Raw genomic sequence first — 111470 nt, forward strand, 5'->3', positions numbered from 1 at the left:
AGAGTTGCGGCGGGTCTGCACGCGATACGATAAGTTGGCCAGCAGTTTCAGGGCCATGGTATGCCTGGCGTGCATAGGTCGTTGCCTACGTGCAGACTTTTCAGACAAAGCCTAAGGACTACCTCCTATGGGGGGTAGAGAATACCAAAGAAAAAGTTGCAGTCGTCATTCCTGATAAAATTCATGCTGTTAATTATGAGGTAAGGGAGAAATGTTCCTCATCAAGGGCCATAAGGCTAGCTAAACGCAATGGGGATGCACTGGAGTCTATGGTGAATCAGGTGATTGACGAGCTTCCAGTGCATTACAGGAATAATATTAATGTCCTTAGATGGGAGGATATTGAAAAGGAGAATCACTACACCAGAAAAACCGAAATACTCTTTGATGAGTTTGAAAGGAATCAAGGATTTAGGGGCGCTATTCTAGATATCATAAAGAGTATTTTTTCCGACAAAAATAGACCTTCTATATTGAATCATGCTGAAAGGCTCTCAGAATATCTTCTCAATGAGTTGCCGATGATTATTGAGGGTGTGAAACACCAAGATACCGTCTATGAGTTATACCCTTACCCATCCGATAATCTTGTTTTTCGCTTGGTGGTCGCCATGCAGCAGGGAGAAGTGTTCCCAGAGGTCATGGAGAGAATGAAGATCTCCTCGCAAGCTCGATTAATTGAGGGATATGCGGAAGAGGTGGCGTAATCCCGCCTAGTTCATGAGACCGGCCTGAGAACGAAGATAGTGGATGGTATTCTCTTGAAAAATCAGTGTGTTACGTCAACAACCTGATCCAAGAGAACCATCCGCTATGGGGGAAATCCTCACTGCTCAAGATCATCCTGTTCGCCAACTCCAAGGGCATCACCTCCAGTCGGGAAATGCAGTGGTGCTGCGAGACCAACATCCTGTTCAAGGCGTTATCCTGCGATACCGTGCCGCACTTCACCACACTCGCCCGACTCGTCAGCGGTCATGTGGAAGAGATCGAAGCCCTGTTCGATCAGGTTCTGCTGGGCAATGAACTCTTCGCCATCGACGGGTGCAAGATGTCGTCCAATAATGCCCTGGTTCAAGCCCCGAGCCCTCGTCCGCGAGCTAGGGTTCCCGGTAGCGGATCCCGGTGATCAGATAGGTGGTCTCGCCGCCGGGGGCGGCCACCGTCACCTCGTCATCTTCTTCCTTGCCCAGCAGCGCCTTGGCCAGGGGCGCGTCGATGCTGATCCAGCGCTTGGCGGTATCGGTCTCGTCGTGGCCGACGATACGCAGGGTCATCGCCTCGCCGTCGTCATCCTCCAGGGTGACGAAGGCACCGAAGTAGACCCGGGAGGTATCCGCCGGCAGGCGGTCCACCACCTGCAGCTCATCGAGGCGCTTGGTCAGGTAGCGGATCCGGGCGATCACCCGGTTGAGCTCCTTCTTGTTGTAGGTGTAGTCGGCGTTCTCGCTGTGATCGCCCAGCGCCGCCGCTTCGCCCACCTTGGCCGACAGGGCCGGGCGCTTGATCCGGGAGAGGTGGTCGAGGATGCCGCGCAGCCGCTCGGCGCCCTCGGCGGTGATCAGGTGGCTCTTGGGCTCCTGGCGTGGATCCTTGGCCGGGTCGCGCCAGCGGGTCATGTTGCGGCCTTTCATGGGCTCTCTCCGTGAATCTGTTCTGCGACCATACTGCGCCTCTTGGCCAGCGCCAAGTGATGCCTACGACTTTGGTGGGGTAGGGTATGATTCAAACGTTCGTTAGAGTGTTGGTGGGTTACCGTCACAACAACAAGCCTGGAGTCCGACCATGCGCAAGCGTCACGCCCTCTCCGCCCTGACCCTGGGGCTAAGCCTCGCCCTCTCGCCGCTGGCCGTCGCCCAGCAGCAGGAGGCCGCCGAGCTGCGACAGCAGTGGGAGCAGATCACCACCCAGCCCGGCGAGCGGCGCGATGCCCTGGCGGCCCTGGCCGAGCGGGCCGAGGCCCTGGTGGGGCAGTATCCCGAGGCCGCGGAACTGCTGACCTGGCAGGGCATTATCCTCGCCTCCGAGGCCCGGGAGCGCAGCGGCCTGGGGGCCCTGAACCGGGCCCGCGGCGCCCGGGATGCCCTGGAGCGGGCCATCGAGCTCGACCCCCAGGGCCTCAACGGTTCCGCCTACGTGACCCTGGGCGCCCTCTATGACCGGGTGCCGGGCGGGCTGATCGGCTTCGGCGATGACGAGACCGCCGAGGCGATGTTCCAGCGGGCCCTGACGATTCGCCCCCAGGGTATCGACGTCAACTTCTACTATGCCGAGTTCCTCGCCGAGGCGGGACGCCAGGACGAGGCCCGGGAGCATGCCCGCCGTGCCAGCGACGGCGAGGCGCGCGCCGAGCGCCAGGCCTCCGACGAGGCCCTGCGTACCCAGGCCCGGGCCCTGCTGCGCCGCCTCGAGTAATCCGCTGTATGAAGCCATGACATGGCCAATCTCCAGAAAGCTATTGTGGGAGTATCTCATCGCCTGCTGAAGCAGGCTCCTACCAGCCCAGCGGCAATCCCCGCCCCGTGGGAGCGGCTTCTCTACCCAGTAGGAGCTGGCTTTAGCCGGCGATTCAACACAAGATCAGCCTGCTGAAGCAGGCCTGCCAGGGCGAGCCTCGCGGCCCCGGCGGTTGGCATTCCCGCCCCATGACCGGATAATGACCCCTTCGCTGACCCCGGAGGTGCCATGGCCGATTCCGGCGACCGACCCCTTTCCCTGCTCAGGCCCCGCTTCGGCAATACGGATGTGGAGCGCCTGGAGACCCTCCGCCTGCATCAGGGGTTCTTCCGCCTGGAAGAGCGTACCCTGCGTCACCGCCTCTTCCAGGGCGGCTGGAGCCCCGCCATCACCCGCGAGGTGCATGTGCGTCGGGACGCCGTGGGGGTATTGCCCTACGATGTGGAGCGCGATCGCGTGGTGCTGGTGGAGCAGTTGCGTGCCGGCGCCCTGGACGACCCCCAGGGCCCCTGGAAGCTGGAGCCGGTGGCCGGCCTGGTGGAGGCGGGGGAGGTCCCCGCCGAGGTGGCCCGCCGCGAGGCCCTCGAGGAGGCGGGCTGTACCCTCGACGAGCTGATCGAGCTGCACCGCTACTACCCCAGTCCCGGCGCCTGCAACGAGCGGGTCACCCTCTATGTGGGGCTGACCGACAGCGACGGCCTGGGGGGCGTGCACGGCCTGGATAGCGAGCACGAGGATATCCAGGTACATGTGCTACCCTTCGGCGAGGCCTGGGAACTCCTCGAGGCTGGACGACTCGACAACGCCATGTGCCTGATCGCCTTCCACTGGTTGGCGCGGGAGCGGGCCGCATTGCGAGCAAGGAGGTAACGCCATGGCAAGAGCCGCCTATGTATCCGACCTCAAGGGGCTGCAGGCCGAGTGCAGCATCAACTACCTGCGCCTGTCGCGCCTGGTGGGAGAGCTCAGCCCCGGCGAGACCCGCGAGATCGCCCTGCGCGGCCGCGAGCAGCGCTTCGGCTCCCTGTGGCTGGAGCTGGTCGAGGAAGCCCCCTACACCAGCCGCCTGCGGGTCTCCCAGAGCGGCGTCATGGACGCCTTCATCGAGGCACCGCGCATGCTGGTACACCTCTACCATGACGTGCGCATGGCCGAGGTCACCGACTTCCAGCGCCAGCGCCACTTTCATGGGCGTTACCGCTACCCCAATGCCCGCATGCACCAGCCCGACGAGAAGCTGCAGGTCAACCGCTTCCTCGGCGAATGGCTGGAGCATGCCCTGGCCCATGGCCACTCCCTGGATCTGCCGGAGCTGAATTGATGCGCCTGGTGCAAGTCACCGATTGTCACCTGCATGCCGACCCCGAGGCCCGCTCCCGGGCCGGCGTGCCCCTACGCCAGCTGCACCGGGTGCTGGAACACGCCCGACGGTTGCGCCCCGACCTGCTGCTGGTCACCGGCGATGTCAGCCAGGACGAGACCCCCGCCTCCTACCGTCATGCTGCCGAGGCCTTCGCCACCATGGAGTGTCCCTGGTTCTGGCTGCCCGGCAACCACGACCACGGCGATTTCATGGCCGAGGCCCGCGACTTCCACGACGAGCTCGACCTGGGAAGCTGGCGGCTGCTGCTGCTCGATACCCGGGTGATCGGCCAGCCCCATGGCGAGCTGGGGGGCGAGCGCCTCGGTGACCTGGCCAGCGCCCTGGCCATGGACGAGCGACCCACCCTGGTGGCCATGCACCATCCGCCCCTGGCCATCGGCTCCGCCTGGATGGATGCCATCGGCCTGACCGATGGCGAGGCCTTCTGGGAGACCCTGGCCCCTCACCCCCAGGTCAAGGCGGTGCTCTGCGGACATATCCACCAGGCCTTCGCCGGACGCCGTGCCCAGCCCGAGGGGGAGGTGGCGGTCTATGGCACGCCCGCCACCACCGACCAGTTCCTCGGCGGCTCCCCCGAGTTCGCCATCGACCAGGCCTCCCGCCCCGGCTACCGGGTCGTCGACCTGGATGGCGAGCGGCTGACCACCTGGGTGGAGCGGGTCGACCTCTAGGCGGCCGGATGGCCCTTCTTATGCCTTAATCGGCTAAAAAGATAGTTCTTAATTCTTTGACGTTATTGTTGCGCCCTCAGTACCCTAGCCGGCATGACGCTGCCATGGCGCGTCCGCGGGTGCTTTGCCGGTCGATCGACCCCTAGCGCTCGGCGTCCGACCGGCGCCACTGGCAGCCCACCCACGGCGATGCGCCGTCCCAGGTTACAAGAGGTTGCCAAGCCGCGATGCTTTCTCCCGAGCGACAGACCCATCTCAAGCAACTCGAAGCCGAGTCGATCCATATCATCCGTGAAGTGGCCGCCGAGTTCTCCAACCCGGTGATGCTCTACTCCATCGGTAAGGACTCCTCGGTGATGCTGCATCTGGCGCGCAAGGCCTTCTACCCCGGCACGCCTCCGTTTCCCCTGATGCACATCAATACCACCTGGAAGTTCAAGGAGATGATCGAGTTCCGCGACCGCATGGCCGCGGAGGCCGACATGGAGCTGATCGAATACATCAACGAGGAGGGGCGGGCGGCCAATATCAACCCCTTCGATCACGGCAGTGCCAAGTACACCGATACCATGAAGACCCAGGCCCTCAAGCAGGCCCTGGACAAGTACGGCTTCGATGCCGCCTTCGGCGGGGCTCGCCGCGATGAAGAGGCCAGCCGCGCCAAGGAGCGGGTCTACTCCTTCCGCGACAAGTTCCACCGCTGGGACCCCAAGAACCAGCGCCCGGAGCTGTGGAGCCTCTTCAACGGCAAGATCAACAAGGGTGAGTCGATCCGCGTCTTCCCGCTCTCCAACTGGACCGAGCTGGATATCTGGCAGTACATCTACCTGGAGCAGATTCCCATCGTGCCCCTCTACTACGCCGCGCCGCGTCCGGTGGTGGAGCGCGACGGCATGCAGATCATGGTGGATGACGAGCGCCTGCCCCTGGAGCCGGGCGAGGTGCCCGAGGATAAGTGGGTACGCTTCCGCACCCTGGGCTGCTACCCCCTCACCGGGGCGGTGGAGTCCCAGGCCGCGACCCTGCCGGAGATCATCCAGGAGATGCTGCTGACCCGCACCTCCGAGCGCAGCGGCCGCGCCATCGACCACGACCAGGCCGGCTCCATGGAGAAGAAGAAGCGCGAAGGCTACTTCTAACGCGCCTGAGGCGCGTTAGAAAGCCGGAAGCTTGAAGCCCGAAGCTGGAAGAAACCCCGCCCGCGCCTTCGCCTAATCTAGGGAAGTGACCATCAGGGTGGGGGCAAGAAATGGACTTCGAAAAGCTTCAGGTATGGAGGCGCTCGGCCAGGTTGTCGGCCGAGCTCTACAAGGGGATGCGGGATCTGCGGGATTTCGGTTTCAGAGACCAGATCACCCGCGCCGGGCTTTCGGTGCCCAGCAACATTGCCGAGGGCATGACCCGGGGCACGGCCAGGGACAAGCAACACTTCCTGCTGATCGCCAAGGGCTCCTGCGCTGAGTTAAGAACACAGATCTACATCGGTATCGACATCGGCTATATCGACAAGGCGTGCGGTGGCCGATGGATACAGGAAACACGAGAGATTGCCGCCATGCTCTCCGGCCTTATCGGCAGGCTCTCCCACGAATGAATCCGTTGCTGGCTGTGGGGCTCTTCCAGCTTCCAGCTTCCAGCTTCCAGCTATAGGTGTGTTATGGCACATGCGTCTGAATTGATCGCCGAAGATATCGAGGCCTACCTCCACGAGCACGAGAACAAGGATCTGCTGCGCTTTATCACCTGCGGCAGCGTGGATGACGGCAAGTCGACGCTGATCGGCCGGCTGCTCCACGACTCCAAGATGATCTACGAGGATCAGCTGGCGGCCATCACCCAGGCCTCCAAGACCAGCGGCACCACCGGCGAGGAGGTGGACCTGGCGCTGCTGGTGGACGGCCTGCAGTCGGAGCGCGAGCAGGGCATCACCATCGACGTGGCCTATCGCTTCTTCTCCACCGACAAGCGCAAGTTCATTATCGCCGACACCCCGGGGCACGAGCAGTACACCCGCAACATGGCCACGGGGGCATCGACCGCCAGTCTCGCCATCATCCTGATCGATGCCCGTTACGGGGTGCAGACCCAGACCCGGCGCCACAGCTTTATCGCCGACCTGCTGGGCATCCAGCACCTGGTGGTGGCGATCAACAAGATGGACCTGGTGGACTTCGCCGAGGAGCGCTTCCAGGAGATCGTCGCCGAGTACCAGCAGGTGGCCGAGAAGCTCAATGCCCGGGATATCCGCTTCGTGCCGATCTCGGCGCTCAAGGGCGACAACGTGGTCAATCCCAGCGAGGCGATGCCCTGGTACGACGGCCCGGCGCTGCTCGAGCTGCTCGAGGGGGTGGAGATCTCCCGGGACCAGAACCTCACCGACCTGCGCCTGCCGGTGCAGTACGTCAATCGTCCCAACCTGGATTTCCGCGGCTACTGCGGCACCCTGGCCGCCGGCATCCTGCGCCCCGGCCAGGCCATCCAGGTGCTGCCCTCCGGCAAGCGCTCCACGGTGGCACGCATCGTCACCCAGGATGGCGACCTGGAGGTGGCCTACCCGGGACAGGCGATCACCGTGACCCTGGAGGACGAGATCGATATCTCCCGGGGCGACTGGCTCGTCGCCGCCGATGCCGAGGTGCCCAGCTCCAATGTCTTCGAGGCGGATATCGTCTGGATGCACGAGGACGCCCTGACCCCAGGCCGCCTCTATGACTTCAAGCTGGCCACCCGGGATCTCTCCGGGCAGGTCAGCGCCATCGACTACCAGGTGGACGTCAATACCCTGGAGCATCATCCGGCGGAGCGCCTGGAGCTCAACACCATCGCCCGCTGCCAGGTGGAACTCACCGCCGCGGTGCCGGTGGACGACTATCGTCGCAGCCCGGGCACCGGCAGCTTCGTGGTGATCGACCGCCTGAGCAACGTCACCGTGGGTGCCGGCATGGTGCGCGGCCTGGGGCAGGCCCGCGAGAGCCAGCCCGGCCAGGTGGACTGGGCCGCCTTCGAGCGGGACCTCAATGCCCTGGTGCGCAAGCACTTCCCGCACTGGGAAGCCAAGGACATTCGCGACCTGCTGGGCTAAGCGGCGCGACACTATCGCGAACCCGGCGTGAAGCGACGCCCCCGACGGTGAGAACCGTCGGGGGCGTCTTTGTTGCTTCCCTAGGGGGGGCTTAGCGGGCCAGTACCAGGGTCGGGGGGCCGCCTGCTAGGCTCGGGGCCTCGTCGAGCTCCGCCTCGAAGATGCTGGCCAGGCGGGCGGCACTGAGCACCTCCTCGGGTGTGCCGGCGGCGATCCGTCGGCCCTTGTCCAGCAGCCAGACCCGGTGGGCGAAGCGTCCCGCCAGGTTGAGATCGTGGAGCACGCAGGCGATGGCCAGGCCGCGTTCGCTGGCCAGGCGACGCAGCAGCCGCATCAGGCGTTGCTGCTGGCCGATATCCAGGGCGCTGGTGGGCTCGTCCAGCAGCAAGAGCCCCGGCGGGGCCTGATCGGCACCGGTGTCCGTCTCCCCCACTAACTGGTCCGCCGCCAATTGGCAGAGCGCCCGGGCCACCAGGCAGCGTTGCGCCTCGCCGCCGGAGAGGCCGGTGAGGCGCCGCTCGGCCAGGAGGGTCAGGTCCAGGGCCGCCAGGCAGGCGTCGACCCGCTCGGCGCCGGCGTCGCTGCCCAGGGCCACCAGCTCGCGCACTTCCCAGTCGAAACTGGGGCGCACCTGCTGGGCCACTAAAGCGCGGCGCCGGGCCAGGGCCTGGGGCTCCCAGGCGGTCAGCGGCATGCCGTCCAGGCAGACGCTGCCCTGCTCCGGGACGCGGAAGCCGGAGAGCAGGGTCAGCAGGGTGCTCTTGCCGGCGCCGTTGGGGCCGACGATGGCCAGCAGCTCACCGGGCATCAGGCGGTCGCTGATGGGGGCCAGGGCTGGAGTCGTGGTAAAGCCGGCGGAAAACAGGGTCAGCATAGGCGTCTCTCAGGCATAGGCGTCTCTCAAGCGCGGCGGCGCATCAGTAACCATAGGAAGTAGGGACCTCCGAGCAGGCTGGTCAGCAAGCCCACCGGAATCTCCGCGGGGCTGGCCAGGGTGCGCGCCAGGGTATCGGCCACCAGCAGCAAGAGGGCGCCGCCCAGCATGGCGGCGGGCAGCAGCAGGCGATGCCCCGGCCCCAGCCAGAGGCGCAGGCAGTGGGGCACCAGCAGGCCCAGGAAGCCGATGATGCCGGCCAGGGCCACGCAGACCCCCACCCCCAGGGCGGTGGCCAGGATCACCCGGCGCTTGAGGGCGCGGGCATCGAGGCCGGCGCCGTGGGCGGTGAGCTCGCCGAGCTGCAGCAGGTCCAGGCCGCGGGCCGTGCGCAGCAGCCATAGCAGCGCCGGGGGAATGCAGACCAGGGCGCCGATGGCCGCCGGCCAGAGGGCGTGGGACAGGCTGCCCATGCCCCACAGGCTGAGCTGGCGCAACTGCTCGTCGCTGGCCACGAAGGCCAGCAGGCCGCCGAAGGCGCCGGCCAGGGTGTTGATGGCCAGCCCCGCCAGCAGCAGGGTAAAAAGTGCCTCCTGGCCGGGGCGTTGGGCGCCCAGGCGAAAGACCAGCAGGCAGACCGCCAGGGCCCCCAGGAAGCCGGCCAGGAACTGCCCGTAGAGGCCGGTACCGCCCAGCAGCACGATCCACAGCGCCACGGCCAGGCCCGCGCCGCTGGCCAGCCCCAGCAGGCTGGGGTCGGCCAGGGGGTTGCGAAACAGCCCCTGCATGGCGGCGCCGCTGCCGGCCAGCATGGCGCCCACCAGGCTGGCCAGCAGCAGGCGAGGCAGGCGCAGTTGCCACCATACCTGCCAGTCCAATGGGCTGGGCCACTCGCCCAGCAGCAGCCGCGGCGAGAGCCCCAGGCTGCCGCTGAAGGCGCCCAGCAGCCAGGCCCCCAGCAGGGCCAGGAGCAGGCCGGCCAGGGTGCCGGAGCGGGTCGGCCAGGCGGGGGAGGGCCAGGGCAGGGAAGGGCGTCGCAGGATCATGGTCCACCTCTTGCCGCTGCCGGTTGCTCCCTGGCTAGGGATTCCAGGCGTTCGTAGAGGGCCAGCAGGGTCGCCGGATGGAGAGGGCAGGCGCTCATGGGGCCGCCTCCGTGCTGGGCAGTTGCCCCATGGCCAAGCGCTCCAGGCGTTCGTAGAGGGCCAAGAGGGTGGCGGGTGTGCGCGGGCCGAAGCCCAGCAGCGCCTGGTCATCGAAGACCACCAGGCGCCGGGCCTGGCCGGCGGGCGTCAGGGCCAGGCCCGGTAGTTGCCAGAGGCGTGCCTCGCCGCCCATCGCCTCGAGGCCCCCGCGGGTGACGATCACCACCTCCGGGGCCTGGCGGATCAGCGCCTCGCCGCCCACCGGCCGGTAGCCCGGCATCTCGGCGAAGGCGTTGGTCACCCCCACGGCATCCATCATCGCCTGGGCGGCGGTCTCGTGGCCGGCGACCCGGGGCGTGGCGCCGCCATGGCCGAGCAGGAACATCGCCCGCAGCGGCGGAAGCGCGGGCAGGGCGGCGAGCTCACGGATCTCCGCCTCCAGGCGGCTGGCCAGGGCCTCGCCCCGCTCGGCCCGGTCGAGGGCCTCGGCCACCGCCCGCACCTTGGCGGGAATCGCCTCGAGCCGCGGCGGGGTGGCGATGCGGATCACCGTGACGCCGCTCGCCTCGAGCTGGGCCAGCACCTCCGCCGGGCCGGCCTGGTCCGCCACCAGCAGCCGCTCCGGGCGCAGCGACAGCACCCCCTCGGCGGCCAGCCGACGCAGGTAGCCCACCGAGGGCAGGGCCGCGATGGCAGCGGGGTGAGTGCTGGTGTCGTCGCGGCCGATCAGCCGCTCCGCTTCACCCAGGGCGGCGACGATCTCGGCCAGGTCGCCGCCGATGACCAGGTCCCGGGGCGGGGCCTGTGGCGCCGCCATGGCCGAGAGCGGCATCAGCCAGGCCAGGGCCAGGCGCACCAGCCAGCGGTTCATGCCACCGCCTCCTCGTCGCGCAACTCGGCCAGCAGGTCGCGCCAGTCGCCGCGCTCGGCGCTGCCCTCGCGGCGTTCGGCGTAGAGCTGCAGGATCAGTTCGCCCTGGGCGTCGAAGGCCTCCAGGCTAGTGACGCCGCCGTCCCGATTGGGCTTGTGCACCGACCAGACGCTGGCGATGGCGGCGTCGTCCAGGTGCAGGGTGAAGTCCTCGCCGAAGAGGTTCAGCCAGCCGCGCATCCGCTTGGGCGCCGGCAGGCGCCCGGTGCGGATCTGCACGCAGCCGGGACTGGCCACGAAGAGCATCAACGGCAGTTCCCGTTCGGCGGCCCGCGCCAGGGCCGTGGCCAGCGTGCTCGGCTCCAGTCGGCGGGTAAAGCGCCCCTCCATCAGGGCATTGGCCTCGTGGCGGGCCAGGCCGTGGCGGCGCAGCAGGGTAAAGAACTGGTGGACGTCGCGCATCCGCGCCCAGTCGTCGGCCAGGCCCGGGGCCTCCGGCAGGGGCCGCGGCGCGGGATCTGCCGCGCCGGTGAAGACCGGTGGGTGGGCGTTGCCGATGCTCTCCAGGGCCTGCCAGCCCTTGCCGGGCCAGGTCTCCAGGCAGAACAGCTTGAGCAGGGCGCGACCGTGGCGGTCGAAGACCTGCAGGCTCAGGCGCTCCTGGGCCTTGCCCTGTGCATCGGGCAGGGTGTCGCGGATCAGGCCGGCCCAGTGCCAGTGGGCAAACAGCAGGCGCATGTCCAGGCCGCCGGGGGCCAGCAGCAGGCCGGCCTGGGGGGCGCCGCCGAGCGCCGGGCACTCCCCCTGCTGCTCCAGTACCGCGTGGCGGGAGCGGGTCAGCGCCTTGACCCGCCCCAGGGTATGGAAGCGGCCGGCGAGCTCCGCCGGGGCCAGGGGCAGGCCGATGACGTCGCGGCCCAGGCGGGCGGCCTGGAGGGCGCCCTCGCTGATCGACAGGCGCTGGGCGATATCGATGGCCGGCAGGCGCGGGGTGGCGCGGCGGGCGGCATCGAAGGCGGCCAGGATGGCACTCTGATCGTGGGAGGGGGCGCGTTCGAGTTCAGGCATAAGGGTCACCATTGCAGGCTGAGGTTGACGAGCAGGCTGCGGCCATCGCCGAGGCTGCCGTCGGGGCGATACCAGGTCTTGTCGGCAAGGTTGCGCAGCTTGAGGCTGGTCTCGACGCTGGCGCGGGGGGCCCAGGCGAGTTGCAGGTCGTGCAGGCCATAGCCGGGGGCCTGGGTGTCGCCGGCGTCGTGGGACTCGGCGAAGCGGCCCCGCCAGCCCAGGGTCAGGTCGGGGCCGGTGAAGCGGTAATCGAGGCCGGCCAGGGCCTCGAGTGGGGTGAGCCGACCCAGGGGGGCTCCGCTGTCACGGTCGCGCCCGCTCACCTCGGCGAGGCCGAGCTGGGCATGGAGGCCGCTGAGGGCTTGGGGTGACCAGCTCAGGCGGGCATCGAAGCCCCAGAGGTGGGCCCGGGAGACATTGGCGGCCCGGGTGGTGCCGGCGAGGATATCCACCTCGGTATCGATGAAGTCGTCGGCGCGGGTGTCGAAATAGCTGGCGCGCAGGCCCCAGTCACCGGCCTGCCAGGCCAGGCCGCTCTCCCAGGTGCGGCTGGTCTCCGGCCTGAGGTCCGGGTTGGGTACCCAGAAGTTGTCCGGGAAACAGAAGAAGGGCGAGGGGCAGAAGCCGGCGAAGTGGCGCTCGTCGGCGTAGAGCTCGGAGAGCGTCGGCGCGCGGAAGGCCTCGGCATAGCCACTGTAGAGCATGACGCCATCGAGGGGGCGCCAGGCCAGGCGCAGCCGCGGCGATACCTGGTTCTCGCGGCTCTCCCGACCGGCGCTGTCCTCGGCCCGGTAGTGGTCGAGGCGGGCGCCCAGGCCCAGGTCGAACTCCCCGGCACCGCCGCTATCCAGGTAGCGGCCTACCGTCAGGGTGTCGTCCAGGTAGAGGGCGGCGGTGTCGATATCCGCCTCGGGAAAGCCGCTGGCGTTGCCGCCGGGGCGCTGGCGGGCGCGGTCCAGCTCGGCGCCGAAGGCCAGGGTCTGGGTCAGCCAGCCGTGCGCCAGGCGGTGGTAGCCGTCGCCCTGCAGGCCCAGGCGATCCTGGGTCCGTTCGGCGGCGGGCTCGTCGATGGCCTGGCGGCCGAAGGTCAATCGGGTCTCCCACCGGGTGGCGACGCCGGGCTGCCAGCGGTGGCCGAGCTGGACGTTATCGCTGGTGACCCGGCGATCGCGCAGCGGGTTGCTGGCGTTAGCGGCGAAGCTCTGAGGGTTGGCGGGCTGGGTGCTGTCTTCCCGGTAGTGCTGCCAGCTGGCGAAGAGGCGCTGATCCGGGGCGATCTCGAGGCCCCCCTTGGCCAGCAGGCTGTTGAGGCGGGCGTCATCCGGGGCGGTGTCGCCGCCGGCGCGACGGATATCCCCGGACTCGCTGCGCCCCAGGGCCAACAGGCCATCCGCTTCGCCGTGGGCGGTAGCGGTGCGGCCGAAGAGGGTGACGGTGGCGCCCAGCTCGTCCCGGTCGCTGGCGCCGCGAAGGCTCAGGCGTCCCCCCGAGGTCTCGCCGGGGCGCAGCAGGTCCGCCGCCTCTACGGTCTCGAAGCTGATCACCCCGCCCATGGCGTTGCCGCCGTAGAGGCTCGACAGGGCGCCGCGGGCCACCTGCACCTCGCGCAGCAGGGCCGGGTCGAGGAAGAAGTTGCCGAGATGGCCGGTGGTGATGTCCTGGCGCACCCCATCGAGACGCACCAGCACCCCGCCACGACCGAAGCCACGCAGGCTCAGGGTCTGGCCATTGCGGCGCCCCTGGCCCGCCACCTGCAGGCCGGGCAGGTCGCCGAGCAGCTCCTCGATGCGTCCGGCGGTGCTCAGCGTCGGATCATGGCGGTCGATCACATCGAGGATCAGCGGGGCCCGGGTGGGGTCGGTGGGGGCCCGGGTGCCGGTGATCACCAGGGGCGCCGAGGCTTCGATTCGCTCGGTTGGCGGGGAGTCGGCCAGCAGGCCGGGGGCGGGACTCAGCAGCGCCAGGGTGGCGCCACAGCACAGTGCTCGCTTCATGGGATGACGTTGTCCTTGAGGCATCACGTCATCGAGCGGCTGGCTGGGCCTGGGCCTGGCTGGCGGGTCTCGATGGTCAATGGGTGGGTGTGGAGGGTCGCCCTGGGGTCAGCAGGTCAGGATCAGCTTGCCGTTGCGGGTCTCGCGCAGTTGATAGCGACGCCCCTGGTGCTCGATTTCCAGTTGGCCCCGGGCGTTCAGGAGCTGCGCACCGGGGACACGGTTATCGCGGATCACCAGGGTTCTGGCATCATGCGGTGTCGCAGGGGGAGACGGCCGATCCATGGGACCTCCTGAAGGACTTTTTGAACGATAATTATTGTTATTTGTATGGGCGTCTCAGTCAAGTCTGAACGCTCGAGAGACCGGTGAGTCGAAGCGAACAGGGCGGTGAGCGCCGCAGAGGAGGAGACGAGGCGTGGTCTGGCTATTGTTGGTGGGTGGGCTCCTGGCCCTGTTCCTGCTGCCCAATGTCTGGGCGCGCTGGGTCCTGGCGCGCCATGCCGCCCCGCGGGACGACTATCCCGGCAGCGGCGGCGAGCTGGCCGAGCACTTGGTCAAGCGCCTGGGACTCGAGGGGGTGGAAGTGGAGGTCACCGAGGCCGGGGACCACTATGACCCCGAGGCCAGGCGGGTGCGCCTGAGCCCGGAGCATTTCGAGGGGCGCTCCCTGACCGCGGTGACGGTGGCGGCCCATGAGGTGGGGCATGCCATCCAGCATCACCAGGGCTATCAACCGCTGCTGGCGCGTACCCGCCTGGTACGCCTGGCCCAGGGGGCCGAGAAGCTCGGGGCGGCGCTGATGATGGCCTCGCCGCTGCTGTTCCTCTTGACTCGCACCCCCACGGGCCTGGCTCTGGTGATCCTGGCCGCGGTGCTGAGCTTCGGCACCGCCGCCCTGGTGCACCTGATCACCCTGCCGGTGGAGCTGGACGCCAGCTACCGTCGCGCCCTGCCGCTGCTCAAGGAGTACGTGCCCCCCTACGACATGCCGGCGGCCCGCCACCTGCTGACCGCCTGCGCCTTCACCTATGTGGCGGCGTCGCTGGCCAGCCTGCTCAACCTGGGGCGCTGGCTGGTGATCCTGCGGCGCTAAGGGCTTCAGGCCGGGCGATTGGCGATAATGACCGCCCGCCGCGGGGCCGGGTAGCCTTCGCGGGTCTGCGTCGGGTCGTCCGGGTCGAGGAAGTCGGCCAGGGACTGGAAGGTCATCCAGTCGGTGGAACGCTGCTCCTCGGGGGTGGTGACCGCCTCGTCCACCACCCGCACGTTATGGAAGCCACAGCGCTCGAGCCACTGGCACAGGGCCTGTGAGGAGGGCAGGAAATAGACATTGGGCATGGCGGCGTAGCGCTCGCCGGGCAGCAGCACCGTGGTCTCGTCGCCCTCCACCACCAGGGTCTCCAGGACCAGTTCGCCCCCCGGGCGCAGGCACGCCTTGAGCTTGAGCAGGTGCTCCAGGGGCGAGGGGCGGTGGTAGAGCACCCCCATGGAGAAGACCGTATCGAACCACTGCAGGTCATCGGGGACCGCCTCGATGCCCACCGGCAGGAAGTGGGTGCGGTGGGTGTCCCGGTCGCCGACGAAGTGGCGAACCGCCTGGAACTGGTAGTAGAAGCGCGGCGAGGGGTCGATCACCAGCACGAAGGAGGCGCCGGCCCCGGCCATGCGCCAGCCGTGGTAACCGCTGCCGCCGCCGACATCGAGCACCCGGCGCCCGGCCAGGTCGGCCAGGTGAGGGGCCAGGCGCTGCCACTTCCAGTCGGAGCGCCACTCGGTGTCGATGGTGATGCCGCCGAGCCGATAGGGCCCCTTGCGCCAGGGGGCGAGCTTTCTCAGCAGGTTCTCGCACTGGCGGCGCTGGCTGTCACCGAGTTCCACCTCGACGCTGACGGTATCGGCGTCGAGGTGCGCCTCGCGCTCCTCGGGGAGCGGTGGCAGCTTGGCCACGGCCTTCTCCCAGGCCGGCAGGTCGCCGTAACGCTTGCGGTCGAGGCCCTGGGCCAGCTGTTCCGGCAGGCGGGCCAGCCAGGTCTCCAGGCCCTGGTCGAGGAAGGCGCGGTAGAGATCGCGATGGGGGCTGCTCATAAGATCCTTAAAAAGTGCACCAGCCGCTGGCCTCCATCAGCCGGTAGCGCCAGTAGCGCCAGGGCGTGGCGTCGTCCCGGGCCGGGAAGGGGCGGCTATGAAATTCTCCATGGCGATTATGCCAGTAGCGCAGGAAGCTTGCCCGGGCCCGGCGGATCACCGGGTGATCCGCCGCGGCCTCCAGTTGGATATTGGCCTCGAAGTTATTGTCGTCGAGGCTGCGCCGGCTGAGGTTGGCGGAGCCCAGCAGCAGGGTGGCGGGAGCCCCGGGGCGCTGGTGGAGCAGCCACTTGCCGTGCCCCTGGGCCTCGGCGTCGCCGTACCAGCGGATGGCCAGGCCCCGGCGGGCCAGTTCCCGGCCCACCGGGCGGTTGGGCAGGCCGGGGCTGGCGCGACCGAAGTGGCGGTCGTTGGGATCCAGCAGCAGGCGTATCGCCACACCGCGCCGGTGGGCGGCCAGCAGGGCGTGGATCACCCGACGATGGGCCAGGTAGTAGGCGCAGAGCCAGAGGCGATCGCCGGGCCGGGCCTCGGCGAGCAGCGTCAGCAGGGTGTCGCGGACGGCGCCCTCGGTCAGCAGACGCAGTCGCGGCAGGGTCGCAGGAGCGTCGGAGGGCGGGGCCGGGCAGGGCGGTAGCCAGCCGAGGCCGGAGCGCCGCGCCAGGGCCAGCTCGCTATGCAGCAGGTCCAGCGCCGCGGGGCCGCCCAGGCTCAGGGCGGCATTGCGGTAGGCGCGGCTCGCCTCGTCGGCATTGGCCGAGCCCACCACCGCCCGCCAGCCGTCGCCCTCGTCCACCACCAGGGTCTTGCGATGGTCGGCGTTGAGGTTGAGCAGCGCCAGGTAGCTGCGCAGGGAGACCCGGCCGGACCCCAGGGGGTCGGGCAGCCAGCCGCCCCGGGGCGAGTTGCCCAGGGGCCGGAACAGCCCGCGCCAGAGCGCCGACCAGCTCGGGTTGGGGTCGCGCCCCGGGGTCAGGTCGCAGATGACGACCCGGATGCCGGCCCGGCGCAGGCGCGCCAGCTGGGGGGCCTCGCGGCCGCCATAGCAGTGGTTGATGGGATCCACCAGCACCACCGCTTCCAGGGCCGGTACCCGGGCCTTGCGCTGGATCAGCGCCTGGCAGAGGCGATGCCCCAGGGGGCCATCGTCGAGCAGGAAGAGGTCGATCACCACCAGGCGGCGGGCCTGGGCGATCAGCCGGTGCCATTCGGTGAAGATGGCCTGGCGTTGGTGACACTGCCCCGAGCCGTCCGCATAGGTCTCGTCGAGCAGCAGGCGCAGACCGTTGGCGCGGCGCCAGGGGCCCACCACATGTAGGCCCGGCGGCAGGGGCTTGTGGCTGTGCCACCAGGCGGTAGCCAGCCAGGCGCCGCCGAGGGGCAGCAGCAGGGCGAGCAGGCTAGGCGACATGGCTTGCCTCCCGGCCTCGCCGGCGCCGCTACTCCTTGAAGGCGATCAGCGAGGCGAAGTTGAGGAACTGGAACCAGGTCAGGCTACGCGAGAAGCCGGCCTGGGCCAGGCGCGCATGGTGTGCCTCCAGGCTGTCGGGGATCAGCACGTTCTCGAGCGCCGTGCGCTTCTGGCTGATCTCCAGGTCACTGTAGCCGTTGGCGCGCTTGAAGTCGTGGTAGCGCTCCACCAGCCAGGCGTTCTCCTGCTCGTCGGCGGCCTTGATCTTCTCGGAGAGGATCAGTACCCCACCGGGCTCCAGGGCCTCATGCAGGCGCCGCATCAGGGCGTCGCGATCCTCGGGTGGCAGGAACTGCAGGGTGAAGTTGAGCAGGATCAGGCCCGCAGGCCGGTAGTCGAGGGTGCGAATGTCCCCCTCCACCACCGTCATGGCGTGCTCGGGGCACTCGCTGTCCAGGGTCTCCCTGGCCCGGGCCACCATGGCCGGGGAGAGGTCCACCCCGGTGTAGTCGAAGGCCGCCGGCGGCAGCCGCCCGGCCAGGGCCAGCCCCGCCGCCCCCAGGGAGCAACCCAGGTCATAGACCCGGGCGCCGTGGCGCAGGTGGCGCTCGGCGATCACTCCGAGCATGCCGAGGATCTGGCCGTAGCCCGGTACCGAGCGGCGTATCATGTCGGGAAAACAGGCGACGACCTGCTCGTCGAAGGAGAAGCGCGCGACCCGGTCCAGGGGTGTGGAAAAGATCGCGTCACGGTAAGATGCGTCACTCATGGCATGGTGGGCCCGGGGGAAATACGGCCATTCTACTGCGTGTCGCGGGATGACACGACCCCGGCGCAGGGGGGTTACCGGGTGATCGAAGCTGGAGTGGCTGAGGATAGCCCCGGGCCGCCGTGCCGAGAGGGTGCCAACCGCGATAGCCCCGAGGCCGGCGTTTGGCCACTGTTCAAGGAGAGAGTTATGCCGTCAGCGTCACCCCTGTCCCGGCGACCGGCCTGGCGGGCCCTGGTGGCCCACCGCGAGGCCCTGGGGGAAACGCATCTCAAGACGCTGTTCGCCGAGCAGCCCGACCGCCACCGGGCCTTTACCCGCAGCGCCGCGGGGCTGACCCTGGACCTGGCCAAGCAGCGCTGGACCCCCGAGACCCGGGAGCGGCTGCTGGCCCTGGCCCGGGAGGCCGATGTCCCCGGGGCGATCGGCCGGTTACTCGATGGCGAGCGGGTCAATATCAGCGAGGATCGCCCGGCGCTGCATACCGCCTTGCGCCTGCCCGAGTCTGCCTCCCTGGTGGTGGAGGGCGAGGACCTGGTACCGGCGGTGCATCGCACCCTGGCGCGCATGGAGGCCATGGTGGCCAGGCTGCATACGGGCCAGTGGCGGGGCGCTACCGGCAAGCCGATCCGTGATGTGGTCAACCTGGGGGTGGGCGGCTCCGACCTGGGTCCGCTGATGGTGACTCACGCCCTGTCCGACTTTCGTCCCGAGGGCGTCCACGGCCTCGAGGTGCATTTCGCCTCCACCATGGACGGCTCCCAACTGGCCGACTACCTGGGGCGCCTCAACCCCGAGACCACCCTGTTCGTGCTCTCGTCGAAGTCCTTTACCACCATCGACACCCTCTCCAATGCCCGCACCGCCCGGGACTGGCTGCTGGCGCGGCTGACCGGCGAGCGTTTCGGCATGCCGGCGGCGCTGGTCATGCGCCAGCACTTTGTCGGCGTCTCGGCCAGCCCCGAGAAGATGGGCGACTGGGGCATCGCCGAGGCGCACCAGCTGGAGTTCTGGGAGTGGGTCGGCGGGCGCTACTCGCTGTGGGGGGCCATCGGCCTGCCCATCGCCCTGGTGGTGGGCATGGACCACTTCCGGGAGCTGTTGGCCGGGGCCCACGCCATGGACCGCCACTTCCGCGAGGCGGAGCTCGCCGACAACCTGCCGGTGCTACTGGCCCTGGCGGGGATCTGGAACGTCAACTTCCTGGATATCCGCGCCCACTCCATTCTCCCCTATGACGGCCGCCTTGAGTACTTCGCCGCCTACCTCGAGCAGCTGGAGATGGAGTCCAACGGCAAGTCGGTGACCCACGACGGCCGCCAGGTGGACTACGCCACCTGCCCGGTGCTCTGGGGCCAGCTGGGGCCCAATGCCCAGCACGCCTTCTATCAGTTGCTGCACCAGGGCACCCAGGCGGTGGTCTGCGATTTTATCGCCCCGCTGCGCCGCTACGACGAGGTGGCGGACGACGCCACCCGGGCCCACCTCAAGGAGCAGCACCGCCTGACGCTGGCCAACTGCTTCGCCCAGTCCCGGGTGCTGATGCTCGGCGACGAGGCCCTGGCGGATGGCGATGCCCAGCCCAGCCACAAGCGTTACCGGGGCAACCAGCCCTCCACCACCCTGCTGCTGGAGCGCCTGACCCCGGCCACCCTGGGGGCGCTGATCGCCCTCTACGAGCACAAGGTCTATGTCCAGGCGGTGATCTGGGATATCAACCCCTTCGACCAGTGGGGGGTGGAGCTGGGCAAGCGCATCGCCGGCGAGACCGAGCGGATCCTCGCCCGCCGCCGCGGCCAGGAGGCCATGGACGACTCCAGCCGCGGGCTGATCGAGGCCTTCTGGGCCGCCGAGGCGGAAGCGTTATGAGCCGAGATTATCTGTGGCGGCGAATTCAGGGGCGCTGGGGGCAAGCCGGCGCGAAGCGTCTTTTTCAGGGACGAAAAAGTCGAGCGCCCAGGGATGGGTTCACAGCGTCTTCGCGAAGGTTTGCCCCCAGGTTAGCCCCGACTCATGTCGCAACAAGCTGGGTTGGGCAAGGCATCTCGAGTCGGGCATGGTCAGTGCTGGTTATCCATCCAGGGGTTGCGGTATGCTAGGCGCACCGCGACACGGGGAGCCGGCCTCGGGCCTGCTCTATCTGCATGGCTTCAATAGCGGCCTGGGCTCCCCCAAGCTGCGCCTGATGGTACGGGCCAGCGAGGCGCTGGGACTGGCCTGCGTGGCCCCCCAGTTGCCCCACCGCCCCGAGGCGGCCCTGGCCCTGGCCGAAGACGCGCTCCCGACGCTGGGGCCTAGGCCGCTCTTGGTGGGCAGTTCCCTGGGGGGCTTCCTGGCCAGTTGCCTGGCCGAGCGACACGGCCTCGCGGCGGTGGTGATCAATCCGGCGGTGCGGCCGGCGGCGCTGATGGCCGACTGGATCGGCGAGGACTTCGTCAACGACCACACCGGCGAGGCCTTTCGCCTGACGGCGGGCCACCGGGAGGCACTCTCGGCCATGACGGCCGAGCGGCTGACGCCGGAGCGCTACCTGCTGCTGCTGGGCACCGCCGACGAGACCCTGGACTGCCGCGAGGCCTTCGCCGCCTACCGCGGCGCCGCCACCCTGCTGCATCCCGGCGGCGATCACGCCTTCACGGCGCTGGCCGACCATCTGCCGGCGGTCCTCGCCTGGGGCGGCCATCGCCTGACCCCGGAGGCGGCAAGGCGTATCGCCGAGCAGGACAGACGCCACTGAAATAAGTGAGGGGCGCCGAGGGCAGGGCGCGGCTACCATGGGCATCGATAACGACTAGCGACCGGAACATTTATGACGCAATACAGTGCCAGCTCCATCGAGGTACTCTCCGGACTCGAGCCGGTGCGCAAGCGCCCCGGCATGTACACCGACACCAGTCGCCCCAACCACCTGGCCCAGGAGGTCATCGACAACAGCGTCGACGAGGCCCTGGCCGGTCACGCCCGGGAGATCAGCGTACGCCTCGGCGAGGATGGGCGCATCGAGGTGGCCGACGACGGTCGCGGCATGCCCATCGATATCCACCCGGAGCATGGCGTCTCCGGGGTCGAGCTGATCCTCACCAAGCTGCACTCCGGTGGCAAGTTCTCCGACTCCAGCTACCGCTTCTCCGGCGGCCTTCACGGGGTCGGGGTCTCGGTGGTCAATGCGCTCTCCACGCGCCTGGAAGTGGAGGTGTGTCGCGACGGCAGTCGTCACGCCATCGCCTTCGAGCGGGGCGAAAAGGTCGCCGACCTGGCCGTGATCGGCAGCTGTGCCAAGCGCACCACCGGCACCCTGGTGCGCTTCTGGCCCGAGGCGAGCTACTTCGATAGCCCCAAGCTGGCGCTGGGGCGGCTGAAGCACCTGCTGCGCGCCAAGGCGGTGCTCTGTCCGGGACTCCGGATCACCCTGGTGGAGCCCGACGGCACCGAGAGCACCTGGCAGTACGAGGATGGCCTGCGCGACTACCTGGCCCAGTCCACCGACGGTTACGAGGTGCTGCCCCAGGCCCCCTTCGTGGGCCACTTCGCCGATGACGACCAGGCGGTGGACTGGGCGGTGCAGTGGCTGCCGGAGGGCGGGGAATCGCTCCAGGAGAGCTACGTCAACCTGATTCCCACTCCGCTCGGCGGCACCCACGTCAATGGCCTGCGCTCGGGGCTGCTCGAGGCGTTGCGCGAGTTCTGCGATTACCGCAGCCTCTTGCCCCGGGGCGTCAAGCTGACCGCCGACGACCTCTGGGAGCGAGTCGCCTTCGTGCTCTCGGTGAAGATGCTCGATCCCCAGTTCGCCGGTCAGACCAAGGAGCGCCTCTCCTCGCGCACCGTGGCGGGCTTCGTCTCCGGGGTGGTCAAGGACGCCTTCTCGCTGTGGCTCAACCACCATGTCGACCAGGCCGAGGCCCTGGCCGAGCTGGTGATCAGCGCCGCCCAGCGGCGCCAGAAGAGCGCCAAGAAGGTGGCGCGCAAGAAGGTCACCTCGGGCCCGGCACTGCCCGGCAAGCTGGCGGACTGCTCCGGCCAGGACCCCGCCACCAGCGAGCTCTTCCTGGTGGAGGGCGACTCCGCCGGCGGTAGCGCCAAGCAGGCCCGGGATCGCGAGACCCAGGCGATCCTGCCCCTGCGCGGCAAGATCCTCAATACCTGGGAGGTGGATAGCCACGATATCTACGGCTCCCAGGAGGTGCATGACATCGCCGTGGCCATCGGCCTTGACCCGGGCAGCGACGACCTCTCCAAGCTGCGCTACCACAAGGTGTGCATCCTCGCCGACGCCGACTCCGACGGCCTGCATATCGCCACCCTGCTGTGTGCGCTCTTCGTGCGTCACTTCCCGGCCCTGGTGGACGCCGGCCATGTCTATGTGGCCATGCCGCCCCTCTACCGTATCGACCTGGGCAAGGAGGTCCACTACGCCCTGGACGAGAGCGAGAAGGCGGCCACCCTGCGCAAGCTGGAGGGCAAGCGCGGCACCGTGAACGTGCAGCGCTTCAAGGGCCTGGGCGAGATGAGTCCCCTGCAGCTGCGCGAGACCACCATGGCCCGGGACACCCGGCGACTGGTGCAGCTGACCCGGGACGACGGCGACGGCACCCTGGAGATGATGGACATGCTGCTGGCCAAGAAGCGCGCCGCCGACCGCAAGAGCTGGCTCGAGGACTACGGCAACCTCGCCGATATCGAGGTTTAAGCTTGAAGCTGGAAGCCGGAAGCTTGAAGAAACCCCGGCTGCTTTGGGGTGACTTCCTGCTTCTAGCTTCCAGCTTTCAGCTCACCGCCGAGGTTGAAGGGGGCGCAGCCCTCGATGATTCCACAAGTGTGAACAAGGCCACCGTGCTATGACCATGGATATCCAGGTGGCGGAGGGCGACGTCGAACGCCTTTCGCTGCGCGAATATACCGAGAAGGCGTACCTCGACTACTCGATGTACGTCATCCTCGACCGGGCGCTGCCGCATATCGGCGACGGCATGAAGCCGGTGCAGCGGCGCATCATCTACGCCATGCGCGAGCTTTCGCTCTCCGCCAACGCCAAGTACAAGAAGTCGGCGCGTACCGTCGGCGACGTGCTGGGCAAGTTCCATCCCCACGGCGACAGCGCCTGCTACGAGGCGATGGTGCTGATGGCCCAGTCCTTCAGCTACCGCTACCCGCTGGTGGATGGCCAGGGCAACTGGGGCAGCCCCGACGATCCCAAGTCCTTCGCCGCCATGCGCTACACCGAGGCGCGGCTCTCCAAGTTCAGCGAGGTGCTGCTCTCGGAGCTGGGCCAGGGCACCGTCGACTGGACCCCCAACTTCGACGGCACCATGAACGAGCCGGTGGTGCTGCCCTCGAGGCTGCCCCATGTGCTGCTCAACGGCGGCACCGGCATCGCCGTCGGCATGGCCACCGATATTCCGCCGCATAACGTGAATGAGGTGGTCGAGGCCACCTGCCATCTGCTGCGCCGGCCCGAGGCGACGACGGCGGATCTGCTGGCGTACCTGCCGGCGCCGGACTTTCCCACCGCCGCCGAGATCATCACCCCCCGGGCCGACCTCAGGAAGCTTTATGAGAGCGGCCGCGGCTCGGTGAAGCTGCGGGGCCGCTACGTCCTGGAAGAGGGGCGGGTGGTGATCACCGCGCTGCCCTACCAGGTGAGCGGCGCCAAGGTGCTGGAACAGATCGCCGCCCAGATGCAGGCCAAGAAGCTGCCCATGGTCGCCGACCTGCGCGACGAGTCGACCCATGAGGAGCCGACCCGGCTGGTGATCGAGCCGCGCTCCAACCGGGTCGATATCGAGGCGCTGATGGCGCACCTGTTCGCCACCACCGACCTGGAGAAGAACATCCGGGTCAACCTCAATGTCATCGGCCTCGACGGCCGGCCCCGGGTGATGCCGCTGCCGGAGCTGCTCGGCGAGTGGCTGCGCTTCCGCCGCACCACGGTGCGCCGGCGCCTGGAGCATCGCCTGGGCAAGGTGGAGGAGCGCCTGCACCTGCTCGAGGGCTTGCTGATCGCCTACCTCAATATCGACGAGGTGATCCGCATCATCCGCGAGGAGGACGAGCCCAAGCCGGCGCTGATCGCCGCCTTCGGGCTCTCGGAGCGCCAGGCCGAGGCGATCCTCGAGCTGCGCTTGCGCCACCTGGCCAAGCTCGAGGAGATGAAGATTCGCGGCGAGCAGGACGAGCTGAGCAAGGAGCGCAAGCGCCTCCAGGCCCTGCTCGGCAGCGAGGCCAAGCTCACCGACCTGATCGAGCGGGAGTTGCGCGAGGCGGCCAAGGAGCACGGCGATGCGCGGCGGTCGCCGCTGGTCGAGCGGGAGGAGGCCCGCGCCCTCTCCGAGGTGGAGCTGATGGGCGCCGACCCGATTACCGTGGTGCTCTCCGAGAAGGGCTGGATCCGCGCCGCCAAGGGCCACGACATCGACCCCGAGGGTCTGGCCTTCAAGGCCGGCGACCGCTTCCTGCTGGCGGCCCGGGGCAAGACCAACCAGCCCCTGGTGCTGCTCGACGACACCGGCCGGGCCTACACCCTGGCCGCCCATAACCTGCCCAGCGCCCGCAGCCAGGGCGAGCCGGTCACCGGCCGGGTCAACGTGGCCGCCGGTGCCCATATGGCGGGGCTGATGCTTGCCCCGCCGGAGGCGCGCTTCCTGCTCGCCTCCGATGGCGGCTATGGCTTCGTGGCGCGGCTCCTTGATCTGACCGGCAAGAACAAGGCCGGCAAGGCGGCCCTGAACCTGCCCAAGGGCTGTGCCGTGCTGCCGCCCCGGCGCATCCCCGAGGGTGACAACGTCCGGGTGGCGGTGGTCTCCAACGAGGGACGCCTGCTGGTCTTCGCCCTGGAGCAGCTGCCGGAGATGGCCAAGGGCAAGGGCAACAAGATGCTCGATATCCCCGGGGCCCGGGCGGCGCGTCGCGAGGAGCTGGTGCGGGATATCGCCCTGTTGGCCGAGGGCGATGCCCTGGTGATCCGCTCCGGCAAGCGTCACCTGACCCTCAAGGCGACGGATCTCGATTACTATGCGGGTGAACGCGGCCGGCGTGGCAGCAAGCTGCCCCGCGGTTTCCAGAAAGTCGATAAACTAGAAAGCTTGAAGCCGGAAGCTTGAAGCTCGAAGAACCAGGAGCTCTGGGTGGGCGGCGGGGGAAACTTCCGGCTTCCAGCTTCGAGCTTCCAGCTATCGAGGTTGCAATGACACGACGAGTATTGATTCGCGCCACTGGGGCGGCACGTCCCGGCCAACTGGCCGGGCTGGGCAAGGCGCTGGCCCGAAGCGGGGCGCGGCTGCTGGACATCAACCAGAGCGTGACCTTCGGCATGCTCTCCCTGGAGGCCCTGGTGGGCCTCGACCACGAGAGCGACCTGGAGGCCCTGCTGGGGGAGGCCGGGGACGAACTGGGCCTGGATGTCCAGGCGATCCAGGTCAGCGCCGAGGACTACCAGCGTTGGAGCAGCCATGCCAGCCAGCCGCGGCTGATCCTGACCCTGCTGGCACCGCACCTGCCGGCGGGCATCCTCGCCGAGGTGGGGGCGCTGACCGCCGAGCACGGCCTCACCGTGGAGCTGATCCACCGCCTCTCCGGCCGCGAGCCCCTGGACGGCGGCGTCGCCGTCGAGCATGACGTCATCCAGGGGGCCTGCGTGGAGTGCTGGCTGCGTGGTGAAGAGGTCGACCTCGAGGCCCTGCGCGAGAAGGCCCTGGCGCTGGGTGCCATGCATGGCGTGGATATCGCCATCCAGGAGGACTCCATCTGGCGCCGCCACCGCCGTCTGGTCTGCTTCGATATGGACTCTACCCTGATCCAGGCCGAGGTGATCGACGAGCTGGCCCGCCGCCATGGGGTCTACGACGAGGTCGCCGAGGTCACCGAGCGGGCCATGCGCGGCGAGCTGGATTTCCAGGCGAGCTTTCGCGAGCGGATGAGCAAGCTCAAGGGCCTCGACGAGTCGGTGCTCGCCGAGATCGCCGAGGAACTGCCGCTGATGGACGGTGTCGAGCGGCTGATGACCCAGCTCAAGCGCCTGGGCTACCGCACCGCGATCCTCTCCGGCGGCTTCACCTACTTCGCCCGCCACCTGCAAGAGAAACTTGGCTTCGACGAGATCCATGCCAACGAGTTGGTGATCGAGAACGGCAAGGTGACCGGCGAGGTCAAGGAGCCGATCCTTGACGCCGATCGCAAGGCGCTGCTGCTGCGCGAGATCGCCGAGCGGGAGGGGCTGACCCTGGAGCAGACCATCGCCGTGGGCGACGGTGCCAACGACCTCAAGATGCTGGCCACCGCGGGGCTGGGTATCGCCTTCCGCGCCAAGCCGCTGGTCCGCGCCCAGGCCAACCACTCCATCTCCACCCTGGGGCTGGATGCGGTGCTCTATCTAATCGGCTACCGCCAGGGGGATCTGGAGAAGTAAAGGAAGCGATCGGGGGCTGGCGGCATACGACATCTAATCGGCTACCGTCAGGGAGATCTGGAGAAGTAAAGGAAGCGATCGGGGGCTGGCGGCATACGACATCTAATCGGCTACCGCCAGGGAGATCTGGAGCAGTAAAGGAATCGGCCTTGCGTGGAACGCTGGGGGGCTGGCGGCATACGACATCTAATCGGCTACCGCCAGGGAGATCTGGAGAAGCCGTAAGCCATTATCTCCTGCCGAGAGGGAGAGGTCGGTGTTGCGTGGAAAGCCGGGGCTGGCGAGGCGCGCGCCGCTGGCGTAGGGTCGAGGGACTTCCCCAGGTCGCCGGAGGCCGCCATGACCGCATCACGTTTCACCCCGGAACTCCTCGATGAGCTGCACCTGCTCTGCCTCTACAACCTGAACACCACCCAGGAAGGGCTCAAGGTGCATGCCTCCAGCGCCGCCCCGGGCCTGGTGGCCGCCGCCGATCGCTTGCATGCCAAGGGCCTGCTGACCCAGGCCGATGGCGGCTACCTCACCTCGCTGGGCCGCGACGCCGCCGCCCATGCCCAGGACCTGCTGGGCATCCTGGAAAGCGATAGCGTCACCACCTGACTGCCGGACCCTGGCCAGCGTATACGCTGGCCAGGCTGGCCCTGCTTGATCGCGAGCTTGCCCTAGCGCTTCACGATTCCTGCCTTTGCCATCCCCGGGGGATAGGGGATAATCCGCGGCATCCCGTGATTACACTCTCCGTCTGCCGTGACCGATTCGCCCATGACCTCCCTAAGCACCTGGCGCGACCGCTTCGAGCGGCTGCGTTCCAACAAGGTCTTCGAGACCTTCGTGATCGCCATCATCATCCTCTCGGCGCTGTTGATCGGCGCCAAGACCTATGAGGAGACCTCGCGCTTCGAGCAGGCGCTGCGCGTCTTCGACGTGGGGGTGACGATCTTCTTCCTGGTAGAGATCCTGATCCGCATGGGGGCGGAGAAGCGCCTGCGGGACTTCTTCAAGAAGGGCTGGAACATCTTCGATTTCCTGATCGTCACCGCCAGCCTGATCCCCCTGGACGACTCGGAGATGGTGCTGCTGGCGCGGCTGCTGCGCATCTTCCGGGTGCTGCGCCTGGTGTCGATGATCCCGGAGCTGCGCATCCTGATGGTGGCGCTGGTCAAGTCGATTCCCCGCATGGGTTACGTGGCCCTGCTGATGTTCATCATCTTCTACATCTACGCCGCCATCGGCAGCTTTATCTTCGCCAGCGTCGACGAAAAGCTCTGGGGCAATATCTCCCTCGCCATGCTGACCCTCTTCCAGGTGGCCACCTTCGAGAGCTGGGCCACGGCGGTGCTCTATCCGACCATGGAGCACTACCCCTATGCGTGGATCTACTTCCTCACCTTTATCTTCCTCAACGCCTTTATCTTCCTCAACATGATGATCGGCATCGTACTGGACGTGATGCAGAAGGAGAGTCTGGCCATCGAGCTGGAGAACGGCGAGGGGGAGGCCGCGGAACTGCACGGCCTGCGCGACGATGTGCGCGATCTCAAGGCGCAGCTGTCGCGCATGGAAGAGGCGCTGAATCGCCGCGGTGGTTGACAGCGTCGAGCGTTCCTGATTTTCTAGGGGCATGAAGATCACATTTTGCGACCTCAGCCTAGACCTACGACTACTAGCCGACCGCTAAGCGTGTCGGGCGATGCCGTGCATCGCGAAGTCGTTTTCTAGTCTCGAGGTTGCAAGATGTTCACCACTCCCGTTTCTTACTCCGTATGCCGTGCCCAGGCCACGATCACTCGAATGATCGCGGCCCGTGTGCTTTCTGACGCCCCGGTTGGCCCCTGTGCCGCCGGGGCGTCGTCGTTGTTGCCCCGTCGCCAGGAGATGCCCGCATGATGCTCAAGGATCCGTCCATCAAGTACCGCCCCTTCGTCGCCGTGGACTTGCCCGATCGCCAGTGGCCGAGCCGGCGCATCGAGACGCCGCCGCTGTGGTGTGCCGTCGACCTGCGCGACGGTAACCAGTCGCTGATCGACCCCATGGACGCCGAGCGCAAGCAGCGCTTCTTCGACATGCTGGTCAAGATCGGCTTCAAGGAGATCGAGGTGGGCTTCCCCTCCGCCTCTCAGACCGACTTCGACTTCGTGCGCTCGCTGATCGAGGGTGGCAAGGTGCCCGACGACGTCACCATCCAGGTGCTGACCCAGGCGCGCCCGCATCTGATCGAGCGCACCTTCGAGGCCCTGAAGGGCGCCAAGAACGCCATCGTCCACGTCTACAACGCCACCGACCCGGTCTTCCGCCGGGTGGTCTTCAACGTCGACAAGGCCCAGTGCACCCAGATCGCCGTGGATGCCACCACCCAGATCCGTGCGCTGATGGACGCCGCCCCGGAGACGAACTGGACCTTCCAGTACTCGCCGGAGCTCTTTACCACCACCGAGATGGACTTCGCCAAGGAGGTGGTGGAAGCGGTGATGGCCGCCTATGGCGCCAGCGCCGAGAAGAAGATGATCGTCAACCTGCCGGCCACCGTGGAGGCGGCGACCCCCAACAACTACGCCGATCAGGTGGAATGGTTCTGCCGAAACGTCAAGGATCGCGAGGCGCTGATCGTCAGCGTCCACCCGCACAACGACCGTGGCACCGGGGTGGCCGCCGCCGAGCTCACCGTGATGGCCGGCGCCGACCGGGTCGAGGGTTGCCTGTTCGGCAACGGCGAGCGCACCGGCAACGTCGATCTCGTCACCCTGGCCATGAACCTCTATACCCAGGGCGTACACCCGGGCCTCGACTTCTCCAACATCACCCCGATCATGCGCGAGGTGGAGTACTGCAACCAGCTGCCGGTGCATCCTCGTCACCCCTATGTGGGCGACCTGGTCTTCACCGCCTTCTCCGGCTCCCACCAGGACGCCATCAAGAAGGGCATGGCCGAGCGGCGTGCCAACCCGGAGGCCGTCTGGGAGGTGCCCTACCTGCCCATCGACCCGCTCGACGTGGGGCGCAGCTACGAGGCGGTGATTCGCGTCAACAGCCAGTCCGGCAAGGGCGGGGTCTCCTACCTGCTGGAGCAGGAGCACGGCATCGAGCTGCCGCGGCGTCTGGCCATGGAGTTCAGCCAGGTGGTGCAGGAAGTGGCCGACCGCACGGGCAAGGAGATCACCTCCCAGATGATCTACCAGGCCTTCGCCGACGAGTACCTGGCCCAGACGGCGCCCCTGGCCCTGGTCAACCACCGTCTCTCCTCCGAGCCGGACAGTCCCCGGGTGATGCTGGAGGCGGCCGTCACCCAGGAGGGCAAGCCCCAGACCGTGCGTGGTGAGGCCAATGGGCCCCTGGCGGCCTTTATCAAGGGCCTGGCGGCCGCCGGCCATGACGTGGAGATCATCGACTACCACGAGCACGCCCGCGGCCAGGGCGCCGACGCCGAGGCGATCGCCTACGTGGAAGTGCGCATCGGCGGCGAGGCGGTGTTCGGCGTGGCCACCGACGAGAGCATCACCAGCGCCTCGATGAAGGCGGTGGTCAGCGCCATCAACCGCCATGCCTCCAGCGCCGCGCCCGCGGCCAATGTGACCGCCGCCACCCTCGCTTGACCGGCTACGCTGGCTCAGGAGCGGTAAGCTGGTAAGCCGTAAGTGAAAACCCCCAAGGCGGTGTGCTTTGGGGGTTTTCTTATGGCTTACGGCTTATGGCTTTCAGCTCAAAGCGGTGTCTTGCTGCCCTCGCCGGGCACTTCCCGGGCCAGGGTCGGCACCAGGAACCCCGGCAGCTCGCCCCTCAGGCTCGCGACCAGCTTACGGGCCTCGGTGTCGGGCACATCGAAGTGGGCGGCGCCGGCCACCGGGTCGAGCACGTGCAGGTAGTAGGGCAGCACGCCGGCCTCGAAGAGTCGCTCGGAGAGGGTGGCCAGGGCCGCCACCGAGTCGTTGACGCCACGCAGCAGCACGCTCTGGTTGAGCAGGGTCACCCCGGCCCGCTTCAGCCGTTCGCAGGCGGCGACCACGGCCTCGTCGATCTCGTTGGCATGGTTGATATGCAGTACCAGCACCTTCTGCAGGCGGCTGCGGGAGAGCCAGTCGAGCAGGGTATCATCGACCCGGTCGGGGATCACCGCCGGTAGGCGGCTATGGATCCGCAGCCGCCTGAGGTGGGGGATGGCGTCGAGGCGTGCCACCAGCCAGGCCAGCTGGCGATCGCTGGCGGCCAGGGGGTCGCCGCCGGAGAGGATCGCCTCGCGGATGGTGGTGTCGCCGCGCAGGTGGTCGAGGCTCGCCTCCCACTGGGCCCGGGAGGGAGCGTTGTCGCCATAGGGGAAGTGGCGGCGGAAGCAGTAGCGGCAGTTGATGGCGCAGCTGGGGCTGGCGATCAAGAGCACCCGGCCGGCGTACTTGTGGATCAGCCCCTTGGCCGGGGTGTGCTCGGCTTCCTGCAGGGGATCGGCCAGGTAGCCCGGGATCTCGAGGGCTTCCTCGCCCAGCGGCAGCACCTGGCGCAGCAGGGGATCGCTGGGATCGCCGGGGCGGATGCGTGCGAGATAGGCCTCGGGCACCCGCACCTCGAACAGGCCATGGCCGGTCTCGGCGCCGGGCAGCCAGGCCGGGTCCAGGTCGAGGCGCCGGCAGAGCTCCACCGGGTCGCGGATCACGCCGGCCAGCTGGCGCTGCCAGGGGGCACGTTCCTGGGGGAGGTCGAGGGGGACGCTCTGCACATCGGCCGGGCTTCGGGTTATCATGCGGCACACCAATTGCGGGCGGGCGCCATGGCGCCCGTCGATACATTTCCTGCGCCGCCGCCATGGCGGGGCGCCGATCAGTCAGCGAGGAATCATGGCGAACTATTCTACCAACGAATTCAAGGGCGGTCTGAAGGTAATGCTGGACGGCGACCCCTGCGCGATCCTCGAGAACGAGTACGTCAAGCCGGGCAAGGGCCAGGCCTTCAACCGGGTCAAGCTGCGCAACCTGATCAGCGGCCGGGTCTGGGAGCGCACCTTCAAGTCCGGCGAGTCCCTGGAGGGCGCCGACGTCCTCGAGCTGGAGATGGAGTATCTCTACAACGATGGCGAAATGTGGCACTTCATGAAGACCGACGGCTCCTTCGAGCAGTACGCGGTGGAGAAGAAGGCCCTGGGCGACACCGAGAAGTGGCTCAAGGAGCAGGTCGCCTACACCGTGACCCTGTGGAACGACAACGCCATCAACGTCAACCCGCCCAACTTTATCGAGCTGGAAGTGGTCGAGACCGACCCGGGCCTCAAGGGCGACACCGCCCAGGGCGGCTCCAAGCCGGCGACCCTCTCCTCCGGCGCCGTGGTACGCGTGCCGCTCTTTATCAACCAGGGCGAGGTGCTGAAGATCGATACGCGCAACGGTGAGTACGTCTCCCGCGCCTGAGCCGGACTCAAGCTGGAAGCTTGAAGAGCGGCGCTTCGCGCCTGGAAGCTGGAAGAAAACCCGCCCCGGCTTCGCTGGGAGCTTGAAGCGGGAGGAAAAACCCTTGCCTCCAGGATTGGGCGGCAAGCTGTTTTCCAGCTTCCAGCTTCCAGCTTCCAGCTTATGAAAAGGCCATGCCTGCCTGGCATGGCCTGCGTCTTTCAGGAGGGTAGGGCATGGCAACTGACTGGCGCCCCACGGCGTCCCTCGAGACCCTGCGCCAGCGAGCCCGGCTGCTGGCCGAGGTGCGTGCCTTCTTCGCCGCGCGCGGCGTGCTGGAGGTGGAGACCCCGGTGCTGGGCCACGGCGGCAGCACCGATGTGGGGCTGGCGTCGCTCAGTTGCGAGGCGACGACTCCCGAGGGGCGTGAACGACTCTGGCTGCAGACCTCGCCGGAGTTCGCCATGAAGCGTCTGCTGGCCGCCGGTGTCGGGCCCATCTATCAGATCGCCCGCAGCTTCCGGGATGGCGAGGTGGGGCGCCGCCATAACCTCGAGTTCACCATGCTGGAGTGGTACCGCCCGGGCCTGGCCCTGGACGCCTTGATCGAGGAGACGGCGGCGCTGATCCAGGCCGTGCTGGGGCGGGAGACCGGCCCGGTGCGGCGCCGCCGCTATCGGACGCTATTCCGTGAGCAGCTGGGGGTCGACCCCTTTACCACGCCGCTCGGCGAGCTTCGACGGCTGGCCGCGGAGCGGGGGGGCCTCTCCATGGGGGACGCCCCCCGGGATGACTGCCTGGATCTGCTGCTGAGCCTCGAGATAGAGCCGACCCTGGGCCGGGAGGGCCTGGACGTAGTGGTGGACTACCCGGCCAGCCAGGCGGCCCTGGCTCGGCGTCACCGGGATCCGGAGGATGGTGAATGGGTGGCGGGGCGCTTCGAGGTCTATCTCCAGGGACTGGAGCTGGCCAATGGCTATGACGAGCTCACCGATGCGGCGGAACAGGCGGCACGCTTCGCCGAGGACAATGCCGCCCGGCGTGCCCGGGGCTTGCCCGAAGTCACCGTGGACCGGCGCCTGCTGGCGGCCCTGGCGGCGGGGATGCCGGCGGGCAGCGGCGTGGCCCTGGGCCTCGACCGGCTGATTCAGCTGGCCCTCGGCAAGGCCAGCGTGGCGGAGGTGATGGCCTTCGCCACGCCGCGCTGTTGACCCGACTGCTCTTTAGCCGTTATCCGCCAGATGGGGGAGTTGGCTTGACCGTTCGCCCATCTTGACCGAGCCGACTATCGAGAGCGGGAACAGCCCCTTGGCTAGTGATTAGCCGTTATCCGCCAGATGGGGGAGTTGGTTTAACCGCTCGCCCATCTTGACAGAGCCGGCTATCGAGAGCGGGAACAGCCCCTTGGCTAGTGATTAGCCGTTATCCGCCAGATGGGGGAGTTGGCTTGACCGCTCGCCCATCTTGACGGAGCCGACTATCGAGAGCGGGACCCGCCCCTTGGCTAGTGATTAGCCGTTATCCGCTAGATGGGGGAGTTGGCTTAACCGTTCGCCCATCTTGACCGAGATATCGGGCACCAATTCCTCGAAGTCGATCTCCTTGCTGAAGCACATCACCACCGTGGAGCCGAGCTTGAAGCGGCCCATCTCGGCGCCCTTCTCCAGGGTGATGGGCTCGTCGAAGCGAATCGTCTGGACCCGGCCGGAGAGGGGGGTGACCTGCCCGGCCCAGACGGTCTCGATGGCGGCGACGATCATGGCTCCCACCAGCACCATGGCCATGGGGCCCTCCTCGGTATCGAAGAAGCACACCAGGCGCTCATTGCGGGCGAAGAGATTCGGCACATGATCGGCGGTGGCCTGGTTGACCGAGAAGAGCCGGCCCGGCACGTAGACCATCTCGCGGAGGGTCCCGGTCAGCGGCATATGCACCCGATGGTAGTCCCGGGGCGAGAGGTAGATGGTGGCGAAGCTGCCCTGGCGGAAGGGCGCGGCGCGCTTCATGTCGCCGCCCAGCAGGCTGGTCACCGAGAAGGCCTGTCCCTTGGCCTGGATCAGGGTGCCATGGCGGGTCTCGCCGAACTGGGAGAGGGTGCCATCGGCGGGGGAGACCAGTCCCGACTCGATGGGGCGAGCGCCCTCCCTGAGGGGGCGGGTAAAGAAGTCGTTGAAGCAGGCGTAGGCCTTGGGGTCGGGATCCCGGGCCTCGCTCATGTCCACCTGGAAACGGCGGATAAAGGCCTTGATCAGCAGTTGCTTGAGCCAGCCGATACGGGTCTCGGCCAGCCGCCCCACCAGGCGCGAGAGCAGGTGGTGGGGCAGGGGGTATTGGATCAGGGCGAATAGCTTGGATGGCGACACGAAAGGACGATCTCACGTAAAGGGTAGGGGGACGATCGGGGCATTGTCAGGAGAGTGAAGCGGGAAGAGCGGTGCTTTGCACCGGAAGAAGGAAGAAGCATCTACCCTGTCTTCACTCTTCACTCTTCACTCTTCACTCTTCTATCGGCGTATCATCGCGATTGCCCCACTCCTTCCAGGAGCCGGGGTAGGCGCGCATCTTCTCGAAACCCAGGGCCTTGCCCACCAGCCAGGTGAAACCGCTGCGGTGGTGGCTCTGGCAGTGGGTGACCACTTCCATGTCCGGGGTCAGGCCCAGGGCCTCCAGCTCGGTGATCAGCTCCGCATAGTCGCGGATACGCCACTGACGGGCCGGATCCATGGCATCGGTCCACTCCAGATTGACGGCACCGGGGATATGGCCGAGACGCCGGTTCTGGCCCTTCTCGCCGCGGTACTCCGCCGGCGAGCGGGCGTCCCAGACGGCGAAGCCCTTGTCGCCCAGGCGCTCCTGGAGGGTCTCCCGGTCGATGGCGACATCGGGGTTGAGGATCTCCGCTTCGTAGTCGCTGGGCACGGGGGCCACCGGGGTGGCTTCGGTGGGCAGGCCCTCGCCGCGCCAGGCGTGGATGCCGCCGTTGAGGTAGGAGTAGCGCCGGTGGCCGATCAGTTCCAGGGTCCAGAGCAGGCGTCCGGCCCAGCCACCGCCCTCGTCGTCGTAAGCCACCACATGGCTGTCCCGGGTCAGGCCCAGCTCGGAGAAGAGCGCCGAGAGTGCCGCCTCGTCGGGCACCTCGTTGGGCACGTCGCCGCTGCCCTTGAGCAGGCGGCGATAGTCGAGGAAGCGGGCGCCGGGCACATGGCCCTCGGCGTAGCTCTCGGGCTTGAGGGGCACATCGATGATCAGCAGCTGGGGGTCGTCAAGCACCTCGGCGAGCTGCTCCGGCTCGACGATCAGCGGCAGAAGATTGGCTTCGGAGCTCATGGCGCCCTCCTTGTCTCGGTGATGCGCAGGATGATGGCATATTGTCGCCGTCTCGGGCGACAGGGCCTCTCAACGCCCTTCGTCCTCGAGGCTGTCGAGGATGCGACGGTAGCTACTGAAGCGCTCGGCGCGTACTTCGCCCCGCTCCACGGCCTCGAGCAGGGCGCAGCCCGGCTCCTGCTGATGACGGCAGTCGCGGAAGCGGCAGCGCCCCAGCAGTTCGCGGAACTCCACGAAGCCCTCGGTGACCTGCTGGGCATCCAGGTGGGTCAGGCCGAATTCGCGGATCCCCGGCGAGTCGATCAGTTCGCCGGCCTCGCTGTCGTCGTTGTCGAAGGCATAGAGGCGGGCGGTGGTGGTGGTGTGGGTGCCCTTGCGGGAGTCCTCGGAGAGGGCGCCGATGCGCAGGGTCTCGTCGGGCAGCAGGCGATCGATCAGCGACGACTTGCCGACCCCGCTCTGCCCGACGAAGACCGAGGTGCGCCCGGCCAGCCGCGCCCGCAGGGCGTCCAGGCCGTGGGTCTCGGCGGTGGTGGTGGTGACCACCGGGTAGCCCAGCGCCTGGTAGTGGCCCAGCAGGGTCATCAGCTCGCCGCCGTCCTCGGGCAGCAGGTCGGTCTTGTTGAGCACCAGCACCGGGGCGATGCCGGTGGCCTCGGCGGCCACCAGGTAGCGGTCGATCAGGTTGGCGTGGGGCGCGGGCTCCACGGCGAAGACGATCAGGATCTGGTCGATATTGGCCGCCACCGGCTTGAGCTGGCCACGAGCGTCGGGGCGCTCCAGCACGCTGTCCCGCTCGCCCCGGGCCACCACCACGCCGCTGCCGTCATTGGCGGCGCGCCAGATCACCCGGTCGCCGGTGACCAGGGGCTCCAGGTTGGCGCGCAGGTGGCAGCGGTGCAGGGGGCCGCCTTCGGCGGGGCGCACGTCCAGGCTGCGCCCGAAGTGGGCGATCACTCGTCCGTTACGTTCGGGGCCATACTCGCCGGCCTCCAGCTTGTCGGCATCCTGGGCATCGCGCTTGGCGGCGCGCTGGGCGCGTTCGGCCTGAATCTTCTCGATGCGCCAGCGCTGCTGGCGAGTTAGCTTGCGTTTGCTCATGGGCCGCCCGAGGTCTGTACAATGGGGACATTGTACGCATAGACCGCCCTCTTAGACACCGGGCCGCCCCGTGCCGGCGGCCTCGAGAAGGAAATGACGCACCATGGCTACGACCCCCGACGCCACTCCCCGCAAGGACCTGCTGGTCTGGATCGACCTGGAGATGACCGGCCTCGACCCCGAGAAGGAACGCATCATCGAGGTGGCGACCCTGATCACCGACAATGACCTCAACCTGATCGCCGAGGGGCCGGTGATCGCCGTGCATCAGCCCGAGCACCTGCTGGCCGGGATGGATGCCTGGAACCAGAAGACCCATGGCGAGTCGGGCCTGGTGGCCCGGGTGCGCCAGAGCACCATCGAGACCCGGGAGGCGGAGCGTCGCACCCTGGCGTTCCTGGAGGCGCATGTGGCACCCGGCAGCTCCCCCATGTGCGGCAACAGCGTGCACCAGGATCGCCGCTTCCTGGAGCGGGAGATGCCCGAACTGCTGGCCTTCTTCCACTACCGCAACCTGGACGTCTCGACCCTCAAGGAGCTGGCCAAACGCTGGAATCCGGCGGCCCTCAAGGGCTTCGAGAAGCGCAATACCCACCAGGCCCTGGACGATATCCGCGAGTCCCTGGCGGAGCTGGCCCACTACCGCAACACCTTCCTGCAGCTGGCACCGCCGGAGGCCGACGAGGAGGAGCAATAAGCGCTTAGCCAGCGGTAGCGATACGCCGCGCTCGCTTGTCCCGCTGGCGGGCCAGGGCCCAGCGCACATGCTCGCGGACCAGGTCGGAGGGGTAGGCCAGGCGCGCCTCTAGCGCTCCCTCCACCGCCTCGCTCCAGGGCGCATTGCCCAGCCCCACCGCCAGGTTGCGCAGCCAGCGCTCGTAGCCGATCCGCCGGATGGGGCTGCCCTCGGTCTTGCTCAGGAACTCCTCTTCGCTCCAGGCGAACAGGCGCAGCAGGTCGGTACGGTCCAGATCATGGCGGGGGGCGAAGTCCGCCTCGTCGCTGAGACGGGTAAAGCGGGTAAAGGGGCAGACCAGCTGGCAGTCGTCGCAGCCATAGACCCGATTGCCCATGGCCTCGCGGAATGCCTCGGGTATCGCTCCGTGCAGCTCGATGGTGAGGTAGGAGATGCAGCGCCGCGAGTCCACCACCTTGTCGTCGACGATGGCGCCGGTGGGGCAGGCGCTGCGGCAGGCGCTGCACTTGCCGCAGTGTTCGCTCTCGAAGGGCGGGTCCACCGGCAGCGGCAGGTCGGTATAGAGCTCGCCGAGGAAGAACAGCGAGCCGGCCCTGGGGTTGAGCAGCATGGCATTCTTGCCGAACCAGCCGAGGCCGGCCTTCTGGGCCAGGGCGCGCTCCATCACCGGCGCCGAGTCGACGAAGGCGCGGTAGCCGAAGGCCCCCACCTCGCCCTCGATGCGCTTGGCCAGCTGGGCCAGGCGCTTGCGAATCAGCTTGTGGTAGTCCCGGCCCAGGGCATAGCGAGAGACATAGGCCTTCTCCGGCCGGCCGAGCAGCTTGGTGGTCTCCACCTCCGGCGGCAGGTAATCCATGCGCACGCTGATCACCCGGAGGGTGCCCGGTACCAGTTCCTCGGGGCGGGTGCGCTTGGTGCCGTGCTTGGCCATGAAGCCCATCTCGCCATGGTGGCCCGCCGCCAGCCAACGCGCCAGGTAGCGTTCGTGGGTGGTCAGGTCGGTGTCGGTGATCCCCACCTGCTGAAAGCCCAGCTCACGGCCCCACGCCTTGATGGCGGTGGCGAGGGCAGCCGGGTCGAGGGCGTCCGGGGCGTGGTCATCGTGGGCTGGCATGATCGTGAAACTACCGAGAAAGCGGGGAGGGCTGGGCGTGGCGCAGGCACACCCTACACTAGACTCAAATCCTCGTCATGGAGAGTCATGATGCCGTACAGTCCCTCTCTCTGGCGTGAGGCCCGGGGCTACCCTGGGGCAGGCCTTCGCGAAGACGCTGTAGACCCATCCCTGGGCGCTCGACTTTTTCGTCCCTGAAAAAGACGCTTCGCTCCGACCTGTCCCCAGCGCCCCTCAGCAAGATTTACTGCGATGGCGAAGGGAGGCAACAATGAATCCAGGCAGGTCGCTCTATCTGGCCGAACAGGTTCGCGAGCTGGATCGGCGTACCATCGCCGCCGGCACCGAGGGCTTCGCCCTGATGCAGAAGGCGGCCCAGGCCGCCTTTCGCGTGCTGCGGGCCCGCTGGCCCGAGGCGCGGTCGCTGAGCGTGCTGTGCGGCGCCGGCAACAACGCCGGCGATGGCTATGTGATGGCGGCCCTGGCCGCCGAGGAGGGGCTGGCGGTGCAGCTGCTGGCGCTGCGTCCGGTCGAGCGGCTCGACGGCGATGCCGCCCGGGCCGCGCAACTCGCCGCCTCGGCCGGCGTCGCGATAACGCCCTGGACGGCCCAGGCAGTGCTGGAGGGCGAGGTGATCGTCGATGCCCTGCTCGGCACGGGGCTCAGCGGCGAGGTGCGCGAGCCCTTCCTGGGCGCCATCCGGCGGATCAACGCCGCCGAACGTCCGGTGCTGGCGGTGGATATTCCCTCCGGGCTTTGCGCCGATAGTGGCGCCGTGCTGGGTGCGGCGGTCTCGGCCAGTGTCACCGTCACCTTTATCGGCGACAAGCTGGGGCTGCATACCGGCGCCGGCCCGGCGCGGGTCGGTGAGCTGCGCTTCAAGCGCCTCGGCGTCGATGCCGAGGCCCATGGCGACCTGGTGCCGGTGGCGCGACTCGGCGACGAGGCGCTGATCGCCGGGGCCCTGCCGGCGCGCCCCCGGGATGCCCACAAGGGCGATTGCGGTCACCTGCTGGTGATCGGGGGGGCACCGGGGTTCGGCGGCGCGGCCCTGCTGGCCGCCGAGGCGGCGGCGCGGCTCGGGGCCGGTAAGGTGAGCCTGGCCACGGCGCCGGAGCATGTGACCGCCAGCCTGGTGCGCTGTCCCGAGGTGATGGTCCACGGCGTGCGCGGCGCGCCGGAGGCCGTGTCCCTGCTGGAAGCCGCCGATGCCATCGTGGTGGGGCCTGGCCTGGGGCAGGGGCCCTGGGGGCAGGGGCTGCTGCAGGCGGCCCTGGCGGCGGGCAAGCCGCTGGTGGCGGATGCCGATGCCCTCAACCTGCTGGCCCGGGGGCGGATCGAGGCCCGCCCGCCGGCCTGGATCCTCACACCCCACCCGGGGGAGGCGGCACGGCTACTGGGTCGCGACACCGCCAGCGTGCAGGGCGATCGCGCCGGCAGCCTGCGTGCCATCGCCGCGGATTTCGCCGCCGTGGTGCTGCTCAAGGGGGCGGGGAGCCTGGTCGGCGAGGCCGGCGGTGCGCCCCTGACGCTCTGCCCCTTCGGCAACCCCGGCATGGCCAGTGGCGGCATGGGCGATGTGCTCTCCGGCATCCTGGGGGCCCTGCTGGCCCAGGGGGTGGCGCCGCGTCTCGCCGCCGAGGCGGGCATGCTGCTGCATGCCCGGGCCGCGGACCTCGCCGCCCAGGCCGAGGGCGAGCGTGGTCTGCTGGCCGGCGATCTGGCATCCTATGCGCGACGCTTGGCCAATGGGGTGGGATAGAGCGAGATGATGCGGGTCAGACTGCGGGATGAAGAGGCCCAGGTGGCCTTCGGTGAGGCCCTGGGCCAGGCCCTGGCAGGGCAGGGACGGGTTTACCTCAGTGGTGACCTGGGGGCCGGCAAGACCACCCTGACCCGGGGGATCCTGCGTGCCCATGGCCACCGGGGCGCGGTGAAGAGTCCCACCTATACCCTGGTGGAACCCTATGAACTGGGCGAGTGGCGCCTCTACCATTTCGATCTCTATCGCCTCGGCGACCCGGAGGAGCTGGAATTCATCGGTGCCCGGGATCTCTTCGAGGAGGATTGCCTGTGCCTGGTGGAGTGGCCCAGCCGCGGCGAGGGCTGGCTGCCGTCGCCGACCCTGGAGATTCACCTGCGCCTGGTCGAGCCGGGGCGCGAGGCGGAGTTGATCGCCGGCGATGCCCGGGGCGAGGCACTGCTGGCGCGTCTCGCCGAACGCTGGCCCGCCGCCGACTGAGACCTGGCCCTTTCCAACACATGGATGATCGGATACCCGCATGACTCGAGGAGTGTTGCCAAGCCGCCGATTCGCTCGCCTCGCCGGCGTGTTGCTGCCGTTGCTCGCCCTGGCGCTATTGATTGGCCAGCCGGCGCGGGCCGCCGTGGTGGATAACCTGCGCCTCTGGGCGGCCCCGGATCATGCGCGCCTGGTCTTCGACCTGTCGTCACCGGCCGAGGCCAATGTGTTCACCCTGGAGAATCCCCGGCGCCTGGTGATCGACCTGCCCAGCAGTCGACTGGCGGCGGATCCGGCGCGCCTCGACCTGACGGGAAGCGCCATCAGCGCGGTGCGCAGCGGGGTGCGCGACGGCGATGGCTTGCGCATCGTCCTCGACCTGGAACGTGAGGTGGCGCCACGCCATTTCAGCCTGGCGCCCAATGACCAGTACGGCCACCGCCTGGTGGTGGACCTGGAGTACCCTGGCGAGAGTGCCGTGGAGGACCCCATCGACCCCATCGAGGCGATGATTCGCGAGCAGGAGATGGCCGCCCGGGCGGGGGAGGCGCCGGCGGTCGACGAGTCGGCGGTGGCGCTCCAGCAGGCCCAGCCCCACCCCCGGCGCGATATCATCATCGCCATCGACCCGGGCCATGGCGGTGAGGACCCCGGTGCCATCGGCCCTGCCGGCACCCGCGAGAAGGACGTGGTGTTGCAGATCGGCCGGCGCCTGCAGCGCCTGGTGGACGAGACCCCGGGCTTCCGGGCGGTGATGATCCGTGACGGCGACTACTATGTGGGCCTGCGTCAGCGCATCCGTATTGCCCGGGAGCAGCGCGCCGACTTCTTCGTCTCGGTGCACGCCGATGCCTTCAACAGCCCGCGTCCCCAGGGTAGCTCCGTCTATGCGCTCTCCCAGAGCGGTGCCACCTCCGAGGCGGCCCAGTGGCTGGCCGATAGCGAGAACCGCGCCGACCTGATCGGCGGCGTCGATGGCGGGCTGTCGCTGAACGATCACGATGAGGTGCTGCGGGGGGTGCTGATGGACCTGACCCTGACCGCTACCCTCAACGACTCCCTGTCCATCGGCGGCCAGGTGCTGGAGCGCCTGGGGCGCGTCAATCGCCTGCACAAGTCGCGGGTGGAGCAGGCCGGCTTCGTGGTGCTCAAGTCGCCGGATATCCCCTCCCTGCTGGTGGAGACCGGCTTTATCTCCAACCCGGACGAGGAGCGCCGCCTGCGTGATTCGAGCCACCAGCAGGGGCTCGCCGAGGCGATCTTCGCCGGGGTGCGCGAGCACTTCCAGCGCAACCCTCCCCCGACCAGCCTGCTGGCCTGGCAGCGTGACCAGAACCGTGGTGGCGGCAGCAACGAATACCGTATCCAGCCCGGCGATACCCTTTCGGAGATCGCCGCCCGCCACCGGGTCCCCCTGGGGACCCTGAAGCAGGTCAACGAGATCAACGGCGACGTGATCCGGGTCGGCCAGGTGCTGCGGATACCGCAATCCTGACCCCTTCGGGGGAGCTGTAAGCCATAAGCTGTAAGCTATAAGAAAAACCGTTGCCACTGATGAGGTTGGTGGCAGTATCTCGGCTTCCGGCTTCCGGCTTCCGGCTTCCGGCTTCCGGCTTCCGGCTTCCGGCTTCCGGCTTCCGGCTTCCGGCTTCCGGCTTTTAGTTTGTGTGGAGTGTTATGACCCAACAGCGACCCATACGCATCCTCGACCCCCGGCTGGCCAACCAGATTGCCGCCGGCGAGGTGGTGGAACGCCCCGCCTCGGTACTCAAGGAGCTGGTGGAGAACGCCGTGGATGCCGGCAGCCGGCGTATCGAGCTGGAGCTGGAGGCCGGTGGCGCGCGGCTGATCCGGGTGCGCGACGATGGCGGCGGCATCGCCGAGGCGGACCTCCCGCTGGCGCTGTCTCGCCACGCCACCAGCAAGATCGCCTCCCTGGAGGAGCTGGAAGGGGTGGCCAGCCTCGGTTTCCGGGGCGAGGCGCTGGCCTCCATCGCCTCGGTGTCGCGGCTGGAGCTGATCTCCAATACCGCCGAGGATCCCCAGGCAGGTTGGCGGGTGGTGGCCGAGGGGCGCGAGATGGAACCCCGGGTGACCCCGGCGCCTCACCCCCGGGGCACCACGGTGACGGTGCGCGACCTCTTCTTCAATACCCCGGCGCGGCGCAAGTTCCTGCGTACCGAGAAGACCGAATTCGGCCACGCCGAGGAGGCCTTCCGCCGCCTGGCGCTGTCCCGCTATGACATCGGCTGGAGCCTGCGCCATAACCAGAAGACCCTGCACCAGCTACGCCCCGCCGCGGACGTCGCCGGCCGCGAGCGGCGTATCGCCGCCCTGCTCGGCAAGGGGTTCCTGGAGAACGCCCTGGCCCTGGACCTGGAGGCCAACGGCCTGCGCCTGTGGGGCTGGGTGGGCCTGCCCACCTTCTCCCGGGCCCAGGCCGACCAGCAGTATTTCTTCGTCAACGGCCGGGTGGTCCGCGACCGCCTGGTGGCCCACGCCATTCGCCAGGCCTACCGGGACGTGCTCTTCCATGGGCGTCACCCGGTCTTCGTGCTCTACCTGGAGCTCGACCCCAGCGTGGTGGACGTCAATGTGCACCCCACCAAGCACGAGGTGCGCTTCCGGGATGGCCGCCTGGTCCACGATTTCCTCTTCTCCAGCCTGCATCGGGCCCTGGGCGAGGCGCGCCCCGGCCAGCAGGATGCCGAGGAAGCGCCGGAGGAGGGCGGTGAGGCGAGCGCCGAGGCGCCCGGCGTGGCCGAGGCGGCGCCGCGCTGGCAGCAGCAGCCCATGGCCCTGGGCAGTGGCGACGAGGGGCGCGAGCGCCACCCGGGCGCCGACAAGGTGCGCCAGTTCATGGCGGGCTATCGGGCGTTGCATCCCGATCACGAGGAGAGCCTGCTGACGCCCCAGCCGGCGCCCCCCGGCGGCGCGGCGGCGACCCTGGCCCGGGGGGAGTCGGGGCAGGTGAGCGTCGCCTCGGCCCCCCGCCCCATGGCGACGCCTGCCGAGCGGCCGAGCCTGCCGGAGGAAGACCCCACCCAGGCGCCGCCCCTGGGTTATGCCATCGCCCAGCTGCAGGGCGTCTATATTCTCGCCCAGGGGCGCCGCGGCCTGGTGGTGGTGGATATGCACGCCGCCCATGAACGCATCACCTACGAGCGCCTCAAGAGCCAGGTGCATGGCGGGGCCCTGGAGGCCCAGGCGCTGCTGGTGCCGGTGTCGCTGGCGGCCAGCGCCGCCGAGGTGGCCACCGCCGAGGCGGAGCGGGAGGCCTTCGCCCGCCTGGGGGTGGAGCTGGACGTGGCCGGCCCCGAGACCCTGCTGGTGCGCCAGGTGCCGACCCTGCTGGCGGAGGCCGACGTGGAACCGCTGATTCGCGACATGCTCGGCGACCTGGAACGCTACGGGCGTTCGGACCGCCTCGAGGCGCATATCAACGAGCTGCTGGCCACCATGGCCTGCCACGGCAGCGTGCGCGCCAACCGCAAGCTGTCGATCGCCGAGATGAATGCCCTGCTGCGGGACATGGAGCGCACCGAGCGCAGCGGCCAGTGCAATCACGGTCGCCCCACCTGGTTCGAGATGTCGATGCATGAGCTCGACAAGCGCTTTTTGAGGGGGCAGTGATGAACGACGACCGTCGGCCGCCGGCGATCCTGCTGATGGGCCCCACCGCCGCCGGCAAGACCGACCTGGCCATCGCCCTCCACGAGCGGCTGGACTGCGAGCTGATCAGCGTCGACTCGGCGCTGATCTATCGCGGCATGGATATCGGCACCGCCAAGCCTTCGGCGGCGGAGCTGGCCCGGGCCCCCCACCGCCTGGTGGATATCCGCGACCCCGCCGAGGCTTACAGCGCCGCCGAGTTCCGCGAGGATGCCCTGGCGGCGATGCATGAGATCACCGCCGCCGGCCGGGTGCCGCTGCTGGTGGGGGGCACCATGATGTACTACAAGCGCCTGCTGGAGGGCGTGGCGGAGATGCCGGCCGCCGACCCGGCGCTGCGTGCCGAGCTGGAGGCGGAGGCCGAGCGTCGCGGGCTCGTCGCCCTGCACGAGGAGCTGGCGCGGGTCGACCCCGTGCTCGCCGCCGAGCTGCACCCGCATAATCGCCAGCGCCTGCTTCGGGCCCTGGAGGTCTATCGGCTCAGCGGCCGGCCGCTCAGCGCCCTCTGGGCGGAGCAGCGCCGGGAAACCTTGCCCTGGCGCACGCTGTCGATAGGGGTGGCACCCGCCGAGCGGGCCGTCCTGCACGAGCGCATCGGGCGGCGCTTCGAAGCGATGCTGGCCGAGGGCTTCCTCGACGAGGTGGCGGCGCTCCAGGCGCGGGGGGACCTGCACCTGGATCTGCCCTCCATGCGCTGCGTGGGGTATCGCCAGGCGTGGGAGTACCTCGAGGGGCGCTATGACCGGGATACCCTGATCGCCAGAGGGACGGCGGCCACCCGCCAGCTCGCCAAGCGCCAGTTGACCTGGCTGCGGGGCTGGCCGGAGTTGCACTGGGTGGATAGCCAGCAAGCGGATGCCCTGGCGCGGGTCCTGAAACTCGTGCGCCGCTTTAGTAGTTAGCGTAAGATACGGTGTTCGGTTGGCCGCTTGCCGCGCCGTATGCTCGGGCCGCCCCTGGTCGGCGGTCCATATAACATGACATCAATGCCAAAAGAGACAGTTAGGGAGAGCAAAATGTCCAAAGGACAGTCCCTTCAAGACCCGTATCTGAACATCCTGCGCAAGGAGCGTATTCCGGTGTCCATCTTCCTGGTCAACGGTATCAAGCTGCAGGGTCAGATCGAGTCCTTCGACCAGTTCGTTATTCTGCTGCGTAACACCGTGAGCCAGATGGTTTACAAGCACGCCATCTCCACCGTGGTGCCGTCCCGCAATGTGCGCCTGCCGGCGCAGGATCCCGCGGCGGCGCAGGAATCTTGATCGCGAGGTAGTGATTGTTTTTTGAACGCCCCGACGCCGGTGAAACGGCGATCCTCGTCCATGTCGACTTCCAGGACGAACGCGAGCGCGAAGATCCGGGTGAATTCCTGGAGCTGGTGCGTTCCGCCGGCGCCGAGCCGGCTACCCTGCTCAGTGGTAGCCGGCATCGGCCCGATTCCCGCACCTTTATCGGCAGCGGCAAGCTCGAGGAGCTGCGCGAGCTGCTGGCGGTGCACCATGCCGAACTGGTGATCTTCAACCACGGCCTGAGCCCCTCCCAGGAGCGCAACCTGGAGCGGAGCCTCAAGTGCCGGGTGCTCGATCGTACCGGCCTGATTCTCGATATCTTCGCCCAGCGGGCGAGGACCCACGAAGGCAAGCTGCAGGTCGAGCTGGCCCAGCTGGAATACATGTCCACCCGCCTGGTGCGTGGCTGGACCCACCTGGAGCGCCAGAAGGGCGGTATCGGCCTGCGCGGCCCCGGTGAGACCCAGCTGGAGACCGACCGTCGCCTGCTGCGGGCCCGCATCAAGGCGATCCACAAGCGCCTCGACAAGGTGCGCAGTCAGCGCGACCAGAACCGCCGCGCCCGGGCTCGGGCCGAGATTCCCAGCGTCTCCCTGGTGGGCTACACCAACGCCGGCAAATCAACGCTCTTCAACGCGCTCACCGAGTCCGGCGTCTATGCCGCCGACCAGCTCTTCGCTACCCTCGACCCCACCCTGCGCCGTCTCGAGATCGACGACGTGGGCCCGGTGGTGCTGGCGGACACGGTGGGCTTTATCCGCCACCTGCCCCACAAGTTGGTGGAGGCCTTCCGGGCCACCCTCCAGGAGGCCGCCGAGGCGACCCTGCTGGTGCATGTGATCGATGCCGCCGACCCCGACCGGGAGCTCAACGTGGAGCAGGTCGAGGCGGTGCTCAAGGAGATCGGTGCCGACCAGATTCCTTGCCTGCGGGTGATGAACAAGATCGACCTGCTCGATAGCGCGCCACGCATCGAACGCGATGGCGAAGGGCGTCCCGAGGTGGTGTGGCTCTCGGCCCAGAGCGGCCAGGGGCTGGAGCTGCTGGGCGAGGCCCTCTCCGGCTGCCTGGCCGGTGACGTGGTGGACACCGAGCTCTCCCTGGCGCCGAGCCAGGGGCGCCTGCGGGCCGCCCTGCACGAGCTGGGTGCGGTGCGTCAGGAACACTTCGACGAGCAGGGCCGGACCCGGCTCGAGGTGCGCCTGCCACGGCGTGACTTTTTGCAGTTGATGGCGCGCCTCGGCGAGAATGCCGACGACTACTTGCCGCCGGCGCAGCGCGAGGCGCGGGCGGAGTGGGAGCTCTAGCATGACGGAGTTCCTCGGAATGATGGCGTTGCGCTACGCCGGGTGATCGTCGAGGCGAGGCCCGGTAGACGGATTCAAGGCGATTCAATGCATAGTGTGGAGACGACGTATGGCTTGGAATGAGCCTGGTGGTGGCAAACAGCATGACCCCTGGAGCGGGGGCGGCCGTCGCGGTGGCGGCGGTGGTGGAGGTAACGGGGGCAATCAGGGCCCGCCCGACCTCGACGAGGCGCTGAAGAAGTTCCAGGACAAGCTCAATGGCATGCTCGGTGGCCGCGGTGGCAAGGGCGGTGGCGGCAAAGGCGGCAAGGGGGGCGGCGGTCGCCGCAACACCTTCGCCCTGCCGGGTCTATTGATCATCGTCGCCCTGGCGATCTGGGCCGCCTCGGGCTTCTATCTGGTCGATCAGTCCGAACGGGGCGTGGTGCTGCGTTTCGGCAAGTTCCAGGAAGTGGTCAGCCCGGGCCTGCACTGGAACCCGCCGTTGATCGATGACGTGCGCATGGTCAACGTCACCCGGGTGCGCTCGCTGACCCAGACCCAGTCGATGCTGACCCGCGACGAGAACATCGTCGAGGTCGAGATCTCGGCCCAGTACCAGGTCGCCAACCCCCGCGACTTCGTGCTCAACGTGCGTAATCCGCAGCTCTCCATCGAGAATGCCCTCGACTCCGCGCTGCGCCACGTGGTCGGTGGCACCGAGATGATCGATATCCTCACCTCCGGTCGTGAGATCCTGGGTAGCTCCGTGGCCAGCCGCCTGCAGTCCTACCTGGACAGCTACGGCACCGGTATCCGTCTGCAGACCATCAACATCGAGTCGACCTCGGCACCGGGGCCGGTGATCGATGCCTTCGACGACGTGATTCGCGCCCGCGAGGATCGTCAGCGCACCATCAACGAGGGCATGGCCTACGCCAACGCGGTGATTCCCGCCGCCCAGGGTCAGGCCCAGCGCATCATCGAGCAGGGCCAGGGTTATCGCGAGTCGGTGGTGGCCGAGGCTCAGGGTCAGGCCAACCGCTTCCTGTCGATGCTGACCGAGTACCAGAACGCGCCGGAGATCATGCGTGAGCGTCTCTACCTGGATGCCATCAGCGAGGTGCTGAGCGGCACCGACAAGGTACTGATGGACGTCAGTGACAATGCGCCTCTGATGTACCTGCCGCTGGATCAGCTGCGTTCCGGCCAGAGCGGCCGTTCCCAGGACGGCAGCCAGTACGATGACGACCAGCGCCTCGATCCCCAGGTGCTGGACCGGTTGCGCAGCAGCCAGACCCAGACGGGTAACCAGAGCAGCAGCATTCGCAGGGAGGGCCGCTAAGTGATCAATAACCGTTCCTTGCTGATCGTCGGCGGCCTGGCCGCCGTCGCCTGGCTGGCCAGCAACAGCCTCTATATCGTCGATGAGACCGAGCGCGCCGTGAAGCTGCGCTTCGGTGAGGTGATCGAGGAAAACATCCAGCCGGGGCTGCACTTCAAGGTGCCCATCACCCAGACGGTGCGCAAGTTCGACACCCGGGTGCTGACCCTGGACACCGACACCAGCCGTTACCTGACCCTGGAGCAGAAGGCGGTGATCGTCGACTCCTTCGTCAAGTGGCAGGTGGTCAACCCGACCCGCTACTACGAGGCCACCGCCGGTGACGAGATGATGGCCGTGCGCCTGATTCAGCCGCGGGTCGACGAGAGCCTGCGTAACGAGTTCGGTCGCCTCGACCTGCAGCAGATCATCGCCGAGCGACGCGATGACCTGATGACTGGTCCGACCCGCGACCTGGACAGCCTGCTGCGGGAAGAGCTGGGCGTGGCGATCCGTGACGTGCGGGTCAAGCGGATCGACCTGCCGGAGGACGTCTCCGCGGCGGTCTTCGACCGCATGCGCTCCGAGCGTGAGCGGGAGGCCCGCGAGTGGCGCGCCCAGGGTCAGGAAGAGGCCGAGCGGATTCGCGCCAACGCCGACCGCCGTCGCCAGGTGCTGCTGGCCCAGGCCAACGAGCGGGCCGAGACCCTGCGCGGTGAAGGCGACGCCGAGGCCGCGGCCATCTTCTCTCAGGCTTACCAGCAGGATTCGGAGTTCTTCTCCTTCTACCGCAGCCTGAATGCCTACCGGGAGACCTTCAGCGGTGGCGGCAACATGATGGTGCTGGAACCCTCCAGCGACTTCTTCCGCTACCTCAACAGCCCCCGGCCGACCGGCAACTGAGGTCGGTCCCCGGCGATGCCAGGCGCGTCGCCGGGGTTTATCCCGGGGCCAAACGTGGTAGACTCCCGAAACCGGGCGTGGCCCGGTTTTTTTGTGGCCCAAGCACAGGTTTTCGGGCCCCGAATTCCTTACGAGGCCCGGCGTGGGGCCATGCCGGGCGGCTTTCCGGCCCTTCCATGGGACGGCGCGCGGTCGCGCCATGCCCGGGCCAACGAATACTGGCAGGACAGAACACATGACCATCGCTGACCGCTGGCTGCTTCCCGACGGCATGGACGAAGTGCTGCCGCCTCAGGCGGCACGGATGGAGGAGCTGCGCCGTGGGCTGCTCGACCTCTATCACCGCTGGGGCTATGACCAGGTGATGCCGCCGCCCGTGGAGTTTCTCGACTCCCTGCTCACTGGGACCGGCACCGACCTGGAACTCCAGACCTTCAAGCTCACCGACCAGTTGACCGGCCGCATGATGGGCGTCAGCGCCGACGTCACCCCCCAGGTGGCGCGCATGGATGCCCACTCCCTGCATCGTCAGGGGCCGGTGCGGCTCTGCTACTGCACCAATGTACTGCGCGCCACCGCCGACCAGCACCAGGGCGGCCGCAGTCCGGTGCAGGTCGGCCTGGAGCTGTTCGGTCATGCCGGCCTCGAAGCCGACCTGGAGGTCCTGCGCCTGGCGCTGGAGTCCCTCTCCGCCGCCGGCGCCGGCGAGATGCACCTGGCCCTGGGCCATATCGGCATCTACCGCAGCCTGGTGCAGGCCGCCGAGCTGGAGCCGGCCCAGGAGCGCGCCCTGTTCGAGGCCCTGGAGCTGAAGTCTCCCGGCGAGGTGGCGGCCCGGGTCGCCGAGAGCGTCGAGGATCCGGTCCTGGCCGAGATGTTCCTGGCGCTGGTCCACCTGCATGGGGGGCCCGAGGTGCTGGAGCAGGCCCGTGCCGCCTTCGCCGAGGCGCCGGCTCCGGTGGGAGCGGCCCTGGACCAGCTGCGTGAGCTGTGTGCCGGGGTGGCCGCCGACTACCCCCGGGTGACCCTCTATTTCGACCTGGCGGAGCTGCGCGGCTATCAGTACCACACCGGCATGATGTTCGCCGCCTATGTGCCCGGCTACGGCCAGGCGCTCGCCAAGGGCGGGCGCTATGATGATACCGGTCGGGTCTTCGGCCGGGCGCGCCCGGCCACCGGCTTCTCCATGGACCTCAAGCTGCTGGCGTCGCTGGCGGTGGAGGAGCCCCCCTGCGACGGGATCTGGGCGCCCGCCGAGGAGGAGGCGGCCCTGGCCGAGGTGGTGGCTCGGCTGCGTCAGGACGGCGAGCGGGTGATCCAGGCATTGCCCGGTCAGCGCACCGGCCCGGCCGAGCACCGCTGCAATCGCCGGCTGGTGCGCCTGGGCGAGGATTGGCAGGTCTCCCCCCTGGCCTGAAAGGGGAGCGGGGCGCCCCCGGGCGCCATTGGCGGATTCTTCGATCAAGAGACGAGAGCAATGGGCAAGAACGTAGTCGTACTGGGCACCCAATGGGGTGATGAAGGCAAGGGCAAGGTCGTCGACCTGCTGACCGAGTCGGCCAGCGCCGTGGTGCGCTTCCAGGGGGGCCATAATGCCGGCCATACCCTGGTCATCGACGGCGAGAAGACCGTCCTGCACCTGATTCCCTCCGGGATCCTGCGTGACGACAAGACCTGCGTCATCGGCAACGGCGTGGTGCTGTCGCCGGAGGCGCTGATCAAGGAGATCCGCGAGCTGGAGGCCAAGGGTGTGCCGGTGCGCGAGCGCCTGCGTCTGTCGCCCTCCTGCCCGCTGATCCTGCCCTACCATGTGCGCCTGGATCAGGCCCGCGAGAAGGCTCGCGGCGTGGCCAAGATCGGCACCACCGGCCGTGGTATCGGTCCGGCCTACGAGGACAAGGTGGCGCGCCGCGGCCTGCGCCTGGGCGACATGCTGCACCGCGAGCGCTTCGCCTCCAAGCTGGGCGAGGTGCTCGACTACCATAACTTCGTGCTGACCCAGTATCACGGCGAGGCACCGGTGGACTTCCAGCAGGTGCTGGACGAGGCCCTGGAGATGGCCGAGGAGCTGCGCCCCATGGTCTGCGATGCCGTGGGCCTGGTCCACGACTTCCGCAAGAAGGGCGAGAACATCCTCTTCGAGGGCGCCCAGGGCTCGCTGCTGGATATCGACCACGGCACCTACCCCTTCGTGACCAGCTCCAACACCACCGCGGGTGGTACCGCCACCGGCTCCGGCGTGGGTCCCCTCTACCTGGACTACGTGCTGGGCATCACCAAGGCCTACACCACTCGGGTCGGCTCCGGTCCCTTCCCCACCGAGCTGTTCGACGAGTTCGGTCGCCACCTGGCGGAAAAGGGCCACGAGTTCGGCGCCACCACCGGCCGCGCCCGTCGCTGCGGCTGGTTCGACGCGGTGGCCCTGCGTCACGCGGTGCAGATCAACTCCGTCTCCGGCCTCTGCCTGACCAAGCTCGACGTCCTCGATGGGCTGGAGAATATCCGCGTCTGCGTGGGCTATCGCAGCAAGGATGGCGACGTCCTGGATACCCCGGTGGATTCCGAGGGCTACGAGGCCATCGAGCCGCTCTACGAGGACCTGCCCGGCTGGAGCGAGTCGACCCTGGGCGCCAAGCGCCTGGAAGAGCTGCCCGAGAACGCCCGCGCCTATATCCGCTACCTGGAGAAGCAGGTGGGCACGCCCATCGATATCATCTCCACCGGCCCGGATCGCAACGAGACCATCGTGCTGCGTAACCCGTTCGAAGGGTAAGTGGGTCGAGGTATAAGAGGGCGCCCCCGGGCGCCCTTTTTCGTGGGCAGTTGATAGGCGTTGCCAATGAGAATAATTGGCGTTAATGATCCGAACGCCGTCGAACCGGCGTCGATCATGGCGTTTTGCGTCGCCCCTCTTCACAAGTCGATCCATACAGGACTAAAATGGTACCCAATTCGAGCGGGGCGCCTGTGAGGCGCCCGTCACGGGGGTAGGGACAACGGCATGATGAAGCTCTCCAGGCTGACCGATTACGCCGCGGTGGTGATGGCCCAGATCGCCCGTCAGCCGCAGCAGCCCCATGCGGCGGCGGAGCTGGCCGAGGCGGTGAAGCTGCCGCACCCCACCGTCAGCAAGACCCTGAAGATGCTGGTCAAGGCCGGGCTCCTGGAGTCCCAGCGCGGTGCCCAGGGCGGCTATCGTCTGGCGCGACCGGCCCACGAGATCACCGCCATCGACATCATCACCGCCATCGAGGGCCCCGTGGCCATGACCGAGTGCAGTCAGAGCGATGGCGACTGCGACCTGCTCGATACCTGCGGGGTCGCCGACAACTGGCAGCGGGTCTCGCTGGCGGTGCGCACCCTGCTCGACAGCGTGACCCTGGCCCACCTGGCCCAGACCGCGCCCATCAAATTACCGGTCCGGCTGCCCATCCAGAGCATCGATCTGGGCGCCACCGCCGACACCTGAATTGCCCAAAGGGCTCGAACGCAACCGCCCGGGAGGGGGAAAGACCATGGCTAGTGAGGAAATGGAACAGCTGGTCCGTCGCGACTACAAGCAGGGCTTCGTGACCGATATCGAGAGCGATACGGTGCCGCCCGGTCTCGACGAGGGCACCATCGCCTTTATCTCCCAGAAGAAGGGCGAGCCGCAGTGGATGCTCGAGTGGCGCCTCAAGGCCTACCACCAATGGCTGAAGATGACGCCGCCCTCCTGGGCGCACCTCGATTATCCGCCCATCGACTACCAGGCGATCTCCTACTATAGCGCCCCCAAGAAGCCCGAGGATCGCCCCCAGAGCCTCGACGAGGTCGACCCCAAGCTGCTCGAGACCTACGAGAAGCTGGGCATCCCCCTGCATGAGCGGGCGGCGCTGGCCGGGGTGGCGGTGGACGCGGTCTTCGACTCGGTGTCGGTGACCACCACCTTCAAGGAGAAGCTCGCCGAGGCCGGGGTGATCTTCTGCTCCATCTCCGAGGCGATCCGCGAGCATCCGGAACTGGTCAAGCAGTACCTGGGTACCGTGGTGCCCACCTCGGACAACTACTTCGCCGCGCTCAACTCCGCGGTCTTCACCGACGGCTCCTTCGTCTTCGTGCCGGAAGGCGTGACCTGCCCCATGGAGCTCTCCACCTACTTCCGTATCAACGCCGCCAACACCGGCCAGTTCGAGCGCACCCTGATCATCTGCGAGAGCCGCGCCCAGGTCTCCTACCTGGAGGGCTGCACCGCGCCCCAGCGCGACGAGAACCAGCTCCACGCCGCGGTGGTCGAGCTGGTGGCCCTGGAAGACGCCTATATCAAGTACTCCACGGTGCAGAACTGGTACCCCGGCGACGAAGATGGCAAGGGCGGCATCTACAACTTCGTCACCAAGCGCGGTGACTGCCGCGGCGACCGCTCGCGGATCAGCTGGACCCAGGTCGAGACCGGCTCCGCCATCACCTGGAAGTACCCCTCCTGCGTGCTGCGCGGCAAGGACAGCATCGGCGAGTTCTACTCCGTGGCGGTGACCAACGGCCGCCAGCAGGCCGACACCGGCACCAAGATGATCCACCTGGGCGAGGGCAGCCGCTCCAGCATCATCTCCAAGGGGATCTCCGCCGGCCACAGCAACCAGGCCTACCGGGGCCTGGTGAAGATCGGCCCGCGGGCCAAGGGGGCGCGCAACTTCACCCAGTGCGACTCCCTGCTGATCGGCGACCAGTGCGGTGCTCACACCTTCCCCTACCAGGAGATCGGCAACGCCACCGCCACCGTGGAGCACGAGGCCACCACCTCGAAGATCGGCGAGGACCAGCTCTTCTACTGCCAGAGCCGGGGCATCTCCGAGGAGGACGCGGTGAGCATGATCGTCAACGGCTTCTGCAAGGATGTCTTCCAGGAGCTGCCGATGGAGTTCGCGGTGGAGGCCGAGGCCCTGCTCAACGTCACCCTGGAAGGCGCTGTCGGTTAAGGCAACGGCTGCACGACGCCGGCCTCCTGTAGGAGCCCGCTTCAGCGGGCGAAAGGTTTCCTCCGCGAGGCCGGCCTGTGCCCCGAAACCATCGCTGATAACGCGCCTAGTCCGCCGTCAAGCCATATAACGTTTCCCCAGTCGCCGCGGCGGCTGGCCAGATCAAAAGGTAGTCACGATGCTCGAAGTCAAGGATCTCCACGTCACGGTCGAGGGCAAGCATATCCTCAAGGGCCTCAACCTCACCGTCGCGGCGGGCCAGGTGCACGCCATCATGGGCCCCAACGGCGCCGGCAAGTCGACCCTCTCGGCGGTGATCGCCGGCAAGGAGGGCTATGAGGTGACCCAGGGCAGCATCACCTTCGACGGCCAGGACGTGCTGGAGATGGAGATCGAGGAGCGCGCCAGGGCCGGCCTGCTGCTGGGCTTCCAGTACCCGGTGGAGATTCCCGGGGTGAAGAACATCTACCTGCTCAAGGCGGCCCTCAACGCCAAGCGCGAGGCCGAGGGACTGGGCGAGATCCCGGCGCCGGAATTCATGAAGCTGATCAAGGAGAAGATCGCCTTCATGAAGATGGACGCCAGCTTCCTGCAGCGCGCCGTCAACGAGGGCTTCTCCGGCGGCGAGAAGAAGCGCAACGAGATTTTGCAGATGCTGGTGCTGCAGCCCAAGCTGGCACTGCTCGACGAGATCGATTCCGGCCTCGACATCGATGCCATGAAGGTGGTGGCCGATGGCGTCAACTCCCTGCGCGCCGCGGATCGCGCCATCCTCATGGTCACCCACTACCAGCGCCTGCTCGACCATATCACCCCCGACGTGGTGCATGTGCTGGTGGATGGCCGCATCGTCAAGTCCGGCGATGCGGAGCTCGCCAAGGAGCTCGAGGCGCGGGGTTATGACTGGGTGCTGGAGGAGTCTGCGGCATGAGTGAGGTACAAGGCTTTCTCGACCGCCTGAGCGAGCGCGCCGCGACCCGCGGCGCCGAGCCCACCTGGATCGCCGCCCGGCGCCAGGCGGGGGCGGCACGCTTCGAGGCGCTGGGCTTCCCGGACCGCAAGGTGGAGGCCTGGAAATACACCGACGTGCGTGGCATCGCCCGGGGCGATTTCGCTCTGGCCGAGTCGGCGGAGTTCTCGCCGGCCAGCGCCGCGGCCCTGACCCTGCCTATCGCGGCCCACCGCCTGACCTTCGTCGACGGCCTCTTCGCCCCGGCCCTCTCCGACCTGGGCGAGCTGCCCGCCGGCGTCAGCGTCGAGCCCCTCTCGCAGGCCCTGGCGGCCAATCACGAAGCGGTGGGCGGTGCCCTGGGGCGCCTGGCCGGGGTCGACTTCTCGCCCTTCACGGCCCTCAATACCGCCTTCGCCGAGGAGGGGGCGGTGATTCGCCTGGCCCCCGGCGCGGTGGTGGAACGCCCCATCGTCCTGCAGTTTCTCTCCTCGGCCCGGTCGGCGCCGGTGATGAGCCATCCGCGGGTGCTGGTGGAGGCCGGGGCGCGCAGCCAGGCGACCCTGATCGAGCATCAGGTGGGGGAGGAGGGCGCCGCCAACTTCTCCAACCTGGTCAGCGAGCTGCTGCTGGAACGGGGCGCCATCCTCACCCATTACAAGCTCCAGGAGCTGCCCCAGGGCGATCACCACATCGCCAGCCTGCATGTGGATCAGGCCCGGGACAGCCGCTTCACCTCCTTCAACCTCAACCTGGGCGGGGCCCTGGCGCGCAACGATATCGTCACCGACCTCAATGGCCAGGGTGCCGAGGCCAACTTCTTCGGCCTCTTCTTCGGTCAGGGCCGCCAGGTGCTGGACACCCATACCCTGGCCAACCACAACGCCCCCCTGACCTTCTCCAATGAGAACTACAAGGGCATCCTCGACGACCGCGCCCGGGGCATCTTCAACGGCAAGGTCATCGTCAAGCGCGACAGCCAGAAGATCGAGGCCCACCAGAACAACGCCAACCTGCTGCTCTCCGACCGGGCCGAGATCGATACCAAGCCGGAGCTGGAGATCTACGCCGACGACGTCAAGTGCTCCCACGGCGCCACCACCGGTCAGCTCGATCAGGAGGCGATCTTCGCCCTGCGTGCGCGGGGCATCGACGAGGCCACCGCCCGGGGCCTGCTGACCCTGGCCTTCGCCGGCGAGGTGATGGAGCGGGTGGCCATCGACGCCGTGGCCGAGCGGGTCGAGCTGGCGGTGGCCGGCAAGCTGCCGGAGCGTTTCAACCTGGCCGGGCTGGTGGAAGCCGCCGTGGCCCTGCACGAGGAGTAAGCCATGAGCGATCTCGCCGTCTCCGCCGAGGCGACCGTGCTGGATGTGGCCCGGGTGCGCCGCGACTTCCCGATCCTCGACCGGGAAGTGCATGGCAAGCCGCTGATCTACCTGGATAACGCTGCTACCAGCCAGACGCCCATCCAGGTCATCGACTGCCTGGACGACTACTACCGTCGGCTCAATGCCAATATCCATCGCGGCCTGCATACCCTGGCCGACGAGGCCACCGCCGCCTTCGAGGGCAGCCGCGACAAGGTGCGCGACTTCCTGGGCGCCGCCGACCGCCGCGAGATCGTCTTTACCCGGGGCACCACCGAGGCCATCAATCTGGTGGCCAACGGCTGGGGCCGGGCGCACCTGAGCGCCGGCGACGAGGTGCTGGTGTCGCGCATGGAGCACCACTCCAATATCGTGCCCTGGCAGCTGCTGGCCGAGGAGCTCGGCATCGTTATCAAGGTGATTCCGGTGGACGAGCGTGGCGTGCTGGACCTCGCCGCCTATCGCGCCCTGTTCACCGAGCGCACCAAGCTGGTGGCGGTAAACCATGTCTCCAACGCCTTCGGCACCATCAATCCGGTGCGCGAGCTGGCCGAGGAGGCCCATCGCCATGGGGCCCTGATCCTGGTGGACGGGGCCCAGGCGACGCCGCACCAGGTGGTGGATGTCCAGGCCATCGGCGCCGATTTCTACGCCTTCTCCGGCCACAAGGTGTATGGCCCCACCGGCATCGGTGCCCTCTACGGGCGCCTCGAGCTGCTCGAGGCGATGCGCCCCTGGCAGGGGGGCGGCGAGATGATCGCCACCGTCTCCTTCGAGGCCGGTACCACCTATGCGCCGGTGCCCCACAAGTTCGAGGCCGGGACCCCGGCCATCGCCGAGGGCGTGGCCCTGGGCGCCGCCCTCGACTGGGTGACCGCCACCGGCCTCGAGGCCATCGGCGCCTGGGAAGACCAACTGCTGAGGCGTGCCACCGAAGGGGTGTCGCGGATCGATGGCCTGCGCCTGCTCGGCACCGCCCCGAACAAGGCCGGGGTGCTCTCCTTCGTGGTGGAGGGCGCCCACGCCCAGGATATCGGCCTGCTGATCGATCAGCTGGGGGTGGCGATTCGTACCGGACACCACTGTGCCCAGCCGCTGCTGGCCCAGTTCGGCGTCGATGCCACCTGTCGCGCCTCCTTCGCTGCCTACAACACCCTCGACGAGGTGGACGCCTTCGTGGCCGCCCTGGAGCGGGTGATCGGCATGGTGCGCTAAGCGAACGTCAAAGGAGCGGGAGATGTCGGCGATGGAACAACTGGAGGGCTTGCACAAGGGGCAGGAATTGCCGCTGCAGCGGGACGTGGCGGTGATCTCCATCCCCTTCGGCAAGACCATTACCCTGCCCGAGGACAGTGTCGTCTCGGTGATGCAGGCCAAGGGCAGTTCGGTAAGCGTGGCCCATGAGGGGCGCCTCTACCTGGTGGAGGGTGCCAACCTGGACGCCCTGGGCCTCGAGGCCCTGCCGCGGCCGACCCTGCCCGAGGACGCCACGGACGAGGAGATCGAGGCCTTCGTCTGGGAGCAGTTGCGCACCTGCTTCGACCCGGAGATCCCGGTCGATATCGTCGAACTGGGGCTGGTCTACGGCTGCCGTATCGAGCGCCTGATCAGCGGCGAGCGCATCGTCACCATTCGCATGACCCTGACCGCCCCGGGCTGCGGCATGGGCGACGTGATCGCCGCCGATGCCCGCAACAAGATCCTCGGTGCGCCGCAGATCAGCCAGGTGCATGTGGATATCGTCTTCGATCCGCCCTGGAGCCGTGAGATGATGAGCGACGAGGCCAAGCTGGAGCTTGGCATGTTCTAGGCTTTGCGCAGGGGCGGCCATGCGGCGCTGGATGATCACCATCCTCAGGAGAAGTCTGATAACGCTGGCGGGCGCAGGCCTGCTGGCGTTTTTGCTGCTCCTGGGGGCCAATGCCTGGGTGCTGGGCAAGACCCAGGCGCGTATCGAGCACGAGCTGCCGCTCTGTGCGGCGGCCCCGGTGGGCATCGTCTTCGGTACCTCCCACTGGACCCGCAGCGGTCGCCCCAATCCCCACTTCGAGGCGCGCATGAGCGCCGCCGCCCGCCTGGTGCGCCTGCAGCGGGTGGAACATCTGCTGCTCTCCGGCGATAACCGCACCCGCTTCTATAACGAGCCCCAGGCCATGTGGCAGAACCTCAACGCCCGTCATGTGCCCAGCGAGGCGATGACCCTGGACTTCGCCGGCTTCAGCACCTACGACACCCTGGCCCGGGCCCGGGACGTCTTCGGCGTCGAGCGGGCGCTGCTGGTCACCCAGGGCTGGCACCTGCCCCGGGCGCTGTTTATCGCCGATGCCCTGGGGCTCGAGGTGCAGGGCTGTGCCACCCCGGCGGAGCCGGTGGCGGGGCTCTGGCGCTTGCAGCTACGGGAGTGGCTGGCCCGGGCGCGGACCCTGGGGGATCTCTATGTGTGGGGACGCGAGCCGTATTTCCTGGGTCCCCTCGAGCCGCTGCCGGTCACGCCCCTGGGGCGGGAGACGGGCGAAGCGGCGGATGAAGAGGAGGGAGCCGCCCGCTAGTTTGCCTGGGTCCCCTGCCGGTCACGCCCCTGGGGCGGGAGGAGTCAGTCAGAATGAAGAAGGAAGAGCGAAGAAGAGGCGTTCAAACAGCAGGCCCGCCATGATCGGCGTGCCTGCGGCGTATGGGGCTGAGGTAGGCGTCGCCTAGCGGCGCTGCTTCTGCAGCCGGTAGAGCTCGCGGATCAGCGCACGGCAGCCCTTGAGGCAGCGCTCGATCACCGGCTCGATGGCATCCGGCAGGGGGTGGGTATAGAGGGTCGCCAGGGACTGCATCAGGCCCCGCTCCTGTTCCAGCAGCTCGTTGATCAGCACCTGACTGTCGTTGCCCACGAAGCTCTTCAGGCGACTCCAGAGCCACAGGTAGTCGTCCCGCTCCACGTCGGCGTCCCGGGGCAGGATGCGCAGGTACTTGCGAGCCATCTCGCGCAGCTCGTCCAGGTCCGTGCGGCGCTGCTCATAGTGGGGCTTGAGGGTATCGCGCAGGGTCGGGCGCAGGCGCTCGAGGTTGTCCTGGAAGTAGTCGAGACTATCGGCCAGCGCTTCCAGCACGCTGTCCATCGCCACCTGGCGATTATCGAGAAACATGAGCAGTCACCTCCTCCGGTGACGCAGATTGTGCGGGGGGAAACACTGTTTTTCTACCCCCCGAGGATAATATTTTACGCTTTATGCACCTTTGGTATCGGCCAGCCCGCTGCGGCCTTGAGGCGAGCTGACAAATTGCTACGTTTCGGCTCGCCTGTCGATCATCCCTTGGGCTTGGGCGGTGCCTTGCGGGCCGGTGCGGCATGCTTCTCGATATGTTCGATGATCAGGCCGGCGATGTCCTTGCCGGTGGCCGACTCGATGCCCTGCAGGCCGGGCGAGGAGTTGACCTCCATGATCACCGGCCCATGGTTGGAGCGTAGCAGGTCGACGCCGGCCACCCGCAGGCCCATGGCCTTGGCGGCGCGAATCGCCGTGGAGCGCTCCTCCGGGGTGATGCGAATCACGCTGGCGGTACCGCCCCGATGCAGGTTGGAGCGGAACTCGCCTTCGGCGGCCTGGCGCTTCATGGAGGCCACCACCTTGTCGCCGATGACCAGGCAACGGATATCGGCGCCCTTGGCCTCCTTGATGTACTCCTGAACCATGATATTGGTCTTCATGCCCATAAAGGCCTGGATCACCGACTCGGCGGCCTGGTTGGTCTCCGCCAGGACCACGCCGATGCCCTGGGTGCCTTCCAGCAGCTTGATCACCAGGGGGGCGCCCTTGACCATGGTGATCAGGTCGGGGATATCGTCCGGCGAGTGGGCGAAGCCGGTGATCGGCAGGCCCAGCCCCTTGCGGGAGAGCAGCTGCAGGGAGCGCAGCTTGTCCCGGGAGCGGGTGATGGCCACCGAATCATTGAGCACATAGGTGCCCATCATCTCGAACTGTCGCAGCACCGCACAGCCATAGAAGGTCACCGAGGCGCCGATGCGGGGGATCACCGCATCGAAGGGCTCGATCTCCTCCCCCTTGTAGTGAATCGAGGGGCGGTGCGAGGCGATGTTCATGTAGCAGCGCAGGGTGTCCACCACCCGGGCCGTGTGGCCGCGTTGTTCGGCCGCTTCCACCAGGCGGCGCGTGGAGTAGAGATTGCGGTTACGCGACAGCAGGGCGATATGCATCGAGGTTCTCCGTGCCCCTCAGGGCTCACCGTGGAGGAAAGTGGCATCCGGGGCGACCAGCAGGCCACGCATGGCGCGGCGTCCCAGCAGCATGGGGTGGCGCATATTGGCGCGATTGCTCAGGGTGAGCTGGACCGGATACTCCAGCTCACCGAGGCGCATGGGGGTGCGAATCACATAGCGCCACTCGGCCTGGCCATTGGAGCTGGTCACCTGGCGGCGGTCGTGGAGGTGCAGCTTGAACGGGTGCGCCGGGCTCGAGGGGCCGCCGGCCCGGGTGGTGAAGCTGACCCAGACATGGCCGTCCTCCTCGAAGGACTCGATGTCCTCGGCATGCAGCGAGGAGGTACGGGCCCCGGTGTCGATCTTGCAGCAGAAACTGAGCCCCAGCTCGGGCAGGGTGACGACTTCGCGGCGGCCGATCACCGCCTTGACCGCATAGGGTGGCGCTTTCATGCTCCTCTCCTCCAGGCCTTAATGGGGGGCGCGTCTGAGGCCGCCCAGGCGGGCGGCGATCGCCGATTCCGGTGGCGCCTGGCGCAGGGTCATCAGTACCGGCAGGCGCAGCCGGGGGATCAATGCCAGGTCCCGGGCCAGGGCGGTGAAATCGGCCTGGGGCGCCTCCGCCAGCCGGGTCAGGAAGCGTGGCAGGCGCTGGCCATCCTCCAGGGCTTCCCAGCCCCGGGCCGCCATGGCCGCCAGCAGGTCGGGGCCGCAGGCATTCGGATCCGCCAGCAGGGCGTCGTACCAGGCCGCCACCCGCGCCGCCGGCCCACGACTCTGGGCGCGGACGCAGGCACACAGGGTCTCCAGGTCGCCTTCGTCGGCCGCCCGCTCGCCGCGTCGGCGCAGGGCGTCGGCCAGGCGCTCGGCCATCGCCACATGCTCTAGACATTGGCACAGGGGGCGCAAGACCTCCACCGGCAGGCTATCCAGGCGGGCCGCCAGGCGCTCGGCCTGGTCGGCGTCATGGCGCACCGCGAAGTCCGCCAGGCCCTGCAGGCCCAGGGACTGCCAGTGCTCGGCCTGGTCGCCGCCCAGGTAGGCCTCGGCCAGCTCCAGGTGCTGGCTGGCGGGACGCTCCAGGTCATGGCTGGCCCGGGCATGCAGCAGCGCCTGGAAGGGCAGCGAGGGGGTGAAGGCCAGGGGGTTGTCGCGCATCAGGTGGTCGGCCTCGTCGCGGGCCTCGCCGAGGCGCCGCACGTTGCGTCCCAGGGTCTCCAGCAGGCGCTGGATAAAGGCGTCCCGGGGGGCCGGCGAGAGCAGGCCTTGCTCGTCCAGGGGCAGGGCCAGGAACCAGATCAGCGGCTCCGGGGCATCACCCAGGGTGAAGACGCAGGCCAGTCGCGCCTGGCCCTGCCAGGGTTCGGCCCAGGGCGCCTCCAGGGCCTCGAAGCGGGCCAGCTCCTCCATCGTCAGGGGAGTCACCCGGCGCCCCAGGTGGTAGAGGCGCACCTCGGCGCCGCTGCGCGCGAAGAAATCATGCAGGCTGTGAATCGGCGTCATCTCGGCTCCTCCCCCGTCTCGAGTCGCGCACTGTACCGCGGGCAGGGCGCCTTGTCAGCCGTGGTGTTGGAGGAAATGCCGGCCTCGCTTCCCGGTGGGGGTGATCAAGAAATAGTCACTTCTCCCCAGGCACCATGACGGCTCGGGATCGGCTCCTTGTCCAGGGGTTATCCACAGCCTGATTCAGGGCTTCTGTGGGTTTCTTGCGATGAAGAGGGCGGCATCCGGGGGCACCAGATATTTTTCTGCAGGTAATAACCTATTATAATTTTTATTCCTTAAAGTTATTTTATTCCCAGGAGAAACCCATGCTTCGCTCGCTCTCCCTCGCTACCCTGCTCGCCGCCGGCCTGGCCGTGACGGGCACGGCCGGCGCCGATACTCATGATGAGACACTCCGGGTCGGCATGTCCGGGGGCTATTTCCCCTTTACCTTCGTGCGCCAGGATGTCCTGCAGGGCTTCGAGGTGGACGTCATGGAGGCCGTGGGCGAGGTGCTCGAGGTGGAGGTGGATTTCGTCACCGCCAACTTCTCCGGCCTGTTCGGCATGCTGGAGTCCGGGCGCATCGATACCATTGCCAATCAGATCACCATCACCGCGGAACGCGAGGCCAAGTACCTGTTCACCGCCCCCTATGTCTACGACGGGGCCCAGGTGGTGACCCGTCGTGGCAACGACGAGGTCGACGGGGTCGAGGCCCTGCGCGGCAAGCGGGTGGCGGTCAACCTGGGCTCCAACTACGAACAGCTGTTGCGCGAGCTGCCCTATGCCGACGAGATCGATATCCGCACCTACGAGAGCAATATCGAGCAGGATACCGCCCTGGGCCGGGTCGATGCCTTCGTCATGGACCGGGTCAGTGCCAGCCAGGTGATCCAGGAGACGCCGCTGCCGCTGCAACTGGCCGGCCACCCCTTCTCCGAGATTCGCAACGCCCTGCCGTTCCGCGATGACGAGGCGGGGCGCGAGTGGCACGAGCGGGTCGACGCCGCCCTGGAGGCGCTGCGCGAGCAGGGGCGCCTGGCCGAGATCTCCGAGCGCTGGTTCGGCACCGACATCACCCGTCCCTGAGTGGAGGGCCCCATGGGCATTCTCGACGTCGGCTACATGGCCGATCTGCTGCCGATCCTGCTGCGCTACCTGCCCCTGACCCTGCAGATGGCGGCCCTCGGCATGGTATTGGCGCTGGTCCTGGCCTGTGCCCTGGCGGTGGTTCGGGTGCTGAGGATTCCGGGGCTGAACGGCGCGACCCTGCTGTTCATCTCCTTCTTTCGCGGCACGCCACTGCTGGTGCAGCTGTTCCTCTTCTACTATGGCCTGCCGCAGATCTTCGGCGCCCTGACCCAGATCAATGGCGTCACCGCGGCCATCATGGGCCTGACCCTGCACTTCGCCGCCTATATGGCGGAGTCGATCCGCGCCGCCATCGTCGGCGTCGATCGCAGCCAGACCGAGGCGGCCCTGGCCATCGGCATGACCCGCGGGCAGTTGATGCGGCGCATCGTGCTGCCCCAGGCGACCCGGGTGGCGGTGCCGACCCTGATGAACTACTTCATCGACATGATCAAGGCCACCTCCCTGGCCTTCACCCTGGGGGTGACCGAGCTGATGGGGGCGACCCAGAAGGAGGCGGCGGGCAGCTTCCTCTATTTCGAGGCCTTTATCACCGTGGCGCTGCTCTACTGGGGCATCGTCGAACTCCTGGCCTGGCTGCAGCGGCGGCTCGAGGCACGACTCAACGAGGCCTACCGGCGATGATTCGAGTACAGGGACTCACCAAGCGTTTCGGCGACAGCCTGGTGCTGGACGCCATCGACCTGGAGATCCAGCAGGGCGAGATCATCGTGGTGATCGGGCCCTCGGGCACCGGCAAGTCGACCCTGCTGCGCTGCCTCAACTTCCTGGAGCGCCCCGATGCGGGCTACCTGGAGGTGGGCCAGCTGCGCCTCGATACCCAGCGGGCCAGCCGCCGCGAGATCCTCGCCCTGCGCCGCTGCACCGCCTTCGTGTTCCAGAACTATGCACTGTTCGCCAACAAGACCGCCCTGGAGAACATCGCCGAGGGGCTGATCGTGGTCAACCGCTGGCCCAGGGCCAAGGCCCATGCCCGGGCCCGGGAGATCCTCGAGCGCATCGGCCTGGCGGACAAGGCCGATGCCTACCCCGCTTCCCTGTCCGGGGGGCAGCAGCAGCGGGTGGGGATCGGTCGCGCCATGGCCGCCCAGGCCGAGGTGATCCTCTTCGACGAGCCCACCTCGGCGCTGGACCCGGAGTGGGTGGAGGAGGTGCTGGGGCTGATGAAGCAGCTGGCCGCCGAACGCCAGACCATGCTGGTGGTCAGCCACGAGATGGGCTTCGCCCGCGAGGTGGCGGACCGGGTGATCTTCATGGAGGGCGGGCGAATCGTCGAGCAGGGACCCCCGGCGCAGCTGTTCAGCGAGCCCCGGGACCCGCGCACCCGGGAGTTTCTGCGCAAGGTGCTGGCCGCCCAGCAGGCCGCCGTGCCCTGACGCTTCCCTCGGCCATTCCCGCCGCCATCGCCAGGCACGGCGGGTCGCGGGATGGTCAGGGGGCGCCATGGCTGGGATAATAAGCGGATAGTCCAAGCGCGGAGTCATCATGACGGTTCATCAGGAGCTCGATCACGCCCTGGAACGCCTCGAGGCGACCCTCAAGGCCGCCGACCTGTGGGCGGCGAGACGCCCGCCCGCGGCGGCCTTCGACAGCCAGCAGCCCTTCTGCGTCGATACCATGGAGCTACCCCAGTGGCTGCGCTATGTGTTCATCGCCCGGCTCTCCGCGGTGGTCGAGGCCGAGGGGCGGCTGCCGGCCAATTGCGAGGTGGCGCCCGCCGCCGAGATCTACCTCAAGCAGACCGGCGTCAGGGCCAGCACGCTGCTGCTGGTGGTCAAGGCCATCGAGGAGGTCGACCGGGTGATCAACGAGGCCGACTGAATGCCTTACTATTTCGCCTACGGCAGCAACATGAATGCGGCTCGGGTAGCGGCGCGAATCGGGGAAACCCGGCGCGCCCTGGCCGGGGTGTTGCGGGATTACCGCCTGGCCTTCGACAAGGCCTCCCGGGTGCCGGGTATCGCCCACGCCAACGTGGTGGCGGCCCCCGGGGCCCGGGTGGAGGGGGCGCTGTTCGAGCTGATGGCGCCTGACCAGATCGAGGCCATGGATCCCTTCGAGGGCTATCCCCACGACTATGAGCGCCGGCGCCTCTCCATTCATACCCTGGAAGGTCCCCGCGACGCCTGGGTCTATCTGGCCGCCCCCGGCACCACCGCCGAGCGGCTGCGCCCGGCCCGCGAGTACCTCGATCATCTGCTGGCCGGCGAGGCCTTCCTCAGCCGTGACTACCATGCCGAGCTGGCGCGGGTGGAGGCGGTGGCCGACCTGGACGAGATGACCCTGGCGCAGTTGGGGTTATCGCGGCATAGCCCCCGGTAACCCCCATTGTTCCCCAACGACTCGGGCCCGCCAACATGGCGGGCCCGATGCGTTGGGGGCTGACTAGTAGCGGAAGCTGATGCCACCCATCACCACCCAGGGGTCGATGCTGACGGTGCCGATGGGGGTGCCATCGAGGCTCGCATCGGTGTCGATATCGATATACCAGGCCGCGGCGTTGAGCGCCCAGTGCTCGTCGATCAGCAGGTCCACCCCCAGCTGGCCGGCGGCGCCCCAGGAGCTCTCCAGGTTCAGGTCGCCCAGGGCGCTGGACTCGCTGGAGAAGCGGGTGTAGTTGATGCCGGCCCCCACATAGGGCTGGACGCGCCAGTCGGTACCGCCCAGCGGATAGTACTGCAGGGTCAGGGTCGGCGGCAGGTGCTTGGTGGAGGCCAGGTTCTGCCCATTGAGGTTGATGTCGTGCTCGAAGGGCAGGGCCGCGAGCAGCTCCACGCCCAGGTTGTCATGGAAGCGGTAACCCAGGGTGAAGGCGAAGCCGTTCTCGTCCTGCACATCGGCGGCGAAGGCGCCGCCTGCCAGGCTACCGTTATCGCTCTTGGGGGCCACCTTGGCGATCCCCAGTCGGGTAAAGAAGTCGCCGGCGCCATAGGCCAGGGCCTGGGTGCTGGTCATCAGGGTGGCGGCGGCCAGGCCGCCGGCGAGCAGGGAAACCAAAGGGGACTTGCGCATGCTGAGCTCCGTTATCGGTGAAAGCCTATGACGACAAGGCTACCCGGCCGGGCGACGGCGAATCTTGATCCAGAACAAGGCCGCCACCCGACGCAGTTGATCCAGCGCAAGTTTCCGAGCGATCAGGCCTCCTGGGGGCGTTGGCGGCGGCCCCGGGCGAGGCCCAGCAGGGTGCCGAGCAGTGCCGGTAGCAGCCAGCCGAAGCTGGTCGCGCCGAAGGGCAGGTGGCCCTGTAGCGTCTGGGCACCGTCTGCCAGGCCGGGCAGGTCGCTGATCACCAGGCCGTCCAGCAGGCTGGCGGCCAGAGTCAGGCTCAGGGCCCAGCCGAAGACCCGCGGGGCATCGGCGAGCCAGGGGCGAATCAGCGACAGCAGAATCAGCACGATGGCCGGCGGATAGAGGGCCACCAGCACCGGGATCGAGACCTGGATCAGGGTGTCCAGGCCCTGGTTGGCCACCAGGATGGCGAAGGCGCCCATGCCGACCACCAGCCAGCGATAGGAGAGCCGCGGCCAGAGGCGATGGAAGTACTCGCCACAGGCGGTCAGCAGGCCCACGGCGGTGGTCAGGCAGGCCAGGGTGATCACCGCCGCCAGCAGCACCGGGCCCCAGGGGCCGAAGAGCGCCGCCACATAGGTGGGGATCAGCTCGCCGCTGCCGGCCGCGGCGGCCACGTCGTGGCTGGTGGCCCCCATATAGGTCAGCGGCAAGTAGACGGCGGCCAGGCAGGCGGCGGCGATCAGGCCGGCACCCAGGGTGTAGCGGGCGACCAGGCGGGGATCCTCGACGCCACGGTCGCGAATGGCGGTGACGATCAGGATGCCGAAGACCAGGGAGGCCAGGGTGTCCATGGTCAGGTAGCCATTGCGGAAGCCCTCGGCGAAGGGAGTCGCCTGCCAGGCTCCCTGAGGCTCGCCAAGCGGTCCCTGGGGGGCGATCAGGGTGCCGAGGGCGATGACGCCCAGCAGCAGGATCAGCAGTGGCGTGATCCACTTGCCGATGATATCCATCAGGCGTCCCGGCATCAGTGCCAACAGGGTGGCCAGGCCGAAGAAGAGTAGCGAGTGCAGTGCCAGGCCGGTGTCCCCGGCGAGCGGAACGAAGGGGCGCATGCCCATCTCGAAGGCCACGGTCCCGGTGCGCGGCAGGGCGAAGAGGGGGCCGATGGCCAGGTAGATGCCCAGGCCGAAGAGCAGGGCGGCCAGGCGAGGCAGGGGCGCGGTCAGGGTCTCGAGACCGCCGCCGACCCGGGCCACGGCGAGGATGCCCAGCAGCGGCAGCCCCACGGCGGTGGCCAGGAAGCCCATAGCGGCGGGCCAGAAGGCGGTACCGGCACCGACGCCCACCTGGGGCGGGAAGATGATATTGCCGGCCCCGAGGAAGAGCGCGAAGGTCATGAACCCCAGCGCCAGCAGTTCGAGGCCGGAGAGGCGTGTTTTCACGGGAAGGGTACCTACTACGTGGAGAACGATCGACGTTCGGGTGACTTGGCGGTCGATATTATCCCGCAATAGGGAATGGCTAGCAAAAATTGCGACGGCCAGGGGGAAACGACAACGCCGGGCCCGAGGGCCCGGCGTGGGGATGCGCAGGGAGTGAGGTCTAGAAGCGCAGGGTAAAGCCCCCACCGATGGTCAGCGGGTCCAGGCGCGCCTTGCCGAGGTTCTCGCCCTCGTAGGAGACCCGGGTGCGCACGTCGGCGTAGTTGACCGACCCGTTGAGCAACAGGTTGTCGGTGATGGCCAGGTCGATGCCGGCCTGGCCCACGGCGCTGTAGGAGCGACGCATATCGACGCCTTCCGGCTCGCCGGAGAAGGTCGTGTAGTTGAGGCCGCCGCCGACATAGGGCTGAACCCGGGAGTCGAGGCCGCCCAGGGGGTAGTAGTTGGCCATCAGGTTGACGGGCAGGCGGCGGAAGCTGCCCTCGAAGCCTACCGGGCCACCGATCGCCACGTCATGCTTGACCCGTTGGCTGCCGGCGAGCTCGATGCCGAAGTTATCGTGGAAGAGGTAGCCCAGGCCGTAGGTGAAACCGCGGCCATCGCGGATATCCAGCCCGGTCTGGAAGTTGCCCGGATCGACCAGGTCGATGCTGGAGCGGGAGTCGGTCTTGGCGAAGCCGCCGCGCACGAAGACGTCGCCGGCGCTGTAGGCCAGGGCGGACTGGGCGGCGAGGGTCAGGGTAGCGGCGGTGACCGCGCTGGCGAGCCACTTGGCATTGCTCATCGGGGGTTCCTCCTTGAAGTTCGGCCGAGGTGGCCACGAGCATTGGGATGGCCCAAGGGTAAAGGGGAATCTCCGACGCCTCGAGACGTCGATGCCGACGTCACGGGTAAGAAAAAGCCGACGCCGCCCCGAGGGCGGCGTCGGCGAGCAAGGGCTCAGGCCAGGCTTAGAAGCGCAGGGTGATACCGCCGCCGATGGTCACCGGGTCGACCTTGGCGGTGCCCAGGCGTTCGCCGTCGGTGGTGCTGAGGCGAGTCTCCACGTCGGCGTAGTTGACGGAGCCATTGAGCAGCAGGTTGTCGGTGATGGCCAGGTCGACGCCGACTTGCCCCACGGCGCCATAGGAGCGACGGGCATCGAGGCCTTCGGGCTCGCCGGAGAAGCGCGTGTAGTTGAGGCCGGCCCCCACATAGGGCTGGACGCGGGAGTCCAGGCTACCCATGGGGTAGTAGTTGACCATCAGGTTGATGGGCATGCGATCGATGCTGCCGATGGCGTCACCACCCAGGGTCAGGTCATGCTCGAACTTCTCGCTGCCGCTCAGCTCCACCCCCAGGTTGCCATAGAACATATAGCCCAGGCCGTAGGTGAAGCCGCGCTCGTTGGCGATATCCAGGCGCTCTCCGGCCACGTCACCATTGTTGGAACGGGGCTCGCTCTGGGCGATGCCGCCGCGGACGTAGAAGTCGCCGGCTTCGAAGGCAAGGGCCGTCTGGCTGGCCAGCAGGCTGGCGCCGAGGAGGGTAGCGGTGACGAGGCGGGGCATCAGGGTCATGGGAGTCTCCTTACGTTTCGATCTCGAGCCATCAGGGGCTCATTCATTCTACAAGAGCAGTATAGAAAACACTGTTCTTTTCTGCAGCTAGAAAATCCCTATCGATGTCATAGAGTGTATTGCCGCGGTTTATCGAGGCCAATTTTCTAATTTGGCTTCATTCTGGTGAGTCGGCGTTGCTTTTGTGTATAAGTGTTGTATCGCAATATCGCTCGCCCTCCGGGCGGGATTCTTCTTTACTGGGGAAGAGCCCGGTCGAGGGCAAGGAGGTGAACATGAGGCATTCCATGGCGGCGCTGGGCGTCTCCGCTCTCTTGGCCATGGGGCTGCTCTGGCAGCCTCAGGTGATCGGCGCCCTGCCTTGGCCGTGGCGGCTGGCGATGGTAGCACTGGGGGCCTGGGCCCTTGGGATAGGCTTTATGGTCGGGGTCGGCCTGCGTCCGATCGGGGGCTGGGGACGGCGCCTGTTGGGAGAGCCGCTGTGCTGGCCCTTGCTCGGGAGCTTCACGGCGCTGTGGTTGCTGTTGGCGCTCTTCGCTTGAGGCAGGAACGGCATCGGGCCGCCCTGGGGCGGCCCGATGCCGTGGAGGCTTCGAGACGGTCGATCAGCCCTGCTTGATGGCGTCGAACTCGTCGGTGATCTCCTTGGAGGGCTCGGCAGTCGCCAGGCTCGCCACCACGATGGCGATATAGGCGAAGATGACGCCCGGGACGATCTCGTAGAGGTCGAAGAGGCCGCCGGAGAGCTCGGCCCAGACCACCACGGTCACGCCGCCGACGATGATGCCGGCCAGGGCGCCCCACTGGTTCATGCGCCGCCAGAACAGCGACATGATCAGGGCCGGGCCGAAGGCGGCACCGAAGCCAGCCCAGGCATAGGCGACCAGGTCGAGGACGGTGGCCTCCGGGTTCAGCGCCAGCAGATAGGCGAGGACGGCGATACCCACCACGGCGAAACGACCCACCCACACCAGTTCGTTCTGGGAGGCGTCCTTGCGGAACAGCGCCTTGTAGAAGTCATCGGTCAGCGCCGAGGAGGAGACCAGCAACTGGGAGTCGGCGGTGGACATGATGGCCGCCAGGATGGCCGCCAGCAGGATGCCGGCGATCACCGGATGGAAGATCAGGTTGACCATCACCATGAAGACGGTCTCGCCGTCGCCCAGTTCGCGGGAGACGAAGCCCACGCCCAGCAGGCCCACGGCGATCGAGCTGATCAGGGCGATCGCGGTCCAGCTCACGGCGATGGTACGGGCGGTGGGGATATCGTCTTCGCTGCGAATGGCGGCGAAGCGAGCCAGGATGTGCGGCTGGCCGAAATAGCCCAGGCCCCAGGCCAGGGAGCTGACGATGCCGATCACCGACAGGGTTTCGCCGGTGGAGGCGTCGCGGAACCAGGCCAGCATGTACTCGCTCTGCTCGGCCAGGGCGGCGCCGGCACCGCTGGTGCCTCCCAGGTCGGCGAAGGCGATGATCGGCACGATGGCCAGCGCCGCCGCCATCATCAGGCCCTGGATCAGGTCGGTCCAGGAGACCGCCAGGAAGCCGCCGATAAAGGTGTAGACGATGATGGTCAGGGTGCCCACGGTGACGGCGATGCGGTAGTCGAAACCGAACACGGTCTCGAACAGGCGCCCGCCGGCGACCAGGCCGGAGCTGGTGTAGAAGAGGAAGAACACCAGGATAAAGATCGCCGAGATCACCCGCAGCAGCTGACTCTTGTCGCGGAAGCGGTTGGCGAAGAAGTCCGGCAGGGTCAGAGAGTCGCTGGCCCGGAAGGAGTAGATGCGCAGCGGCTTGGCGACGATCAGCCAGTTGAGCCAGGTGCCGATCAGCAGGCCGATGGCGATCCAGCTGGCCGAGATGCCGCTGACATAGGCCGCCCCCGGCAGGCCCAGCAGCAACCAGCCCGACATGTCCGAGGCCCCGGCGGAGATCGCCGAGGTCCAGGGGCCCAGCGAGCGGCCCCCGAGGATATAGTCGGAGAGGTTGCTGGTGCGCTGGTAGGCGACGATGCCTATCCCCAGCATCGCCAGCAGGTAGACGGCGAAGGTAAAGCCGATGGTGAGATTGCTCTGAACCATGTCGAGATCCTTCTATGGGTTATTGTTGGTCGTGGTCACTCGTCCCCCAGGGCCAGCAGGGAGGCATTGCCGCCGAGGGCGGCGGTATTGATGGTCACCGTCTTCTCGGTGGCGAAGCGCAGCAGGTAGTGCGGGCCGCCGGCCTTGGGGCCGGTGCCGGAGAGTCCCTGGCCGCCAAAGGGCTGGACCCCGACCACGGCGCCGATGATATTACGGTTCACGTAGACGTTGCCTACACGGATTTTCTGCGCAATCGCCTCGGCGAAAGATTCGTTACGGCTGTGCACGCCGAAGGTCAGGCCATAGCCGCGGCCGTTGATCGATTCGATCACCCGGTCCAGCTCGCTGGCCTTGTAGCGCACGATATGCAGGATGGGGCCGAACTGCTCGCGCTCCAGGGCCTCGATGCCGTCGATCTGGAAGGCCGCCGGGGCGACGAAGGTGCCGTGGGCGGTATGCGCCGCCTCCAGCTGGGTCTCGGCCAACAGCCGGCCCTCGCCCTTGAGCTTGTCGATATGCGCCATCAGCCCCCGGCGGGCCTCCTCGTCGATCACCGGGCCCACGTCGGTGCCCAGGTCGCGGGGGTCGCCCACATGCAGCTCGGCCATGGCGCCCTCGAGGATCTCGATCACCCGATCGGCCACGTCGTCCTGCAGGTAGAGCACCCGTAGCGCCGAGCAGCGTTGCCCCGCGCTCTGGAAGGCGGACTGGATGACGTCGGCCACGACCTGCTCGGGCAGGGCGGTGGAGTCGACGATCATGGCGTTCATGCCGCCGGTCTCGGCGATCAGGGTCGGCAGGGGCGCGCCTTCCCGGGCCGCCAGGGCACGGTTGATGATCTGGGCGGTGTCGGTGCCGCCGGTGAAGACCACCCCGGTGATGCGCGGGTCGCCGCTGAGCACGCTGCCCACGGTGGGGCCGTCGCCGGGCAGCAGCTGGACCACGTCGCGGGGCATGCCGGCCTCGTGCAGCAGCTCGATGACCCGGTGGGCGACGATGGAGGTCTGCTCGGCGGGCTTGGCCAGTACGGTGTTGCCGGCCACGGCGGCGGCCACCACCTGGCCGCAGAAGATCGCCACCGGGAAGTTCCAGGGACTGATGGCGGCGAACACGCCCTTGCCGCCCAGCATCAGCTCGTTGGACTCGCCGGTGGGCCCGGGCAGGGCGGTGGGTGCGGCGAACAGCTCCTCGGCGCGCATGGCGTAGTAGCGGCAGAAGTCCACCGCCTCCTTGATCTCGTCGACGCCGTCGGTGAGCAGCTTGCCGCCCTCCCGGGAACAGAGCGTCATCAGCTCCGCCATATGCGCTTCCATCAGGTCACCCAGGCGGCGAATGATGGCGGCGCGCTCGGCCACCGGGGTGGCCTCCCAACGGGGGAAGGCGGCCCAGGCGGCATCCACGGCCTGAGCGGCCTGCTCCCGGGTGGTCCACTGCACGCTACCGACCCGCTGGTTGCGGTCATAGGGGCTGGTCACCTCATGGGTCTGGGCGGCATCGTCGGCCACCGTCACGGCCAGCAGCGGCTTGGCGCGATAGGTCTTGTCCATGAAGCCCGCCATCTTGTCCATGAGCGGCTGGTAGTGGCTGCGAATATTCAAGTTGACTCCCCGCGAGTTCTTGCGTTTCGGTCCATAGATGTCCCGCGGCAGCGGGATGCGATGATTGGCGTAGCGCTCGTGCTGGCTCAGGCTCTCCACCGGGTGCACGCAGAGCGACTCCACCGGCACCTTGGGGTCCACCAGCTGGTGGACGAAGGAGGAGTTGGCGCCGTTCTCCAGCAGGCGGCGCACCAGGTAGGGCAGCAGGTCCTTGTGGGCGCCCACCGGGGCATAGATCCGGCAGTAGGTGCCCTGGGGCGCGCGCTTCAGGGCGGCGTCATAGAGCGCCTCGCCCATGCCGTGCAGGCGCTGGAACTCCAGCTGGCGATCGGCGGCATTGGCCAGCTCGAGGATGGCGCTGATGGTGTGGGCGTTATGGGTGGCGAATTGCGGGAAGATGCGCCCCCGGGTGTTGTCCGACAGCAGATAGTTGGCGCATACCAGGTAGGCCACGTCGGTGCTGGCCTTGCGGGTGAAGACCGGGTAGCCATCCACGCCGAGCTGCTGGGACTCCTTGATCTCGCTGTCCCAGTAGGCGCCCTTGACCAGGCGTACCGGGATCTCGTCGCCCTGCCGGTCGGCCAGCCGGGTCAGGTATTGCAGGGTCGGCAGGGCGCGCTTGGAGTAGGCCTGCACCACCAGGCCGAAGTGGCCCCAGCCCTTGGCGGCATCGCTCTCGTAGACGGCGCGGAATACCTCCAGGGAGAGCTCCAGGCGATCCACCTCCTCGGCGTCGATGGTGATGGCCACATCGCGTGCCCGGGCCAGGGTCACCAGCTCGCGGACCGTGGCGGTCAATTCCTCGAGGATCTGGCTGCGGCGGCCGAACTCGTAGCGGGGATGCAGTGCCGAGAGCTTGATGGAGACCGAGGGGGCCGGGGTCTTGTCGCTGAGTGTCTGGCTGGTCTTGCCGACGCGCTCGATGGCGTGGGCGTAGTCATCGAAGTAGCGCTTGGCGTCCTTGCGGGTGCGGGCGGCCTCGCCGAGCATGTCGTAGGAGTAGGTGTAGCCCTTGTCGAACAGCGGCTTGGAGCGCTTCAGCGCCTCGTCGATATCGCGACCGAGGACGAACTGCTTGCCCATCACCTTCATCGCCTCGCGCATGGCGCGGCGGATCACCGGCTCGCCCATGCGGTTGACCAGCTTGTTGATGAAACCGCTGGGCTTGCCGTCCTTGGGCTTGTCCATGGTCACGACCCGACCGGTCATCAGCAGGCCCCAGGTGGAGGCATTGACCAGCCAGGAGTCGCTCTGACCCACGTAGGACTGCCAGTCCGCCGGGCCCAGCTTGTCCTCGATCAGGGCGTCGGCGGTCTCCTTGTCGGGAATGCGCAGCATGGCCTCGGCCAGGCACATCAGCATCAGTCCCTCATGGGTGTCCAGGCTGTACTGCTGCAGCAGCTCGTCGATGGTGTCGACGGCGGTGTCCATCTCGCGGACTTCCCGCACCAGTTCGGCGGTCTTGGCGGCGATGCGTTGGAAATCGGCCTCGTCGGCGGAGAGGAAGCTCACCAGTTCGCCGACGAAGCTGTCTTCGTCGACGATGTAGTGTTCGCTGATGCGCTGGAAGAGGGTGTCGAGGTCCTGTTGCCAGGTGGATGCGTCGAGCAGGGTCTTGGCTGTGAGCATGTCACTCTCCCGGAAGCCTTTTTTGGATGACCTGAATGTAGGGTGGGAGAGTGGTGAGCGTCTTGCCAATTTCTCGGACGGATTTGTCAAAAAGCCGGGGTCTGTGACGAAACGTCGCGAAATTTACGACTTTAGTCGAGTGGTGTCGAGGCGTTGTGGGGCGATTCGCCGCAACTGGCTCGGCGGATGCCCATAGCGGCGTCGGAAGGCGTGGGAGAGGGCGCTCTGGTTGGCGAAACCGGTCAGGGCGGCGACCTCGGAGAGCGGCAGGCGGCTCGAGACCAGCAGCCGGTGGGCCGCTTCCAGGCGCTTGCGCAGCAGATATTGATAGGGAGGCAGACCGGTCTGGTGGCGGAAGCGTTCGCTGAAATGCGCCTCGCTGAGGCAGGCCTCCTGGGCGAGGTCCGCCACCGTCAGGTGACTGGCCAGGTGGCGATCGATAAAGCGATCCAGGGTGGCCAGGTCCAGGGGGCGGCCGGGGTGGGGCCGTTCCTCGGGCAGCAGTCGAGAGTGCAGGCAGCCCAGCAGGGTGGCGGTGAGCAGGTCATCCTGAAGGCGGGGTACCGGGGCGCGGGCCTGCTCCAGCTCCAGGGTCACGAAGGCCAGGTAGCGGCGCAGGGGTTCGTCCAGGGCGAAGAAGCGCGGTGCATCGAAGAGCCGGGCCAGCTCATGGTAGTGGCCGGTGAGGGGCGCGGCATCTCCGGGCAGGTCGAGGATCAGCTGGCGGTTGTCGCCAATGCCCTCGTAGTAGTGCACATGGCTCGCCGGGACGATGCAGCCGGAAAGGGGCGCGATGGAGCCGCCCAGCCCCTCGATCTCGAATTCCGCGTGCCCGGTCAGCCCGATCACGATCTGGTGGTAATCGTGGTCATGGTGGCGGGTAGTATTGTCGAGGGGAATCAAGCGGATGGCACTGGACATGGCGCGACCTCGAGCCTCGGCGAACGGCGCATGCGGCCCATTGTATCAGTCTTTGGACGCTCGGGGTCTTACCGGGACTGCCGCCGCGCCAGATGGCGGGCCAGTTGCTCGCGGATTTCCGCGAGCTCCGCGCAGCCCGCCCGGTTGAACAGCTTGCCGCCCTGGGCGGCCTGCCAGGGACGGCCATGCTCGTCCATCAGGCGCTGGGCGCGACGGCGGATGCCCTCGAGAATCTCATCATGGCGGATCGGGTAATTGACGATGGTCTGCCACTCGGTCTCCTGCACCGTGCCCTCCAGGGCGCGATCGAAGAGCGCCAACAGGTCCTCGGCCTCGGTACGATAGCGTGGGGTGCGCGACAACAGCAGGATGGCCACCATGCCGCCGATAATCAGCAGGCAGACGGCGAAGACCAGCAGAAATAGTGCCATGGAGCCGCTCCTGGAGCTCGTGTCGCTGGGAGCGCAGGGGCCGGAAGCAGGTAAGGAAAACTGACACGAGGAGAGATTGGAGCGGGTGAAGGGAATCGAACCCTCGTCTTAAGCTTGGGAAGCTTCTGCTCTACCATTGAGCTACACCCGCAAGGCGGAATCGATAGTAAAAGCAAATGCTTAGGCTTGCAAGTCGCGAGGGGGCTTTCCGCGGCCTTTCCCGCTAAGTGATTGATCTATCATGCCTCCTCGTGGCGAGAACGACGAACGCCGCCGAGGGCGGCGGCGTTGGGCCGGAGGGGGATCCGGCTCAGGCGGTAAAGTGGGCCACGGGCCCCTCCTGGGGCGTCAGCAGGGGAAAACGCTGCGAAAGGCTGATCTGACCCTGGCGGGCCACGGCGACCTGCACGCCGCGTCCGCAGCAGCGGCACTGCACATAGGTATCGAGGCGCAGGCGCCGGGCGCTGAAGTCGCCGCCGATGCGTGACAGGCTGGGCGCCGTTTCCCGGGCCCCGCAGGCGCAGTCGATGACCCAGTGTTGCGTGTCGGTCCGATAGACATGAATCGCTGGCATGCTGAGCCTCCTGCAATGCGTGGTTCACTCTCCCTAGTACCCAGGATGGCAGGTGAGGCTCGGTATGGCTGTCAGCGTTTACCGACAGCGGGTGTCATATTTGGAAGAAAGGGCCCGCCGGAACAAGGTGTTACCTCGCATTAGGCGAGAGTGTTGAAAGCGCGGACAGAAAGTTTGCTTGGGGATGGAGAATTTTCGCCGGTCCGTGGTCACACTGAACGTGAGCACGATGAATTCAGTCGATGGCAGTCGCACTGAGTTTCCATTGGAGCTTGCGTTTCGATCCCTTTTGCCGCCCGTGCCTACGCCCGGGCGGCTTTTCTTTGCCTGAGACGCGGCGGGAACAGACGGCAAACGCCCCGGACGATGCCGGGGCGGGGAGAGGGGAACCGCAAGCGTCAGCGTTTGCGCATGCGCAGGATGGCGTTGAGGATATCGCGGCGGGTGACGATGCCCACCAGGCGTTCCTGTTCCACTACCGGGTAGACCTTGGGCTTGGTGCCCAGCATCTCCTGGGCCAGGTCGGTGATGCTCTTGTTGGGCGACACCGATAGCACCTCGTGGCGCATCAGCTCCTTGACCAGCGGTGGCTCGTCATTGAGGTAGGTGCTCTCCAGCAGTTTGCCCAGCACGTCCTGCTCGGAAATGAAGCCGATCAGGTGGTCGCGGTCGTCGACGACCGGCGCCCCGGGCAGGCGGTGGAGTGCCAGCCCCTCGACAAGGTTGGACACCGAGGCGTTACCGCGGACTCGGTAGCAGTCGCGGGACATGATCTCACGGACGGTGGTAGGCGCCTTGTTGGGCATGGCGGTTCTCCTTTGCTGCGGTCGCACCGGCCCGCTGGGCGGGCCGGCAGGTCGAGCGATGCCGTGGTCAGTCGCCGGGGCCACACTCCATGCAGCGTTCGACGATGCGTTCGCCGAGTTGGAGGTTGGCGTTGAGGTCGCGCAGTGCGGTGCGGACGCCCTCCTCGATCACCGGGTGATAGAAGGGCATGGCCAGCATCTGCGCCACCGTCAGCCGCTGCTGCAGGGCCCAGGCCAGCAGGTGGGCCAGGTGCTCGGCGCGAGGCCCGAAGATCTCGGCGCCGAGGAAGAGGCCGCTACCCTGCTCGGCATAGACCCGCAGCAGGCCGCGATTGACTCCCATGACCCGGGAACGGCCCTGATCCTCGAAGGAGACCTCTCCCGTGGCCAGGCAGTCGCAGCCGCCGTGGCGTCGCTCGAGTTCAGCATAGCCGAGGCCGACGGTGGCCATCTGTGGATCGCTAAACACTACGGCCAACGGTGCGCGGCGCTGGGCGGCGCGCAGCTCCGGGTAGCGGCCGGCGTTGTCGCCGGCGATGCGTCCCTCGTCGCTGGCTTCGTGCAGCAGCGGCAACTGCTGGTTGGCGTCCCCGGCGATAAAGACATGGCTGGGGCCGCCGTCGGCGTTGCGGCACTGCAGGGTGTGGGGGCTGAAGTCGGGGATGCCACGCTCGTCCAGGGCGAGACCGGCCGCCTCGAGGTCCAACTGGTCCACGTTGGGACGCCGTCCGGTAGCCGCCAGCAGGTAGTCGAAGCGCTCGGTCAATCGCTCGCCGCTGTGACGCTCGATAAAGGTGATCACCACCGCCTCGCCATCCCGCTCGATGGACTCCACCCTGGCGTCCGGGTCGACGTAGAACTCCCGGTTGAAGGTGCGGTCGGCGTAGTCGCGCAGCCGCTCGTCCTGCAGCGGGCCCAGGGCGCCGCCGACGCCGAACAGGCGGATGCGCACCCCCAGCCGATGCAGGGCCTGGCCCAGTTCCAGGCCGATCACCCCTGGGCCGAAGATGGCCACCGACTCGGGCAGGTCGTCCCACGCGAAGAGGTCATCGTTGACCACCAGGCGGTCGCCGGCGGCGTGGAAGAAGTCCGGGTAGCTGGGTCGCGAGCCGGTGGCGATCACGATGCGCCGGGCATGCACGCGGGTATGGTCATCCACGACCAGGGTGTGGGGGGCGACGAAGCGCGCATGGCCGCGCAGGCGATCGGTCTCGGGGATTCGCTCCACCGAGTCGACCACGAAGCCGACGAAGCGATCCCGCTCACGCTTGACCCGGTCCATGACGGCCTGGCCATCGATGCGCACTCGGCCCACCACCCGCACCCCGAAGAGATCGGTGTGCCGGGCCTGGTGGGCCGCCTCGGCGGCGGCGATAAGCAACTTGGAGGGCATGCAGCCGACCCGGGCACAGGTGGTGCCATAAGGACCGGACTCGATCATCACCACCTCGCCGCCATGTTGCTTGGCGGCCCGATAGGCCCCGAGGCCGGCGGTGCCGGCGCCGATAATGGCGACATCGACCTGGCGTTCTTGCATCATGCGTTCCTTCTTTCATTGAGAGGGGTGGCCCTGGAACCTCGGCGCGCGAGACCCTTCCAATCTAGTGAGTCGTCGGCGGGGGTGCCATGGCGCTGGTCGCAAGGAGTATCTCGGGCGAGTGGTGCTAGATAAAGTTGATTGGGTTGAATGATTTGATAGACGCTGACAATTGAGTGGCGCTATCCACTGCGAGGGGGAGGCGAGCCATCATGGATGCACGCGAATACCTGGCCAGGAAGGGGCTGGCGATCGGCAAGGACGAGGACAAGCCCAATACCCTGGAGGAGCTGGCCTGGTCCCGGGCGCGCCAGTCCGGGCAGCGCCCGCCACGGGCGGGCACGCCCCACGACTGGGAGGACTGGGCGCGCTATCACGACGAGCTGGCCGGCGAGGCCGAGCGGCTCGGCCAGAAGATCGACCCCGAGGCGCACCTGCACTACGAGGCCGAGGGCCATGCCGAGGCGCCGCTGATACGGCCCCGTGGCCGAGGCAAGACGGGGGCGAGCTAGGTTATGGTGTCAGAAAGCGTCACAGATGGCATGGAAGGCGTCGGCATCCAGAGAGGCGCCCCCCACCAGGGCGCCATCGATGGACTCCCGGGCGAAGAGGTCGCCGGCGTTTTCCGGGGTCACACTGCCACCATAGAGGAGGGTGACCCGCGCGGCGGTCTCGCCGGCGTGGTCGTGAAGTCGTTGCCGTAGCGTTCGGTGAACGGCCTCGGCCTGGTCGGGGCTCGCGGTCAGGCCGCTGCCGATGGCCCAGATCGGCTCGTAGGCGATCATCACTCTTGGCAGGTCCGCTGGAGCGATCGTCTCGAGCGTCGGCTTCACCTGTTCCAGAATGACCCGCTCGGCGTGGCCGGCGCGTCGCTGCTCCAGCGTCTCGCCGAGACACAGCACCGGCGTCAGGTCCTCCGCTAGGGCGCGAGCGACCTTGGCGGCGATCCGGGTATCATCATCGCCGGCACGTTGGCGACGCTCCGAGTGGCCTACCAGCACCAGTTGGCATCCACACTCGCGTAGCATGGCGGCACTGACCTCGCCGGTATAGGCCCCGGCATCCGCCTCGCTGAGATCCTGGGCCCCCAGGTTCAGGCCGCCTTCCGCCAAGGGCTGGTGGGCCATGGCGAGATAAGGGAAGGGCAGGCAGAGGGCGGCCGAGTGGCGGGGCGTGCCGTGGGCTTGCCAGCGTTCCAGCCAGCGCTCGAGCCGGGCCCTGCTGCCATTCAATTTCCAGTTCCCGATGACCCTGGGGCGACTCATGAAGTGGCCTCCCCGAGAGAGGTGGCTTGACCCTGGGACGCGGCCAGGTAGGCCTCGAGACGCTGACGCTCCGCCTCGCTGAGCCGCAGGCCCAGCTTGGTGCGGCGCCACAGGATGTCCTCGGCGCTGCGCGCCCACTCCTGCTCCACCAGGTAATCTACCTCGCGGCGGCTAAGCCCCGCCCCGAACTCCTCCCCCAGATCGGCCTCCTCCCGGCAGTCACGCAGGAACTCCAGACACAGGCTGCCGTAGCTGGTGGCGAAGCGTCGCGCCCGGGCTTCGCCCAGGAAGGGGTAATCCGCCAGCAGCCGTGTCACGAAGGCGGTTTGGCTGCCGATATCGCCGCCGGGCAGGGGGGCCTCGGCGGTCCAGGCCGGGCCCATGCCGGGCAGGTGCGGGGCCAGTTGGGTCAGGGCGGCCTCCGCCAGCTTGCGGTAGGTGGTGATCTTGCCGCCGAACACCGACAGCAGGGGCGCTCCCTCGGTGTCCAGGTCGAGGGTGTAGTCACGGGTCATGGCGGAGGGGTCGGTGGACTCGTCGTCGCACAGCGGGCGGACCCCCGAGTACGAGGAGACCACGTCGTCGCGGCTCAGCTGGGTGCGGAAGTGCTCGTTGACCACGGCGAGGATATAGCCGGTCTCCTCGTCGCTGATATGCACCTGGGCCGGGTCGCCCCGGTAGCGGCGGTCGGTGGTGCCGATCAGGCTGAAGTCCTGCTGGTAGGGCAGCACGAAGACGATGCGACCGTCCTGGTTCTGCAGGATATAAGCGCGCTCGTCGGCGTGGATCCGCGGCACGATCAGGTGGCTGCCCTGGATCATGCGAATGCCGTAGCGGGAACGTCGCGGCGTCCGCTCGCGAATGAACTCCTCCACCCAGGGGCCCGCCGCATTGACCAGTGCCTTGGCACGGCGAGTCAGGCGCTCGCCGCTCGCCATCTTCTCCAGGTCGAGTTCCCAGACGCCATCCACCTGACGGGCCGCAACGCAGCGGGTGCCGACCAGGACCTCGGCCCCCTGTTGCATGGCCTGGAGGGCATTGAGTACCACCAGGCGGGCATCGTCCACCCAGCAGTCGGAGTACTCGAAGCCCTGGGTGATCTCGGGTTTGAGAGGGCCCTGGCCCGCGAAGCGCAGGCGCCGGGAGCCGGGCAGGCTGTCGCGCTTGCCCAGGTGGTCATAGAGGAAGAGGCCGGTGCGGATCATCCAGGCCGGGCGCAGGTGGGGGCGGTGGGGCAGGATAAAGCGCAGCGGCCAGATGATATGGGGCGCCTTCTTGAGCAGCACCTCCCGCTCCTTGAGGGCCTCACGTACCAGGCGAAACTCGCGATGTTCCAGATAGCGCAGGCCGCCGTGAATCAGCTTGCTGCTGGCCGAGGAGGTGGCGCTGGCCAGGTCGTGTTGTTCGCACAGGGCGACCTTGAGGCCGCGGCCGGCGGCGTCGTTGGCGATGCCGGTGCCGTTGATGCCGCCGCCGATAACGAAGAGATCGAGAAGAGGAGGAGTCTGCGAGGCCATGGTGTGCTTCCGTTGTCGTTATGAATCCGAGAAAACGTCGGTGATTGAAAACGAAAATAGAAGAAGGGCGGTTGAACATCAAGCGTTCGCGGCGAGCCATTTCCCCGTCGGCGGCGGGCAGGGGCGATGGGAGATATTTAATCAATTGATTTTTAATGATTTTATCAAGGGGTCTTCGAGGTGAAGCGGGGCGGCGCTCGGCGAGGTTAGACGAATGTCGTATCCGCTGGGAGTGCGTTTTTGTTGTGTGTCGGCGCCTGGATGGCTAGATTCGTGATCGTAATCAAACATTGATGGTGGTTTGGGGTTCGGTTTCATTCGCCGTCGATGGTTGAGTGTCCTCTGTTGGAGTGCCGACCTCGCGGAATGCCTTGCGGCGGCTGGGGAGCGGTCGCGACATGACATGACATGACATGACAACGAAAACGATAACGGAGAGCGTGATGACTCCTTTTCTGGGTGAGCTAATCGGAACGATGATCCTGATCATCTTCGGCGGCGGGGTGGTTGCCGGGGTGGTTCTCAAGGGCTCCAAGGCGGAGGCCAGCGGCTGGATGGTGATTACCTTAGGCTGGGGGCTGGGGGTCGCCATGGCCATCTATGCGGTAGGCCAGTTCAGCGGCGCCCATATCAATCCGGTGGTCACGGTCAGTCTGGCCGCCATTGGGGAATTTCCCTGGCGCCTGGTGCCCGTCTATGTCATCGCTCAGTTGATCGGCGCCTTCGTGGGCGCCGTGGTGGTCTGGCTGCATTACTTTCCTCACTGGGAGGCCACCGAGGATGCCGATGCCAAGCTGGCGGTGTTCTGTACCGCGCCGGCCATTGCTCATACGCCGGCCAACCTGATCAGCGAAATCGTCGGTAGTTTCGTGCTGGTGCTGGGGGTGCTGGCCATCGGAGCCAACACCTTCAGCGAGGGCCTCAATCCGCTGATCATCGGCCTGCTGATCGTGGCCATCGGCCTTTCCCTGGGCGGGACCACCGGCTACGCCATCAATCCGGCCCGCGACCTGGGGCCGCGACTGGCCCATTGCCTGTTGCCGATTCCCGGCAAGGGCGGCAGCAACTGGAAATATGCCTGGGTCCCCGTGGTGGGGCCGCTACTGGGCGGCATCGCCGGCGCCCTCTTCTATCGGCATGTGTTTATCGAGAACAGCGGGCTGGCGGTGGGGGTGGCGCTGGGTGTCGTCGCCATCAGCCTGGTCACCGGGGTCCTGGGGGCCCTGAAACGCCCTTCCGCGGCGGATGCCTGAACCTTCCCGGACAGGTCCGCCCGTATGCCTCACAATGACAACAACCGTTGAGTCAGGAGTCTGAACGTCATGCACAAGCCCTATATTCTCGCCTTCGATCAAGGCACCACCAGCTGTCGTGCGATTCTCTTCGATCGCGATGCTCGCATCGTCGGGATCGCCCAGAAAGAGTTCACTCAGCACTACCCCACGCCGGGTTGGGTCGAGCACGATGCCATGGAGATCTGGGGCAGCCAGATGGGGGTCGCCCGGGAGGTGCTCGAGACCAACGGCATCAAGCCCTCCGAGGTGGCCGCCATCGGCATCACCAACCAGCGCGAGACCACCGTGGTCTGGGATCGTCACACCGGCCGGCCGATCTACAACGCCATCGTCTGGCAGGATCGCCGCACCGCGGAATTCTGCGATGAGCTCAAGGCCCAGGGGCTGGAGGCCTATATCCGTGACACCACCGGCCTGGTGGTCGATGCCTATTTCTCCGGCACCAAGGTGCGCTGGATCCTCGATAACGTGGAGGGGGCCAGGGAGCGGGCGGAGCGGGGCGACCTGCTGTTCGGCACCATGGACAGCTGGCTGGTGTGGAACCTGACCCGCGGCGAGCGCCACATCACCGACGTCAGCAACGCCTCCCGCACCCTGCTCTACAACATCCGTGGCCTGGAGTGGGATGGGCGCATGCTGGATGTGCTGGGCATTCCCTCCAGCATGCTGCCCGAGGTGCGCTCCTCCAGCGAGGTCTATGGCACCACCGGGGCCGAGATGTTCGGCGGCGCGCGGATTCCCATCGCCGGCATCGCCGGTGACCAGCAGGCGGCCCTGTTCGGTCAGGCCTGCTTCGAGCAGGGCATGGTCAAGAATACCTACGGTACCGGCTGTTTCCTGCTGATGAATACCGGCGAGACCCCGGTGCCGTCGAAGTCCGGGCTGCTGACCACCATCGCCTGGGGGATCGACGGTCGGGTTCAGTATGCCCTGGAGGGTTCCATCTTTATCGCCGGGGCCGCGGTGCAGTGGCTGCGAGACGAACTCAAGCTGATCGACTCCGCCGAGGACTCCGAATACTACGCCGGCAAGGTGGACGATGCCGGAGGCGTCTATGTGGTGCCGGCCTTCGCCGGCCTGGGGGCTCCCTACTGGGACATGTACGCTCGTGGCGCCATGTTCGGCCTGACCCGGGGCACCCGCAAGGAGCACATTACTCGGGCCACCCTCGATGCCCTGGCCTACCAGACCAAGGACGTGATCGATGCCATGCAGGCCGACTCGGGGATTACCCTCAAGTCGCTGCGGGTGGATGGGGGCGCGGTGGCCAACAATATCCTCATGCAGTTCCAGGCCGACATGCTGGAGGTGGACGTGGAGCGCCCGCGCCTCACCGAGACCACGGCGCTGGGTGCCGCCTACCTGGCGGGCATCGCCGTGGGTATCTGGACCCAGCAGGAGGTGGCCGCCAAGGGAGAGCTGGACCAGAGTTTCTCTCCGCAGATGGCGCCTGAGCTGCGTGACCGCAAGTACCGGGGCTGGAAGAAGGCGGTGAAGCGCACCATGGATTGGGCCCGTGAGGATGCCGAAGAGGCGGCCGCCGACTGAGCGGCCCCGACAGTCTCTCTCGTAGACCCTTGCCCCGACCCGTTCGGGGCTTTTTTGTCCGGTGACCCCGGCGCGAGTCGCGAGGCGATGGCACGCGTAGGAGGGTCGTGCCTGACTCATTCTTTCCGAAAATTAGTGTTGTAAATAGAACATCGTGCCTCTCACCCCAGCCACTGGCCTGGGGCGCCCGCGCTGGTGCCTCGCCTTATGCCCTGTCTGATATTTAAATGATTGAAAATCATTGGTTTTTCAATCTCCTATTCTTTCCTTCCGAGGACTTTCGGGAAGGGGGAGGTGATCGAAAAATCGTTGAGACTAAGGTCTAGTGTATTTAATCGCGCCTTCTATTGCCGTTCACCCAGAGCTGAACTAGTCTGGTTGTCGTAAACGAACATTTTGTTTTCGTTTGTGGGTCCTGAGGGCGCGCCTTGGCGGCACGTCTTCTCTCACTGAACACGAGTCGGTCACGGCCAACTGCCCGGCCGCCACCCAGCAAGAGGGCTTCGATCCCACCCTGAATTTCGCGACGAAGATCGACGACAACGACAACAACTCTCGAGCGAGCACACCATGTCACTGAAACTCGAATCCATTGACCATGTGGTCAATGGCAACACCCATATCGAGGGGGTTGATCTGGAGCTGGCCCCCGGCTCCTTCAATGTCCTGCTGGGGCGAACCCTGGCCGGCAAGACCACCCTGATGCGCCTGATGGCGGGTCTCGACCGCCCCACCCGTGGACGCATCCTGATGAACGGCGAGGACGTCACCGGCGTGTCGGTACGCCGCCGCAACGTCTCCATGGTCTATCAGCAGTTCATCAATTACCCCACCCTGACGGTGTTCGACAATATCGCCTCGCCGCTGCGCCTGGCCCGGGTGCCCAAGGCCGAGATCACCCGCCGTGTCCACGAGGTGGCGGAAATGCTGCACATCGCCCACCTGCTGACCCGCTACCCCCAGGAGCTCTCCGGGGGCCAGCAGCAGCGCACCGCCATGGGGCGGGCCCTGGTCAAGGATGCCGATCTGATCCTCTTCGACGAGCCCCTGGTCAACCTGGATTACAAGCTCCGCGAGGAGTTTCGCCAGGAGCTTCGGGAGCTGTTCAAGGCGCGCAACTGCATCGCCGTCTACGCCACCACCGAACCCAACGAGGCCCTGGCCCTGGGGGGCAAGACGGCGGTACTCCACGAGGGGCGCCTGCTGCAGTACGGGCGTACCGAAGACGTCTACCACCGACCGCGGGATCTGCTCACCGCCGAGATGTTCTCCGAGCCCCCCATCAATGTGGTGCCGGCGCTGGTCTCCGGCCGTGAGGTCACCTTCGATCGCAGCATGCACTTTGCCCTCAACGAGGACCTGGGATCCCTCGCTCCCGGGCAGTATCACTTCGGGGTGAGGCCCTCGCATATCGGCCTGGCGCCCCAGGCCGACGATGACCTGGAACTGGAGGTGCGGGTCGAACTGGCCGAGATCAGCGGCTCCGAGACCTTCCTGCACGTGGGCAACGAGCTCTTCTCCCTGGTCCTCCACCTGGCGGGGGTGCACGAGTTCTCGGTCGATCAGCCCCTCAAGGTCTATCTGCCGACCCACCGGGTCTATGCCTTCGACCGGGAGGGTGCCGTGGTGCATGTCCCGTCGCACCTGGGAGGGAAGTGAGATGGCGCAAATTACCCTCAATGCCCTGGCGCATAGCTACAGTCCCACCCCCTCTGGGCCCGAGGACTACGCCATTCGCCAGATGAGCCATGTGTGGCAGCAGGGCGGCGCCTATGCCCTGCTGGGGCCCTCCGGCTGCGGCAAGTCGACCCTGCTCAATATCATCTCGGGGCTGCTGGAGCCCTCGGATGGCGAGGTGATCTTCGATGATCGCATCGTCAATGCGCTGCCTCCGGAGGAGCGCAATATCGCCCAGGTTTTCCAGTTCCCGGTGATCTACGACACCATGACGGTGTTCGATAACCTGGCCTTCCCGCTGCGCAACATCAAGACGCCGGAGGCGCAGATCAAGGCCAAGGTGGAGGAGGTGGCCGATATCCTCGACCTGACTCCGTTGCTCAAGCGCAAGGCCAAGAACCTGACCGCCGACGAGAAGCAGAAGGTCTCCATGGGGCGCGGCCTGGTGCGTGACGACGTCTCTGCCATCCTCTTCGACGAACCGCTGACGGTGATCGATCCCCAGCTCAAGTGGAAGTTGCGCCGCAAGCTCAAGGAGATCCATCAGCGCTTCAATATCACCATGATCTACGTCACCCATGATCAGCTGGAGGCCTCCACCTTCGCCGACAAGATCGCGGTGATGTACGAGGGGCAGGTGGTGCAGTTCGGCACCCCCCGTGAGCTCTTCGAGACTCCGGCCCACACCTTCGTGGGCTATTTCATCGGCAGTCCCGGCATGAACTTCCTGGAGGTCTCCCTGACCCCCCAGGGGCTCGTCTTCGGGAACCTGCCCATCCCGGTGGCGCCGGCCCTGCTCGAGGCGGCTCGCCGCAGCGGTTCGAGCAATATCAAGCTGGGCATTCGTCCCGAATTCATCGAGGTGAGCGAGGTTCCCGGCGCGGACACCCTGGCGGTCGAGGTGGAGGACGTTCAGGACCTGGGGACCTACGCCATTCTCTCCTTCCGGCTCGGCCACGGCGCCTTCAAGGCGCGCCTCGGCGAGGGCGTCTCTCTGAAGGGGCCGCGGGCCCAGGTGCGGCTGCCCGCCGACGCCACGCATCTTTATATCGATGAATACCGGGTGGAGGTGGCCCAATGAACAAGGTACAGAACAACCGGGCCTGGTTCCTGATCCTGCCCATGCTGCTGCTGGTGGCCTTCTCCGCCATCATTCCCCTGATGACCGTGGTCAACTACTCGGTTCAGGACGTCTTCGACCCCAACACTCGTTTCTTTACCGGGACCGAGTGGTTCGTGGCGATGCTCAACGATCCGGCGCTGCAGAGCGCCTTGCTGCGGCAATTCGCCTTCTCCTTCACCATCCTGGCGATCCAGGTCCCCCTGGGCATCGGCATCGCCCTGCTGATGCCCAAGCAGGGGTGGCGGGCCTCCCTGGTACTGATCCTGGTGACCCTGCCGCTGCTGATTCCCTGGAACGTGGTGGGCAGCATCTGGCAGATCTTCACCCGTGGCGATATCGGCCTGATGGGCTGGGGGCTACGCGAGCTGGGCTACGGCTACAACATCACCCGTAACCCGGTGGATGCCTGGGCCACCATCATCCTGATGGACGTCTGGCACTGGACGCCGCTGATCGCGTTGCTCTGCTATAGCGGGCTGCGCTCGATTCCCGAGGCCTACTACCAGGCGGCACGCATCGACCGCGCCTCGCGCTGGGCAGTGTTCCGCTATATCCAGCTGCCCAAGCTCACCAATGTGCTGGTGATCGGTGTGCTGCTGCGCTTCATGCACTCCTTCATGATCTATGCCGAACCCTTCGTGCTCACCGGTGGCGGCCCGGGCAGTTCCACCACCTTCCTCAGCCAGTCCCTGGCGATCATGGCCATCGCCCAGTTCGATGTCGGGCCGTCGGCGGCCTTCTCGCTGATCTACTTCCTGATCATCCTGCTGGTCTGCTGGGTGTTCTACACCGCCATCATGAACCTGCAAAAAGACAAGCGCTGACCGGGGGCCACCATGAATCCGAGTACCGATACATTGACCACGCCCGACCGTCAGGCGGACCATCGCACCGATTCCGAGGCGCCCAAAGCGCAGGTGGCGACTCGCGCCGAGCGCCGCAACCCGGGCGCTTCGAAGGGGCGTTCCCGGCTGCTGCTGGGGCTTTACCTGCTGTTTATCCTGTTGCCGATCTATTGGTTGCTGAACATGTCGTTCCAGACCAATAGCGAGATCCTCGGCACCCTGTCGTTCTGGCCGCAGAACTTCACCTTCGATAACTACGCCAAGATCTTCACCGACCCTACCTGGTACATGGGGTACGTGAACTCCATCGGCTATGTGCTGATGAACATGCTGATCAGCATCGCGGTGGCACTGCCCGCCGCCTATGCCTTCAGCCGCTACCGTTTCATCGGTGACAAGCACCTCTTCTTCTGGTTGCTGACCAACCTGATGGCGCCGCCGGCGGTCTTCCTGTTGCCCTATTTCCAGCTCTACTACTCGGTGGGGCTCTTCGATACCCATGTCGCCGTGGCCCTGGCCCACTGCCTGTTCAACATTCCCCTGGCGGTATGGATCCTCGAAGGCTTCATGAGCAGCGTGCCCAAGGAGGTGGACGAGACCGCCTATATCGATGGCTACAGCTTCCCGGCCTTCTTCGTGAAGATCTTTATCCCGATGATCCGCTCCGGGATCGGCGTCACCCTGTTCTTCCTGTTCATGTTCTCCTGGGTGGAGCTGCTGCTGGCGCGGACCCTGACCGCCACCAATGCCCAGCCGATCGCTTCCATCATGACCCGCACCTCCACCGCCTCGGGCATCGACTGGGGCACCCTGGCCGCGGCCGGGGTGCTGACCATCATCCCCGGTATCGTGGTGGTCTACTTCGTGCGCAACCATATCGCCAAGGGCTTCGCCCTGGGCCGTACCTGAGGAGTCATGTCATGTCCTGGATGGTCTGGACCCTACCCACGGCGGTGTTCTTTTCCACCATCGCCGCCATGCTGGCCGGCATGACGGCCTGGGAAGTGATCTCGCCCTCGGTGGAGCGCAAGGGCTTCCTGCCGATTGCCACCACCCGCGGTGATCGCCTCTTTATTGGCCTGCTGTCCGCCGCCTATATCCATCTGGCGGTGATCGGATTCACTTCCCTGAGCATCTGGCTCGCCCTGGCCGTGTCCGTGGCCTGGCTGCTGATCCTGATGCGCTGGGGCTAGTCGAGGAGAAGAGCACGCAAGCGCAGCAATGCCCGCGGCAGGGACGCCGCCATCATCCCAAGGCCAGGATGGCTTCCATAAGCGAGAAGAGGTCAATATGAAGAACAACAGACTGGGCCTGGCGGTCGTCGCCTCCGGGCTATTGATCGCCTCGGGCGGGGCACACGCCATCGATGATCAGCGCCGGGCCGCCATCGAGCGCTGGGTGGACGAGGTCTTCCAGCACTCCACCCTGACCCGCGAGCAGCAGATCGCCGAGCTGGAGTGGTTTGCCCGGGCCGCCGAGCCGTTCCGCGGCATGAGCATCAATACCGTGGCGGAGGGGCTGGCGACCCACGAGTACGAGCGGGATGTCCTGGCCCGGGCCTTCGGCGAGATCACCGGCATCGAGGTGACCCACAACATCATCGGGGAGGGTGATGTGGTGGACAACATGCAGACCCAGATGCAGTCGGGGCGCAATATCTACGATGCCTATGTGAACGACTCCGATGCCATCGGTACCCATATTCGCTATGGCACCACCATCAACCTCTCCGAGGCGATGGCCAACGAGTGGGCCGATTTCACCCTGCCGAGCCTGGACCTGGATGACTTCATCGGCATCCAGTACACCACCGGTCCCGATGGTAGCCTCTATCAGCTGCCCACCCAGCAGTTCGCCAACCTCTACTGGTTCCGCCATGACTGGTTCCAGCGCGAGGACCTCCAGGACCAGTTCCGCGAGCGCTACGGCTATGAGCTGGGCGTGCCCACCAACTGGACCGCCTACGAGGATATCGCCGAGTTCTTCTCCGTGCATGTCCAGGAGATCGATGGCGTCCGGGTCTATGGCCATATGGACTATGGGCGGCGGGATCCCTCCCTGGGCTGGCGTTTCCACGACTCCTGGCTCTCCATGGCGGGCATGGGTAGCCCGGGAGTGCCCTTCGGCAACCCGGTGGATGACTGGGGCATCCGTGTCGATGACCAGAGTCGCCCGGTGGGCGCCAGCGTCAGCCGTGGCGGCGCCACCAACTCGCCGGCCTCGGTCTTCGCGGTGACCAAGATGGTCGACTGGTTGCGTGACTATGCGCCCCCCGAGGCCCAGGGCATGACCTTCGGCGAGGCGGGGCCGGTGCCGGCCCAGGGCAATATCGCCCAGCAGATCTTCTGGTACACCGCCTTTACCGCCGACATGACCGATCCGGGGCTGCCGGTGACCGATGACGAGGGCAACCCCCTGTGGCGCATGGCGCCCTCGCCGGTGGGGCCCTACTGGGAGGAGGGCATGAAGGTCGGCTATCAGGACGTGGGCTCCTGGACCTTCTTCGACTCCACCCCGGAGGATCGGCGCACCGCGGCCTGGCTCTTCGCCCAGTTCAGCGTGGCCAAGACGGTCTCCCTGGAGAAGCTGCTCCATGGCCTGACGCCGATTCGCCGCTCCGATATCTTCTCCGACACCCTGACCGAGATGGCGCCGCGGCTGGGCGGGCTGGTGGAGTTCTATCGCAGCCCCAACGAGTCCAACTGGACGCCCACCGGGACCAACGTGCCCGACTACCCGCGCATGGCGCCCCTGTGGTGGCAGAACCTGGCTCCGGCGGTCAGCGGCGAGGTGACGCCGCAGCAGGCGCTGGACAACCTGGCCGCGGGCCTCGACAACCTGATGGGGCGCCTGGCCCGGGCCAATGTCTTCGAGACCTATGCGCCGCTGCTCAATGACGAGCGCGATCCCGAGTTCTGGCTCAACGAGCCCGGCGCCCCCAAGCCGCGCCTGGAGAACGAGCGGCCGGCGGGGCAGACCGTGCCCTATGACCAGATGATGGAGGAGTGGATGGCCGCCGGCACTCGCTACTGAGCATCGGTTGCCAGCGTACGAGGCCCCGGGCAGCGCCTGCCCGGGGCCTCTTGGTGTTCAGCGCCGGTAGCGATAGCCGAGGTGCTCGTCCTTGCGGGGCCCCTGGATGCGCCAGGAGAGGTCGAAGCCGTCTTCCACCAGTGCCAGGTGGGCCCGGTAGCGATCCGCGCCGCACAAGTGCGCCTCGGCGCTGACCAGGGTCTCCGGTCCTTCGGCGATCAGGTCGAAGAGCCATACCGCCCGGTCGGCGCCGCGCCGCTCGTGGAAGAGGGCGATACGGGCGTCGCCGATTTCCCAGCGGTAGCAGTTGCCGAAGGGGACCGGCGTCGATCGCCCCTCGAGGAGAAAGGTACCGCTCTCGTGGAAGCGGATCGTCTTGCCTTGCGCCTCCTCGCACACCTCGACCCGGACCTCACCCCGGGCCCGGCCCGCCCAGCCACTGCGGGAGTCGGGGCCCGGGCGTGAGACGAAATCGAGTCGGCGGATACTGGTCAGGCGCTCGGCGAGGCGTATAATCGCGGTCAACTTTTCTTATCCTTGGGGTTTACCATGGGCTATCTGATCGGAATTACCGGCCTCTGGGCCTTCTCCTTCTCGCTGATCGGCGTCTACCTGGCCGGCCAGGTGGACAGCTACTTCGCGGTGCTGGTGCGCATTCTGCTGGCGGCGCTGCTGTTCCTGCCCTTCCTGAAGCCGCGCCGGCTACCGGGCGGCCAGAAGCTGGCGCTGATGGGCATCGGTGCCATCCAACTGGGGCTGATGTATATCTTCTTCTACCAGTCCTTCCTGCTGCTGTCGGTGCCGGAAGTGCTGCTCTTCACCATCTTCACGCCACTCTACGTGACCCTGCTCGATGATGCCCTGGCCCGTCGCTTCTCGCCATTCTACCTGGTCACCGCGGCCATCGCCGTCCTGGGGGCGGCGGTGATCCGCTACGACGGGGTGGACAGCGGTTTCTGGCTGGGTTTCCTGGTGGTGCAGGGGGCCAACCTCTGCTTCGCCTTCGGTCAGGTGGCCTACCGTCACCTGGCGCCGCGGCTGCCCGGGGATCTGCCCCAGCATAGCGCCTTCGGCTGGTTCTACCTGGGGGCCCTGGCCCTGGTGGTGCCCGCCTTCCTGCTCTTCGGCAACGCCGAGCGGCTGCCCTCCACGGCAGTGCACTGGGGCGTGCTGGCCTGGCTCGGGCTGGTGGCCTCGGGGCTCGGTTACTTCCTGTGGAACAAGGGGGCGACCCTGGTGGATGCCGGCGCCCTGGCGATCATGAACAATGCCCTGGTCCCGGCGGGGCTGCTGGTCAACCTGCTGATCTGGAACCGCGAGGCGGACCTGCCGCGGCTGGCCCTGGGCGGCGCCATCATCGTCGGCTCGCTGCTGGTCAACGAGTGGTGGGTGCGTCGCCGCGGCCTGCCGGCCCGGGCCTGAGCCCCAGGCCAGGTTTGCTCGGGTCTCTTCGGGGCCGCATAATGAGCGGCCCCGAAGGGAGACGCCGAGCCTATGACAGCCTTCAAGACCATCGGCCTGATCGGCCGCCTGGGCAGCGCCCAGGTCGTGGATACCCTCAAGCGCCTGATCCGCTTCCTCCATCAGGGGGGCTACCATGTGATCCTCGAGGATCGCACCGCCACCGTGCTGCTCGACCACGGCCAGCAGGAGGCCAGCCGCAGCCTGCTGGGCGAGATCTGCGACCTGGTGATCGTGGTGGGGGGCGACGGCAGCCTGCTGGGGGCGGCCCGCGCCTTCTGTCGCAGCGGCACCCCCGTGCTCGGCGTCAATCGCGGGCGCTTGGGGTTTCTCACCGATATCTCCCCGGACGACCTGGAGGAGAAGGTCGGGCAGGTGCTGGGCGGCGACTACGAGATCGAGGAACGCTTCCTGCTCGACGCCGAGGTCTATCGCAACGATGCCCCGGTGGGCGGCGCCGATGCCCTCAACGATGTCGTCGTGCACCCCGGCAAGGCGGTGCGCATGATCGAATTCGAGCTGTTCATCGATGGCCAGTTCGTCTATAGCCAGCGCAGCGATGGCTTGATCATCGCCACCCCCACCGGCTCCACCGCCTATGCCCTCTCCGGGGGGGGGCCCATCGTTCACCCGCGCATCGATGCCATCACCCTGGTGCCGATGTTCCCGCATACCCTCTCCAGTCGCCCCATCGTCATCGATGCTGCCTCGGAGATCCGCATTCATATCGGCGAGACCAACGAGGCCTATCCCCACGTCAGCTGCGATGGCCAGACCCGGGTGGTCTCCAAGCCCGACGATGTCCTCTATGTGCGGCGCAAGCCCCAGCGGCTGAAACTGGTGCATCCGCCGGGCCATAATTTCTACGAGGTGTGCCGCAACAAGCTCGGCTGGGGCAGCCGTCTAGGGAGCTGACATGAATCGCGTCGAAGGCTATGACCTGATCGGTGACGTCCACGGCTGTGGCGCCACCCTGGGGGCCCTGCTCGAGAAGCTGGGGTATCACCAGCGCGGCGGTGTCTACCGCCATCCGCGACGCAAGGCGATCTTCCTCGGCGACCTGATCGACCGGGGACCGCGAATTCGCCTGGCGGTCACTATCGCCCGGCGCATGGTGGAGGAGGGCGAGGCGCTGATCGTGATGGGCAATCACGAGTACAACGCCCTGGCCTACTGCCACCCGGATGGCGATGGCCAGGGGTGGCTGCGGCCCCACAGCCCCCGACATAACCGCATCATCAAGGAGACCCTGGAGCAATACCACGACCACCCGGCGGAGTGGGACGACACCCTGGCCTGGTTCATGCAAATTCCGCTGGTGCTCGATCTCGAGGGGCTGCGGGTGGTGCATGCCTGCTGGGATCACGCCCTGGTGGCCGCGCTCAAGGCCCGGCTGCCCGAGGCGCGCATGGATGACGCCTTCCTCCGCGAGTCGGTGCATCCCGGGACCGAGGCCTTTCGCATCCTCGATCGCCTGACCCGGGGCAGCCACCTGCGGCTGCCGGAGAACATCAGCATCCACTCCGGGGATGGCTTTACCCGCCAGAGTTTCCGCACCCACTTCTGGGCCCACCACCCGCGCACCTATGGCGACGTGGTCTTCCAGCCCGACAACCTGCCCGGCGACTTGGAGTGGCGCCCCCTGAGTCGCGGCGAGCGGGAGAGTCTCAGCTACTACGGTCCCGAGGAGCCGCCGCTGTTTATTGGCCACTACTGGTGCGAGGGCATCCCGGCCCTGCCGACCCACAATATCGCCTGCCTCGACTACAGCGCGGTGAAGTTCGGTCGCCTGGTGGCCTACCGCTGGAGCGGCGAGGCGCGACTCAATGCCGACCACTTCGTCTGGGTAGAAGTGCCCCGGGACGAGCAGGCCCGGCCGCGGCCCTGGGAGATCGACTGCGATTGATACAAAGGGTTACAAAATTCCCGGGAACGGCACTGAACCAAGTCGTCAGCCGACCATCTCAGTAGGTGTTCCCTTGAATGATCCCTTGCTCTTGTCCGGCGGCCCCCTCCGCCGGACTTTTTCTTTGTGCCTTGGAGCTGAAAGAGTGGGCCGCGGCGGCCCGCTGATCCTGGATCCGGTCGGACTTTTTCTTTTGCGGTTGTCAAAAATGGCCGCGGCGGCCCGCTGATTCCGGTTCCGGCCGGACTTTTTAGGTTCTTCGTACTCTGATGTGAACACCATTGTGGGAGCGCGGATTCCGCGCGATATCGCCCGAAGGGCGATCCTGGTAAGCCCCAAGGCGCCTGGCGGCGCCAATCGCTCGGAATCCGAGCTCCCACAGAAACCACGGTGGTGGCTTGGGGGTGACATAGGGCCTTGCCTAAGCCGCCAATGGTAAACTAGCCGGGAACCCTTCGAGGACCGCTGCCCCATGTACAAGGTGTTGACCCTGCCCCGCGATGTGGATACCCGCCCCCTGCGTCAGGCCCTCTGGGCCCACCGCATCGGTCATCGCTTCACCGAGGACGAGGAGGGCTACATCCTGTGGCTGGCCGACCCGGAGCAGCATCAGCAGCTACTGCAGCTCATCGAGCGTTGGCAGCGCGGCGAGCCGCTGATGCCACAGGGGGCAGCGCGGCGCAGCGCCCCCCAATCCCCCGCCTGGTTGACGCCCTTCCGCCTGGCGCCGGTCACCGCCAGCCTGCTGGCGGCCTGCCTGGCGGTCTTCGGCCTGATGGCGCTATTCGGCGATCTGGTGATTGCCTGGCTTGCCATCGTGCCCCTGGCGGTGGCCCGCGGCAGCCTGGTGGTGGGCGATATGAGCGACGTGCTCTTCGGACAGCCCTGGCGGCTGTTTACCCCGGCGCTGCTGCACTTCGGCTGGATGCACCTGATCTTCAATATGCTCTGGCTCTGGTATTTCGGGCGCCAGATCGAGGCGCTGCATGGGCGTGGCCGCATGCTGCTGATCGTGGCCCTGAGTGGTGTGGGGGCCAACCTGGCCCAGTACGCCACCGGCACGGTGCTCTTCGGCGGCATGTCCGGGGTCGACTTCGCCCTGCTCGGCTATGTGTGGCTGATGTCGCGGCGGGCCCCCCAGAGCGGCTTCTTCGTGCCCCAGATGCTGGTGGTCTTCATGCTCGGCTGGATGGTCTTCACCATGACCGACATGGCCGCGGCGGTGGGCTTCGGCAACGTGGCCAACGAGGCCCACCTGGGCGGGCTGGTCGTGGGCCTGGCCCTGGGCTGGTATTATTCGGGCCGCGCCCGCCAATCCTGAGGAGTGACCATGAGCGAGATGACCTTCGAGAAGATGATTCGCCAGATGACCCCGGCGATCTATGCCAGCCTCAAGCAGGCGGTGGAGCTGCGCAAGTGGCCCGACGGGCGTCGCCTCAGCGAGGCGCAACTGGAGCTCTGCCTGGAGGCGGTGCTCAAGTACGAGGTGGAACACGGCGTCCCGGAATCGGCGCGGGTCGGATACCTGGAGCGCACCAGCTGCGGTTCCCAGCAGAGTGGCGAGGACGAGATCAAGTGGGTGAACTGAGTACACTGGCCAGCGGCTGCCTGAGCAAGATGGCCATCGAGCCGGGGCAGGGGAGCGAGCCGGCCCGCTATGCGCTGCGCGCCGGCGACTGGCGCATCGACCTCAATGAGCGCCTCGGCCGCCCGCTGCGGCTGACCTGGAGCGGCGCCATCGCCTGCACCCACTGCGGCCGGGCCACCCGGAAGAGTTTCGCCCAGGGCTACTGCTACCCCTGTTTCAAGAAGCTCGCCCAGTGCGATACCTGCATCGTCAAGCCGGAGACCTGTCACTTCTTCGCCGGCACCTGTCGCGAGCCGGAGTGGGCCGAACGTCACTGCTTCCAGCCCCATGTGGTCTACCTGGCCAACTCCTCGGGACTCAAGGTGGGCATTACCCGGGGCACCCAGGTGCCGACCCGCTGGCTCGACCAGGGCGCCATCCAGGCCTTGCCGATCCTCGAGGTGGCGACCCGCCAGCAGTCGGGCCTGGTGGAGACCCTGTTCAAGGAAGAGGTGGCCGATCGCACCAACTGGCGGGCCATGCTCAAGGGGGAGGTGGCGCCGCTGGATCTCGTCGAGGAACGGGATCGGCTGCTGGCGCGGCTGGATAGCGGCCTGGCGGCGCTGCGCGAGCGCTTCGGTGCCGAGGCCATTCGCGTTGTCGATGCCGCCCCGGTCAGCCTCGACTATCCGGTCGTGGAGTACCCCCGCAAGATCGTCTCCCACAACTTCGACAAGCAGCCGGTGGTGGAGGGCACCCTGATGGGGCTCAAGGGGCAGTACCTGATCCTCGACAGCGGGGTGATCAACCTGCGCAAGTTTACCGGCTACGAGGTCACGCTCGAGGCGGCCTGACGTCACCAGCAAACGGCAAGACACGACATCGCCCAGGCCTTGGCCTGGGCGATGTCGTTGGTGCGAGAGGCGAGGGCTCAGGCCCGGGAGCTGACCCGGCTGTCACGCTGGCGGGCCTGGCCATCGGGGCCATAAAGCGGCGTGCCGGCGGCCTCGCGCAGGAAATCGAGCATCTGCTGATTCTGGCGCATGCGCTCGAGAATCAGCTCGCCATTGGTGGCGTTGAGTTCGCGAACCCGCTCGGCCAGGGCCATCAGGGCCTGCCAGGCGTCCAGGCAGTCGGCATCGAAGGCGGCCTGGCGAGCGCCTTCGCGACCCTCGGCGTAGCCCAGCCTGGCCTGGGCCTGGCGGCGCTGGCGCTCCAGGGTATCGAGCTCTTGAAACAGGCGCTGCTTGGTCTCGGCCAGGCGGGCGAGTTCGTCGCCATCCACCCGGGCCCTGGCCAGGGCGCTGGTCTCCTCGCGCAGGGTCTCGAGCAGGGCGTCGAGGCGCCGCTGCTGGCGCGCGAGGTGCGTGGCCAGGCCCATCAGAGCTCTCCGAGGCTCTTGATCAGACCATCGGCGATGCGCTCGGCGCGCACTTCCAGCCGCCCTTCGCTGATCGCCTGGCGAATCTCGTTGACCCTCAGGCTATCGATGTCCTGACTGGCGTCCTGGGCCTTCTGGCTCAGGTGCGCCACCGCCGCCGGGGTGCTCGGGGGCTGCCCCGCCGCGCCCTTGGCGGTCGCCTTCTCCTGGCGGTGGGTCTCCGCCTGAGTGGGTCGCTGGGGGGGATGAGAATTGTCGATCTTCACGCCTAATGCCTCTCGCCGGGGGTGCTTACCCCTATTATCGGCGCTCGCGCCGCTGACTTTAACCCCGTGACCAAGAAAATCGCCGGCTTCTCGGTGGGGCGCTCAGAACGTCACGGCCAGGCGCCCGGGGCCGATCACCTCGGCTTCGATGATCTCGCGGCCGCTCAGACGCACCCGCACCCGCTCGCCGCGCCCGCCCTCGTCCAGGGCCTCGCCCTCGCGGCTGACCCGGAAGCCCTGGCCCCGGGCCTCGACCACCACCCGCTGGCGGCGCTCCACCAGCGGCTCGGCACGCAGCATCGACGCCAGCAAGGGGCGACCCTCGTTTATCGGGCGGGTCAGTTGCAGGCCCAGGGCCGTCTCGATCTCCGTCACCGCCTGGTGGGGCAGGCGGCTCAGGTCGCCGCGCTCCAGGCGCAGGTCATCCGGGCCCAGGCGTTCCCCCGGGCGCAGTTGGCGCGCCGCCACCGGGTAGTCGCCGAAGAGCGTCAGCTGGGCCTGGAGATACCGCACCTGGCGGCCGTCCTCGCCGCAACGCACCCCCACCGAGACCCGCCCCGGGGACAGCGCCCGCTGGCCCGGGATAAAGGGGGTCGGCGACTCGCAGGCGGGGAACTGCGCCGTCGGGGGGTGGACCTCGATCATCACTTCGTCGCCGAGGGCCCGGCTCTGGTCATAGAGGAAGGCATGCACCGCCTCGAGCAGGGGCGCGTCGTCGCTCTCGGCCGCGACCGAGAGAGGCAGCAGCAGGACCAGGGCGAGGAGCAGCAGGCGTGGCAGCAGTGACATGGTGAGTCGCCGGGGAGAAGTGTGGCCTTCGATTCTATGCCCACCGGCGGCGCCGAAGCAGTCGAAATGACCGCGAATTGCGCGGCTGTTCATGCCTTTGGCCTGACAGGGGGATGGCTATCCTTCACCCTCGTCTTTTTCTATCGGCCACGGGGACGTGCCCATGATCGATCAGCTGTCCGAGTCGCTGCGCTTCCATCAGGAGGCCCTGAGCCTGCGCAACCAGCGCCACGAGGTGTTGGCCAGCAATATCGCCAACGCCGATACGCCCAACTACAAGGCGCGTGACTTCGATTTCGCCAGCGAGCTGTCCCGGGTGATGAGCCAGGGGCGGGCCGCCGGGGCCGGCCTGGGCCTGGCCACCACCTCGGCGCGGCATCTGCCCGGCCAGGGGCCGGCTTCCGGGCTCAACGACCTGCTCTATCGGGTGCCGGACCAGCCGAGCCTGGACGGCAATACCGTCGACATGGACCGCGAGCGCACCCAGTTCGCCGACAATGCCGTGCGTTATCAGGCCGCCCTGACCCTGATCAATAGCCGCATCCAGGGCCTCAAGAACGCCATGCAACCCGAGTGATCGTCTCGCGGCTAAAGGAGCAGCCATATGTCGATGTTTTCCGTTTTCGATATCTCTGGGTCGGCCATGAGCGCCCAGTCCCAGCGCATGAACGTTACCGCCAGCAACCTGGCCAATGCCGATAGCGTGGCCGGCCCCGATGGTGAGGCCTATCGGGCCAAGCAGGTGATGTTCGAGACCCAGGCCCAGGGGCGTCACGGCGTCGGCGGGGTGCGGGTCACCCAGGTGGTGGAGGACCCCGGCCCCATGCGGCTGGAGTACCGTCCCGAGCACCCCCTGGCCGATGAGCAGGGCTATGTGACGATGCCCAACGTGGAGCCGGTGCACGAGATGGTCAACATGATCTCCGCCTCGCGCTCCTACCAGGCCAACGTTGAGGTGATGAACACCAGCAAGCAGTTGATGCTCAAGACCCTGACCCTGGGAGAGGGCTAAGCCATGACTTCACCGATCGGTAATAACGTCCTCGGCAGCATCAACGGCGGCGGCAACGCCAACCTGGGGCCGCGCCAGTCCCAGGAGCTACGCGAAAGCTTCATGACCCTGCTGATCACCCAGCTGCAGAACCAGGATCCGCTCAATCCCATGGAGAACGCGGAGATGACCTCGCAGCTGGCGCAGATCAATACCGTCAGCGGCATCGAGCAGCTCAACGAGACCCTCGATGGCATCACCTCCCAGATCGAGGCGGGCCAGAGCCTGCAGGCCAGCGCCCTGATCGGTCAGGGGGTGCTGGTGCCCGGCGATCGGGTGCTGCTGGACCAGGATGAGGACGGCAATGCCTTTACCACCCCCTTCGGCGTGGAGCTGGCGCGCCCCGCGGAGAATGTGCGGGTGACCATCGTCAATGGCGATGGCCAGGTGATCAATCGCTACGACCTGGGCCCGGTGAGTGCCGGGGTCGACTCCTTCAGTTGGGATGGCAAGACCAGCGAGGGGGAGACCGCCGCCCCCGGGGCCTACCGGGTGCGGATCGAGGCCACCCAGGGCGATGACGCCGTCGCCGTGACCGCCCTCAACTTCGCCATGGTGGGCGGGGTGATCCCCGGGGCCAATGGCGGGGTGAAGCTCGACCTGGGTGCGGTCTATGGCCAGGTGGGCCTCGAGGACATCAAGCAGATCCTGTAACGCGACTGACCCATAACGACGCCCGGCAGGGGCGCGACAACAAGCATTTTTCACTTACGCAGAGGAAGTCAGAATGAGCTTTTCCCAGGCACTGAGTGGCTTGAACTCCGCCGCCTCCAAGTTGGGCGTGGTGGGCAACAATATCGCCAACTCCCAGACCGTCGGCTTCAAGGGCTCCGGCGTGCAGTTCGCCGATGTCTATGCCGGCTCCGTGGGCCTTGGCACCCGGGTCAGCGCGGTACTGCAGAACTTCTCCGAGGGCAACCTGGAGACCACCAACCGCAACCTGGACCTGGCCATCGCCGGCCAGGGGTTCTACCGCTTTCAGCAGCCCAGCGGCGAGGTGATCTACTCCCGCAACGGTCAGCTCTCCATGAACGCCGATGGCGACCTGGTCAATGCCCAGGGCGCCAAGATCATGGGCTATGGCCTGGAAGATGCCAACGACCCCTTCTCCGCGGTGGCCGCCGGCGGCGAACCGGTGGCCATCAATGTGCCTTCCGACGATATGCCGGCCCAGGCCACCGAAAACCTGAATCTCAAGCTCAACCTGGATGCCGGTGAGCCGGTAATCGCAGCGGCTTTCGATGCGGATGACTCCACCACCTATAACTATTCCACCTCCGCCAGCGTCTTCGACTCCCAGGGCAATGCCCGCAACCTGACGCTGTTCTATACCAAGACCGGAGCCAATACCTGGGAAGTCAATGCCCGTCTTAGTGGTGGCCCTGCTGGAGCCGGTGAGCATTTCGACAGTATTGGGGACCTGACCTTCGATGCCAATGGTGTGTTGAATGGCTATACCTCGGAGAACCTCACCTTCCCCCTGGCGGGAGAGGGGTTCGCGGATCTGACATTCGATTTCGATATGACCGGCACCACCCAGTTCGCCAATACCTCCACGGTCAATGATCTGACTCAGGATGGCTATACCTCCGGGACCCTGGTGGGCATCACGATCGAGAGCAATGGCACCGTGATGCGCAACTACTCCAACGAGAAGTCGCTGGCCGCCGGTCAGATCGTCCTGGCCAGCTTCCGCAACCCGGAGGGCCTGAAGCCGGAGGGCGATAATGGCTGGGTGGCCACCGAGGCGTCGGGGGCGGAGCTGCGCGGGGTTCCCGGAACCGGCCTGCTGGGCACCGTCGAGTCCGGGGCCATCGAGACCTCCAACGTGGACATGGCCCGGGAGCTGGTGGAAATGATCGTCACCCAGCGGGCCTACCAGGCCAACTCCCAGACCATCAAGACCCAGGATGAGGTCCTGCAGACCGCCATCAACCTGCGCTGATGGGAGCCTGAACCATGGATCGTATCCTCTATACCGCCATGAGCGGCGCCAAGCAGAGCATGGACCAGCAGGCGGTGGTCAGCCACAACCTGGCCAATACCGCCACCAGCGGTTTCCGGGCCCAGCTGCACGCCATGCGGGCGGTGCCGGTACAGGGCGACGGGCTCTTGCCCACCCGTGCCTCGGTGGCTGCCACCACCCCGGGGGCCGACTTCTCGCCGGGGCCCATCAGCACGACGGGGCGTGAGCTGGACGTGGCCATCGATGGGCAGGGCTGGCTGGCGGTGCAGGCCCCGGACGGCACCGAGGCCTATACCCGCCGCGGCGATATCCAGGTCGATGGCGACGGCGTGCTGCGGGTCGCCGGTCACCCGGTGATCGGCGATGGTGGCCCCATGGTGGTGCCGCTCGGCGCGCGACTCTCCATGGGGGCCGACGGCACCGTCAGCGCTATCGGCGAGGGGCAGCAGGCGGATGCGCTGATGGACGTGGGGCGCCTCAAGCTGGTCAACCCCGGCGAGGCGGGCCTGGTGCGCGGCGATGATGGCCTGTTTCGCGCGCCCGCCGGGGCACTGCCCCAGGACGAGGACGTGCGCCTGGTCAGCGGCAGCCTGGAAGGCAGCAACGTCAGCGCCATCGAGGCGATGGTGTCGATGATCGACGTGGCGCGGCGTTACGAGATGCAGATGAAGGTGATCAGCACCGCCGACGAGAATGCCCAGCGGGCTAATAACTTGCTCTCCCTGCAGGGCTAATCGGACTCAAAGGACGACAGCACGATGATTTCTTCACTGTGGACGGCCAAGACCGGCCTGGAGTCACAGCAGGTCCAGATGGACGTGATCTCCAACAACCTGGCCAACGTCGGCACCAACGGCTTCAAGCGCTCCCGGGCGGTCTTCGAGGACCTGCTCTACCAGAACCTGCGCCAACCCGGGGCCAACAACGATATCCAGAACCGCCTGCCCTCCGGCATGCAGGTGGGGACCGGGGTACGCCCGGTGGCTACCGAGCGCCTGCACTCCCAGGGCGGCCTGGAAGCCACCGAGAACTCTCGGGACCTGGCCATCAACGGCAACGGCTTCTTCCAGGTACTGATGCCCGACGGCACCACCGGCTACACCCGGGATGGCAGCTTCCAGCTCGACCAGAACGGTCAGATGGTCACCGCCAACGGCTACCCCCTGGAGCCGGGAGTGATCATTCCGCCCAATGCCCTGTCGATCTCCATCGGCGAGGATGGCACCGTCAGCGTGACCACGCCGAACGGCCAGAGCGAGCAGATCAGCCAGCTGCAGCTCGCCACCTTCGTCAACCCCACCGGCCTGGAGAGCATCGGCGGTAACCTCTATCGGGAGACCACCGCTTCGGGGCCGGCCAACGTCAACATGCCGGGGATGGACGGGGTCGGCACCCTCTATCAGGGCTATGTGGAGACCTCCAACGTCAATGTGGTGGAGGAGATGGTCAACATGATCCAGACCCAGCGGGCCTATGAGATCAACAGCAAGGCGGTGCAGACCAGCGACGAGATGCTGGCCCGCCTGGCGCAACTCTAGGGGCATTGACGTGATGGGAGGGGTGATGCGACATGCCGGCCTGATGCTGTTGGCCCTGGCCATGCTGGTGCTGGCCGGCTGTGCCCAGATTCCCCGCGCCTCGGTGGTGGGGGAGCAGGAGCAGATCGCGATTCCGGACCGCCCGGCGCCGCTGGCCAACGGTTCCATCTACCAGGCGCATCGGGGCCACCAGCCGCTGTTCGAGGATCGCCGGCCGCGCATGGTCGGGGATATCCTCACCATCGTCCTGGACGAGGAGGTCAGCGCCAGCAAGAACTCCCAGTCCAACGCCAACCGCAACGGCTCGGCGAGCCTTAACCTGGCGGAGTTGCCCGATGCCCTGGAGCGGCTCGCCGAGTACGGCTTCGACCTCTCCGGGACCAATGCCTTCCAGGGCGGTGGCGGTTCCCAGGCCAATAACTCCTTTACCGGCACCATCACGGTCTCGGTGCTGGAGGTGATGAACAACGGCAACCTGCGGGTGCGCGGCGAGAAGCAGATCGCCATCAACCAGGGCACCGAGTTCATCCGCTTCTCCGGGGTGGTCAATCCGCGCACCATCACCGCCCAGAACAGCGTGCCTTCCACCCAGGTGGCCGATGCCCGCATCGAGTACGTGGGCGATGGCTATATCAACGAGGCCCAGCACATGGGCTGGTTGCAGCGCTTCTTCCTGAACATTTCGCCTTTCTGACGAGCCGCCCGCATGATGATTCCGACCCGACCGACCCCGCGACTCGCCATCCACCTGCTGACCCTGGCCCTGCTGTGGCTGCTGGCCCTGCCGGCCCAGGCGGAGCGCATCCGCGAGCTGGCCAACTTCGCCGGCGTGCGTGACAACGTCCTGGTGGGGTATGGCCTGGTGGTGGGCCTGGACGGCACCGGCGATCAGACCATGCAGGCGCCCTTCACCGGGCAGAGCCTCACCAACATGCTTTCCCAGCTCGGTGTCACGGTGCCGCCGGGCACCAATATGCAGCTGCGTAACGTGGCGGCGGTGATGGTCACCGCCGACCTGCCGCCCTTCTCGCGGCCGGGGCAGCGCCTCGATGTGGTGGTCTCCTCGGTGGGTAACGCCCGCAGCCTGCGCGGCGGGACCCTGCTGATGACGCCCCTCAAGGGCGCCGATGGCGATACCTATGCCATCGCCCAGGGCAACCTGCTGGTGGGCGGCGTCGGCGCCCAGGCGGGGGGCAGCTCGGTGCAGGTCAATCACCAGGCCAGCGGGCGGATCGCCGGCGGCGCCATGGTGGAGCGGGAGGTCCCCCTCAACCTGGGCGCCAACGGCGGCCTGCTGGAGCTGGAGCTCAAGCAGGCCGACTTCGGCACCGCCCAGCGGGTGGTCGCGGCCATCAACCAGGAGTTCGGGCGCGTCGTCGCCGCGGCCCGGGACGGGCGGGTCATCGCCCTGGATGGCCCCCTGGATGCCAATGCCCGGGTCGGCTTCATGGCCCGGGTAGAGAACCTGAGGGTCACGCCCACCGAGGCGCCGGCGCGGGTGGTGGTCAACTCGCGCACCGGCTCGGTGGTCCTCAACGGCGCGGTGCGCCTGCATCGCGCCGCCGTGGCCCATGGCAACCTCTCGATCACCATCGATACCCAGTTCCAGGTCAGCCAGCCGGCGCCCTTCGGCGAGGGCACCACCGTGGTGGTGCCGGATACCGAGATTCGCATCCAGGAGCAGGATGCCTACCTGCGGGTGGTGGAGGGGGCCGATCTCACCGAGGTGGTCAACGCCCTCAACGCCCTGGGTGCCACGCCCCAGGACCTGATGTCGATCCTCGAGGCGCTCAAGGCCGCCGGTTCCCTGCGCGCCGAACTGGAGATCCTCTGATGAGTGTCAACGACCTCTCCGGTCAGTTCGCCCTGGACGTCCAGGGAGTCCAGCGCCTGCGCCATACCGCCCGCCAGGATGAGCGGGCCGGTCTCGAGGGGGCCGCCCAGCAGTTCGAGGCGCTGTTTATGCAGCGCATGCTCAAGAGCATGCGCGAGGCCATTCCCGAGGGCGGACTGCTCAACAGCCAGCAGACCCGCTTCTATACCGAGCTCTACGATCAGCAGCTGGCCCAGCACTTGACCAGTCGGGGCGGTGGCCTGGGCCTGGCCGAACAGCTGGTCAGCCAGCTGCAGGGGCAACTGGGGCCGGTCGCGCCCTCGACCGAGGTGGATGAGCTGATCGCGGGCATTCCCCGGGGCACACCGCGCCCCCTGACACCGACCGGTGAGGCATCGGGGCAGGCTCCTGCCGACTTTATGCAGGCGCTGGATGCCCAGCGCGCCGCCGTCGAGGAGGCGCGCGAGGCGAATCACGCCGACTTGCCGGCCACCGATGCCGCCCAGGCCGACGATCGCCAGCGTCCCGGGCATGTGCAGGCCTTCGTCGAGCGGTTGGCCGAGCCGGCCCGGCGGGCCAGTGAGGCCACCGGGGTGCCCGCCGAGCTGATCCTCGCCCAGGCGGCCCTGGAGACCGGCTGGGGCCGGCGCGGCATTCCCGCTCGGGACGGTGGCGAGAGCCATAACCTCTTCGGTATCAAGGCCGGTCGCCATTGGCGAGGCGAGACCACCGAGATCGTCACCCATGAATATATCGATGGCCGGCGTACCCGCATCAGCGACAGCTTCCGGGTCTATGACTCCTATGCCGAGGCCTTTACCGACTATGCGCGGCTGATCGGCACCAACCCCCGCTATGCCGAAGTGACACGGGCCGGCGATGCCGCCCAGGCCGCCCGGGCCCTGCAGGCCGGGGGCTATGCCACCGACCCGCAGTACGCCAACAAGCTGATCGCGGTGATGGATAGCCTGGGGCCACTATCCGAGGGGGCCCAGCTGGCCAGCCGCTAAGCTTCTTCCGGCCCCCGACTTTCTGGCCGCTGTCACCTCAAGTTCTGGCGGCCGCCGCCGATAAAAGCATCAACGTCTTCAAGGGAATCGACGCATGAGCCTGTTTTCCATCGGCGTCAGCGGCCTGAATGCCGCCCAGAACGCCCTCGCCACCACCGGCAACAACATCACCAATGTCTATACCCCGGGTTACAACCGGGAACTGACGATCCTCAGCGAGGGGCGTGCCGACAGCGGTGGGGTCCGGGTGCAGGACATCCAGCGTCAGTTCAACCAGTACGTGGCCGGGCAGCTCAATGCCGCCACCAGCAAGTCCTCGGCGCTCAATACCTACCAGGGGCAGATCAGCCAGATCGATAACCTGCTGGCGGATCGCGAGGCGGGCCTGGCGCCGCTGATGCAGAACTTCTTCTCCTCCCTGGAGGACCTGGCCGGGGCGCCTTCCGACCCGGCGGCCCGCCAGGGGGTGATCGGCACGGCGGATACTTTGAGTGCCCAGTTCCGCTCCTTCGACGGCTACCTCGAGGACATGCAGCGGGGCGTCAATGGCCTGATCGGCGACGAGATCACCCAGATCAATAACGCCACCGAGGAGCTGGCCTACCTCAACCGCGAGATCGCCCTGGCCCGGGCGCGCAGCGGCGAGGCCCCCAACAGCCTGCTCAACCAGCGCGACCACCTGATTCACCAGATCAGCGAGCGCATGGACGTGCGCCTCACTATCCAGGACGGCAAGAGCTATAACCTCAGCCTGCCCAATGGCCAGCCGCTGGTGGCCGGCACCCAGGCCTTCAAGCTGGAGGCGGTGGCCTCTCTCGAGGATCCCCAGCGCACCATCGTGGGCTACCGGGACGGCGCCAATAACCTGGTACGCCTGGGGGAGGACGTGATTCAGGGCGGCACCCTGGGGGGCATCATGACCTTCCGATCCGAATCGCTGGATCGGGTCCAGAATCAGCTCGGTCAGATGGCGGTCTCCCTGGCCGAGGCCTTCAATGCCCAGCATCGTCAGGGGATCGACCTGAATGGCGATGCCGGTGGGGACCTGTTCGGCATCGGTCAGCCGCTGGCCTATCGCCATGACGCCAACGCCAGCGACGCCTCCCTAGAGGTGGCCTTCGGTACCTACAACGACCCGGTGGGTGGCCCGGGTGACCTCACCAACCTGGCCGCCACCGGCTATGACGTGACCTTCGACGGCACCGACTACGTGGTCACCCGCCAGGATAACGGCGCGACCCTGGATCCCGCCGATATCGACCTGACCGGGGGCGTGCTCTCCTTCGGCGGCCTGGAGATCACCATTCAGAACGGTCCGCCCGATGCCGGTGATCGCTTCAATGTCCAGCCCCTCAAGCGCGCCGCCGGGGGCATGGAGAACCAGATTCGCGATACCAGCAAGATCGCCGCCGGCGAAGAGGACTTCAGTGGCGATAACCGCAACGCCCTGGCCCTCCAGTCCCTCCAGGACAAGCAGGTGGTGGGGGGCTCGGCGACCCTGAGCCAGGCCTATGGCTCCCTGGTCAGCGACGTGGGCAATCGGAGCAATATCGTCCAGGTGAATGCCTCGGCCCAGCAGGGCCTGACCGACCAGCTCAAGGGGGTGCAGCAGTCCGAGTCCGGGGTCAACCTGGACGAGGAGTTTGCCAACCTGATGCGTTACCAGCAGTACTACATGGCCAACGCCAAGGTGATCGAGACCGGCACCACGGTGATCGACACCCTGCTGAACCTGCGCAACTAACAAGGAGCGTTTATCGTGCGTATCAGTACCGTCACTATGTTCGAGATGAACGTGGCCAGCATGAACCGTCAGCAGGGCGACTTCCTGAAGGTGGGCCAGCAGATCGCCAGCGGCAAGCGGGTGGTCAACCCCTCCGACGACCCCCAGGCGGCGTCCCGGGCGGTGGGGGTCTCCCAGTCCAAGGCGGTGACCCAGCAGTATGCCGATGCGCGGGTCAGTGCCCGTAACTCCCTGGCCCAGAGCGAGAGCATTCTCAACAGCGTCAACGACGGCATCACCCGGGCCAAGACCCTGCTGCTGCAGGCCTCCAGCGATACCCTGAGCGACGTGGACCGCAACTCCGTGGCCAGCGAGCTCAAGGGGCTCTATGAGTCGCTGCTGGGCCAGGCCAATAGCACCGACGGCAACGGCCGCTACCTGTTCGGCGGCTATCGGGACAACGCCCCGCCCTTCGCCAAGGACGCCGGTGGCCAGGTCCAGTACGAGGGCGATACCCGTAACCGCGAGCAGCGCATCGATAGCTCCCGGCTGATGCCGGTCACCGACAGCGGCGCCGATATCTTCCAGAGCGTGCATGCCAGTGCCGGCCTGCTGGTCAAGGCGGAAGGCGGCAACGATGGCAATGTCACCTTCGGCTCGCCATTGACCACCGACCTCTCCGATGCCGATTATGGCACTCCGCAGGCCATCGAGTTTGCGGTGGATGCAGTAACAGGAGACATCACCTATTCGACGGACGGTGGAACCAGCTTCGCGGCCTATAACCCCGAAGGCACCCGTATCGAAGTGGCCGGGATGGCGGTGGAGCTCAAGGGCACCCCCGCCGATGGCGACGAGTTGACCCTGGGGCGCGCCACCGAGATGGAGCCGGACCTCTTCCGCACCTTGGAGAACGCCATCGCGCTCCTCGAGGAACCCGCCGATACCCCGGCCAAGAAGGCCGCCCTGCGCAATACCCTCAATACCAGCCTGCGCGAACTGGATAATGCCCAGGACAATGTCCTGACGGTGCGCGCCTCGGTAGGGGCCCGGCTCAACGAGCTGGACGTGGTGGACAGCGTGGCCGGCAATCGCATGCTCAACTACGAGCAGACCCTCTCCGACCTGGTCGACCTCGACTACGTGGAGGCCGCCGCCGAGTACAGCCTGCGCCAGGTGGGGCTGATGGCGGCCCAGAAGGCCTTCGTCGATATCCAGGGCATGTCGCTCTTCGACCGCATGTAAGGCACAGCCCAAGACAACACGGCCGCCGATCGGGCGGCCGTGTTGCGTCTGGGGCGTCGTGAGGGAATCAGGCCAGCGGCGCCAGGGCCTCGATCAGCTGGTGCATGACGCCGATCCCTTGGCTGAACAGCCGCGACAGGAAGCGCCCCAGGTCGGTCATCAGCACCATCAGCAGGAAGAGCCCCACCGTCAGCGAGGTGGGGAAGCCGATATTGAAGACGGTGAGCTGGGGCGCCGAGCGGTTGAGGATGCCCAGCGACAGGCTGATGATCAGCAGCGAGCCCATCACCGGCAGCGCCAGCAGCATCCCCGAGGTCATGATGGTGCCGCCGTAGCGCACCAGCATCTCGAAGGCCCCGGCATTCAGTCCCTCCAGCCCGATGGGCAGCACAGTGAAGCTGCGCACCAGGGTCTCCATCACCATCAGGTGGCCGTCGAAGGCGAGGAACATCAGCAGGGTGATCATGTAGAGCACCCGCGAGAGCACCATGGTGTTGGTGCCGCTCGAGGGGTCGAAGAAGGTGGCGAAGGCCAGGCCCATGGAGAGGCCGATGAATTCCCCGGTGGCCTGCACCACCGCCAGGGTCACCTGCATCACCAGGCCGATGGCGATACCGATGATCAACTGCTCCACCATGATGCCGAGGCTCGCCCAGGAGACCAGTGGCACCTGGGGCAGGGGCGGTAGCAGGGGCGCCGCGGCCACCGTCACCAGCACGCCCAGGGCGACCTTCACCTGGTTGGGCACGCTGGAGTGGCCCCACAGGGGAGCGGCCAGCAGGAAGCCGGTGATGCGCATGAAGGGCCACAGGAAGGCGATCAACCAGCCCTGCAGCTGGGCGAAGGTGACCTCGACCATCTAGGAGATCATCGTCGGGATATTGGTAAACAGCTCGCGGGTGAAGTCGGTGATGCGCTTGAGCAGCCAGGGCCCGGAGATCACCAGCACCGCGAAGACCCCGAGGATCTTGGGAATGAAGGAGAGGGTCATCTCGTTGATCTGGGTGGCGGCCTGGAAGAGGCTGACCAGCAGGCCGGTACTCAGGGCGGTGAGCAGCAACGGGGCCGCCAGCCACAGGGTCACCTGCATGCCCTGGTAGGCCAGGCTCATCACCATCTCGGGGGTCATGGGTGCGCTCCTTGCCCGCGCTCATGCTCGGGGCTAGATATAGAAACTCTCCGCCAGGGAGCCGATGATCAGCTGCCAGCCATCCACCAGCACGAACAGCATCAGCTTGAAGGGCAGCGAGATGGTGGCCGGTGGCACCATCATCATGCCCAGCGACATCAGGACGCTGGCGACCACCAGGTCGATGATCAGGAAAGGGATAAAGATGGTGAAGCCGATCTGGAAGGCGGTCTTCAGCTCGCTGGTCACGAAGGCCGGCACCAGCACCTGCAGGGGCACGTCCTCGGGCCCCTGGAAGGGGCCCGCCCCGGCCAGGTTGGCGAACAGCGCCAGGTCCGGCTCCCGGGTTTGGCCGAGCATGAACTCCCGGAAGGGCTCGGCGCCGATGGCCAGGAAGTCATCGAAGTTGATGTCACCGGCGCTCAGCGGCGCCCAGGCCTGCTCATAGACCTGGGCGAAGACCGGCGACATCACGAAGAAGGTCAGGAACAGCGCCAGGCCCAGCAGGATCTGGTTGGGGGGCGTGGACTGGGTGCCCATGGCGGTACGCAGCAGGCTCAGCACGATGATGATGCGGGTGAAACAGGTCATCATCAGCAGCAGGGCCGGCAGGAAGGCCATGCTGCTGAGCAGCAGCAGGGTCTGCAGGGAGAGTGACCACTGCTGGCCGCCATCCTCCATGGGGCGGCTGGTGATGCCCGGCAGCTCCTGGGCCAGGCCCAGGCTGGGCCAACTGGCCAGCAGGGCCACGCCGAGCAGCAGCAGGAGACGCGAGTGGCTCACCGTGACTTCCCTCTCAACAGCTCGCGACCATTGTGCTTGAGCGCCGCGGCGAAGCGTTCGCCGAAGCCGGACTCGCCGTCGTGGGTCGTGCCGAGCCCCTGGGCCAGGGCCTCGCTGGCCGTGGTCTCCCGGGCGGGCAGCTGATGCAGCGGGGTGATGCGCCCGCCGCCGACCCCCAGCACCAGCCAGGTGTCGTCCACCTCGACCACCACCACCCGCTCCTTGGGTCCCAGGGCGGTGCTGGCGACGACCCTGAGGTTCAGGGCCTGGGCATGGCGGTTCGGACCCAGTCGGGTCAGCAGGTAGCGGGAGAGGAAGATCAGCCCCAGCACCAGGGCCAGGGCGGCGGCGGTCTTGCCCAGGGTGGCCAGCCCCACCAGGGCTTCGCCGCCGGCCAGGCCGGTGTCGCTCACGCTGCTCATCGGTTCAGCTTCTGGACCCGCTCGGAGGGGGTGATGATCTCGGTGATGCGGATGCCGTACTTGTCATCCACCACCACCACCTCGCCCTGGGCGATCAGGTAGCCATTGATCAGGATATCCATGGGCTCGCCGGCCAGGCCATCCAGCTCGATCACCGAACCCTGGGCCAGCTCCAGCAGCTGCTTGATGGTGATGCGGGTGCGCCCCAGCTCCACGGTCAGCTTGACCGGGATATCCATGATCATCTCCAGGTCCCGCGGCGTGCCGGCGGGGCTTCCCCCCTCCAGGGGACGGAACACCTGTTCGCCGGCGGCCTGGGCCTGGCCGCCTTCGCTGGCCTCCTGTTCGGCCAGGGCATCGGCCCAGGGATCGGCCTCGTCGGCGCTCCCCGCGTCAGTTCCCTCGGCGGCCTGCTGCTCGGCCATCGCCTCGGCCCAGGGATCGGCCTCGTCGGCCGTGCTCTTGCCCTCGGCGGCCTCCTGCTCCGCCATGGCATCGGCCCAGGCGTCCTCGGTGGGTTTCTGATCGTCGGGCTTGTTGGGATCAGTCATGCTTGGCTTCCTTGGCTTTCGACACGGCACCCTTGACGAAGTCGCTCTTGGTGGGCACGTGCTGGGAGAGGTGGTCGATCATGCGTTTGACGCGCAGGGCGCGCTGGCCATTCTGGCTGCCGTAGTCGCACTCCATTACCGGGACGCCGTCCACATGGGCGGTGACCGTATTGGGGAGTTCCAGGGGCAGGACATCCCCCACCTGCAGCGACAGCACCTCGCCGATGCTCGAGGGCAGGGTGGTGAACTCGGCCACCAGGTCCACCTCGGACTGGCGCAGTTCGCCGGCCA

General features: G+C 67.2%; 112 protein-coding genes, 1 tRNA gene and 1 pseudogene (1 of these 114 running past the window's edge). 71 read left to right on the forward strand and 43 right to left on the reverse strand.

Annotated elements, in window-relative coordinates; translation table 11 throughout:
* The first annotated feature begins 89 nt into the window (after positions 1-89).
* Positions 90-707 carry a tRNA-dependent cyclodipeptide synthase gene (locus IHD13_RS05770; RefSeq protein ID WP_195860088.1) on the forward strand — a complete coding sequence of 206 codons (618 nt, stop codon included), beginning with the start codon at positions 90-92 and terminating at the stop codon, positions 705-707.
* 119 nt (positions 708-826) lie between these two features.
* Positions 827-1069: pseudogene (locus tag IHD13_RS18150) on the forward strand (transposase); the annotation flags it as partial.
* A 31-nt stretch (positions 1070-1100) separates the two neighbouring features.
* Here the strand turns inward: IHD13_RS18150 and greB are convergent.
* Positions 1101-1634, reverse strand: coding sequence for a transcription elongation factor GreB (gene greB, locus IHD13_RS05780; RefSeq protein ID WP_195860089.1), 534 nt, complete (start codon positions 1632-1634; stop codon positions 1101-1103).
* A 151-nt stretch (positions 1635-1785) separates the two neighbouring features.
* On the opposite strand from greB, the gene IHD13_RS05785 reads away from it, so the two are divergent.
* The 7 genes from IHD13_RS05785 (at position 1786) to cysN (ending at position 7594) form a co-directional block, all read left to right on the forward strand.
* Positions 1786-2415 (forward strand): hypothetical protein, encoded by a 630-nt coding sequence (locus IHD13_RS05785; protein ID WP_195860090.1) that lies wholly within the window; start codon positions 1786-1788, stop codon positions 2413-2415.
* Between the two features lie 270 nt (positions 2416-2685).
* Entirely contained in the window at positions 2686-3327 is a 642-nt protein-coding gene (locus IHD13_RS05790) for an NUDIX domain-containing protein (RefSeq protein WP_195860091.1), read from the forward strand.
* Between the two features lie 4 nt (positions 3328-3331).
* Positions 3332-3778, forward strand: coding sequence for a DUF1249 domain-containing protein (locus tag IHD13_RS05795; protein WP_195860092.1), 447 nt, complete (start codon positions 3332-3334; stop codon positions 3776-3778).
* Complete coding sequence (locus tag IHD13_RS05800) at positions 3778-4512, forward strand: phosphodiesterase (RefSeq protein ID WP_195860093.1); 735 nt, start codon at positions 3778-3780, stop codon at positions 4510-4512. Before IHD13_RS05795 ends, IHD13_RS05800 begins: the two co-directional genes overlap by 1 nt.
* Before the next feature lie 227 nt (positions 4513-4739).
* Positions 4740-5651, forward strand: coding sequence for a sulfate adenylyltransferase subunit CysD (cysD, locus tag IHD13_RS05805; protein ID WP_195860094.1), 912 nt, complete (start codon positions 4740-4742; stop codon positions 5649-5651).
* A 110-nt stretch (positions 5652-5761) separates the two neighbouring features.
* A complete protein-coding gene (locus tag IHD13_RS05810) occupies positions 5762-6106 on the forward strand; it encodes a four helix bundle protein (protein ID WP_195860095.1) in 345 nt (114 codons plus the stop codon).
* A 63-nt stretch (positions 6107-6169) separates the two neighbouring features.
* On the forward strand, positions 6170-7594 hold the full coding sequence (gene cysN, locus IHD13_RS05815; RefSeq protein ID WP_195860096.1) for a sulfate adenylyltransferase subunit CysN: 1425 nt from the start codon (positions 6170-6172) through the stop codon (positions 7592-7594).
* A gap of 91 nt (positions 7595-7685) precedes the next feature.
* On the opposite strand, the gene IHD13_RS05820 is transcribed toward cysN, so the two are convergent.
* The 6 genes from IHD13_RS05820 to hemP form a co-directional block, all read right to left on the reverse strand.
* Positions 7686-8468: an ATP-binding cassette domain-containing protein gene (locus tag IHD13_RS05820; RefSeq protein ID WP_195860097.1), complete on the reverse strand. Its 783-nt coding sequence runs from the start codon at positions 8466-8468 to the stop codon at positions 7686-7688.
* A 26-nt stretch (positions 8469-8494) separates the two neighbouring features.
* Positions 8495-9514: a FecCD family ABC transporter permease gene (locus IHD13_RS05825; RefSeq protein WP_195860098.1), complete on the reverse strand. Its 1020-nt coding sequence runs from the start codon at positions 9512-9514 to the stop codon at positions 8495-8497.
* A 94-nt stretch (positions 9515-9608) separates the two neighbouring features.
* On the reverse strand, positions 9609-10484 hold the full coding sequence (locus IHD13_RS05830; protein ID WP_195860099.1) for a heme/hemin ABC transporter substrate-binding protein: 876 nt from the start codon (positions 10482-10484) through the stop codon (positions 9609-9611).
* Positions 10481-11551 (reverse strand): ChuX/HutX family heme-like substrate-binding protein, encoded by a 1071-nt coding sequence (locus IHD13_RS05835; RefSeq protein WP_195860100.1) that lies wholly within the window; start codon positions 11549-11551, stop codon positions 10481-10483. Before IHD13_RS05835 ends, IHD13_RS05830 begins: the two co-directional genes overlap by 4 nt.
* A gap of 5 nt (positions 11552-11556) precedes the next feature.
* On the reverse strand, positions 11557-13545 hold the full coding sequence (locus IHD13_RS05840) for a TonB-dependent receptor domain-containing protein (RefSeq protein WP_195860101.1): 1989 nt from the start codon (positions 13543-13545) through the stop codon (positions 11557-11559).
* A 108-nt stretch (positions 13546-13653) separates the two neighbouring features.
* Positions 13654-13830 carry a hemin uptake protein HemP gene (hemP, locus tag IHD13_RS05845; protein WP_195860102.1) on the reverse strand — a complete coding sequence of 59 codons (177 nt, stop codon included), beginning with the start codon at positions 13828-13830 and terminating at the stop codon, positions 13654-13656.
* A 133-nt stretch (positions 13831-13963) separates the two neighbouring features.
* On the opposite strand from hemP, the gene IHD13_RS05850 reads away from it, so the two are divergent.
* On the forward strand, positions 13964-14641 hold the full coding sequence (locus IHD13_RS05850; RefSeq protein WP_195860103.1) for a zinc metallopeptidase: 678 nt from the start codon (positions 13964-13966) through the stop codon (positions 14639-14641).
* Between the two features lie 5 nt (positions 14642-14646).
* On the opposite strand, the gene cmoB is transcribed toward IHD13_RS05850, so the two are convergent.
* The 3 genes from cmoB to cmoA are packed head-to-tail and all read right to left on the reverse strand — an operon-like array spanning position 14647 to position 17813.
* Positions 14647-15633, reverse strand: coding sequence for a tRNA 5-methoxyuridine(34)/uridine 5-oxyacetic acid(34) synthase CmoB (gene cmoB / locus IHD13_RS05855; protein ID WP_195860104.1), 987 nt, complete (start codon positions 15631-15633; stop codon positions 14647-14649).
* 7 nt (positions 15634-15640) lie between these two features.
* The gene (locus IHD13_RS05860) at positions 15641-17044 is read right to left on the reverse strand and encodes a phospholipase D-like domain-containing protein (protein WP_195860105.1); all 1404 of its coding nucleotides are present in this window, start codon (positions 17042-17044) and stop codon (positions 15641-15643) included.
* A gap of 28 nt (positions 17045-17072) precedes the next feature.
* Positions 17073-17813 (reverse strand): carboxy-S-adenosyl-L-methionine synthase CmoA, encoded by a 741-nt coding sequence (gene cmoA, locus IHD13_RS05865; protein WP_195860106.1) that lies wholly within the window; start codon positions 17811-17813, stop codon positions 17073-17075.
* A 189-nt stretch (positions 17814-18002) separates the two neighbouring features.
* Here cmoA and pgi point away from each other — a divergent pair, with 189 nt between their 5' ends.
* From pgi to leuA, 8 genes are all read left to right on the forward strand, one after another.
* On the forward strand, positions 18003-19682 hold the full coding sequence (gene pgi, locus IHD13_RS05870) for a glucose-6-phosphate isomerase (RefSeq protein WP_195860107.1): 1680 nt from the start codon (positions 18003-18005) through the stop codon (positions 19680-19682).
* Positions 19683-19905: 223 nt separating this feature from the next.
* Positions 19906-20550, forward strand: a complete 645-nt coding sequence (locus tag IHD13_RS05875; protein WP_195860108.1) for a YqiA/YcfP family alpha/beta fold hydrolase — start codon at positions 19906-19908, stop codon at positions 20548-20550.
* A gap of 72 nt (positions 20551-20622) precedes the next feature.
* Positions 20623-22503: a DNA topoisomerase IV subunit B gene (parE, locus tag IHD13_RS05880; RefSeq protein WP_195860109.1), complete on the forward strand. Its 1881-nt coding sequence runs from the start codon at positions 20623-20625 to the stop codon at positions 22501-22503.
* A gap of 148 nt (positions 22504-22651) precedes the next feature.
* Entirely contained in the window at positions 22652-24913 is a 2262-nt protein-coding gene (gene parC / locus IHD13_RS05885; protein ID WP_195860110.1) for a DNA topoisomerase IV subunit A, read from the forward strand.
* Positions 24914-24996: 83 nt separating this feature from the next.
* On the forward strand, positions 24997-26217 hold the full coding sequence (gene serB, locus IHD13_RS05890) for a phosphoserine phosphatase SerB (RefSeq protein WP_195860111.1): 1221 nt from the start codon (positions 24997-24999) through the stop codon (positions 26215-26217).
* A gap of 339 nt (positions 26218-26556) precedes the next feature.
* Positions 26557-26817: a TIGR02647 family protein gene (locus IHD13_RS05895; RefSeq protein ID WP_195860112.1), complete on the forward strand. Its 261-nt coding sequence runs from the start codon at positions 26557-26559 to the stop codon at positions 26815-26817.
* A 162-nt stretch (positions 26818-26979) separates the two neighbouring features.
* Positions 26980-27807 carry an ion transporter gene (locus IHD13_RS05900; protein WP_195860113.1) on the forward strand — a complete coding sequence of 276 codons (828 nt, stop codon included), beginning with the start codon at positions 26980-26982 and terminating at the stop codon, positions 27805-27807.
* A gap of 293 nt (positions 27808-28100) precedes the next feature.
* Complete coding sequence (gene leuA / locus IHD13_RS05905; RefSeq protein ID WP_195860114.1) at positions 28101-29807, forward strand: 2-isopropylmalate synthase; 1707 nt, start codon at positions 28101-28103, stop codon at positions 29805-29807.
* Positions 29808-29914: 107 nt separating this feature from the next.
* On the opposite strand, the gene epmB is transcribed toward leuA, so the two are convergent.
* A complete protein-coding gene (epmB, locus tag IHD13_RS05910) occupies positions 29915-30946 on the reverse strand; it encodes an EF-P beta-lysylation protein EpmB (protein WP_195860115.1) in 1032 nt (343 codons plus the stop codon).
* Positions 30947-31040: 94 nt separating this feature from the next.
* Between epmB and efp the strand changes: the two genes are divergently transcribed.
* Positions 31041-31607 (forward strand): elongation factor P, encoded by a 567-nt coding sequence (gene efp / locus IHD13_RS05915; protein ID WP_195860116.1) that lies wholly within the window; start codon positions 31041-31043, stop codon positions 31605-31607.
* 215 nt (positions 31608-31822) lie between these two features.
* A complete protein-coding gene (gene epmA / locus IHD13_RS05920) occupies positions 31823-32797 on the forward strand; it encodes an EF-P lysine aminoacylase EpmA (protein ID WP_195860117.1) in 975 nt (324 codons plus the stop codon).
* Between the two features lie 300 nt (positions 32798-33097).
* On the opposite strand, the gene asd is transcribed toward epmA, so the two are convergent.
* The 3 genes from asd to rsgA form a co-directional block, all read right to left on the reverse strand.
* On the reverse strand, positions 33098-33949 hold the full coding sequence (asd, locus tag IHD13_RS05925) for an archaetidylserine decarboxylase (RefSeq protein ID WP_195860118.1): 852 nt from the start codon (positions 33947-33949) through the stop codon (positions 33098-33100).
* A gap of 133 nt (positions 33950-34082) precedes the next feature.
* Positions 34083-34913: a sulfurtransferase gene (locus IHD13_RS05930; RefSeq protein WP_195860119.1), complete on the reverse strand. Its 831-nt coding sequence runs from the start codon at positions 34911-34913 to the stop codon at positions 34083-34085.
* Between the two features lie 69 nt (positions 34914-34982).
* Complete coding sequence (gene rsgA, locus IHD13_RS05935; RefSeq protein ID WP_195860120.1) at positions 34983-36014, reverse strand: small ribosomal subunit biogenesis GTPase RsgA; 1032 nt, start codon at positions 36012-36014, stop codon at positions 34983-34985.
* 103 nt (positions 36015-36117) lie between these two features.
* Between rsgA and orn the strand changes: the two genes are divergently transcribed.
* A complete protein-coding gene (gene orn / locus IHD13_RS05940) occupies positions 36118-36711 on the forward strand; it encodes an oligoribonuclease (protein WP_195860121.1) in 594 nt (197 codons plus the stop codon).
* A gap of 4 nt (positions 36712-36715) precedes the next feature.
* Here the strand turns inward: orn and queG are convergent, their stop codons facing one another.
* The gene (queG, locus tag IHD13_RS05945) at positions 36716-37825 is read right to left on the reverse strand and encodes a tRNA epoxyqueuosine(34) reductase QueG (RefSeq protein WP_195860122.1); all 1110 of its coding nucleotides are present in this window, start codon (positions 37823-37825) and stop codon (positions 36716-36718) included.
* A 271-nt stretch (positions 37826-38096) separates the two neighbouring features.
* On the opposite strand from queG, the gene IHD13_RS05950 reads away from it, so the two are divergent.
* The 18 genes from IHD13_RS05950 to IHD13_RS06035 all read left to right on the forward strand — a co-directional run bounded on the left by IHD13_RS05950 (position 38097) and on the right by IHD13_RS06035 (position 58364).
* Entirely contained in the window at positions 38097-39587 is a 1491-nt protein-coding gene (locus tag IHD13_RS05950) for an NAD(P)H-hydrate dehydratase (RefSeq protein WP_195860123.1), read from the forward strand.
* Positions 39588-39596: 9 nt separating this feature from the next.
* Entirely contained in the window at positions 39597-40067 is a 471-nt protein-coding gene (gene tsaE / locus IHD13_RS05955) for a tRNA (adenosine(37)-N6)-threonylcarbamoyltransferase complex ATPase subunit type 1 TsaE (protein ID WP_195860207.1), read from the forward strand.
* A gap of 40 nt (positions 40068-40107) precedes the next feature.
* Positions 40108-41562 (forward strand): N-acetylmuramoyl-L-alanine amidase, encoded by a 1455-nt coding sequence (locus IHD13_RS05960; protein WP_195860124.1) that lies wholly within the window; start codon positions 40108-40110, stop codon positions 41560-41562.
* Between the two features lie 182 nt (positions 41563-41744).
* Positions 41745-43700 (forward strand): DNA mismatch repair endonuclease MutL, encoded by a 1956-nt coding sequence (gene mutL / locus IHD13_RS05965; protein ID WP_195860125.1) that lies wholly within the window; start codon positions 41745-41747, stop codon positions 43698-43700.
* The gene (gene miaA, locus IHD13_RS05970; protein ID WP_195860126.1) at positions 43700-44641 is read left to right on the forward strand and encodes a tRNA (adenosine(37)-N6)-dimethylallyltransferase MiaA; all 942 of its coding nucleotides are present in this window, start codon (positions 43700-43702) and stop codon (positions 44639-44641) included. The genes mutL and miaA overlap by 1 nt, the downstream gene beginning before the upstream one ends.
* A 114-nt stretch (positions 44642-44755) precedes the next feature.
* Positions 44756-45001 (forward strand): RNA chaperone Hfq, encoded by a 246-nt coding sequence (gene hfq, locus IHD13_RS05975; protein WP_076747124.1) that lies wholly within the window; start codon positions 44756-44758, stop codon positions 44999-45001.
* A 14-nt stretch (positions 45002-45015) separates the two neighbouring features.
* On the forward strand, positions 45016-46335 hold the full coding sequence (gene hflX, locus IHD13_RS05980) for a ribosome rescue GTPase HflX (protein WP_195860127.1): 1320 nt from the start codon (positions 45016-45018) through the stop codon (positions 46333-46335).
* A gap of 109 nt (positions 46336-46444) precedes the next feature.
* The gene (hflK, locus tag IHD13_RS05985; RefSeq protein ID WP_195860128.1) at positions 46445-47659 is read left to right on the forward strand and encodes an FtsH protease activity modulator HflK; all 1215 of its coding nucleotides are present in this window, start codon (positions 46445-46447) and stop codon (positions 47657-47659) included.
* Positions 47660-48541, forward strand: coding sequence for a protease modulator HflC (hflC, locus tag IHD13_RS05990; RefSeq protein WP_195860129.1), 882 nt, complete (start codon positions 47660-47662; stop codon positions 48539-48541).
* 235 nt (positions 48542-48776) lie between these two features.
* Positions 48777-49958: an ATP phosphoribosyltransferase regulatory subunit gene (locus IHD13_RS05995; RefSeq protein WP_195860130.1), complete on the forward strand. Its 1182-nt coding sequence runs from the start codon at positions 48777-48779 to the stop codon at positions 49956-49958.
* 60 nt (positions 49959-50018) lie between these two features.
* Positions 50019-51314 (forward strand): adenylosuccinate synthase, encoded by a 1296-nt coding sequence (locus IHD13_RS06000; RefSeq protein WP_195860131.1) that lies wholly within the window; start codon positions 50019-50021, stop codon positions 51312-51314.
* Between the two features lie 228 nt (positions 51315-51542).
* The gene (locus tag IHD13_RS06005) at positions 51543-52010 is read left to right on the forward strand and encodes an SUF system Fe-S cluster assembly regulator (protein WP_146803295.1); all 468 of its coding nucleotides are present in this window, start codon (positions 51543-51545) and stop codon (positions 52008-52010) included.
* Positions 52011-52056: 46 nt separating this feature from the next.
* Positions 52057-53499, forward strand: a complete 1443-nt coding sequence (sufB, locus tag IHD13_RS06010) for a Fe-S cluster assembly protein SufB (RefSeq protein ID WP_195860132.1) — start codon at positions 52057-52059, stop codon at positions 53497-53499.
* Positions 53500-53677: 178 nt separating this feature from the next.
* Positions 53678-54430 (forward strand): Fe-S cluster assembly ATPase SufC, encoded by a 753-nt coding sequence (gene sufC / locus IHD13_RS06015; protein ID WP_195860133.1) that lies wholly within the window; start codon positions 53678-53680, stop codon positions 54428-54430.
* Entirely contained in the window at positions 54427-55773 is a 1347-nt protein-coding gene (gene sufD / locus IHD13_RS06020) for a Fe-S cluster assembly protein SufD (RefSeq protein WP_195860134.1), read from the forward strand. Before sufC ends, sufD begins: the two co-directional genes overlap by 4 nt.
* 3 nt (positions 55774-55776) lie before the next feature.
* On the forward strand, positions 55777-57030 hold the full coding sequence (locus tag IHD13_RS06025) for a cysteine desulfurase (protein WP_195860135.1): 1254 nt from the start codon (positions 55777-55779) through the stop codon (positions 57028-57030).
* A gap of 31 nt (positions 57031-57061) precedes the next feature.
* The gene (gene sufT / locus IHD13_RS06030) at positions 57062-57625 is read left to right on the forward strand and encodes a putative Fe-S cluster assembly protein SufT (RefSeq protein WP_442786561.1); all 564 of its coding nucleotides are present in this window, start codon (positions 57062-57064) and stop codon (positions 57623-57625) included.
* A gap of 19 nt (positions 57626-57644) precedes the next feature.
* A complete protein-coding gene (locus tag IHD13_RS06035) occupies positions 57645-58364 on the forward strand; it encodes a SanA/YdcF family protein (RefSeq protein ID WP_195860137.1) in 720 nt (239 codons plus the stop codon).
* A gap of 144 nt (positions 58365-58508) precedes the next feature.
* Here IHD13_RS06035 and IHD13_RS06040 read toward each other — a convergent pair whose 3' ends face one another.
* From IHD13_RS06040 to IHD13_RS06055, 4 genes are all read right to left on the reverse strand, one after another.
* Entirely contained in the window at positions 58509-58949 is a 441-nt protein-coding gene (locus IHD13_RS06040; protein ID WP_195860138.1) for a hypothetical protein, read from the reverse strand.
* Between the two features lie 161 nt (positions 58950-59110).
* The gene (gene rimK / locus IHD13_RS06045; protein WP_195860139.1) at positions 59111-60019 is read right to left on the reverse strand and encodes a 30S ribosomal protein S6--L-glutamate ligase; all 909 of its coding nucleotides are present in this window, start codon (positions 60017-60019) and stop codon (positions 59111-59113) included.
* Positions 60020-60037: 18 nt separating this feature from the next.
* Entirely contained in the window at positions 60038-60475 is a 438-nt protein-coding gene (locus IHD13_RS06050; protein ID WP_195860140.1) for an ATP-dependent zinc protease family protein, read from the reverse strand.
* An 18-nt stretch (positions 60476-60493) separates the two neighbouring features.
* Positions 60494-61525 (reverse strand): DUF3549 family protein, encoded by a 1032-nt coding sequence (locus IHD13_RS06055; RefSeq protein ID WP_195860141.1) that lies wholly within the window; start codon positions 61523-61525, stop codon positions 60494-60496.
* A gap of 308 nt (positions 61526-61833) precedes the next feature.
* On the opposite strand from IHD13_RS06055, the gene IHD13_RS06060 reads away from it, so the two are divergent.
* The 5 genes from IHD13_RS06060 to IHD13_RS06080 all read left to right on the forward strand — a co-directional run bounded on the left by IHD13_RS06060 (position 61834) and on the right by IHD13_RS06080 (position 64983).
* Complete coding sequence (locus IHD13_RS06060) at positions 61834-62598, forward strand: amino acid ABC transporter substrate-binding protein (protein ID WP_195860142.1); 765 nt, start codon at positions 61834-61836, stop codon at positions 62596-62598.
* Positions 62599-62610: 12 nt separating this feature from the next.
* Positions 62611-63285: an amino acid ABC transporter permease gene (locus IHD13_RS06065; RefSeq protein ID WP_195860143.1), complete on the forward strand. Its 675-nt coding sequence runs from the start codon at positions 62611-62613 to the stop codon at positions 63283-63285.
* Positions 63282-64037: an amino acid ABC transporter ATP-binding protein gene (locus IHD13_RS06070; RefSeq protein WP_195860144.1), complete on the forward strand. Its 756-nt coding sequence runs from the start codon at positions 63282-63284 to the stop codon at positions 64035-64037. Before IHD13_RS06065 ends, IHD13_RS06070 begins: the two co-directional genes overlap by 4 nt.
* 109 nt (positions 64038-64146) lie before the next feature.
* Entirely contained in the window at positions 64147-64482 is a 336-nt protein-coding gene (locus IHD13_RS06075; protein WP_195860145.1) for a YqcC family protein, read from the forward strand.
* On the forward strand, positions 64483-64983 hold the full coding sequence (locus IHD13_RS06080) for a gamma-glutamylcyclotransferase family protein (protein ID WP_195860146.1): 501 nt from the start codon (positions 64483-64485) through the stop codon (positions 64981-64983).
* Positions 64984-65046: 63 nt separating this feature from the next.
* Here the strand turns inward: IHD13_RS06080 and IHD13_RS06085 are convergent, their stop codons facing one another.
* The 4 genes from IHD13_RS06085 to IHD13_RS06100 all read right to left on the reverse strand — a co-directional run bounded on the left by IHD13_RS06085 (position 65047) and on the right by IHD13_RS06100 (position 68674).
* Positions 65047-65673 carry an OmpW/AlkL family protein gene (locus tag IHD13_RS06085; protein WP_195860147.1) on the reverse strand — a complete coding sequence of 209 codons (627 nt, stop codon included), beginning with the start codon at positions 65671-65673 and terminating at the stop codon, positions 65047-65049.
* Positions 65674-65795: 122 nt separating this feature from the next.
* Positions 65796-67115 carry a branched-chain amino acid transport system II carrier protein gene (brnQ, locus tag IHD13_RS06090; protein ID WP_326838320.1) on the reverse strand — a complete coding sequence of 440 codons (1320 nt, stop codon included), beginning with the start codon at positions 67113-67115 and terminating at the stop codon, positions 65796-65798.
* A 160-nt stretch (positions 67116-67275) separates the two neighbouring features.
* Complete coding sequence (locus IHD13_RS06095; RefSeq protein ID WP_195860148.1) at positions 67276-67899, reverse strand: OmpW/AlkL family protein; 624 nt, start codon at positions 67897-67899, stop codon at positions 67276-67278.
* 166 nt (positions 67900-68065) lie between these two features.
* On the reverse strand, positions 68066-68674 hold the full coding sequence (locus IHD13_RS06100; protein WP_195860149.1) for an OmpW/AlkL family protein: 609 nt from the start codon (positions 68672-68674) through the stop codon (positions 68066-68068).
* A gap of 275 nt (positions 68675-68949) precedes the next feature.
* On the opposite strand from IHD13_RS06100, the gene IHD13_RS06105 reads away from it, so the two are divergent.
* Positions 68950-69216, forward strand: coding sequence for a hypothetical protein (locus IHD13_RS06105; protein WP_195860150.1), 267 nt, complete (start codon positions 68950-68952; stop codon positions 69214-69216).
* Positions 69217-69279: 63 nt separating this feature from the next.
* On the opposite strand, the gene putP is transcribed toward IHD13_RS06105, so the two are convergent.
* The 8 genes from putP to IHD13_RS06145 form a co-directional block, all read right to left on the reverse strand.
* Entirely contained in the window at positions 69280-70758 is a 1479-nt protein-coding gene (gene putP, locus IHD13_RS06110) for a sodium/proline symporter PutP (RefSeq protein ID WP_195860151.1), read from the reverse strand.
* A gap of 35 nt (positions 70759-70793) precedes the next feature.
* On the reverse strand, positions 70794-73985 hold the full coding sequence (gene putA / locus IHD13_RS06115) for a bifunctional proline dehydrogenase/L-glutamate gamma-semialdehyde dehydrogenase PutA (protein WP_195860152.1): 3192 nt from the start codon (positions 73983-73985) through the stop codon (positions 70794-70796).
* A gap of 123 nt (positions 73986-74108) precedes the next feature.
* Positions 74109-74906: an AraC family transcriptional regulator gene (locus IHD13_RS06120; protein ID WP_195860153.1), complete on the reverse strand. Its 798-nt coding sequence runs from the start codon at positions 74904-74906 to the stop codon at positions 74109-74111.
* A gap of 68 nt (positions 74907-74974) precedes the next feature.
* Positions 74975-75337 carry a hypothetical protein gene (locus IHD13_RS06125; protein WP_195860154.1) on the reverse strand — a complete coding sequence of 121 codons (363 nt, stop codon included), beginning with the start codon at positions 75335-75337 and terminating at the stop codon, positions 74975-74977.
* Positions 75338-75414: 77 nt separating this feature from the next.
* Positions 75415-75488, reverse strand: a tRNA-Gly gene (locus IHD13_RS06130).
* Between the two features lie 159 nt (positions 75489-75647).
* Positions 75648-75911, reverse strand: a complete 264-nt coding sequence (locus tag IHD13_RS06135) for a hypothetical protein (protein WP_195860155.1) — start codon at positions 75909-75911, stop codon at positions 75648-75650.
* A gap of 398 nt (positions 75912-76309) precedes the next feature.
* Positions 76310-76717, reverse strand: coding sequence for a CBS domain-containing protein (locus IHD13_RS06140; RefSeq protein WP_195860156.1), 408 nt, complete (start codon positions 76715-76717; stop codon positions 76310-76312).
* 67 nt (positions 76718-76784) lie between these two features.
* The gene (locus tag IHD13_RS06145) at positions 76785-78254 is read right to left on the reverse strand and encodes a dihydrolipoyl dehydrogenase (protein ID WP_195860209.1); all 1470 of its coding nucleotides are present in this window, start codon (positions 78252-78254) and stop codon (positions 76785-76787) included.
* A gap of 212 nt (positions 78255-78466) precedes the next feature.
* Between IHD13_RS06145 and IHD13_RS06150 the strand changes: the two genes are divergently transcribed.
* On the forward strand, positions 78467-78766 hold the full coding sequence (locus IHD13_RS06150; protein WP_195860157.1) for a hypothetical protein: 300 nt from the start codon (positions 78467-78469) through the stop codon (positions 78764-78766).
* A gap of 9 nt (positions 78767-78775) precedes the next feature.
* Here the strand turns inward: IHD13_RS06150 and tpiA are convergent, their stop codons facing one another.
* Both tpiA and glpD read right to left on the reverse strand, forming a co-directional pair.
* Entirely contained in the window at positions 78776-79519 is a 744-nt protein-coding gene (gene tpiA / locus IHD13_RS06155) for a triose-phosphate isomerase (RefSeq protein WP_195860158.1), read from the reverse strand.
* Positions 79516-81036 (reverse strand): glycerol-3-phosphate dehydrogenase, encoded by a 1521-nt coding sequence (gene glpD / locus IHD13_RS06160; RefSeq protein WP_195860159.1) that lies wholly within the window; start codon positions 81034-81036, stop codon positions 79516-79518. Before glpD ends, tpiA begins: the two co-directional genes overlap by 4 nt.
* A gap of 443 nt (positions 81037-81479) precedes the next feature.
* Here glpD and IHD13_RS06165 point away from each other — a divergent pair, with 443 nt between their 5' ends.
* The 8 genes from IHD13_RS06165 (at position 81480) to IHD13_RS06200 (ending at position 90557) form a co-directional block, all read left to right on the forward strand.
* The gene (locus IHD13_RS06165) at positions 81480-82289 is read left to right on the forward strand and encodes an MIP/aquaporin family protein (protein ID WP_195860160.1); all 810 of its coding nucleotides are present in this window, start codon (positions 81480-81482) and stop codon (positions 82287-82289) included.
* Positions 82290-82358: 69 nt separating this feature from the next.
* Positions 82359-83879 carry a glycerol kinase GlpK gene (gene glpK / locus IHD13_RS06170; RefSeq protein ID WP_195860161.1) on the forward strand — a complete coding sequence of 507 codons (1521 nt, stop codon included), beginning with the start codon at positions 82359-82361 and terminating at the stop codon, positions 83877-83879.
* Positions 83880-84449: 570 nt separating this feature from the next.
* Positions 84450-85538, forward strand: a complete 1089-nt coding sequence (locus IHD13_RS06175) for an ABC transporter ATP-binding protein (protein ID WP_195860162.1) — start codon at positions 84450-84452, stop codon at positions 85536-85538.
* A 1-nt stretch (position 85539) separates the two neighbouring features.
* On the forward strand, positions 85540-86637 hold the full coding sequence (locus IHD13_RS06180) for an ABC transporter ATP-binding protein (RefSeq protein ID WP_195860163.1): 1098 nt from the start codon (positions 85540-85542) through the stop codon (positions 86635-86637).
* On the forward strand, positions 86634-87503 hold the full coding sequence (locus tag IHD13_RS06185; RefSeq protein ID WP_195860164.1) for a carbohydrate ABC transporter permease: 870 nt from the start codon (positions 86634-86636) through the stop codon (positions 87501-87503). The genes IHD13_RS06180 and IHD13_RS06185 overlap by 4 nt, the downstream gene beginning before the upstream one ends.
* A gap of 12 nt (positions 87504-87515) precedes the next feature.
* Positions 87516-88433 carry a carbohydrate ABC transporter permease gene (locus tag IHD13_RS06190; RefSeq protein WP_230086165.1) on the forward strand — a complete coding sequence of 306 codons (918 nt, stop codon included), beginning with the start codon at positions 87516-87518 and terminating at the stop codon, positions 88431-88433.
* 11 nt (positions 88434-88444) lie between these two features.
* On the forward strand, positions 88445-88717 hold the full coding sequence (locus tag IHD13_RS06195) for a DUF2160 domain-containing protein (protein WP_195860165.1): 273 nt from the start codon (positions 88445-88447) through the stop codon (positions 88715-88717).
* Between the two features lie 97 nt (positions 88718-88814).
* Positions 88815-90557, forward strand: coding sequence for an ABC transporter substrate-binding protein (locus tag IHD13_RS06200; protein WP_195860166.1), 1743 nt, complete (start codon positions 88815-88817; stop codon positions 90555-90557).
* A 57-nt stretch (positions 90558-90614) separates the two neighbouring features.
* Here the strand turns inward: IHD13_RS06200 and IHD13_RS06205 are convergent, their stop codons facing one another.
* The gene (locus IHD13_RS06205; RefSeq protein WP_195860167.1) at positions 90615-91082 is read right to left on the reverse strand and encodes a DUF6314 family protein; all 468 of its coding nucleotides are present in this window, start codon (positions 91080-91082) and stop codon (positions 90615-90617) included.
* Positions 91083-91106: 24 nt separating this feature from the next.
* On the opposite strand from IHD13_RS06205, the gene IHD13_RS06210 reads away from it, so the two are divergent.
* The 6 genes from IHD13_RS06210 (at position 91107) to IHD13_RS06235 (ending at position 96345) form a co-directional block, all read left to right on the forward strand.
* On the forward strand, positions 91107-91979 hold the full coding sequence (locus tag IHD13_RS06210) for a carboxylate/amino acid/amine transporter (RefSeq protein WP_195860168.1): 873 nt from the start codon (positions 91107-91109) through the stop codon (positions 91977-91979).
* Positions 91980-92051: 72 nt separating this feature from the next.
* Positions 92052-92933 carry an NAD(+) kinase gene (locus tag IHD13_RS06215; protein WP_195860169.1) on the forward strand — a complete coding sequence of 294 codons (882 nt, stop codon included), beginning with the start codon at positions 92052-92054 and terminating at the stop codon, positions 92931-92933.
* 1 nt (position 92934) lies between these two features.
* A complete protein-coding gene (locus tag IHD13_RS06220; RefSeq protein WP_195860170.1) occupies positions 92935-93924 on the forward strand; it encodes a metallophosphoesterase in 990 nt (329 codons plus the stop codon).
* A gap of 472 nt (positions 93925-94396) precedes the next feature.
* Positions 94397-95245 carry a rhomboid family intramembrane serine protease gene (locus IHD13_RS06225; protein ID WP_195860171.1) on the forward strand — a complete coding sequence of 283 codons (849 nt, stop codon included), beginning with the start codon at positions 94397-94399 and terminating at the stop codon, positions 95243-95245.
* A gap of 9 nt (positions 95246-95254) precedes the next feature.
* Complete coding sequence (locus tag IHD13_RS06230; protein WP_195860172.1) at positions 95255-95512, forward strand: YeaC family protein; 258 nt, start codon at positions 95255-95257, stop codon at positions 95510-95512.
* A gap of 29 nt (positions 95513-95541) precedes the next feature.
* A complete protein-coding gene (locus tag IHD13_RS06235) occupies positions 95542-96345 on the forward strand; it encodes a DUF2797 domain-containing protein (RefSeq protein ID WP_195860211.1) in 804 nt (267 codons plus the stop codon).
* A gap of 77 nt (positions 96346-96422) precedes the next feature.
* On the opposite strand, the gene IHD13_RS06240 is transcribed toward IHD13_RS06235, so the two are convergent.
* The 3 genes from IHD13_RS06240 to flgA form a co-directional block, all read right to left on the reverse strand.
* Entirely contained in the window at positions 96423-96872 is a 450-nt protein-coding gene (locus tag IHD13_RS06240; protein ID WP_195860173.1) for a flagella synthesis protein FlgN, read from the reverse strand.
* Positions 96872-97138, reverse strand: coding sequence for a flagellar biosynthesis anti-sigma factor FlgM (gene flgM / locus IHD13_RS06245; RefSeq protein ID WP_195860174.1), 267 nt, complete (start codon positions 97136-97138; stop codon positions 96872-96874). Before flgM ends, IHD13_RS06240 begins: the two co-directional genes overlap by 1 nt.
* A gap of 102 nt (positions 97139-97240) precedes the next feature.
* A complete protein-coding gene (gene flgA, locus IHD13_RS06250) occupies positions 97241-97927 on the reverse strand; it encodes a flagellar basal body P-ring formation chaperone FlgA (protein WP_195860175.1) in 687 nt (228 codons plus the stop codon).
* A gap of 163 nt (positions 97928-98090) precedes the next feature.
* Between flgA and flgB the strand changes: the two genes are divergently transcribed.
* The 11 genes from flgB (at position 98091) to flgL (ending at position 108294) form a co-directional block, all read left to right on the forward strand.
* Positions 98091-98504 carry a flagellar basal body rod protein FlgB gene (flgB, locus tag IHD13_RS06255; RefSeq protein WP_195860176.1) on the forward strand — a complete coding sequence of 138 codons (414 nt, stop codon included), beginning with the start codon at positions 98091-98093 and terminating at the stop codon, positions 98502-98504.
* 27 nt (positions 98505-98531) lie between these two features.
* The gene (flgC, locus tag IHD13_RS06260) at positions 98532-98939 is read left to right on the forward strand and encodes a flagellar basal body rod protein FlgC (RefSeq protein ID WP_195860177.1); all 408 of its coding nucleotides are present in this window, start codon (positions 98532-98534) and stop codon (positions 98937-98939) included.
* Between the two features lie 3 nt (positions 98940-98942).
* The gene (flgD, locus tag IHD13_RS06265) at positions 98943-99632 is read left to right on the forward strand and encodes a flagellar hook assembly protein FlgD (RefSeq protein WP_195860178.1); all 690 of its coding nucleotides are present in this window, start codon (positions 98943-98945) and stop codon (positions 99630-99632) included.
* Between the two features lie 73 nt (positions 99633-99705).
* Complete coding sequence (flgE, locus tag IHD13_RS06270) at positions 99706-100923, forward strand: flagellar hook protein FlgE (RefSeq protein WP_195860179.1); 1218 nt, start codon at positions 99706-99708, stop codon at positions 100921-100923.
* A gap of 14 nt (positions 100924-100937) precedes the next feature.
* Positions 100938-101678 carry a flagellar basal-body rod protein FlgF gene (gene flgF / locus IHD13_RS06275; protein WP_195860180.1) on the forward strand — a complete coding sequence of 247 codons (741 nt, stop codon included), beginning with the start codon at positions 100938-100940 and terminating at the stop codon, positions 101676-101678.
* Between the two features lie 24 nt (positions 101679-101702).
* Positions 101703-102482: a flagellar basal-body rod protein FlgG gene (flgG, locus tag IHD13_RS06280; protein ID WP_195860181.1), complete on the forward strand. Its 780-nt coding sequence runs from the start codon at positions 101703-101705 to the stop codon at positions 102480-102482.
* Positions 102483-102507: 25 nt separating this feature from the next.
* Entirely contained in the window at positions 102508-103176 is a 669-nt protein-coding gene (locus tag IHD13_RS06285) for a flagellar basal body L-ring protein FlgH (RefSeq protein WP_230086166.1), read from the forward strand.
* Positions 103177-103188: 12 nt separating this feature from the next.
* Positions 103189-104316 (forward strand): flagellar basal body P-ring protein FlgI, encoded by a 1128-nt coding sequence (locus IHD13_RS06290; protein ID WP_326838321.1) that lies wholly within the window; start codon positions 103189-103191, stop codon positions 104314-104316.
* Positions 104316-105326 carry a flagellar assembly peptidoglycan hydrolase FlgJ gene (gene flgJ / locus IHD13_RS06295; protein ID WP_195860183.1) on the forward strand — a complete coding sequence of 337 codons (1011 nt, stop codon included), beginning with the start codon at positions 104316-104318 and terminating at the stop codon, positions 105324-105326. Before IHD13_RS06290 ends, flgJ begins: the two co-directional genes overlap by 1 nt.
* A 94-nt stretch (positions 105327-105420) precedes the next feature.
* A complete protein-coding gene (gene flgK, locus IHD13_RS06300; RefSeq protein ID WP_195860184.1) occupies positions 105421-107070 on the forward strand; it encodes a flagellar hook-associated protein FlgK in 1650 nt (549 codons plus the stop codon).
* Between the two features lie 15 nt (positions 107071-107085).
* Positions 107086-108294: a flagellar hook-associated protein FlgL gene (gene flgL / locus IHD13_RS06305; protein ID WP_195860185.1), complete on the forward strand. Its 1209-nt coding sequence runs from the start codon at positions 107086-107088 to the stop codon at positions 108292-108294.
* Between the two features lie 67 nt (positions 108295-108361).
* Here flgL and fliR read toward each other — a convergent pair whose 3' ends face one another.
* The 6 genes in view from fliR to fliM are tightly spaced (at most 33 nt apart) and all read right to left on the reverse strand, a layout consistent with a single transcriptional unit that may run on beyond the window.
* Positions 108362-109153, reverse strand: coding sequence for a flagellar biosynthetic protein FliR (fliR, locus tag IHD13_RS06310; protein WP_195860186.1), 792 nt, complete (start codon positions 109151-109153; stop codon positions 108362-108364).
* Positions 109154-109423, reverse strand: a complete 270-nt coding sequence (fliQ, locus tag IHD13_RS06315) for a flagellar biosynthesis protein FliQ (protein WP_195860187.1) — start codon at positions 109421-109423, stop codon at positions 109154-109156.
* Between the two features lie 33 nt (positions 109424-109456).
* Positions 109457-110188, reverse strand: coding sequence for a flagellar type III secretion system pore protein FliP (gene fliP, locus IHD13_RS06320; RefSeq protein WP_230086175.1), 732 nt, complete (start codon positions 110186-110188; stop codon positions 109457-109459).
* A 14-nt stretch (positions 110189-110202) separates the two neighbouring features.
* Positions 110203-110628 carry a flagellar biosynthetic protein FliO gene (gene fliO, locus IHD13_RS06325; RefSeq protein WP_195860188.1) on the reverse strand — a complete coding sequence of 142 codons (426 nt, stop codon included), beginning with the start codon at positions 110626-110628 and terminating at the stop codon, positions 110203-110205.
* The gene (gene fliN, locus IHD13_RS06330) at positions 110625-111179 is read right to left on the reverse strand and encodes a flagellar motor switch protein FliN (protein ID WP_195860189.1); all 555 of its coding nucleotides are present in this window, start codon (positions 111177-111179) and stop codon (positions 110625-110627) included. The genes fliO and fliN overlap by 4 nt, the downstream gene beginning before the upstream one ends.
* Positions 111172-111470, reverse strand: partial view of a flagellar motor switch protein FliM gene (fliM, locus tag IHD13_RS06335; RefSeq protein ID WP_195860190.1) — the end only. 754 nt of this gene lie beyond the right edge of the window; the window shows 299 of its 1053 coding nt (coding positions 755-1053); the start codon falls outside the window, past its right edge; it ends in the stop codon at positions 111172-111174. Before fliM ends, fliN begins: the two co-directional genes overlap by 8 nt.

The organism is Halomonas sp. 328 (assembly GCF_015645095.1).
Taxonomy (GTDB): domain Bacteria; phylum Pseudomonadota; class Gammaproteobacteria; order Pseudomonadales; family Halomonadaceae; genus Bisbaumannia.

Bases quoted from the DNA above. Each gene is read 5' to 3' on its own strand.
- greB (WP_195860089.1), bottom strand. From the start codon at position 1,634: ATGAAAGGCCGCAACATGACCCGCTGGCGCGACCCGGCCAAGGATCCA.
- IHD13_RS05785 (WP_195860090.1), top strand. From the start codon at position 1,786: ATGCGCAAGCGTCACGCCCTCTCCGCCCTGACCCTGGGGCTAAGCCTC.
- IHD13_RS05790 (WP_195860091.1), top strand. From the start codon at position 2,686: ATGGCCGATTCCGGCGACCGACCCCTTTCCCTGCTCAGGCCCCGCTTC.
- IHD13_RS05795 (WP_195860092.1), top strand. From the start codon at position 3,332: ATGGCAAGAGCCGCCTATGTATCCGACCTCAAGGGGCTGCAGGCCGAG.
- IHD13_RS05800 (WP_195860093.1), top strand. From the start codon at position 3,778: ATGCGCCTGGTGCAAGTCACCGATTGTCACCTGCATGCCGACCCCGAG.
- cysD (WP_195860094.1), top strand. From the start codon at position 4,740: ATGCTTTCTCCCGAGCGACAGACCCATCTCAAGCAACTCGAAGCCGAG.
- IHD13_RS05810 (WP_195860095.1), top strand. From the start codon at position 5,762: ATGGACTTCGAAAAGCTTCAGGTATGGAGGCGCTCGGCCAGGTTGTCG.
- cysN (WP_195860096.1), top strand. From the start codon at position 6,170: ATGGCACATGCGTCTGAATTGATCGCCGAAGATATCGAGGCCTACCTC.
- IHD13_RS05820 (WP_195860097.1), bottom strand. From the start codon at position 8,468: ATGCTGACCCTGTTTTCCGCCGGCTTTACCACGACTCCAGCCCTGGCC.
- IHD13_RS05825 (WP_195860098.1), bottom strand. From the start codon at position 9,514: ATGATCCTGCGACGCCCTTCCCTGCCCTGGCCCTCCCCCGCCTGGCCG.
- IHD13_RS05830 (WP_195860099.1), bottom strand. From the start codon at position 10,484: ATGAACCGCTGGCTGGTGCGCCTGGCCCTGGCCTGGCTGATGCCGCTC.
- IHD13_RS05835 (WP_195860100.1), bottom strand. From the start codon at position 11,551: ATGCCTGAACTCGAACGCGCCCCCTCCCACGATCAGAGTGCCATCCTG.
- IHD13_RS05840 (WP_195860101.1), bottom strand. From the start codon at position 13,545: ATGAAGCGAGCACTGTGCTGTGGCGCCACCCTGGCGCTGCTGAGTCCC.
- hemP (WP_195860102.1), bottom strand. From the start codon at position 13,830: ATGGATCGGCCGTCTCCCCCTGCGACACCGCATGATGCCAGAACCCTG.
- cmoB (WP_195860104.1), bottom strand. From the start codon at position 15,633: ATGAGCAGCCCCCATCGCGATCTCTACCGCGCCTTCCTCGACCAGGGC.
- IHD13_RS05860 (WP_195860105.1), bottom strand. From the start codon at position 17,044: ATGTCGCCTAGCCTGCTCGCCCTGCTGCTGCCCCTCGGCGGCGCCTGG.
- cmoA (WP_195860106.1), bottom strand. From the start codon at position 17,813: ATGAGTGACGCATCTTACCGTGACGCGATCTTTTCCACACCCCTGGAC.
- pgi (WP_195860107.1), top strand. From the start codon at position 18,003: ATGCCGTCAGCGTCACCCCTGTCCCGGCGACCGGCCTGGCGGGCCCTG.
- IHD13_RS05875 (WP_195860108.1), top strand. From the start codon at position 19,906: ATGCTAGGCGCACCGCGACACGGGGAGCCGGCCTCGGGCCTGCTCTAT.
- parE (WP_195860109.1), top strand. From the start codon at position 20,623: ATGACGCAATACAGTGCCAGCTCCATCGAGGTACTCTCCGGACTCGAG.
- parC (WP_195860110.1), top strand. From the start codon at position 22,652: ATGACCATGGATATCCAGGTGGCGGAGGGCGACGTCGAACGCCTTTCG.
- serB (WP_195860111.1), top strand. From the start codon at position 24,997: ATGACACGACGAGTATTGATTCGCGCCACTGGGGCGGCACGTCCCGGC.
- IHD13_RS05895 (WP_195860112.1), top strand. From the start codon at position 26,557: ATGACCGCATCACGTTTCACCCCGGAACTCCTCGATGAGCTGCACCTG.
- IHD13_RS05900 (WP_195860113.1), top strand. From the start codon at position 26,980: ATGACCTCCCTAAGCACCTGGCGCGACCGCTTCGAGCGGCTGCGTTCC.
- leuA (WP_195860114.1), top strand. From the start codon at position 28,101: ATGATGCTCAAGGATCCGTCCATCAAGTACCGCCCCTTCGTCGCCGTG.
- epmB (WP_195860115.1), bottom strand. From the start codon at position 30,946: ATGATAACCCGAAGCCCGGCCGATGTGCAGAGCGTCCCCCTCGACCTC.
- efp (WP_195860116.1), top strand. From the start codon at position 31,041: ATGGCGAACTATTCTACCAACGAATTCAAGGGCGGTCTGAAGGTAATG.
- epmA (WP_195860117.1), top strand. From the start codon at position 31,823: ATGGCAACTGACTGGCGCCCCACGGCGTCCCTCGAGACCCTGCGCCAG.
- IHD13_RS05930 (WP_195860119.1), bottom strand. From the start codon at position 34,913: ATGAGCTCCGAAGCCAATCTTCTGCCGCTGATCGTCGAGCCGGAGCAG.
- rsgA (WP_195860120.1), bottom strand. From the start codon at position 36,014: ATGAGCAAACGCAAGCTAACTCGCCAGCAGCGCTGGCGCATCGAGAAG.
- orn (WP_195860121.1), top strand. From the start codon at position 36,118: ATGGCTACGACCCCCGACGCCACTCCCCGCAAGGACCTGCTGGTCTGG.
- queG (WP_195860122.1), bottom strand. From the start codon at position 37,825: ATGCCAGCCCACGATGACCACGCCCCGGACGCCCTCGACCCGGCTGCC.
- IHD13_RS05950 (WP_195860123.1), top strand. From the start codon at position 38,097: ATGAATCCAGGCAGGTCGCTCTATCTGGCCGAACAGGTTCGCGAGCTG.
- tsaE (WP_195860207.1), top strand. From the start codon at position 39,597: ATGCGGGTCAGACTGCGGGATGAAGAGGCCCAGGTGGCCTTCGGTGAG.
- IHD13_RS05960 (WP_195860124.1), top strand. From the start codon at position 40,108: ATGACTCGAGGAGTGTTGCCAAGCCGCCGATTCGCTCGCCTCGCCGGC.
- mutL (WP_195860125.1), top strand. From the start codon at position 41,745: ATGACCCAACAGCGACCCATACGCATCCTCGACCCCCGGCTGGCCAAC.
- miaA (WP_195860126.1), top strand. From the start codon at position 43,700: ATGAACGACGACCGTCGGCCGCCGGCGATCCTGCTGATGGGCCCCACC.
- hfq (WP_076747124.1), top strand. From the start codon at position 44,756: ATGTCCAAAGGACAGTCCCTTCAAGACCCGTATCTGAACATCCTGCGC.
- hflK (WP_195860128.1), top strand. From the start codon at position 46,445: ATGGCTTGGAATGAGCCTGGTGGTGGCAAACAGCATGACCCCTGGAGC.
- IHD13_RS05995 (WP_195860130.1), top strand. From the start codon at position 48,777: ATGACCATCGCTGACCGCTGGCTGCTTCCCGACGGCATGGACGAAGTG.
- IHD13_RS06000 (WP_195860131.1), top strand. From the start codon at position 50,019: ATGGGCAAGAACGTAGTCGTACTGGGCACCCAATGGGGTGATGAAGGC.
- IHD13_RS06005 (WP_146803295.1), top strand. From the start codon at position 51,543: ATGATGAAGCTCTCCAGGCTGACCGATTACGCCGCGGTGGTGATGGCC.
- sufB (WP_195860132.1), top strand. From the start codon at position 52,057: ATGGCTAGTGAGGAAATGGAACAGCTGGTCCGTCGCGACTACAAGCAG.
- sufC (WP_195860133.1), top strand. From the start codon at position 53,678: ATGCTCGAAGTCAAGGATCTCCACGTCACGGTCGAGGGCAAGCATATC.
- sufD (WP_195860134.1), top strand. From the start codon at position 54,427: ATGAGTGAGGTACAAGGCTTTCTCGACCGCCTGAGCGAGCGCGCCGCG.
- IHD13_RS06025 (WP_195860135.1), top strand. From the start codon at position 55,777: ATGAGCGATCTCGCCGTCTCCGCCGAGGCGACCGTGCTGGATGTGGCC.
- sufT (WP_442786561.1), top strand. From the start codon at position 57,062: ATGGAACAACTGGAGGGCTTGCACAAGGGGCAGGAATTGCCGCTGCAG.
- IHD13_RS06035 (WP_195860137.1), top strand. From the start codon at position 57,645: ATGCGGCGCTGGATGATCACCATCCTCAGGAGAAGTCTGATAACGCTG.
- IHD13_RS06040 (WP_195860138.1), bottom strand. From the start codon at position 58,949: ATGTTTCTCGATAATCGCCAGGTGGCGATGGACAGCGTGCTGGAAGCG.
- rimK (WP_195860139.1), bottom strand. From the start codon at position 60,019: ATGCATATCGCCCTGCTGTCGCGTAACCGCAATCTCTACTCCACGCGC.
- IHD13_RS06050 (WP_195860140.1), bottom strand. From the start codon at position 60,475: ATGAAAGCGCCACCCTATGCGGTCAAGGCGGTGATCGGCCGCCGCGAA.
- IHD13_RS06055 (WP_195860141.1), bottom strand. From the start codon at position 61,525: ATGACGCCGATTCACAGCCTGCATGATTTCTTCGCGCGCAGCGGCGCC.
- IHD13_RS06060 (WP_195860142.1), top strand. From the start codon at position 61,834: ATGCTTCGCTCGCTCTCCCTCGCTACCCTGCTCGCCGCCGGCCTGGCC.
- IHD13_RS06065 (WP_195860143.1), top strand. From the start codon at position 62,611: ATGGGCATTCTCGACGTCGGCTACATGGCCGATCTGCTGCCGATCCTG.
- IHD13_RS06070 (WP_195860144.1), top strand. From the start codon at position 63,282: ATGATTCGAGTACAGGGACTCACCAAGCGTTTCGGCGACAGCCTGGTG.
- IHD13_RS06075 (WP_195860145.1), top strand. From the start codon at position 64,147: ATGACGGTTCATCAGGAGCTCGATCACGCCCTGGAACGCCTCGAGGCG.
- IHD13_RS06080 (WP_195860146.1), top strand. From the start codon at position 64,483: ATGCCTTACTATTTCGCCTACGGCAGCAACATGAATGCGGCTCGGGTA.
- IHD13_RS06085 (WP_195860147.1), bottom strand. From the start codon at position 65,673: ATGCGCAAGTCCCCTTTGGTTTCCCTGCTCGCCGGCGGCCTGGCCGCC.
- IHD13_RS06095 (WP_195860148.1), bottom strand. From the start codon at position 67,899: ATGAGCAATGCCAAGTGGCTCGCCAGCGCGGTCACCGCCGCTACCCTG.
- IHD13_RS06100 (WP_195860149.1), bottom strand. From the start codon at position 68,674: ATGACCCTGATGCCCCGCCTCGTCACCGCTACCCTCCTCGGCGCCAGC.
- IHD13_RS06105 (WP_195860150.1), top strand. From the start codon at position 68,950: ATGAGGCATTCCATGGCGGCGCTGGGCGTCTCCGCTCTCTTGGCCATG.
- putP (WP_195860151.1), bottom strand. From the start codon at position 70,758: ATGGTTCAGAGCAATCTCACCATCGGCTTTACCTTCGCCGTCTACCTG.
- putA (WP_195860152.1), bottom strand. From the start codon at position 73,985: ATGCTCACAGCCAAGACCCTGCTCGACGCATCCACCTGGCAACAGGAC.
- IHD13_RS06120 (WP_195860153.1), bottom strand. From the start codon at position 74,906: ATGTCCAGTGCCATCCGCTTGATTCCCCTCGACAATACTACCCGCCAC.
- IHD13_RS06125 (WP_195860154.1), bottom strand. From the start codon at position 75,337: ATGGCACTATTTCTGCTGGTCTTCGCCGTCTGCCTGCTGATTATCGGC.
- IHD13_RS06135 (WP_195860155.1), bottom strand. From the start codon at position 75,911: ATGCCAGCGATTCATGTCTATCGGACCGACACGCAACACTGGGTCATC.
- IHD13_RS06140 (WP_195860156.1), bottom strand. From the start codon at position 76,717: ATGCCCAACAAGGCGCCTACCACCGTCCGTGAGATCATGTCCCGCGAC.
- IHD13_RS06145 (WP_195860209.1), bottom strand. From the start codon at position 78,254: ATGCAAGAACGCCAGGTCGATGTCGCCATTATCGGCGCCGGCACCGCC.
- IHD13_RS06150 (WP_195860157.1), top strand. From the start codon at position 78,467: ATGGATGCACGCGAATACCTGGCCAGGAAGGGGCTGGCGATCGGCAAG.
- tpiA (WP_195860158.1), bottom strand. From the start codon at position 79,519: ATGAGTCGCCCCAGGGTCATCGGGAACTGGAAATTGAATGGCAGCAGG.
- glpD (WP_195860159.1), bottom strand. From the start codon at position 81,036: ATGGCCTCGCAGACTCCTCCTCTTCTCGATCTCTTCGTTATCGGCGGC.
- IHD13_RS06165 (WP_195860160.1), top strand. From the start codon at position 81,480: ATGACTCCTTTTCTGGGTGAGCTAATCGGAACGATGATCCTGATCATC.
- glpK (WP_195860161.1), top strand. From the start codon at position 82,359: ATGCACAAGCCCTATATTCTCGCCTTCGATCAAGGCACCACCAGCTGT.
- IHD13_RS06175 (WP_195860162.1), top strand. From the start codon at position 84,450: ATGTCACTGAAACTCGAATCCATTGACCATGTGGTCAATGGCAACACC.
- IHD13_RS06180 (WP_195860163.1), top strand. From the start codon at position 85,540: ATGGCGCAAATTACCCTCAATGCCCTGGCGCATAGCTACAGTCCCACC.
- IHD13_RS06185 (WP_195860164.1), top strand. From the start codon at position 86,634: ATGAACAAGGTACAGAACAACCGGGCCTGGTTCCTGATCCTGCCCATG.
- IHD13_RS06190 (WP_230086165.1), top strand. From the start codon at position 87,516: ATGAATCCGAGTACCGATACATTGACCACGCCCGACCGTCAGGCGGAC.
- IHD13_RS06195 (WP_195860165.1), top strand. From the start codon at position 88,445: ATGTCCTGGATGGTCTGGACCCTACCCACGGCGGTGTTCTTTTCCACC.
- IHD13_RS06200 (WP_195860166.1), top strand. From the start codon at position 88,815: ATGAAGAACAACAGACTGGGCCTGGCGGTCGTCGCCTCCGGGCTATTG.
- IHD13_RS06210 (WP_195860168.1), top strand. From the start codon at position 91,107: ATGGGCTATCTGATCGGAATTACCGGCCTCTGGGCCTTCTCCTTCTCG.
- IHD13_RS06215 (WP_195860169.1), top strand. From the start codon at position 92,052: ATGACAGCCTTCAAGACCATCGGCCTGATCGGCCGCCTGGGCAGCGCC.
- IHD13_RS06220 (WP_195860170.1), top strand. From the start codon at position 92,935: ATGAATCGCGTCGAAGGCTATGACCTGATCGGTGACGTCCACGGCTGT.
- IHD13_RS06225 (WP_195860171.1), top strand. From the start codon at position 94,397: ATGTACAAGGTGTTGACCCTGCCCCGCGATGTGGATACCCGCCCCCTG.
- IHD13_RS06230 (WP_195860172.1), top strand. From the start codon at position 95,255: ATGAGCGAGATGACCTTCGAGAAGATGATTCGCCAGATGACCCCGGCG.
- IHD13_RS06235 (WP_195860211.1), top strand. From the start codon at position 95,542: ATGGCCATCGAGCCGGGGCAGGGGAGCGAGCCGGCCCGCTATGCGCTG.
- IHD13_RS06240 (WP_195860173.1), bottom strand. From the start codon at position 96,872: ATGGGCCTGGCCACGCACCTCGCGCGCCAGCAGCGGCGCCTCGACGCC.
- flgA (WP_195860175.1), bottom strand. From the start codon at position 97,927: ATGTCACTGCTGCCACGCCTGCTGCTCCTCGCCCTGGTCCTGCTGCTG.
- flgB (WP_195860176.1), top strand. From the start codon at position 98,091: ATGATCGATCAGCTGTCCGAGTCGCTGCGCTTCCATCAGGAGGCCCTG.
- flgC (WP_195860177.1), top strand. From the start codon at position 98,532: ATGTCGATGTTTTCCGTTTTCGATATCTCTGGGTCGGCCATGAGCGCC.
- flgD (WP_195860178.1), top strand. From the start codon at position 98,943: ATGACTTCACCGATCGGTAATAACGTCCTCGGCAGCATCAACGGCGGC.
- flgE (WP_195860179.1), top strand. From the start codon at position 99,706: ATGAGCTTTTCCCAGGCACTGAGTGGCTTGAACTCCGCCGCCTCCAAG.
- flgF (WP_195860180.1), top strand. From the start codon at position 100,938: ATGGATCGTATCCTCTATACCGCCATGAGCGGCGCCAAGCAGAGCATG.
- flgG (WP_195860181.1), top strand. From the start codon at position 101,703: ATGATTTCTTCACTGTGGACGGCCAAGACCGGCCTGGAGTCACAGCAG.
- IHD13_RS06285 (WP_230086166.1), top strand. From the start codon at position 102,508: ATGCGACATGCCGGCCTGATGCTGTTGGCCCTGGCCATGCTGGTGCTG.
- IHD13_RS06290 (WP_326838321.1), top strand. From the start codon at position 103,189: ATGATGATTCCGACCCGACCGACCCCGCGACTCGCCATCCACCTGCTG.
- flgJ (WP_195860183.1), top strand. From the start codon at position 104,316: ATGAGTGTCAACGACCTCTCCGGTCAGTTCGCCCTGGACGTCCAGGGA.
- flgK (WP_195860184.1), top strand. From the start codon at position 105,421: ATGAGCCTGTTTTCCATCGGCGTCAGCGGCCTGAATGCCGCCCAGAAC.
- fliR (WP_195860186.1), bottom strand. From the start codon at position 109,153: ATGGTCGAGGTCACCTTCGCCCAGCTGCAGGGCTGGTTGATCGCCTTC.
- fliQ (WP_195860187.1), bottom strand. From the start codon at position 109,423: ATGACCCCCGAGATGGTGATGAGCCTGGCCTACCAGGGCATGCAGGTG.
- fliO (WP_195860188.1), bottom strand. From the start codon at position 110,628: ATGAGCAGCGTGAGCGACACCGGCCTGGCCGGCGGCGAAGCCCTGGTG.
- fliN (WP_195860189.1), bottom strand. From the start codon at position 111,179: ATGACTGATCCCAACAAGCCCGACGATCAGAAACCCACCGAGGACGCC.